Origin of the sequence: Clostridium acidisoli DSM 12555 (genome assembly GCF_900176305.1) — a bacterium.
GTDB classification, from domain to species: Bacteria; Bacillota; Clostridia; order Clostridiales; family Clostridiaceae; genus Clostridium_I; species Clostridium_I acidisoli.
Genome location: NZ_FWXH01000002.1, coordinates 806752 through 922094, shown reverse-complemented (window position 1 = coordinate 922094; position 115343 = coordinate 806752). Strand labels below are relative to the sequence as shown.

Sequence of the window (115343 nt, the reverse complement as noted above, 5' to 3'; positions counted from 1 at the left end):
AAATAAATAGAATTCCATACAGATTTTTATACAGAAAACAAATCATATGGAATAGTTGTTTTCTATATAAAAATTTTATTGTTAGATGTACAACACAATTGGTCTAAAATATAAAAAATGTATATTTTATGTTAAAATAATAAGGACATATTGATTTGAACTACAATAAAGAATAGAATTAGTATAATGATTTTTTTATTGTTAGGAGACGGTTAAGTGAAATATGAATTTAATTTTATGTTGGATGAAAAAATGTACAAACAATCAAATAAAGAAGGTCGTGAGGCAATAAAAAATATAAAGAAAAATAAAATTATCCAGAACAATATAATTACCGCGCTCATTGGGTTAGTAGTTTCAATAATAATATTTTATTGCGTGTCAGGGTTTAATTTAAATACAACAGCTTTATATATAATATTGGTATTTGTAGTGCTTTTTTTGTTCTATAGATTAGGTATAAAAAATCAAACATATTTTTTGAAACAGAAAAATTATATAGAAGGTAATCATCATATAATTGTTAATGAAAAAATTATAAAAAGAGAATTAGATTATTGCAGTTTAGAGTATAAATGGGCATTGATTAAAGATGTATTAATTACAAGTAATTGCATTTTTGTAGTATCAGTTGAAAATAAATTTATTTTTGTACCTAGAAGTGTATTTGAGGATTATATTGAGTTGAAAAAATTTCATAATTTTGTGAAAGCAAATATTAATAATTTAAGTTATGAGAACTCAATTAAAGATTACGTTAAAAAAATGGGAGGTAGTATAATTTCTATAAAAAGAAACACAGATGATAACACGCCATTTTTTAAGGAAACTAGAGATAAAATAATTTATAAATTTGAATATAAGATAAATGATGAAATTAAAGAGGGATGGGTTATGTTTGGAGGTATTAGAGCAGATTGGAAAGTATGATTTCTAGTATTTCAAGCATAGTAAAAGTTACTTATATAAATAGGTAGCTTTTATTATTTTATAAACTTAGATTAATGGATTGAGGATATTATGGATAATTTAGTAGATAATATGTTAAACTTTTATGATGAAATTAGAAATGTAAATCAATTAAAGCAGGAAAATGTAACTGTTCTCAATGAATTTATCAAGAATGAAAAATTCATTAGAAAATTTTATGAGGAATATATAGATAATAATATAGTCGATATTAAAGTGGTAATGTGTGGTATTAATCCTGGAAGATATGGAGCAGGAAAGACGGGAATACCTTTTATAGATTTTAATTCTTTGTCAGAGCTTTTATTAAATGTGCAAAGGAATGATAGTGAAAGAAGTGCAGAATTTTTTTACTCTGTTATTAAAAAGTATGGGGCTAAAAAATTTTACTCTAATATATATGTTACCAATATTTGTAGTATAGGGTTTGAAAAAGAAAGCAAAAATTATAATTATTATCAGTTGCCTGAAAATATAAAAGAGATAATTAATACGAACTTTTTAGATAAAATGAAAATAGTAAACCCTAATGTAATAATACCATTGAGCAAAGATGTAGAAAAGACTTTAAAATATATAAAGTCTAATGGAAAATTAGAAGGAGTTTTAATTGATAGTAGGCTTAATCATCCTTACTTTTGCTCAATAAAAACTAATTGGGAAAAAGAATTTAATAACTACAGTAATAAATTAGATAAATATATATTATAGAATAGGTTAGGATATGTTAATAATGGATTTTAAAAGTATTGCTCCTTGGGAGCTGTTACAAAAGAAAATGACATGGGAACAACTAAAATTTATACATAATAAAAGAGTACAATAGGGGTGGTATAAGTGGGGCTTTATAAACTAAAAACTATGGATGAAAATATAGAAACAGGAGTATTAGAAAAAGTAAAGACTGATTCGATAGATTATGAAAAGGATTTTGAAAATTGGCTGGAAAACAGCCCGTCTGTATTATTAGATGATGATGCAGAAAGTACAGTTTTTTGGATAGGTAGACAAGTATCGGCTACAGTTGGTGAAACTGATAAATATCCTGATTTAATTGGTATTGATGCTTCAGGGGATTTGGTTATAGTTGAATTAAAAAAAGGAAAAACTCCACGAGAAGTTGTTGCTCAAATTCTAGAGTATGCTGCTTGGGGTGCGGCATTAAAATATGGAGATTTAAATAAAATATCTCAAGATTATTATAGAACTGATAACTCAATGGCAAATAAAAGTCTTATTGAGTTATACCATGAGGTGTTTTTACCAGATAATGATGAAGAGGTTAAAATTGATTTTAATAAGAATCAAAAACTATATATAGTTGCTGAACAAGTTTCAGCAATAGTTAAACAGGTTGCAGTATATTTGAGGGAAAAGTACGGTGTAAATGTCTATTGCATGGAATATGAGGTATTAAAGACACAGCAAGAGGAATATTTTATTTCAACTGAAAAAATAGTTGGTTATGATGATATTACTTCTTCAATCAGCAAGAATAAAATATCAGGAACATCAGCGATAAGATGGAATGAACCAATTAAAATAAAAACTGTTATAAGTGATGCTGTAAATAAAATTACTAATGGTAAAGAAACGGCTGTTTTTACTCCAGCAGAAGTTTATAGTGAATTAATAAAACAATATCCAGATATTAATCAAAGTACAGTTAGATGCCAGGTAATACAAGATTGCGTGAATCATACATCAAGAAAACACTATCCTAGTGGTCAAAGAGATTTATATTTTAGATCAGAGAAGGGGAGATACAGATTGTATAATGCTGAGAAGGATGGGAAATGGGATTGGCAAGGTAGAAGAATAGAATAATCATTATTTTTTATAGGTAGGAGATAATTTTATGAACTTGGGAAGTACACATACATCTGAAGGACAAACATTAGATGTTAGAAAAAATATTATTCAATTATTCAATTCAAAAGAATATCACGAATTGAAACTATATTATGGAAACAAAAGTTTCTTTGATATTTTAGGGATTATGAGAAATGAAAATGTTCATAGTGATTTTTTAGCCTGGATACTAGATACTGAAGCAAATCATGGCTTAAATGAATATTCAATTAGAAAATTTCTTGAGATGGTAGTGATGTCTTTATTTGATTGTAAATACGCTAATAAATATAATGACCTGTTTCCGGAATACTTAATAGATTATATTATTACTGGAAATTATCATGTTTCTGATGTGAAAATCGAAAGAGAAAAGGTTATAGATAATAATAAAAGAATAGATTTATTTATAGATTTAACTATAAAAATTAAAAGTAATTCTGATGAAAATATTAATGTGAAAATAATTCTCGAAAACAAAGTATATTCAAAAGAGCATTCTGATCAGACAAATCAATATTATGATTGGGCTGAAAGAAATTTTAAGGAAAATAGTGAATTAGTATATATTTATCTGACTCCAACTTCAAACAGAGAATTATTGGAATTAGAGGATCAACATAGCCAATGTAAAAAATATATACAAATTAATTATCAATACTTAGTAGATTATGTATTAGAGCCGTGTAGAATGCAGCAAATTTCAGACGAGGCAAAGTCGCTTATTGATAATTATTTGAGATGTCTGAGTTACCCATCACTTGATGAAGAAAGTATTAAGAATGGAGGATTAGTAATGGCAGTAAGCGAACGAGAAAAAAGATTATTGCTTGATTTTTGGGAAACAAATAAACCACTTCTTTTAGCAATGTTAAATGTATTAAAGGATGATGATAGTATTGATGAACAAGAACGTCAAAATATGGATAGTATGATTAGTACTATTTCTAATAAGTCAAATAAAGATTTTACAAAATATAAATTTAAAGGAAATGTATACGGGAAAAATAGGCTGGTTTTGGCTGTTGTGAAAGAATATTTATCATCTAGTAATGTTACATATGATGAACTTAAAGATATTTTTCCAGATAATATACAGGGAACCTTGGGAGTTTTTCAAAAAGTAGAATATGCGGAAAATAAAGATAGAAGAAGATATTTCCTGAAGCTAGATGAAATTTTAGTTACGAAAGATGGTATTAGAATAGCAGTTTGTACACAATGGGGAATGCCTAAAATAGACGGCTTTATAGATGCTGCAAGCAGATTAGGATATGAAATAGAACCGACAAATTTGTAGAATATATCATGTTAAAGAGAACTTAAAAAAACGGTATATTGATTTTATAGATTACAGCAGAAAAAATCATATGTAAATTAGGAGAATAATGTTTATGAATTGTATTGTAAAAATCAGAAATAACAGTAAATATCAATTAAAATATGGGATAATGATAAATAGTACTAATGTTCTATTAGAGAGAGGCAATATTGTATATGATAAGGAACTTGTAAAAGATAGAGTGGCCACAATTAATTTTGGATCAGATAAAATTGTGTATAGTTAATGAGGAATGTGGTTTCTAATATAGCAGAGTATAGAAACTAAATGTTCTTAAAAAATGTAGAGAGAAGAGGAATAAATTTGGAGGTAGTAAATGCAACCCATGAAAGTATAGAAATTTTTTCAAAGGTTTTAAATGATTCTGCCACATGGCTTAATTCTATAAATCAACCAATGTGGAAGCATGAAGATATAACAAGTGAAGAATTACTAAAAAAATATCGTGTTGAGGATATGAAATTATGCTATGAGAAAGGAGAATTAATTGGAGTATATATTTTGCAATGGTATGATCCTCTATTTTGGGAAAATTTAATGGAAAATGAATCTGGAATATTACACAAGTTAGCTGTTTGTAGAGAAAATGCAAAGAAGGGTTATGGAAGCAAATTAATACAATCCGCTGAATTAATGTGCAAAGAGCATAACATTAAATGGTTAAGGTTAAATTGCGGTACATTTAGAGATAGACTGCGAAACTTTTACGAGAGTAATGGCTTTAAAATGGTGGATAGGGTGTTTATTGATAATAGAGATCAAATTAGATATGAAAAATTTCTAAAGTAAAATGGACATGCTAAGCAGTTTAGAACAATTAACTATTATGAAGATACAAAAATAATGGAATGGTCAGATGAATTTGAATTAGAAAGAATTCTTGGAGTGAGAACTTTTGGGATTTGCAGCAAAATCAAGAAATTCAAAATGATAAGAAATGGCAGGAGCAGATGTTGGAAATTGAATCGAAGGTAAGCGAAATAGAGGAATATAAAGCTATATCATTTTTTCATCATGTTATTTTACGGAAAAAGTAATGAGATTATAAGAATGGAGGTATTAATGTGGAAAGGATATTGTTAGAAGGAGAAAATTTACTTTTAAAGCCTTTATCATTTACTGAACTCTTACATATTAATAATGATAGAAAAATTGAGATATCTATAGATACAGAAGCAATATTTGATTCTGTTAAAATAGCAATATCAAAGAAAATAGATAAAATGAAAAAGGTTAGTATGGATATTCATAATTGGTATACTTATTGGCTTATTATTAATAAAGACAATGGAGAAGGGATAGGTTTTATTGGATTTAAAGGAATTCCAGATAAAAATGGATATACAGAGGTTGGGTATAGCATATCTTCCAATTGTAGAAGAAAAGGATTTATGACAGAAGCATTATCTTTATTAATGGATTGGGCCTTTAAATATCCTTTTTGCAAAGGAATAACAGCCAATAAGGTATTAAAAACAAATACAGGTTCAAATAAAGTATTGAATAATTGTGGTTTTATATTATTAGACTCTTCAAATGAATTTAATAATTATATATTTAGTATGGATAAATTAAATGAATCAATATCTGATTGAAACAAAACTATTAGATTTGTTTTTTTATTGACATAGTACAAAATCTAAAAAATATAGTATAATGTAATAAAAACTTTTGTTGGAAGGTGTTATATTATGTCTGATAAGATCAAACCGATTTCCAGGATTAAAAAGGTATCAAAAGTAAAATTGAGACTACATAAACACAAGACAATGACAGGTTTATATTTTAATGAAATGCTTTCAAGATCTTACGATAAAAATATGTAAATAAATTAGGTGAGAAGAGTTTAACTGAAACTGAAGAGAATAATGATTCAGGAAATCATATAATAGATAAATTATGTTAGTATAAAATTATCGGTGTCAATCATATATGGTGAAAGTACAATTTCACAATTTAAAGTTTATAAATTTGGAAGGACTAGGGAAATTACATCTCTAGTCTTTTTAATTTTTGGATATTAATATCAAATTCCACAAAAACCCCCTTTACAATAAGAACTTATGTTCGTATAATATTAAGTATGGAATTATTTTAGAAAAAGGATGTTTATTTTATGAATAGGATAATATTTCATATTGATGTAAACTCTGCCTATTTGTCTTGGGAGGCTGCATACAGATTACAACATGGAGAAAAAGTTGATATAAGAGAAATTCCAGTTGTAATAGGTGGAGATGAAGAAAGCAGACATGGGATTGTTTTAGCAAAATCAATTTCTGCTAAAAAATATAAAATACAAACAGGAGAAACGATTTATAATGCAAGAATAAAGTGTCCTAATTTAGTCGTTGTTCCCCCAAGATATTGGCTTTACATGAAATGCAGTTCTGCAATGCATCAGTTATTACAGGAATATACTCCAATTATACAAAGGTTTAGTGTGGATGAAAGTTTTTTGGATTTTTCTAATATGGAGAATTTATATCCAGATTATATGGACTTAGCCGTTAGAATAAAAGAACGTATAAAAAAAGAATTAGGATTTACTGTAAATATAGGAATTTCAAATAATAAATTACTTGCAAAAGTAGCATCGGATTTTAAGAAACCGGATAGAATTCACACGTTATTTCCTTTTGAAATTAAAGAAAAGATGAGGCCGCTGCCAGTAGAGGATCTTTTTATGGTAGGAAGGGCAACCTTCAAGAAACTAAATAATCTTAATATTAAGACCATAGGAGACTTGGCAAATTATGATGTTGAAATTTTAAAGCACAAATTAAAGAGTCATGGTGAGGTTATTTGGAACTATGCAAATGGTATAGATTTTTCAGAAGTAAGAAAAAGCAATCATTTAGAAATGAAAGGTATTGGTAATTCTACAACTATTGCATTTGACGTAGTTGATAAAGAAACTGCTCATAAGGTGCTACTTTCATTGTGTGAAACAGTAGCAATGAGATTAAGAAATTCAGAAAATTGCTGCAAGGTAATATCTGTTTCTATTAGGGGAAGTGATTTAATATTTTATTCTCGTCAAAAGAAAGTAGTAGTACCAACAGATTCAACTAGAAAAATTTCTGAGATTGCCTATTTTTTATTCGATAGTGTTTGGAAAGGTAACAGTATCAGACATTTAGGCGTTCATGTTACAGAATTATACAGCAATGATTTTTATCAAAGTTCCTTGCTAGATAATTTTGATTATGAAAAAGATAAGGCAATTAATAACGTTATAGATGATATACGATTAAAGTACGGTTCTAATGCAATAATGAGATCTTGTTTTTTACATTCAGATGTAAAACATATGTGTGGAGGTATGGGTGATGGAGAAGAAGATCATCCATCAATGAGTTCGATTTTATGAGGTGTTGATTATGAAAGTTATAGCAAAATCTATTGCTGTAGTTGCTAGATTTAAAGAAAATGGACTACCAGAGCCAGTTAAATTCAAAATAATGAGCGAAGATAAAACATATATAGAATGTATGATTGATAGGATTATACAAAGCAGTATTGAAAAATATGCAGGAAATAATATGATTGTATATAGATGCCAAAGTGTAATTAATGGAACTGCAAAGGTATACGAAATTAAATATGAGATAAGTACATGTAAATGGATACTTTTTAAGATCTAATATATGGTTTTAGCAATAGCAAGAAATACGTCTGCTCATTTATGGGTGGGCATAATTTTTATAGATAATTAATGGCAAATATAGAGTTTGCTTTAAATAAATGGTATTATAATAGTTGTAAATCTAACTTATGTTAATGTAATAGGTGGTTAAAAGAATGAAAAATCTTATTTTAATAAATGGAACTATGGGTGTAGGAAAGACAGCAACGAGCAGGGAATTACAAAAAATGTTACCAAACTGCGCTTTTCTTGATGGAGATTGGTGCTGGGATATGTCGCCATTTATAGTAACGGATGAAACGAAAAAGATGGTACTTGATAATATTAGTTATCTTCTAAATAATTTCATTTCTTGTTCAGAATATAAAAATATTATATTTTGCTGGGTGATGCATGAACAGAGCATTCTTGACGATGTATTATCAAGATTAAATAAGAATGATTGTAGTTTATATAAATTTTCTATCGTATGTTCAGAGAAAAGCCTAATTTCACGAATTACAAAGGATATTAAAAAAGGAATAAGAAATAATGATGTTATTGAAAGAAGTTTACCAAGATTAAAAAATTATTTTGAAATGGACACAAAAAAAATTGATGCAAGCGACATGTCAGCCAAAGCAGCAGCGGCAAGAATATATAAACTTATAGGAGAAAGGGGCTAATAGTATGAATTTTGATATAGAGTCTATAACATGGGATGATGAAAGAAGAAAGAGAAGAGCAAAATTAATTGCAAAAGAAATAAACAAATCAATTCAGATAAAAAAACAATATACTGCGCTTGAGTTTGGTTGTGGTACAGGTCTTATAAGCTTTTTCCTTAATGATAAGTTTGAAACGATAACTCTTGTTGATACATCAAAAGGTATGATTGATGTATTAAATTCTAAGATTGAAACATTTCAAATAAATAATATGAAGGCATATAAAATGGATATAAATGAAAATAATATTCTTCCAGAAAATAGCTATGACGTAATATACACGTCTATGGCATTACATCATATTATTGATACTGAAACAACAATCATGAACTTATATAAATTACTAAAGGAAGATGGCTATTTATGTATTATAGATTTAGATGAAGAAGATGGAAGTTTTCATAAAGAAGAGAAAGATTTTAATGGGCATAATGGCTTTAATCAAAATTATCTTAAAAGTGTACTATTAGAAACAGGATTTAAGGAAGCAGAAGTTAACACATTTTATAAAGATGAAAAACTTGTAGAAGAGAGGGAAGTAGAATATTCATTATTTTTGATGGTAGGAAGAAAATGATAAAAGTTAATTTGATACTTCTATATAATATAGTTTAAGGAGATGAGCTGAATGGATAATATGCAAGTAATTATATGGCTTTTTCCTATACTTTTTATTTTCCATGATTTTGAGGAAATAATTTTTATGCAAGCATGGATAAGTAAAAATAGACGTTATTTATGTGAAAGATTTCCTAACTTATCTAAAAAGTTACTACATCATTTCGATAATATTACAACATCATCTTTTGCATTTGGAGTAGCGGAAGAATTCATGTTAATTAGTATAATCACAATTATTTCTTATGTAATGAATTGGTATAATCTATGGTTAGGTTTGTTTATTGCATTTATTTTACATTTAGTAGTGCATTGCTTTCAAACATTAATTGTAAGAAAATATGTTCCTGCCATTGTTACAAGTATTATTTGCTTACCTATTTGTATGTATATTATTGAGCATGCAGTTAAATTATTCACATTAAGAACAATTGTGGTGTACTCAATTTTAGGTTTTATGATTATGGTTGCTAATTTATGTATGGTTCATAAGCTTATGGATAAATTCAGCAAATGGGAGGCTTAAATGAATATGAGGAGTGACATAGAAGTTGTATTTTTTGACTTGTTCTTTACACTAATAACGCCAAGGTATAATGAGTTTAAGAATGAAAATGATGTATTAGGAATAGCAAAAGAAGAATGGGAAAAATATGCAGAAGATGATGAGCTATATTTAGAGAGAGCAACTGGAAGAGAAACAAATCCGAAAAAAATAATTCAGAGTATTGTTCGAAAAATTGGAAAGACGGTTAATGAGAGTCAAATAAGCGAAATTTTAAAGTTAAGAGAAGATAGATTTAAAAAATCATTAATTGATATAGATTATAAAGTTATAAATGCTCTTTTAGATGTAAAGAAAAGAGGGAAGAAGTTATGCTTAGTTAGCAATGCGGATATAATTGATGTTCTGTATTGGAATGAATCTCCATTAAATGATTTGTTTGATGAAAGAATATTTTCATATGAAGTAGGGTATTTAAAGCCTCAAAGTGAAATATACGAAATTGCATTAAATAGAATGAAGACTATTCCTGAAAAATGCTATTTTGTTGGAGATGGCGGCTCTGATGAATTAAAAGCTGCGAAAAAGTTGGGGATGAAAACTGTATTAACAGGATATCTATTGGAAAAAGAGAGAAAAGATTATGATTCAATAAAAAATTTTGCGGATTATTATATAAAAGATTTTAGAGAGATTGTTGATATAATAGGGAATTAATAAATTCAGATTAAGGGAAGGAAATTGATATATGAAAATTGGGTTAATCAGGCATTTTGAAGTTATTCAATCTTCTAAAGCACTTACGCTTATGTCATCAGAAGAGTTTAAACAATGGCAAAACAGATACAATGTTGCTATGACAAGATCAAATGCTATAGATATAGATAAGAAGGAGTGGCAGATATGTTATACAAGTGATTTATCAAGAGCAGTTTATACTGCAAAAACAGTTTTTGGTGATAAAATAATTGAAACTAAATTATTAAGAGAAGTTGAAATATTACCATTATTTGATACAAATATAAAAATTCCTTTCATAATTTGGAACACACTGGGAAGATTTCAATGGTATTTTTCACGTAAACATATTGATGAAAAAAGAGCAAATGATTTTATTTCTGATATTTTAAATAAATATGAAAAAAATATATTGATAGTAAGTCATGGAGCTTTAATGTGGTATTTGAGGAAATCGCTTATCTCTAAAGGGTTTAATGGACCAAGATTTGGAAAAGCAAAAAATGGACACTTATACATTTTTAAATGCTAAGGAGTAGGCATAAAATACCGGCAGCAATTAAAGTTTATATTTTATTATTTAAAGCATTTTCTTAGTTATTAGTTTTTCTAATGATGCTGAGATGTAATAACCTAAAATAACTAATATTATATCTATGGTACATCTTATAATAAATTTAATTAAAGTTCCTTCGTATATAATAGGCATAAATACAAGAAATACAGACCAGTTTATTCCAAAAATTGTTGCTCCAAACTTTACTGAACTTAAAATTATTGATGAAGATTGTGTTGATTTACCTAATGATATATATGTAACACCTATACATAATCCCATTAAAAAAGTCCAAATAAAGGTAGAATATGGCCTTGTTTCATAACCAGATTCAATAATTCTTGTAAAATAGAATAAGTACCGTCCTACTAAAAAAACAATAGAAAAAATAAAAACAGATAATAAGATAGTACACGGATTGAAAGAATTATTTTTCTGTTTTATGGCAGTTCTTTCAGTTGTAAATTTGCAAAGTAATAATCCCATCACTATTATAGGAAAAGCATCACATAAACCCATCACAGTTTCGTGGATTAATGTATTCCCCACAAGAGAAACCCCTTCTATCATTCCAAATAACCAAAGTAAACTTATTGTACTACCATAGCGTAGTCCTTTTAAAGTGTTGTTTACACCTGGCAATTTATTTTTATATAAGTAAAACACATATGCTACACTTGAAAAGGCAATAAGAATCCATAATATGGCTGATTGAGTAACTCCAATGACTTTAGTAAGAATACTAAAGTTACTGATATTTGGAATGGTGCTGATTTTTGAAGTCATTACATGGAAGCTCATATCAAGAATAGAACAAAAGGCAACTATAATAATATATTTCATTTTATTAATACATTTCATAATAAAAATTCCTTTCCTAATATATTTGACATAAATGATGAAGAATAATATGCAGGATTAATTATGTTTTTTAATTCCAAAAACAGTTTCAGAAGTCAATTATTTTTTAGCATATAACTTTTTACATACAAGTACACCAAATGTTGTGAATAAAACATCTATTCCAACACGTTTAAAGATATCAATAAAGGATACTTCTGCTATTATTGAAAGAAAAAGATGATATACTAGCCAGTTTAATCCAAAAATTACAACTCCAAAAAATAATGCCTGCAAAATGATTGATTTACCTCTAATGCCTGATTCTAAAATAAAGTAGAGTATGCCTATACATAGGCCTTGGCATAGAGTCCATACAAATGTTCCAAGGGGCTTAATTATATATGCTGAATTGATGTTTAGTATAGAGTATGAAAAGTATCTTCCAATGATAAAAAATAATGTGACAATTATAATTGTAAAAACATTTTGGTCTTCTTGATTTTTAGTTGTGTAGGTTCCAGTAAAAACCCCAAGTAGGATACCCATAAATAAAATAGGAATTAAATCTGCAATGCCCGTTAAGAAAGAATTAAGTATTGTATCATTTAATATTAAAATTCCTTCAAACATTCCTGTAAAATATAAAGCACCAAAGGAAAGTCCGTACAAAAAGCCTTTAATCCACTTTTTGTTAGGTAAATTGTCTTGGATAAAAATAAATAGCATGGATAAAAGACCAAAATCTATAAATGAGTATGCAAAAAGTGATGGTACTAACAAACCTTTTTTTACAAAAATGCTTGGTTTAAATACAGATGTATTTGATGGAATAATTGAGGACATTAACAAGTGCAGCGATAAATCCAAAAGAACACATACAGAAACAATTATAATAACTTTCCACCAGTTTCTTCTTAAAGATTTCATATCGTAAATTCTTCCTTAATTAATAATCTATATAAATATTTAAGGTTTGAAAATATTCGTGTTTTTGTTTCTGCTATGTTATTTATAAAACTTCGATTATTAATCCATTTGCATAACTCACCATGAAGATAGCTGTGTAGAATATCATAAATTAAATTTGATTTTTCTTTGGAAAGGTTATTATTACTTGCTTTTATAATTAGTTTCTTTAATTTTTCACCAGGTGTATGTAATTTTTCAACAACTTCAAAGGAGGGACTTCCGCCAATAGATTCAAGCCATATTAGTCTATACCATCCAGGATGGCTAATTGAAAAATCAACTAAATTTGCTAACAATAAATATAAATTTTCTTCTGGATTGTTTTCGCAGCTCAAGTTACCTTCACAATAGTCAATCATAATAAGTAGCGTTTGTCCAAGTGATTCCCAAAATATTTCATCTAGACTATTAAAATAATTATATAAATTTGCATGAGAACACCCAATTTTTTTTGCAATAGCTCTTAAATTAACATCTTTAATTCCTTCCTTTTCTTCAATTAATTTCAATGTTGTTTCTATTATTACTTCTTTGCTTACATTTTTTCTACTTGATTCCATACTCACACCTCTTATTATATTACCAATGGTAATTACCATTGGTAATATAATATCAAATTTACAATTTAATGTCAATGCATTCCCTAAACTGTAAATATTAGAAAAAGTTGTGGTTAACAAAGGATTATGGGTGATATAATTATATTATTACTGATGAATTAAATAAATTATAGATGTGAGGAGTGTAAAATGCGTACAGAGCAAGAAATGTTCAATTTAATATTGAAGGTTGCAGAAAATGATGAAATAGTTCGTGCAGTTGTTATGAATGGTTTAAGGACAAATCAAAATACTGTTAAAGATATTTTTCAGGATTATGATATTGTATATGTTGTTAATGAAACTAAGCCATTTCGTGAACAGAAAAACTGGATAGATCAATTTGGAAAAAGATTATATATGCAATATCCGGATGAAAATTCCTATTATGAAAATGATGTTGATAATTCTTATGGATGGCTTATTCAATTTACTGACGGAAACCGTCTTGACTTACATGTAGGTACATTATCATATGTGCTAAAAGAAATTGAAAATGACAAACTTTGTAAAGTATTACTTGACAAAGATAAATGTTTGCCTAATGTGCCAGAGGCAACGGATAAGGATTATTGGGTGAAGAAACCAACTAAGAATAATTTTTATGATACTTGTAATGAATTTTGGTGGTGTCTTAATAATGTTGCCAAAGGATTATGGCGAGAAGAAATACCTTATGTAATGGACATGCTAAATTATTGTGTCCGCCCACAGTTGATTCGTTTAATGGAGTGGAAAATAGGCTTTTCTACAAATTTTACTGTTAGCGTTGGAAAATCAGGTAAGTATATGTATAGATGGTTAAAAGACGAGACGTGGGACATATTTTTAAAAACATATCCTTCTGGACAAGTCGAAAGCATTTGGAAATCAGTTTTTATTATGTGTGATTTATTTGATTATATTGCGAAGGATGTAGCTTGCAATATGAAGGTTAAATATAATGAAATTGAAGCAAATAACAGTTTGAAATTCTTAAAGGATGTTCATCTATTACCTAGAAATGCAAAATAAATATATCAATAATATTTAGACAAAATTAATGCTTAATGTTCCTTAATAGTTATAACTAGTAGTGATAGGTAGTTAGGCTATTTATATAAAGGGGGGAAGGTTATGAAGATAAGAAAAATGACTATTGATGATTACAAAGCAGTATATGAGTTATGGAATAATACACCTGGGATGGGTATGAGGAATGTAGATGATTCAAAAGAAGGTATTGAAGAATATCTTAAAAGAAATCCTGAAACTTGCTTTGTTGCAGAAGTTCAAAATAAAATAGTTGGTGTTATTTTGAGTGGACATGATGGGAGAAGAGGATATATATATCATACAGCAGTTAGTAATACTGTCCGTAAGCAGGGGATAGGTACAAAATTAGTGAATACTGCAATTGAGGCATTAAAAGAGCAAGGAATTAATAAGGTTGCCTTAGTGGCTTTTGAGACAAATGAATTGGGAAATTCTTTTTGGAAATCACAAGGATTTAAAGAACGAAATGATTTAGTATACAGAAATAAAAGTATTAATGATAACAATATTTAATTATAAAATGGGGAGTTGATAACATGATTTATAGAGTTGATATACTTTTATTTGATAAATTTGAAACTTTAGATGTATTTGGTCCTGTTGAAATACTTGGAAAATTGCCAGAGGTTTTTAAATTGAATTTTATATCGGTTGATGGTGGAATTGTTGAAAGCTCTCAAAAGGTAAGGGTAGAGACTAATTTATATACAAGAGATGATGATACTTTGAAAATTTTATTTGTGCCTGGCGGAAGCGGTACAAGAGAAAAGGTTCATGATAATGATTTTATTAACTTCATTGAAAATATTTCTAAACAATCAAAATACATAATTAGTGTATGTACAGGTTCAGCTTTACTTGCCAAAGCAGGAATTTTAAATGGAAAAAGAGCTACAACAAATAAAAGAGCATTTAACTGGGTTACAGAACAAAATGAAGATGTACTATGGGTAAAAGAAGCAAGATGGGTAAAGGATGGCAACATATATACATCTTCTGGAGTATCGGCAGGAATAGATATGGCATTGGGTTTTATAGAAGATTTAATGGGAAAAGAAAAAGCATTAGAAATTAGCAAAGGTATTGAATATTTATGGAATGAAGACAGTAATTATGATCCCTTTTCCAAAATGTACGAATAATTAATTTATCGTGTTTAGAATATTGACCCTCTGAATAAATGGTAGGGTAAATATATTTACAGGAAGTGATTATAATAATAAAATTAAAATAAAATAAAATAATAATATTTTATTTAATTATAACTTTTCTATTTACTTGGATATTATGGAGTATTGCATTTACTTCAACAAGTTTAAGTTTAAATGGGACTTTGCGTATAGTAGGTTCATTTATGCCAAGTGTTATGGCTACAATTTTTACTGGTTATTATTATGGAATTAATGGCATGAAAAAGATATTAAAAAAGTTAACTATATGGAATGTTAATCCATTTTTCTATGCCTTTGTATTTTTATATACAGCAATGTCGATATATATACCAGAATTTATTTGTAGTGCAATTGGAGTAAATTATAAAATTTACATTAACAATCATATTTCAAGCTTTCAACTTACTTCACCTCTTGCAATACTGGGTTGCTTCTTGGTTATTATGATTTTTGGTGGTCCAGTTGGAGAAGAAATTGGTTGGAGAGGATTTGTATTACCTAAACTACAAAATAAGTTTAACCCTCTTACATCAAGCATAATATTAGGAACTATTTGGGCAAGTTGGCATATACCTATGTTCTATTTTCATATTTCTGGGTATGATATGAGTTTTATTAGCTATCTTTTGGAAACTATTTGGTTAACAATTTTGTTTACATGGGTGTACAATAATACGAGAGGTAGTCTATTAATGATAATCTTGTATCATAGCTTTGATAATTTTGTGATGGCAATTTGCTTTAATGATTTTATGAAGAATTTTAATATGTACTCAGTTATTTTTTGGATTATAAGATTAATAGTTTTATTATGTATTGCTTTTGATATGATTAGAAAACCATTGAAATAACAAGAATATAAAAATGGACAACTAGTAAAAGTATGTCCTTTTTTTAGTTTTTAGAATAAATTTAGTTTACACGATAATAAATATTTGATAAAATAGTTAAAAGAATTTAATTAAATTTGTTTAACTATTTATATAGAAAGGTGAATAAATATGATTGAAAACAATATAGCTTTAATCGCAAATTATTTTTGGAAAGAATCTATTAACAATATTAGTAATACCTTATCTGACACACAAATCAGTAATTTTAATATGAATGATTATTACTATCTTACTTCAATTTATCAACTGGGTACTCCCAAATTAGGAGAATTGGCTACAAAACTTAATTTAACAAAACCTGCTATTTCAGCATTAGTCAAGAAGTTAGAGAAAAATGAATTAATAGTAAAAACACAATCCAAAGAGGATAAGAGGATTTATTATGTAAGTCTTACTGATAAAGCTATTAAAATTATTAAAGGAGATAATGAATTGTATGCAAAGTTGTCAAATATTTTTAGCGATTTATTAACTAACGAAGAAATATATATTGTTGATAATCTGTTGCAGAAAGTAGTAGATAAACTTATAAAGCAATAAGTATATATTGATTATTCTATTTAATTTATTGGAGGAAGGTATAATGAAAAGCTTAAAAAAATTTTTTTTAATTACAGATATGGGTTTCGTAATTTATTGGTTTATTACTCTGTTTCATTTAATTCCAGAAAGTTTATTATTTAAGGATTATATAAATCCTATTTTAGTTGTATGGAATTGGTCATTTTTTCCACTTGATATGTTAATTTCCATAACAGGATTTTATGGATTATATTTATATAATAAGAAAAATATATTATGGAAGAAAATTAGCTTGATTTCACTTGTTTTAACTATATGTTCAGGATTGCAGGCCATTTCATTTTGGTTAATAAGGTGTGACTTTGATCCAATATGGTGGCTTTTCAATTCTTATTTGATTATTTATCCTTTGTTTTTTATAAAAGGTTTATTAATAGATAATTGGGAGAGGTGTTAGAAATTGAGTTGGATTTATTTAATTTTAGCAATAACTTTTGAAGTTTCAGGAACAACATTTATGAAGCTATCAGATGGATTTTCAAATGTTAAATATGCTGTAGTTATGCTTATTTTTTATGTTTTAAGTTTAAGTATGCTCACATTGGCTTTGAAGAAGTTGCAAATAGGGACTGCATATGCAATTTGGTCAGGCGTTGGTATAGTGTTATTATCTGTAATCGGTGCTGTGTTTTTTAAAGAATCAATAAATTTAACTAAAATTATTTTTATCGGTTTTATTTTAGTTGGTACAATCGGATTAAATCTAATTTGAGTAATAATTAGATATGGCATATGCCACTTTAAATAGATTACATATAAGGTTATAATTAACTATAAGAAATAATATGTAATTGTAAACTATTATTCATCGGAATGCCAAGTTGAAAGATAAATTAAGATAATAAGGAGAAAGTTATGGACAGCAAAAAAATATATCCAAGAACGGGTGATAAAGAAACTGTATATTTAAAATCTACAATTACAAGGACTAATATTATAGTTGGGGACTTTACCATGTATAATGATTTTGTAAATGACCCAACAGAGTTTGAAAAGAACAATGTTATATACCACTATCCTATTAATAATGATAAGTTAATTATTGGAAAATATTGTTCTATTGCCTGTGGTGCTAAATTTATGTTCACATCTGGAAACCATAATATGACCTCAATTTCAACTTATCCATTTCCTATATTTTATGAGGAATGGGAGTTAAGTGTGAGTAATATTACAGATGCATGGGATAATAATGGTGATATCGTAATAGGAAATGATGTTTGGATTGGTTATGAAGCAGTAATCATGCAAGGGGTTCGAATAGGGGATGGTGCAATAATAGGAACAAGGGCAGTTGTAACAAGAGATGTTCCTCCATATACAATTGTAGGAGGAATACCAGCAAAAGAAATTAGAAAACGCTTTTCTGAAGAGGTAGCAGTAAAATTAATAAAACTGCAATGGTGGAATTGGGATGATAAAACTATTCAAAAAAATTTAACTAACATTATAAGGGGAAATGTTAATTTGTTAGAAAAAATATAGCTTTAATTTGAATTGGGTTGATTAATATTTTTGTGAATAAAGATAATAAATGTAAACATAATACAATAATAAGATTGGAAGGGTTATGCAGATGGTAGTGTTACTAAACAATTCTGAATATGTCAACGAATTATTAACAGGCAAAAGTGATAATATTATGTAAATAATAATGAACAGTATTATTTTATATATTCGGTAACAAAATCAGTAAAAAGAATACCTTCTAAATGGTCTATTTCATGACAGAAACATTTTGCTAAATTTCCTGTACCTGTTAGTATAATTTCATCTCCATTTTCATTCAATGCTTGTACTGTGACTTTTTCAGGTCTTATTAACTTTCCGAACTTATTTGGAACGCTTAAACATCCTTCTATAACTTCTTGGGTACCTTCTTGATTGATTATCTTTGGATTTACTAATTGTATTAGTCCTTGCCCCATATCTATTACAACTAATCGCTTCAATATGCCTACCTGTGGACCAGCTAAGCCTCCGCCATTTTCTGTATTATACATAGTATCAGCCATATCATTTAATATTTGTCTTATTTTATCATCTACAACTTCAACTATCTTGCTTTTTTTTCTCAATATTTCATCATCAAACAATCTAATTTGTCTTAATGCCATTTAAATTACACCCCTGCTTTGTTCGGCTCTTGATTTTCTTTCACTTTCTTCAAAAAGGAAAATATCTTCTATGGTACTATGGAATACTTTAGCAATATCATGAGCTAACCATATAGATGGTTCAAACTTCTCTGTTTCAATAGAGTTAATCGCCTGTCTTGATACACCTACAAGTCCACCTAATTGTCCTTGGGTTAGTCCCAAAAGTTCACGAAATTGTTTTAATTTATTTTTCATTAATCATCACTCCTGTAATGCTGACCTTACATCAATAATTTAGCATTATTTTACCGATATGTCAAGTCAACCTTACATAATGAGAGGAGAATAATAAAGTGTAGAACACTTTTTAAATATACTATATTATCCACTTCATGTATAATATAGTTATGTTTCAATTGTAAGTTAATACGAATTAATCTGTTAGGGAGGAATAATTCGTATGTACAAGATTTTGATACTGGGTGGAAGTGGGCTTGTAGGATCAGCAGTAATTAATGAGATGAATAAATATAATCAATTTGAGGTTTATTCAACGTACTTTCAAAATCCAAAACTATTGAATCAGGATAGACGTTTTAAACTCAACATCGAAGATTCGGATAACATAAGTAGCATATTGAACACTTTAAAGCCAAATATTATAGTTTCATGTTTAAGAGGGAATTTTAACAAACAACTGATTGTGCATATGAAAATTGCTGAATATTTGAAGAAAAATGGAGGAAGTTTATACTTTTTCTCCACTACAAATGTATTTGATAATGACTTCAGTATACCTCATAATGAAGATGATTTGCCAAATTCCCAAACTGACTATGGACAATATAAGATAGAATGTGAAAAGAAACTGATTGATATATTACATGATAATGCCTGTATATTAAGGCTTCCTCAAGTTTGGGGAAAGAATTCTCCAAGGATTAGCGAACTTCTAAACTCATCTAACAATAACAAGGAAGTTATTGTATATCCAAAACTTTTTCATAATACAAACACTGATGTGATGATAGCAAGACAATTGTGCTATATAATAGACAACAATTTAAAGGGGATTTTTCATTTGGCATCAGAAGATATAGTAAATTATAAAGATTTTTATTGTGAATTGATTACGAGATTAGGTTTTAATAATATAGAGATTAAAGAAAATTTAGAAGAAGAGGGATACTTTGCACTCTTATCAAAAAGAAGCAATGAATTCCCTATACAATTAAGATTTACGAATAAGGCGACGATTAATTATTTGATTAATTGATACTACAAAATGTGCTAATTCGTGTGTTCAAGTTTTTGTGCTATCACAAATAATACAATTGATATAGTGAATAATGCCAAATAAGTAAGGGATAGAGGAATTTGAGAATTAGTTTTTAAATTACTACCAAACATTGTAATAAGGAAAGCAACTATTCCTGTTAAAGTTCCGAATATTGAACTGGCGGTTCCAGCAGAATTAGAAAATAGAGACATTGTTTGAGCAAGAGCATTAGGAACAATAAAACCTATAAAGAAAAAAATAATAAAAACAGGAATTAAAACAAGATATAAATTTATAGGAGATATAAACCCTAAAAACATCATTAAAATGCTCCCTGTTAAAGAAGTAATTAAGCCGAAACATAAAAGGCATTTACTATTAAAATGATTAATAACAAAACGGTTTGACATAGCACCAAAGAAATAAGCAAATCCTAATATTAAGGCGATATTACCATATTGAACAACTGAATATTTTAATAATACTTCGATTAAGAATGGTCCAACTACATTAAACAACACTATAACTCCATAACCAAGAGCTGATATTATAGTAATAATCATAAATAATGGATGTATAACAACACTTCGTAAACTATAATAAGATGTTGAAATGCTAAAAACCGATAAGTGTAAATTGGTTTCCTCAAATATTATAAAAGCATAGATAAAAATAAATAATCCATATAAACTAAAAAGATAAAAATTAGACTGCCATCCAAAGTGATTTGCTAAATTACTGCCAATGAAAGGAGCAATTATTGGACCTAATGACCAACTAAGGGTGAAATAATTGGTTGCTTTTGATAAGTCGTTTCCTGAAAAAACATCAACTATTATTGCTCTTGCAACAACGGCTAATCCGGCAACACAAATTCCTTGTAAAAAGCGTAATACTTCAAGGATAAAGACGTTAGGTGAAAATACAGAAGCAAAACTTATAATTGCAAAAAATAATGAACTTAGAAGTAACACTTTTCTTCGCCCAAAACTATCAGACAATACTCCAAGAATAACTTGACCTATACCATAACCTAATAGATATAAACTAATAGTGAATTTTACTAAATTAGCATTTGTATGAAAGTAATTTACAACAGCTGGTAGTGATGGAACATATAAATCAACTCCAAGTCCTACTAAAAATGGTACCGTAAATAATAAAACATAAATATCTCGTTTTTTTGATAAAGAATATTGCATTTCCATAAAGGTACATCTCCTTTGTTTGATTATCTCCTTTAAATTGTATATAATTATAAGTATAAAAGTAAGTATGCACTTTAAAGTGAGGTACTATATGAAAGGAAAGTATTATGAAAAAATGGTCAATCGATGAAGGAAAATGCCCTATATCATATACATTAGCTGCAGTTGGAGGAAGATGGAAATGGCTTATATTATATAAATTATTTCAGAATAAAGTATTGAGATATGGTGAAATTAAAAGAAATATGCCATCAATTACTCATAAAATGCTTAGTCAACAATTAAAGGAACTTGAAGCAACAAAGTTAATTAATAGAAAAGAATATTATCAAATTCCACCTAAAGTAGAATATTCATTAACAGAAAAAGGACAAACATTAATTCCAATATTAATGCTTATGTCAGAATGGGGAGCAAATAATAAAGCTGATGAATGTGCTAAAAATAACGATGATAAATTAAATTGCTAAAGTTATTGTAGGAGGTTTGCAAAATTGGAAATTAAATTTACTTTAAATTCACTATATATTTGCGTTAAGGATATGAATAGGGCAATTGATTTTTATGAAAAATTACTTGATCAGTCTGTTAAGAAAAGAGATGAACTCTTTAGTGTTTTTAACATTGATGGATTTAGATTCTGTCTATTTGACAACAGTAAGGTAAATGAACAGGTTACTTGGGGAGATAATTGTTTACCTAGCTTTGAAGTTAATGATATAAACAAATTGACAGAAAAACTGAAACTTATCAATGCCGAAATAGTTTTTCCATTAACGAAAATAGATCAGAATTGGGTTTTAGAATTTAAAGATAGTGAAGGTAATGATATAGAAATATATTGTAGGATTAAATAAATAATTATTAGGAGTTACAGCTATGGATGTAAAAATATTAAGGACAGATGGACAAAATATTGATTTTATTAAACTTATAAAGTTATTAGACAATGACCTTAATGGACGATATGGAGAATTACAAAAGCAATATGATAAGCATAATAAAGTTGATAACATAAAGGACGTAGTAATTATTTACAAGGATAATGTTGCTGCTGCATGTGGAGCATATAAGGAATATGATATTAATACTGTAGAATTAAAACGTGTATTTGTAATAAAAGAGAATAGGCGACAGGGGATATCAAAGATAGTAGTTAAGGAATTAGAAAAATTAGCAGCGGAAAATGGGTATAAATATGTTTTATTGGAAACAGGAATAAAGCAACATGAGGCAATTAATTTATATAAAAATGCAGGATATGCCATAATACAAAATTATGAACCATACATAGGTAATATAAACAGTGTGTGTATGAAAAAAACTTTGGATTGATGCAGATTTTAAATGTAGTAATAAAATTAGGATAATGGGGGTACTAATAGAATGAATTTAAAAGAAAATCAAAAAGAGTATTGGAATAAGGTAGCGGAAGATAAAAAATTTACAACGCCATTTCAAATTGATTTGTTTTCAGCGTTTGTTAATAAAGAAGATAAAATTTTAGATGTTGGTTGTGGTTATGGAAGAACACTAAATGAGCTATACTCTAAAGGGTTCAAAAATTTATTTGGTATAGATTTTTCTGATAAAATGATTTTAAGAGGCAAAAAGCTATTTCCTTGGTTAAATTTAAACGTAAAACAAGATAAAAAAATACTATATGAAGACAACAGTTTGGATGCAGTAATTTTATTTGCAGTATTAACTTGCATAGTCGATGATGAAGAACAAATCTTTCTTATGAATGAAATAAAAAGGGTATTAAAGCCAAGTGGAGTAGTGTATATAAATGATTTTTTATTAAATTCAGATGAAAGAAATATAAGTCGATATAAGTTATATGAAAAGAAATATAATAAATATGGGGTTTTTGAATTGCCAGAAGGAGCTATACTTAGGCATCATGATTTAAGGTGGATAAAATTAATTACAGCAGATTTTGTCCACCTTAAATTAGATAAAGTTACATATACAACTATGAATGGGAATAAATCAAATGGATTTTTTTATTTGGGTAAAAAGGAGAAATAATTGACTATTTTAGTAAATTAGATCTTACAGTTGTTTGAAATATAGAGATTTTCCATTGCCCATTTTTTTTTGAAAGACCTAAAAATCCTTCAATAACATCTGAATGTGTACTTTTATCTTTCAAGGAAATAAACTTTAAATTGGTCTTATAACTATATGAGACTGTATTTGATTCATTATCATTTGAGGCTTTAGTCAAATTAAAACTGGTAACTTGCATTGTAAAATTATTTTTAGCACATCCTTGAATATTCATAATATCTTCTCTATTCATAATGAGAGTTGTATACTCTTTTTCTGTCATTAATGGTTTTATATTTTCTGTGGACAGTGAATGTATAGAATTTTCATATTTCATTAGTTTTGCTATTCCAGCAGAATCAGTAGCAGTACTCAATTGTCCATTTTCAGCTTGTAATAAAGTATTATATTTAGTGATTTTTTTTGAATCTATTGTGTAAAAGTTTTTAACAAAGTTTTCTGCCACTTTTTTAGCATCGTTTTCATCAGAAGCCCCACATCCAACAAATATAATTAATATTAAAAATAGTATACTTAATAACGGTATTAATTTTTTCATAGCCCCACCCCTTTTATTGATTATTTGATTATATACTTGTTATACTAAAAAATCAATATTTATCCATATGTCTTCTTAAATTATGTTATAATATAAAAACTAAGCAAGTTCTATTTCAGGTGTCATACTGCGTTAAAGTGGAAAAGCTAAAAGGAGAAAAATTATGGAAATTGAGAGTGATAATATGTCATCTTTTGATAATAAAATCAAAGCAATTTTAATTGATTCAGGCAGAGTGCTGAATGTACCAGTGACAGGACATTGGTTTATAACACCAAATTTTTTTAACTATGTTGATAAGAAAAAGTTTAACGCTATAAAAGCCTCCAAGAGAAAGGTAGCCTTTGATAATGCAGGTCAATATATTCAAAAACAAAATTTAATTCTTAATAAAGAGGAAGAATTTAAGCACTTTATTGAATATTACAAGATATTTTCAAATTTTTTACCACAGTTAGAATTAGGAGATAAAGATATACAAGCTATTGCTAGAGACTTGGTATATAATTGCAGTAAATATTGTTTTTATGAAGATGTTTTTACTACTATCCCGAAATTAAGCAAATCATATAAATTGGCAGTTGTGTCAGATGCATGGCCATCACTGGAAAATGTATTTATAAAAGCTGAATTAAGAGATTACTTTTCATCCTTTGTTATATCCTCAATAATAGGTGTAACTAAACCAAACGAATTAATGTACAAAACGGCACTTGAGAAACTTAATGTTTTACCAGAAGAAGCAATATTTATTGATGATAGTATAAGAAATTGTGATGGAGCAATAAAACTTGGTATTAAATCATTTGTATTATGTAGAGACTGGAGAATATACAGCTACAATAAATTAACTCATAGAAAATATAATATTATTAGAAGTTTGAATGATATAGAAAGAAGTTTTCTAGGCTAATGGAAGTATAAAATTAAAAATAGAAGTGGGGAAGATTAAGTATGGAATATTCAAAGTTGAAAAGAAAGGACAATATGATAATTTTCTTTGATTTAGATGGGACCTTGCTTGATCACAAAAGCTCTGAATATTTAGGGGTAAAAGAATTTTACAATTATAATAAGAAATATTTTAAATTTAATGAAAATGAATTCTATAAGGCATGGTGTGATATTTCTGAAAAGCATTTTAATATATATTTAGCTGGGAAATTGACATTTAGAGAGCAAAGAATTGAAAGGATAAAAGAATTGTTTCGCTTAGCTAAAATTAAATTATCAGAACATGATGCCGAAAAAAATTTTAATGAATATCTTTTAAATTATGAAAATAATTGGAAATGTTTTGATGATGTAAAGCCATGTTTAGACAGTCTTAAGGATTACAGACTAGGAATTATAAGTAACGGTGATTTAACACAGCAGAATCTTAAGCTTGAGAAAATGAAAATTAAAAGTTATTTTGAAATTATTATAACTGCAGGAGAAGTTGGAATATCCAAACCTAATGTAGAGATATTCAAAATTGCAGCGTCAAAAGCAAATGTTGAGCTTCGGTATTGTTATTATGTTGGCGATGATTTAAATACAGATATATTACCTTGCAAGAAAGTTAATATGAAAGGTATTTTCATAGATAGAAATGGAATAGCTGGGAAAATAGTAGATTTCGCAGTTATTAATAGCTTAGAGAATCTAAAAAATTACATAGAAGGCTAGGATTAAATTATATTTTATTGCAAGTTAGGTGGTTTTGAGATAGAATATAACCATTTATATAAAATCTAAGGATTAAATTAAAAATCAGAAGGAGTGATTTTTTTTGGCAGATATAAGATTTGAAATCATAAATAAACTAGGTGTTTTAGCTGAAGGAGCTAAAGGTTGGAAAAAAGAAGTAAATATTATGAGCTGGAATGGTAGAAAAGCAAAAATAGATGTAAGGGACTGGGATGAAGAGCACATTAAAATGGGAAAAGGTATTACATTTAGTAAAAATGAATTAAAGGCATTAAAAGAGTTATTAAATGAGCTTGACATTGATGAATTAGATATTGAATAGATTAGTGAGGGGATAATAGCTTAACAGATTTTACGACTATTAGGATTAATGGGGAGGTCAATGTGAGAAGCGATACGATATTTAATAAACAAAATATAAAAAATGCAATTTTTGTAATAGCGGGATGTTTATTATCTGCTATAGGTGTAAATATGTTTTTAGTAAGTGCAGAACTATTCAGTGGTGGCATGTCTGGTATAGCAATCTTAATACAGTACGCTTTGAAAATTCCAGCAGGATATACGGTACTAATAGCTAATATACCTTTACTAGCATTAAGTTATAGAAAATTAAATAAAAGATTTACAATATACAGTATAATAGGAACTGTTTCACTATCATTGTTTTTATTATTGACTAAAAATTTAAATAGCATTGTTACAGTTCACGATACTCTTCTATTTTGTGTATATGGAGGAGTATTAACTGGGGTAGGAGCAGGAATAGCATACTCAAATCATGGTTCAGAAGGTGGTATGAACATAGTAGTAATGTTACTTAAAAAAAAATATGATAGCTTGGATGTAGGACAGCTAGGCTTTATTGTAAACTGTGTAATAGTATTTTGCGGAATGTTACTAAATGGAATAGCTGTAGCGTTATATACATTAATGAGCATGTATATAGCAGCTTTTGTCACAGATAAGATGATTCATGGTTTATCAAGAAAAAAAGTATTACTTATAATTACAGATAAAGAGGATGAGGTATGTGAGTATATAGAAATGCATAAGCACCGTGGGGCTACATTGCTAAATGGCAAGGCCATTGCAGGAAAAGAAAGAAGAGTTATATATTGCATAGTACATGTATCAAGACTACCAGAGCTTAAATACTCAGTGTTAAAAATAGATGGGGATGCCTTGATTTCAATAATAGATGCTTCAGAAGTAGATGGTAGAGGCTTTAATTCAAGTATTCTTTAAAACATTCTTAAAAGCTTAGAAGTCAATAAAAATTTAACTTCTGAGCTTTTAAAATATATAGCTATTTTCTACCTTTAACTGTAATCTCTACTTTCTCTAATATATGATCTTTTGAGGCTCTTATAAATTCATTTAAGAAATAACCATTTTTTAAGTTTAACTCTTTATCAAGAGCATATACCGTTAATGTATAATCGTGGTCTTTGTCAGGTGGAGTTGGTCCACCATATTGATGTATAATCTTAGGATTATCAATGTTCGCTAAGGGTGAAATCCAGCTGTTGCAGCCTTGTATAAATTCAGCATTATTTATATCACTGGAATTCTCCGCTAAAATGTTTTTTTTAGGTGAAATATCAGATGCTAACCAGTGTATCCATGGAAAACCACAAACCGGTACAGAATCATAATCAATAAAGGTTAAAGCTACGGATTTAGTGTTATTCGGTAAATTGGTGAACTCAATTGGAAAGGATACAAATGGAACGCCTTCTCTTTTAAGTTCTTGTTTTGCATATTTACTATAATCATCTGCTAAATATCCTTCTGATAAGTTTAGAATTTTAATTTTCATAAAATCATCCTCCACGCATTAAATATTTGTAACATAATAATTCACAAATATGATACTGTTATCTTTAGAAATTATACCATATTATTCTATAATTTATAGCTGTGAAAGGGTATAATAAGATATATATTTGATAATATAGAGTGAAAGATACACAGAGGTAGGAGATAAAAGCATGAATACTAATTATGACAACAATAAAAGGCCTAAATTGAATATACCTAGGTCAAATTTAGAAAAAGTAATGGATGTTATGTCTATACTAGCTGTTATTACAACTTGGACTTATTTGATAATTTCATGGGGAAACTTACCTAGTAAGGTGCCAACACATTTTGACTTCTCAGGAAATATAGATAGCTGGGGCGGAAAAGGTTCACTATTATTACTACCAATAATAATGACTATACTATATATTTTTCTTACTATTATTTCTAAGTTTCCTCAATGTTTTAATTATCCAGTTACTATAACTGAGAAAAATGCGAAAAGTCAATATCAAAATGCACGTACGCTTATAGCTTTGTTAAAAACAGAAATTATAGTGGTTTTTTTGTACTTAGAATGGAAAAGTATTCAAATTGCAGCTACTAAGTCAACCGGACTTGGATCATGGTTTTTGATAATATTCCTCATTGTTTTATTCGGAACTTTAGGATTTTATATCCATAAAATGTCTAAAGCTAAATAAAGATTGGCTATGTTAAAGAATTGTGTTGAAAATTGACTATAACCTGTAAAATTGGTTATAAAAAGACTATACGAATGATTATGGAGGTCTTATTATGCCAACAGTAGAGTCAGTAAAACATGATATACACGCATTAGGAACAGCAGGAAAAGAAGAAATACTAAACTACCTTGAAGAAGTATTCGTGTTAGGCTCATTTGCTACAGAGGTTACAAATGAAGTTAAATATTAGACGCAATTAGAGCCTTTATGGGTATTGGAAGTGTTGGTGGCGTTATAGAGGTTTACGAGGCTTTCTTTAGGGAGTCTTTTAAGGGTAATCATAAGAAAAATACTGCTTTTAAAATGCCACCAAATCCCATAAAAGATACGTATTGGTTTAAATGACTCGAAATCCTTAATACAGAGAAAGATACTATAAAGAGCAAAAATTTATTGGTACAATCTCATACGTCTTATACTGATATAAAATTAAAGGATTTTAGTATTAGAGAAGCAGTTTTTGTATAATATATATAAAATATTTTAAATTGTACACTTATATACTGTATAATCAAATAATTTATAATTATGGGAAATTGCGAAATAAAAATTATTTATACAATGGAGGTGTTGTTGTGAATTGTGAGTTGAAAAAGTTGTCACCAGATGATGGTAGAGATATATACGATATGTTACAGAAACTTCCGAAAGATGAAAATGGGTTCACAAATGGATGCAGTGGGTTAACATATGAAGAATTTAAAAAATGGTTAGTCAAAAACAATAATATGTCTAATGGTATTGGGATTGAAGAATGGATGGTTCCACAAAATAATTACTGGTTATTTATTGATGGGATACCAGTGGGAATGGGGAAATTACGACATTATTTAACTGATAAACTAAGAAAAGACGGTGGACATATTGGATATTCTATACTTCTTGACTATAGAAACAAGGGGTATGGAAAAATACTTTTGAAAATGCTTATTGATTGTGCTAAGGATATGAAGATTGATAGGCTTCTACTTATGGTTCATAACCATAATGTTACATCAATAAAAACTGCACTTGCAAACGATGGTATAATAGAAAAAGTAGATAGTAAGTGCCATTTTATTTGGATTGAAAATAAATATTAATTCTTGTTTTAGAAGTTATAAATTAAATTTTAAAGGAGATATATATGCATGAATCTACAAAAAGATTATTGGAATAAAATATATGCTTCAAATTCAGATAGAAAACTTAAATATGATCTATGGTTAGATAAATATAAAAATATATTAATTGAATCAAAGGACACCCCTATTATTGATCTAGGATGTGGATCTGGGAATGATACTCTTTATCTCAAAGAGAGAGGATATGAAGTGATTTCTTGTGATTTTTCAGAGAAAGCATTAGAGAGGCTAAGTGGCTTTTTTGATAATCTAAGTGTTAAATGTTTTGATTTAAGAGGCGGACTACCATTCGAAGATAACTTTGCGAAAATAATTATCTCAGATCTTTCATTACATTATTTTCAATGGGTTGAAACTGAAAAAATATTAAATGAGATAAGTAGAGTGTTAATGAAGGAAGGTGTCTTATTGTGTAGAGTTAATTCAACAAATGACACAAATTATGGCGCTGGACAAGGAGTGAAAATAGAAGAAAACTTTTATAATATTGATGGTAAATTAAAGAGATTTTTTAATGAAGCCCAATTGAGAGAACTTTTTAAGGAGTGGGACATTCAATACATAAATGAAACTGAAATTGATAGGTACAACAGTAAGAAAGTATTATGGGAAATTTCAATTAAGAATATATAATGATAAAACAATTAGGGCACTGATTCTACTATATTATAAAAGTATGAAATCCAGACGATAAAATTAACCACTCATACACTAAATTATGAGAGTTGTGGTACTGTTCATAAAAACTAAAATGCAATAGTATTAACATATATTATGAAGTGTTGTAGGGGGTTATAAGTTGGAAAATATTAAAATTAGGGAAATGAAAGTTGACGATTTTAAAGATGTTTATTTACTAAATAAGGAATTAGGCTATGAATACCAAGAAGAAAAAGTTAAAGATAGAATTAAATTTATATTGACTAATACCAAGGATGTTATTTTTGTGATGGAGTTAAAAGATAAAATTATTGGATATATTCATGGTAGTGCTTACGAATTACTTTATTCAGATTCATTGATAAATATTTTGGGTTTTGTAGTTAAAGAGGCATATAGAAATATTGGAATAGGTAATAAACTAATTCAGTATCTTGAAGATTGGGCAAGTGTGAAAGGTTATTCAGCTATTAGATTGTCATCTAGTATTAATAGACTAGACGCACATAAATTTTATGAAAAACACGGATATATTAATGACAAAAATCAAAAAAGATTTATTAAATTATTATAATACAACCACGGATTTGGCTTTAATAAAACTAGATACGTGGCCTTTTTGTTTTTATATAAATATTAAAAAAATTTTAAATAAAAGTATTGACTAATAAATATAATTATGTAATAATAAATTTAAAGTTAATTACTAAATGTAACTTACGAAGAAATAATATAAACATCATAAGTTTATGGAATTACAATATAATTTACATAACTTATTTATTGAAAAAGCAAATAAATTAAGAGGTATTTGCAGATAACTAAAATGATATTATAAATTGGAGGAATGGTAATATGAAAAAAGATTTTTTGGCTGCATTAACAGATAGACGTACATTTTATGGAATTAGTAAAGAGGCAGTAGTTTCAGATGAGAGAATTAAAGAAATTGTTGAAGAGGCAGTAAAGTATACTCCATCATCATTTAATTCACAAAGTGCTAGAGTAGTTTTATTATTAGGAGATCATCACGATAAGTTATGGGAAATTACGAAGGCAGCTCTAAAAAAGATTGTTCCTGCTGATCAATTTAGTGCTACTGAAGATAAAATAAATTCATTTAAAAATGGATATGGTACTGTTTTATTCTTTGAAGATAACAGTGTAATTGAAAGTCTTCAAGAACAATTTGCTCTTTACAAAGATAACTTTCCAATATGGTCTCAGCAATCAAGTGGAATGCTTCAATTTGTAGTATGGACTGAACTTGAAGTTGAAGGTTTTGGTGCATCATTACAACATTATAATGAACTTATAGAAAATGATATCAAGAGTGAATGGAATATACCAGATAACTGGAAGCTAATAGGACAAATGCCTTTTGGAAAACCAACAGCACAGCCAGATGAAAAACAATTTAATCCATTAGAAGAACGTGTTAAGGTATTTAAATAATAGTAATTTTATAAAAATAAAAGTCCCTAAAAAAACAGGGGCTTTTATTACATCTGAAACTTAGAAATCGTTATCCCATGTATAACATATTAATATAACTTAAACCTATTAAACACTTTTATCAACAAATAATATGGAAGAGAGTTGATTAATTATGAGTAAAATAATTCATATAGTTTTTTCAAAAAGTGCAGAGGGAAGTTTTAAGTACGCTGTTAATATAAAAAAATACATTGCCGGAAATAAAATTATAGCATTATATGACAATCTTTCAATTGGAAGATTAGGGAATCTTAATAAACTAGATGACAGAAAAAAATGGTGGGGACAAATAAATGGAGACGATATAGATATATGTGAAAATATAGATGGAATAGAAGAAAATTATGATAAGTTCTATAATGATATTTCTGAAATAAGTGAAACGGACATTGTATATCTATGGTATGGAAAATGTGATGAGGAAACATGTGGAATGCTTTGTACTATGAATTTGTTAAAGGATAAATTAATAAATGTTTATAATGTTAATGTATCAAATATATTTATAAAAAAGAAGGATGGGGTAGTTTTTGTACGATCAGCCGGAGAAATTGTACCACAAGAATTAGGTAATTATATGAGTAAGGCAGAAAAACTAGGTTCTGAAGAATATAAAAACTTAATAAAGCAGTGGGAGAGACTGGTAAAAGAAAATTCAATACTTAGAACATACAAAAATGATAAAATACATAGTGTAAATGAAGATTATTTTGACAAAGACATATTGGAATTTTGTAATAGAGAATATAATAAGGTATTAAGAATTATGGGTAATGTACTTGTAAACAGTGAATCGCGAATTACAGAAGAATATATATTGTGGAGAATAAAAAAACTTGTAAAATCAGGGAAGCTGAAGCTTAAAGGTGATTTTGTAGTTATGAAAGAATTGGAAGTATGCATTACTGGTGGAGGACTAGACTACTTAAATAGTAAATTTAAAGTTAAATTAGCAGAAAAGAATAATAGTAATTCTATTTTACAATTACTGAATACCGTAACATTAAATTTACATAATAGAGGTATAAATCAGTGGGAATACCCTTGGAAGTGTGATGAAATTCAATTAGAAATAAAAGAAGGTCACACATATATTGTTACTATAGATGATGAGATAATAGGTGTGTTTTCTGTAAAAGATGTAGGCAATAGTACTGGATTTGATTTTATAAAATGGAGTAGCATGTATCTATATAGGATAGCAATATTGCCACAATATCAAGGAAATAATATAGGATGTGAAATTATTAAATATGCCCATACATTAGCTCGAAATTCAAATAAAACATTGTATTTGGATTGTTGGGCAGGTAATGAAAAATTAAAGAAATTTTATATTAATACTGGATTTTGTTATTGTGGTGATTTTCCAGAAGAAGATTATATGATTAGTGTTTTTAAATATGAATAAATAGTATTGACCTTGCCTAAGGGGCAGGGTTTATATTTTTATTGAGGTGATTATAAATGAATACAAAAACTGTTTACAAGCAATTTAATATTTCTCAAAAAGCATTGAGAATATATGAGGATTTGGGTATTGTTGTTCCCAAAAGGGATGAAAACAACTACAGGAATTACAGTGAAGATGATATATTGAAATTAAGGCAGCTAATTGTCTTAAAGGAAATGGGAATTCCATTAAAGAACATTAAGCAATTATTGAACAAAGAATGTGAAGATGACAATAAAATAATACGTGCGTTAGACTTTCAACTAAAAGTTGTTGATAATAAGATTAATGAGCTAATTAATATCAAAATTACTTTACAGCAAAGTGTAAATGAAGTATTAAATACATATGAAGTTACTAATTATAGTGAATACTTTAATAAAATAGACAAATGCTTGAGTGAAAATAGCGAAAAAAGATGTAAGTGGCTAGATAAATGGGGATTTGATACATGGGCAAAAAATTACGATGTTTCAATTAAGGATAAGGTGGGAAATGATTTAAACCTATTTGAAAATTATGATTTTGTATTAGAACACGTAGCAGAATTAATATCTAACAACAACGCTTTGAAGATAATAGATATTGGGTGTGGTACAGGAAATTTGTATGGAAAATTGAAAAATAATATAGAATTTACAGGAGTGGATCAAAGCATAGAAATGCTTTTACAATTAAAGAACAAATATCCAAATGTAAAATTGAGGTTAGGAAACTTTTTAGATGAGCCATTTATAGAAAATCAATTTGACGTCGTTACATCAACCTTTGCATTTCATCACTTGAACTTAATAGAAAAGCATATGGCAATAAATTTATTACTAAGGTATCTAAAAAATGGAGGTACTATCATCATTGCAGATTTAATGTTTTTAAATTGGACAGAGCGTATAAAACAAAAGGAGTATTTTCTTGAAAATGACAGAAAAGATTTATGGGATATAATTGAGGACGAATATTATACAGACATTGAAGAAATTGTGGATTACGCAGAGAAGTTAGGATGTGAAGTTAAGTATGAGAATATAGTTAACTTTACGTGGGTACTACAAATATTTAAAAAATAATTACACCATGAATATCCTTTAATTAACATATTAAGTATTGACAGGAAAAATTCCTGATATATAATAGTAAGTATACATACAATATATATTCCTATTATTAACTAAGAGGGTGGTTACGTGGAAATACAAAATATTTTAGGATATTTACTTAATACGAGTGCTAGATTAATTAAGAGAAAAATGGATAAAAGTTTAGAAAGATATAATCTTACAACATCACAATGGGCTGTTATAAAGTTGTTATTTAATAAAACTCAGTTAACCCAAGTTGAAATTGCATATGAGTTAAATTCGGATAGGGCAACTGCAGGAGCTGTTATTTTAAACCTATATGAAAAGAAATATATTAATAAGTTAGTTGATAAAAATGATAGGAGGTCTTATGTAATCAGTTTAACTGAAAAGGCAAAAGATGCAGTAAAAGAAATTGATTTAATAGTTGAAAATGTTACAGAAGAGGCTTTAAAAGGATTAAGTGATAAAAATGTAGAAGATTTATATGAATCACTGAAACATATTAATAAAAATTTATCGGAGGGGCAAAATGGTAACTTGGAAAGAAGAAATTTTTAGAGCATTTTTATTAGCTTTTGGCACAGGTCAAATTATTGCCAATGCATCGTATCTGTTAAAGAAGAACGGAATAAATTTAGCTAGAAGACAACATCAAGAATTACCTAATTATGCATCAGATAAGATGATGAAAATAAAAGTTGCATGTATGTTTTTAGCAGGTGTTATGTTTTTTATGGTTTCATCAATTTCGTATATATTTCATAGTTATTTCAGTTTAGCAATACTTGTTTCATTAATACTGTTTTCTATATATGCTATTTCAGAAGCAATATACTATAAATATTGGAAAACAACTGGATTTGCTGTGGTTAGTGTAATTTTACTTGGAGTTTATGCTATTATTTAATAAATTCAGAATATTAAAGCTAAAAAACAATTGACTTGTACCTTACAGGCACCATTACACTAAGATTAAAGATTAGCTAATATTTAATTTTATGGAGGTATTGTTTATGAACATTAAAGTTGTATCTGAAAAAACTGGATTAACCAAAAAGGCTATCAAGTATTATGAGAGTGAAGGACTAATTAGTCCAGCGAAAAATAATGAAAACAAATATAGAGAGTACACTGATGTTGATATTGTAAGACTTAATTTAATTGCATCATTAAGAATTATAGATATTCCAATAAGTGAAATAAAGGGTATGCTAGAAGGAAATAAGACGCTAAAGGGTGTCCTTAGAGGCACTTTAAATAAAATAAATGAATCAATTGGTAATTTAGAAAAGACTAGACTTGTTATCGGTACTATTATAAATAAAGATTTGCAGGACTATGATACTATTGGAGAGCAGGTTAAAACCTTAAGAGAAACTTTAGAATATTCTATGGCAGAAAAGAAAGAATTTGTTTCTGAAACACTGCTTAGAATTTTCCCGGGTAACTATGGCGAACTAGTTGTAAGTTTGTATGAACCTTTTTTAAACATAACAATAGATATGGATGAAAAGAAAGAAGTTTGGCTAAAGCTTGTAGAGTTTTTAGATGAATTAAATGAAGTTTATGAAAATCATCCGGCTCTTAACCAGATAAAGAATATGGATAAATCTAAGATAGAAGATTTTAAAGAAAAAGCAAAAAATGATAAGTTAAAGATTTTAAATGGGGATATTGCTAAGCTAAAAGAAGAACGTAAAAGAACTGCTATGCAATCATTCAAATTAATAAATGGAAATAAAGAATTAAAGAAAAAGATTGTTCAAGCGTCCGTACAATCTAAAGACATGTTAAAAGGTGCTGGACTATCAAACAATATATTTGAAGAATATTTAGGGATTTTAAGTGAAGAATATAAAAGATATTGTGAAATAAACAAAGAAATAAATGAGTTTGTGGAAGAAGAGATGAAAAAGGAATCTGGTGTAAACTTAAAAGAATTTTATTCGGGACTAATAGCACAGTCATAGGCAAGAAAAGAAAGACAAAAGCTTATTAATTATTTTTTTAGAATGTGCCTAATGTTCTTTAAAGTCAAATTAAGAGGATGTCGAACTAAAAAATTAGTGTGACAGTTTCTTTGCATAAAAATAAATCTCCCACTCGGAGGATTGAAAGATTTATAGTAAAATTAATATATGATCAAACATATTAATTCACACAAAATTATACTTTAAACGGTGGAAAAAATGAGTATCTAAAAATTTAGAAAGACTACTTTGCAAATTAGCTGAATGTGAAGAAATATATGGATTAAAACTTGTGTATGAAAATGTAGTAAAAATGAAGCATATAAAAAAGCTCCGCAAGAAGCTTTACGCTTTAAAACAGAAAGAAAATATAGAATTTGTATATGGATGTGGCAAAAGAAAAAATCAAGTTCAACGTTCTATTGAAAAGCTTGAGGAATATCTTAATAAGCTTAAAGAATATACATAGAAAATCCATACCTGCGGTAAGCGTAATAGCTATTCAAAAACTGATAATGATGCAACTTTTATGAGAATGAAGAAAATTATGTTTATATTAAAGAGAATGGGAATTTATCATATATTAAACTAGCAAATTATGAAATATGAAAAACAAGAAAAAGTAAGACTGGTTATATAAGCGAAAAAACAATATATATTTCTGAGGACTGTAGCAACTGCAATCACAAGAACACCATGGCCCATAATATAAATAAGGTACATAATAAAATTCAGTCAGATAGAACTGAAACACATCTTTTCTCACTTAAAAAAAGTGCCTAATTTTAAAATATAAAAAACTCTGCCGCGTTAGTATATTTTTTTATGCTAATGCGACAGCCCCTTAAAAATTAATATATATTGTTACTTATCTATAAAACAACATGTCAATGATTTAAATCCTATTATTAAGCTGCTTTTTTGCTTCTTTTTTTATAGACAGTTAGCATAATTACCCCTAAACCTAAGGCTAAGGTTCCAAACTCAATTAAGACCAAAGAATCAATTGCTGAACCTGTTTGGGGTAGTTTTTGAACTCCGATATTATTTTGTTTAGCGTCTTGAACCGCCGAAGCTACTGAATTATTTACACCAGTAGGTGCCTGATTTTGTCCAGGGTTTAATGGAGCAGGACTTATTGGTGCTGGGGTAACTGGCGTTGGTGCTATTGGTGTAATAGGAAGAGGTGTCACGGGGTTAGTATCTGTTTCTTCAGTTACAGGAGTTGTATATACCTTCCAGTTGTTTGAACAGTCTGGAGTTATTGTCTTATTATTTGAAATATAGTTCATCATAAGACTTCTCACTTGGCAGTCATCACCTAGGGACTTAGCAGAACTGTAGGTTACAATACTAGGATCCGTATTACTTAATCCAGCTGCCTTCATAAATCCACCACCACCATTGTATCTGTAGTCATTAATAGCAACAGTAAATAAATCTGTATCCTTAACTAATACTCCATTTATTTTTAAATTTTTTATCCTGTTACCGGAAAGTACCCTTCCCGTAGTTGAATCTACAGTACATGCTGGTTGTGTTAAATCTACATCATAGGTTGCGCCATATAATTGGTCTAAATTATAATCTGGAACGTTTAAGGTAGAGTCTTTAGTAATTGGATCACTTGCATTCATTACTTGCTTGTAATATCTTACAGAAAACTCCATCCAATTTTTTAACTGTTTACCAGTCATTTTTACTCCATACAAATAATTCTCATAAACATATACAGACATAATATCCTTTATAGTTACATCACCCTTTGGAATATATGCTGATGAACTTAACGGTGCTGCTATTGAAAGCTCGGTACCTGCTGCATCCTTTTGCACCTTGTTAATTAATTCCATTATTGGAGTTGGTCCTGTAGTTTGAGAATCACCTTTAAATTCTCCAGTTGAAGTTCCAAGTTTAGTTTGTGTATAACTTAAAGTTTTATCTTGGTAGGGCTGAATTAACTGAACTACTTTAGGGTCTTCAGCAATAGTATTATTCATTTGAATATTTTTTGTATTTAAGCCAGTAAAAGTACCATTTGCATCAATGTCTATATCTATTTGAGAAACGTAGGCTCCCCATTTATTTGGTTCAACTACTGGTACAACTTTACCATTTGGATTTTTTAAACTTAAATCATTTACTGTGTTATGAACATGTCCTGCCACTATGGCGTCTATTCCTGAAACTTGAGTAGCTATAGCTTTTACTTGATTTTCAGGTATAACGTCAGATGCACTTTCTTCTCCACTGTGTGCAGCTACAATAATTACATCTGCCCCAGCAGCTTTAACCTTTGGTACCCATAATTTTGCTTCACTTACCAAATCATTAAAATGAAGAACTGCATAATGAGAAGGATCTTCCCAATCCGGTATACATTTTGTTGTAAGGCCTAGGATTCCTACTTTAATTGTTTTTCCATTAACATTAAAGCTCTTAATATAATATGGCTTAACAAAGTTTGTATTATCACTGTTATAAGTGTTTGCTGACAATACACTAATACCCTCTTTTTTAGCATCATCTATAACTCTATTTAATGTTGGTAGGCCGTAGTTAAATTCATGGTTTCCAAGAGTCCAAGTATCATATTTCATGGAACCCATTACCTTCATTAAGGGGTATTCAGATGTGGTGTCTATCTTATCAAAATAATAGGAAAGAGGTGTTCCTTGAATAGTATCACCATCATCTATTAGCATAGTGTTTGGATTTGTATTTCTTACACTATTTACATAAGTTGATACTTTGGCTAAACCTACCGATGCTGAAGGTGCTTTGTCAGTTGCATAGTCATAGTTAAGCACATGTCCATGTATATCTGCTGTTGCCATTATTGAAATAGTTGAGGAATTATTTGTTTGGTTACCGCCGCTACTTACCTTTGTTACGTTTGAAGGCTGGTCTACAATAAGTTCATAATTTGTTTGATATTGTGAAACTACGCCTATAACATTTACTTTATCATTAGCAGAAATTCCATTTAAAGCTGGCATTTTATAGATGTCAATGCTTCCAGTAGAATCATTTATTGTGGAATCAGCTGATGCATCATAAGTGCTTAGTGTTACGTTATTTAATTCTACTAACTGACCTTCTAAACTTTCGTTAATGTCTGCTATATTAACTGCTTTAGGATTTACTGTATTTCCTGTACTTAAAGTAGCAACTTTACTAGCATCCTGTGGTGTGATTTCTAAGAGATTGTTATAAATAGATAGTGGACCTGTAACCTGAATTTGATCTCCTTTTTTTACTGTAGACTTAGCTTTAGAATTATAAACACAAATTCCTGCATTATTGTCTTGAATAAAAATATTACTTCCGTTGATTGTTGTTACAATTCCAGTAACTGTAACATTACCAGAGGTTAATTTCCTTGCATCTGATATACTCATAGAAGCTACTGGGTTTGTTTGTGCTTGTGGGGTGATTCTATTATCCATAACATAGTTAATTGTGTTATTAGCTGTGACGTCCTCCACTAAAGCATCACGAACAAGCTTATGAGTATCAAATAAAGTGTTTTTAATAGATGAATCATTAAATTCTGTAAAACCATCTCCACCTGTAAGAACAAAATCTGGGCCTGCAAGCTTTAGTTTGTCAGTATCATTAATAGCTGTTCCATCCTCTTTGGTGATATTTGTTACTCTACTGCCAAAAGGCTGTGATGGGGTATAAGTAAATTTAATTCCTGAAATTTGAATTCCTTTTCCACCTATGGTATTAGATGCATTGTTTGGATCAGGATAGGTTCCAACTGCTTGTTCCAAAATAGCTTTTAATTGAGATTTTTTAACAGTCACAGTATCAATTTCATTGTCGAAAGGCATAAATGCATAAAGTTGACCATAGGTTAAATTTCCTTTATTTAAATCTGTTCTAAGACCACCATTATTGGTAACACCAATATCTGCTTTTGCATAATTTTTTACTACATCTGCTACCCAATTTCCTAATTTTGATTCACCATAAGGCTGTTGATCTTGATTTCTATTTAAATCAGAGCTTATGTTTCCAATAACTTTATTAGTTGTTGAACCAATGGAAGCATTAGCAGTATCAACTATTTTTTGTATACTCGTATCAATTACAGGATTGGGAGCTTTATAACCATTTTTATTGTCTAAAGCAATGTAACTTGAAGTAACGTTTGGAAAACTAACTTTATTGTCAGAGGTGATTGTCATTTTTAAATCTCCGTAACCTTTTCCGCTACAATTAGAATTTACAACAGGTATACCATTAACTAATTTTTCTTCTATTGTATGTGAATGTCCTCCGAATACTGCATTTACATTGGAAAGCTTATTCACTATACTGTCTAGGGTGTCGCCACCTTCATGAATTACAGCTATAACAATATCTGCTTTGTTGTTATTTTTAATATCTTTTGCAACATTGTTAATTTCTGATGCAACATCTGTAAAATTTTTATTGGAAACATAGGCAGGCATAACAATGTTTGGTGTATCATTTGTAATTGCTCCTATAAAGGCAATTCTTACACCGTCTTTTGTAATAATTTTATAAGGATTAAAAACTCGCTTTCCATTTGTGCCATCTGAATTTTTATTATATAAATTTGCACATATTATGTTGTAGGAAGCATTCTTCATTGTAGTATTTGTTATTGTATCTAATCCCCAATCAAATTCATGATTGCCTAAGGCCGTAAAATCCATACCTAGATTGCTCATAACCTGCTGGACTGGAACACCTTTTAGAATGTTGGATGTGGCTGTTCCTTGGTATAAATCTCCACCTCCAAAAATAATAGTATCTGGATTAGTAGACTTAACAGCTTTAATTCGATTTCCTAGCACTGCAGCTACAGGATTTGTTGGGTTACTTGTGTCTTGAAGTGCCCCATGAAAATCTGTAATTTCAACAAGATCGAAGGTTTTGTTAATTGTAGTAGCATACATGGCTGTAGGAAATCCGTTTAGAAAATTGGAAATTATGATTAGTGCGACTAGAAGCTTTGACATCCATTTTCGAGATTTAGTTAATTTAAACAATATTATCCCCTCACTTGATTTTTCTCATACATAAAGATAGCATATATATTAATTATTAGGATTAAATTATAGTTAAATACATGTTAAATAATGGGAAAAATGACTGTGATTTTTGATTATATATTTAGGTTAATATAACATTAATTTCAATATAATGTTATAATTAAACATATTAAATTAATATGATGTATGATATAAATTTGGAGGTGGAATTGATGAGTAAAAAAGATTTAACTGTAGATTTATTGCCCAATGATGTTTTAACAAAAATTAAAAACAATCTTGATGCAGACTTGATACATGAAGAGTTTCATCAAGTTGATGATAAAAAATATATAGGAACATTAGTTTATGAAAAGTATTTTTTCAGAGTTAAAAATAGAGTAGCTTTGGTTGTTATAGCTGACAATCTTTATGGTAAAACAAACATAAGAGTAATATCAACAGCAAGTTCAGAAGGGGTGTTTTTAAAATTTGATTGGGGAGCTAGTGATAGCTTTATAGATGAGATAGAAAACATATTGAGATAAGGTGGTTTTATAAATGTTAAATATTGTAGTGGCCATTGCTAATAATTTTGCCATAGGAAAAGATAATTCATTATTAGTACATTTTCCCAAAGATCTTAAGAGGTTTAAAAAAATAACATATGGAAACACTATAATCATGGGAAGGAAAACTTTTGAATCACTTCCTAACATATTACAAGGACGACAACATATTGTACTAACTAGAAATTTGGATTATAAATCACAAGACAGCAGGGTTATTGTTGTACATTCTTTGGAAGAGTTGTTAAATTCTTTAGAAGAGAAAAAGCAATATTTTGTTATAGGTGGAGGAGAAATTTATAAGCTTTTGCTTCCATATTGTAATAAAATATATCTTACAAAAATTTTCAAAACATTTAACGCAGATACTTTTTTTAAAGAATTAAAATATTCTGAGTGGGATATAGAAGATGAAGAAACTGGCTATATTGATGATAAGCAGAAAATTGCTTATAGCTTTTTAACGTTAACAAAGAAAAAAATAAAAAATTGATAAATAAACAAAAAACTATTGAAATAAACCCCAAATAGGGTATAATAAAAAAAGAAACATTGTTAACGTTTCCAAAAATAACGACAAATTATTATACGTTACACAAACTTGTCCGTCTATATTGTATAAGTAACTACAATAAAGGATTGTAAAATTTGTTATCGTGTTCAAAACAGAATGGAGGGGGAAATATAAGTATACATGTAATCGTTTGTTAAGCAAGGCATGAAATTTTAGATGCAAATAAAAAAACTTATGGAGGGATTATTACATGGAAAATAAGGGAAATAAGGTAGATAAGGGTGACAAAAAGTTAACTTTAAAGGAAAAAATCTCATATGGATTAGGAGATTTTGGAAATGGGTTTATGTTTGATCTAGGACAGGCGTATTTGCTCCAGTTTTATACTGATGTTGTAGGGATAGCAGCTTCGGCAGCAGGAGGCATTTTCTTATTTACAAAAATATTTGATGCTTTTATGGATCCATTAGCAGGAACATTAATAGATTCAAGAAAACCAGACAAACATGGAAAATTTAGAACAGTAATGTTTTTTTCAAGCATTTTACTAGCAATTATGACAGTTATTACATTTACAAATCCTGCTAAAACACCAGGATCAAAATTAATATTTGCTTATGCAACATATATGTTATGGGGACTTTTATATTCATTTACTAATGTTCCATACGGATCACTTGGATCTGTTATAACTCAGAATACTCAGGAGAGAACTTTATTAGCAACATTTAGACAAGTAGGATCATCAGCTGCATTATTGATAACTGGTGTAGTATTTATACCACTTGTAACTTTGTTTGGTAATCCAAGAATAGGATATCCTATAATTACAGCAGTAATGGGATTTATAGGTGTCTGTGCTTTCTATACAACTTATAAAAATACAACAGAAGTTGTAATTCATGATCCTAAGAAGGAAGAAAAAATAACACCACGTACACTAGCAAATGCAATTGTTCATAATAGAGCACTACTTACATTGATTCTTATGACAATATTCTCTATTTCTGCTTATAATATTAAGACTGCAATGATTGTTTATTATTGCAAATACAATTTAGGTAATGCAAGACTTGTCGCATATGTAAATTTCTTTACTATTGGATGTGCTGTAGCAGGTGTTTCTTTTGTTCCTAAACTTGTTAAAAAATTTGGGAAAAAGAAAACTACAATTATAGGATTCTCAATGAGTGTTATAGCTGATACTATAAACTTTTTACTTCCAGGAACTCATTTTGTTATATTTATAATACTTGCAGCTATAGCATTTGTAGGTATAAGCATACCAAATGCTATTACATGGGCTTTTGTTTCTGATGCAATTGACTATGGTGAATGGAAAACTGGAGAGAGAAGAGAAGGAATTACTTATTCAGTTTTCAATTTCTCAAGAAAGATTGCTCAATCCATAGCAGGTGCTTTAGCAGGTGTAGGGCTAGGGGTAGTTGGTTATGTTGCTAATGCTAAACAAAGTGCACACGCTTTGCTTGGAATAAAGGGATTACTTTTATTGTATCCAGCTTTTGCGCTTTTAATGGCTGCTATTGTATTAGGTGTATTATATAATCTTTCTGATGCGAAATTCTCTGAAATAATAGCTGAATTACGTTCAAGAAAATCATCTAAAGAATAATCAAAGAACACATAATGATATTTATGTTAACGTGTGCGTTTAGTTACTCATAAAATTCATAGAAGTGTAAAAACTGTATCATAGCCTAAGGTTAGTTAATTTATAAAAAACTTAGGATATGGTACAGTTTTTATTGTGGATAATATTAATTATTGAGAAAAGAGTGTTTATTTAATGACCCAAAATATAGTAATATATTTATATAAGGAATTAAAATGTAAAAATATTATGAAATGTGGGTGAGATTAATTATGAGTTGTTTTAAAAATGGCGAGGTTTATCATGGTTTTAAATTTTTACAAGAAGAAGATATCAATGGAATAAAATCAAAAGCACTTATGTTTGAGCACATAAAAAGTGGAGCAAAATTAATACACTTAGATAATGATGAAGATAACAAGGTTTTTTCTATTAGCTTTAGAACACCTCCTAAGGACAGTACGGGAGTTTTTCACATCTTAGAGCATTCTGTATTGTGTGGGTCATCAAAATATCCTGTTAAGGAACCATTTGTAGAACTTTTAAAGGGATCTTTGAATACATTTTTAAATGCGTTTACTTTTAGTGATAAAACTATGTATCCAGTTGCAAGTAAAAATGATAAGGATTTTGTAAATTTAATTGGAGTTTATATGGATGCAGTATTTCATCCAAATATATATAAATACGAAGAAATTTTTAAGCAAGAAGGCTGGCATTATGAACTTGACAGTGCAGATAAAGAAATTACTTACAAGGGTGTTGTTTACAATGAAATGAAGGGAGCTTTTTCATCTCCAGATGGAATTCTTATGAGAAAGATACAAAATTCTCTTTTTCCAGATACTGCTTATGGATTCGAATCAGGTGGTGATCCAGAGAACATCCCTGATTTAACGTATAAAAACTTTATCGAGGCACATAAAAAATATTATAGCCCAGCTAATAGTTATATATATTTATATGGAAATATGAATTTAGACGAAAAGTTAGAATATCTAGATAAGGAATATTTAAATTCTTATGAAAAAATACAAGTTGATTCTAAAATAGAAATACAAAAGCCTATTGGTACGAGTAAAGAAGTTGTTGAAGAATATCCAATACTCCAAGGAGAATCGGAAGAAGATAAGACATATTTAAGTTTGAATTTTGCTGTTTCAAGATCAACTAATCCAGAAACATATCTTGCTTTTGATATAATTGAATATTTATTGATGGAAAGTAGTGCAGCACCATTAAAAAAAGCATTATTAGCCGCTAATATAGGAAAAGATGTATATGGAATTTATGACAATAGTATAATACAACCCTATTTCGGTATAATAGTGAAAAATTCAAACGAAGATAAAAAAGAGCAATTTAAGAAAATAGTATTTGAAACACTTAAAAATTTAGTGGATGATGGAATAGATAAAAAACTTATAGAGGCGGCAATAAACGTTAAGGAATTTCAACTTAGGGAGGCTGATTTCGGGAATATGCCGAAAGGTCTTATCTATAGTATAAAGGCAATGGATAGCTGGCTTTATGATGAAAATCCACTTATAAACTTAAAATTTGAGGCCACTTTACAAAAAATAAAAAAGGCATTAACTGAAAATTATTTTGAAAGCTTGATAAAAAAATATCTTATTGATAGTAAGCATGAAAGTCTAGTTATAGTAAAACCATCAAAAACTGTGGCAGAGAAGGCATTAAAAGCAGAAAATGAAAAACTAAAGAAATTAAAGGAATCGTTAAATAATGTTGAATTAAACAAACTTGTAGAAGACACTGAGAAACTTAAGAAAAGGCAGGCAAGTGAGGATTCACCGGAAGACATAAGAAAGATACCTACACTTGATATAGAGGATATAGATAAAAAGAGTGAAGAAATGCCTATAGTTGAGACAGAAATACATGGAATTAAAACATTATATCATGAAATATTTACTAATAAGATAGCATATTTTAATTTGTATTTTGATTCCAGTAAGACAGAGCAAGATAAAATTCAATATCTTTCACTGCTTTCGGAAGTTCTAGGTAAAGTTGATACTGAAAAATATGAATATGGGGAACTCTCAAATGAAATAAATATAAAGACAGGAGATATAACTTTTACAAATAATGCATATGGAAATAAGGATTCAGTGGATGAGTATAATCCTAAGTTTATTGTTAAAGTTAAAGTACTTTCAGATAAAATAGTGGATTCTTTAGAAATTATTAATCAGATTGTAAACACTAGTTCTTTTGAAAGTAAAAAAAGACTTAAAGAAATTATACAAGGTGTTAAGGCAAAAATGGAGATAGCTATAATGCAAAATGGTCATTCTGTTTCAGTAGGAAGACTTAGTTCATATTTCTCAAGTACGGGGAAATATAATGAAAGGTTAAATGGCATTGATTTTTACAGATTCATATGTGACATTGATAAAAATATAGATAAAAGGTATGAGGAGATAAGAAAAAATTTAAAAGCAGTTTCCAAATTAATCTTTAATAAGGATAATTTAATTGTAGGTTTTACAGGAGAAAAAGAAATTTATAAAGAATTCGAAACAAGTTTAAAGGTACTTAATATTGAAAATAATAATATAAGTAGTAGTGTAAAGCTTGTTAATGTAAAAAATAGTGCTGAGAATGAGGGATTTACAACTTCAAGTAAAATTCAGTACGTAGCAAAGGGATTTAACTTTAGAGAATTAGGTTATAACTATTCTGGAAAAATGGAAGTTTTAAAAAACATTTTAGATTTAAATTACTTGTGGAATAACATAAGAGTTATGGGTGGAGCTTATGGCTGTGGAGTTCTTATAACTCAAAGTGGAAACTGTGAATTTTACTCTTATAGAGATCCAAATCTTAAGGAAACATTAAGTATTTATGATAATGCATATAAATTTGTTAAAGATTTTAATGCAGATAATTACGAAATGACTAAATATATTATTGGAACCATATCAAATTTAGATAGGATTTTGACTCCTAGAAAAAAAGGAGAAAAAGCAGATGAAAATTATTTTAGAAAAATAAGCAGTGCTGATATACAAAAAAACAGGGAAGAAGTTTTAAGTACTAAGGTAGAAGATATAAGAAATTATTTCAAAATGTTAAAGGATGTTATGGATAAAAATTACCTATGTGTAATTGGAAATGAGCTCAAAATAAAGGAAAGCAAAGATAAGTTCAATAAAGTTACAGAAATTTTTATGTAAAGTTAAAAGCAATTATTAGGTTAACTTAGTAACAATATACGAAATAAAGGATAAAATATAAATATAGTATAGAGTAAGGTGAGGCTGTATTTATGTTAAGTATTAATAAAGAAATTTCCTATGTAACAGAACTACAAGATTTTGACCATAATACCATAATAGATTCTAAAGTTAAACCTATAAATATTTTTACTAAAGAATTAGAAGATGAAAAAATTGCTGCTTACGGAGAGTACGATATACTGATATTCTATAGCCGCATAAGCAAGAAAAAAAATAAATATGAAGTTAAAAGCATTAGAAAAACTTTTTTGGAAGTGTTTTCTCAAAGTGAATTTTTTCAAGACAATGATTACAAAAAACATATTGAAGAAACAAGATTTCAACCTACATGTAAATTTAATTTAAAGAATAAACATCATAATTCTTCATATTATGAAATTGAAGTCTCAGGAAATATACAGTTTAATTATGAAATAGATGAGAATGAAAATGTAAAAGATGAAGATGAAAATGAAGATGAAAATGCAAAAGAAGAGAATGATAATATAGAATTAGAAAAAAACAATCAGGATGAAATAAGTAGCACAAAAGCTGAGCATGAATCAGAAGTACTTCAATTTCATGAAAATGAAGGCTATTCCATAGAACAATTAATGCATATGGATTTTGATGCATTAAAAAATATATCAAAGAAAAATAAATAGTAGTATATAAAAAAGCACAGTTAATAAAATTTTAGCTGTGCTTTTTATTTTACATTATTTTATAGCAATTCAAGGATCTACAGCTACAGGAACATGCTCTATTTTTGTAATTTTAAGCTTGATTTTTACAATGATTTTTTCAAGGAGCCTATTATAGGTTACAGCCCAATCAGGTGCACCGTCAGCCAAAGGATTAGGATCTAATAATTCTTCTTTTTCCCCTTCTACATAAGCTTCTAATATTTCTGCATTGTCGTCTTCACTAAATGGTTCATCAGCAACCACGTCAACAAAAGTAGCAAATTCTATTCTTGTTGTAAAGTGATATAATGGACCATTTACAGCATCGGGTTCATAATCTGTTATTGTTTTATAATTTACATTTTTATCGATAAAACCATCTAAAATAACTTTTCCGTGCCATTTATCTCCGGTTTTACAAGTAGGGGGTACAATTAAAACATTTGTAATTTCAACTGTTTTATCAATATCTTTTATTCTGAAAACAGGAGGGCTTGGTGGTGATACTGTAGAAACTTTAACTACCAATTCCTGTTTCTCACCCCAACCGACGATTACAGGTACTTGAAGAACCTTTTTACGTGGCTTAGGTGGCTTATAACTGTCAATCTCTTCATTATCCATATAGTTAACACTCCTTTAAGGTGTACATTTTTATAAACATTTGTAAATAAAGACAAATGTTACAATGCTTTTATAAAGCATAATATAGTATATAAATTTATCTACTTGAGTGTTACTATTTTATATATTGATTACATAAAATAGTAATTTTTGACATGTTATACGATTAAGGTTATGTTAATATAAGTATATTGTGTTGCATTTGAGGAAAATTTGTTATAATTAAGTGAAATGTATAAAATTTTTGCCGTAGATCGAAGGAGAGTAAACATGAAAAAGGTTTCAATTTGTGTAGTATCCATTATAATGCTTTTAATAGTCTTAGCTGTTTATAATGTAGAAAATAAAAATACAGTATATAGAACAGCATCAACATCTGTAAATACTGGATGGCAATACAAAGAAGTTGATTCTAAAAAATTATGGACAGATTTCAATGTACCTGGAAATCCTAATGAAGCTATTATTAACAAATTTGTATGGGTTAGGACTAAATTACCAAAAGGTAATTATAGAGATCCAAGTGTATATTTTTATACTTATAATCAAAATTTTCAGGTTTTTATTGATGGTAAGAAAATATATAGTTTTGGAGACTTTAATAATAAAAATTCAAAAAAGCTACCAGGATCTTTTTGGCATATTATAGATTTACCAGATAATTACGGAGATAAATACATATATATAAAGATGTGTTCTGTTGGTGATTTACCAAGTGGTGTTGTTAGAAACTTTGAATTGAGTTCAAGGTCTAATATTATCATAAATATAATAAAAAAAAATCTTTTGAATTTTACAGTGGCATTATTGTTTGTAATTATAGGGTTTAGTGCACTTTTTGTTTCACTTATAAAGTTAAAGGAAAGTAAAATATTCATTTATTTTAGTTTGTGTTGTATAACTGCAGGAATGTGGCTTATAGCTGAAGGTAGTATAAAACAAATTTTTATTTATACTCCAGAGCTTTGGGAATACATAAAGATTATATCTCAGTATTTAATGCCAGTAGCTTTCAGTTTGTTTATAGATAATTTACTCAATAATAAGTTCCATAGTATTTTTAGAACTTCAGCAGCTTTTCATGGAATGCTTTTAGTTATAAGCCTTTTATGTGATTTATTAAATATTATGCCTGTAAATGGAACTTTACCAGTGTATTATTGTTCATTTGGATTAAGTATGTTAATTTCAATTATAGTAATTATGAAAACTTATTTAGAGTGGGACATTGAAATTAAAATATTTACTTTAGGCTTTAGCATGCTTTGTGCCTTTGGGATTTTTGATATATTAAATTGGAATTTTAATAAAAAGCATTCAGAGTTATATTTAACTCAATGGGGAATAATAGTATTTCTTGGTAGCCTTTCTGTAGTCATAATTTTACATTATATAAAGGCTAAGGATGAAGTAATAGAATATTCAGAGAAACTTAGATTAAAAGAAAGGATATTAATTGAGAGTCAACAACAATTAGAGTTTTTTGCAAATATATCCCATGAACTTAGGACACCTCTTAATATTATATTAAGTACCCTTCAGTTATTTAATCTTTTAATTAAAGATGGCTCAATAAAAATTATTGGAAAAGACACAAGTAACTATTTTGATGTTATGAAGCAAAATTGTTTTAGACTATTAAAACTTGTCAATAATTTAATTGATATGAATAAAATAGATTCAGGATATTTAAAAGCAGATTTTGAAAATAGAGATATAGTTTCAGTAGTTGAGGATATAACACAGTCAGCTGCAAATTACATAAAAAGTAGAGGCATAAGTATAATATTTGATACGGACATAGAAGAAAAGTTCATAGCTTGTGATATTGAAAAAATTGAAAGAATAATGTTAAATTTATTATCCAATGCCGTAAAGTTTTCAGAAAAAGGTGGCTCAATTTGGGTTGATATAAATGATATGGGAACGGATGTTGTAATTACGGTTACAGATACAGGAATAGGTATAAAAAAGGATAAATTAGAAGATATATTTGAACGTTTTGTACAAGTTGATAAGTCATTTACAAGAAATCATGAAGGTAGTGGAATTGGACTTTCTTTAGTAAAATCACTTGTAGAAATGCATGGTGGAAAAATAAGTGTAAAAAGTGAATATGGTCAGGGAAGTAAATTTAGCGTATCCCTTCCAGTAAAACAAATTATGGACAATGTTATAAATGAAAGTAATGAGATTATAGCTGTACATAAAGAAAAAATCAATATTGAATTTTCTGATATATATTTATAAGAAAATAATATAGTAAGCTATACTATATTATGATTTTTACGTTAAAATAGATTATAATATATATAATTATCAAAAATAAAGCGTTTTATAAAGAGGGTGTTGTATATGAAGCTAATTACCTTTTCAGGGCCTCCATCATCAGGTAAAACTTCAGTAATACTTAAGGTGATCCATTGTCTAAAAGAAGCAGACAAAATGGTTTCAGTTATAAAATTTGATTGCTTATCTACATATGATGATCTATTATACAAAAAAGCTAATATTCCCGTTAAAGTCGGGATATCGGGTAATCTTTGTCCAGATCATTTTTTTATAAGCAATATTGAAGATGCGGTTAAATGGGGAATAAAGACCAGTGCAGACATACTTATTAGTGAAAGTGCAGGTCTATGCAATAGATGCTCACCACATATAAAAGATATACTTGCAGTATGTGTAATAGACAATTTATCTGGCATAAATACACCTAAAAAAATAGGGCCAATGCTTAAGCTAGCAGATATAGTTGTGATTACCAAATGGGACATTGTATCTCAAGCAGAGAGAGAAGTTTTTGCATTTAAAATAAAACAGTCTAATCCCAAAGCAGTAATTGTATTTATTAATGGAATAACAGGACAAGGCGCGTATATTTTAAGTAAACATATAGAAAATTCATCAGACGTATATGAATTAGAAAATAAAAAATTAAGATTTACTATGCCAGCAGCATTATGTTCATATTGTCTAGGTGAAACTAAGATCGGAAATGATTATCAGATGGGAAATGTTAAAAAGATAGATTTTGGGGATGAATTATTATGAAAGATAAAATTGCTGAGTTAAGTATGAAAAACTTATATGAAGAGTATCCTTATGTAGAAGGATTTTTTTCACCTCTAGGCATTCAATATGAAGCAAATAATAAAAATGTTAAAGAGATGTTTAATGAAATGGATGACTATTTTTTCGAAGATATTGGTATTGGAAGAGAAGAAATAATGGAACATTTCATTTCATTTATGGACAGTATGGAAGAAATAAATAAAGGGCTGGATCAAAATTTAAAAAATATAACAATTGTTGGGGGACATAATAAATGTGGAAATTTAGAAGATGTAAGGGTAACAATAAGGCCAGGTGAGATAATATGCATAGTTGGTCATACTGGTTCAGGTAAGAGCAGACTTTTGGCGGATATTGAAGCACTTGCACAAGGTGACACACCAACAGGAAGACAAATACTAATAAATGGTGAAGCACCTGATGAGGAGGTAAGATTTTCTTTAAACAATAAATTAGTAGCACAGTTGTCACAAAATATGAATTTTGTAATGGATTTATCTGTAAAAGAATTTATAACAATGCATGCGTCCAGTAGAATGATAGAAAATATAGCACAATGTGTTGAGGATATAGTTAAATGTGCAAATGAATTATCTGGTGAAGAATTTTTTATGGAAACGTCTTTAACACAACTTAGTGGTGGACAGTCAAGGGCCCTTATGATTGCAGATACGGCATTGTTAAGTATTTCTCCAATTGTACTTATTGATGAAATAGAAAATGCAGGAGTAGATAGAAAGAAGGCAATAGAACTTCTAGTAAAAAAAGATAAGATAGTTTTAATGTCAACGCACGATCCAATACTAGCGCTTATGGGAAACAAAAGAATTGTTATAAAAAATGGAGGTATAAGTAAAATTATTGATACAGATTTAATAGAAGAGAAAAATCTAAAGACATTGCAGAGCTTTGATAATAAAATACTTATGCTAAGGAATCTAATAAGAAATGGTGAGAAAATTAATTTTGATATAAAAAAATATTTTACGGATTTAAATTAAGTTTGGAGGAATTAATTTTGGGAGAGATAGATGAAAAAGTGCTTAACTTATTTGCCTTATTACCATGTCCACTAAAGGTTCCAATAAGTGAACAATTTAAAAAGTATCTTAAACAATGTAAAACAGAAAATGAATTTCATTATATTATTGATAGTAACGCAAACAACCAGCTATCATATTATAATAAGGTTGAACACTTTCAATGTATTGAACAAATACCAGACATAATAATATCTTCAGGAATCAATAATTTTTATGATAATAAATTTAGAAGTAAATTTGTAGAAAAAGGACTTTTTATAGATACATCAAACTATTTACCTAATGCTAATTTTATTTCTGCAAAAATAAAAGATCCATATAGAAATTACAGTATAATTTCTATGGACATATTAGTAATAGTTGTTGATCTTACACTGCTTGGAGAACTTCCATTACCTGAGAGCTTTGAAGATATACTTAAACCAGAATACAAAAATAAGGTGGCAATAAGAGGTAACAAGGATTCGTTTTGCGAAACCACATTATTGACGGTATATAAAGAATATGGAGAGGATGGAATAAAAAAATTAGGAAGATCTGTTATGAAAGGACTTCATCCATCGCAAATGGTAAGAAATATAGGAATGAATAAACAAAACGCTCCTGTAATTAGTGTCATGCCATATTTTTATGCTAAGACTATAATAAATAAGGACAAAGTAAAGATAATATGGCCTAGGGAAGGAGCAATTATAAGTCCTGTAACCATGCTTGTAAAAAAATCAAAAGCCAAGAAACTTGAAAACATTGCTAATTTTTTCAATGGAGTAGAAGTTGGCAAAATTTGTGCAGGAGCCAGTTTTCCTTCACTTAATCCAGAAGTAGATAATAAACTACCGAAAGAAGCAAATTTTAATTGGATAGGTTGGGATTTCATAAAGGAAAATAATATAGATATATTAAATAAAAACTTAAATAACTGTCTCCTTAAATATCTTAGGGGAAAAATAGAAATAAAAAAACCAACAAAGCATTAAACCACAAATTTCTTAAGACTGCATTAGTTTGAATGAAACGGATTAAAATAGTTGACAAAACATACCTATAATAATATACTAAATGCATGTGAATACTAGGGAATAATGCGGGGGTGTGTTTTAATGCAAAAGTCAGTAGAAATAAAAAGTGGAAAATCAATTCTTAGAGGTATGCTTCACATACCTGAAGGTTTAAATAAAAAGGCACCAATAGTAATAATTTATCATGGATTTTGTGGGAATAAAATGGGACCACATTTTATGTTTGTTAAGTTCTCAAGAATTCTTGAAAGCAATGGAATAGCAAGTATACGATTTGATTTCGCTGGCAGTGGTGAAAGTGATGGAGATTTTATAGATATGACATTAAGTAGGGAGCTAGAAGATGCAAATAACATATTAAACTATGTGAATAATTTATATTTTGTAGATAAGGATAAAATAGGATTATTAGGTTTTAGTATGGGTGGAGCAATAGCAAGTATTATTGCAGGGGAAAGGAAAGAGGAAATAAGCACATTATGTTTATGGTCTCCAGCAGGTAATATGAATGAAGTAATCTTATCGGATACTTATTTAGGTGACAAGCTAGAAGAACTTAATGAAAAGGGTAGCTTTGATGTGGAAGGTCTTTTACTTGGAAAAAATTTCATTGAAGATATTGAAAGAATTAATATATACGAAAGAGCAGCTTCTTATGACAAAAATTTGTTGATTATTCATGGAAGTAAAGATGAAGTTGTTCCTTTGAGTTCGTCAAAGAGATACATAGATATCTATGGAGATAAATCAGAACTAAAGATTATAGATGGAGCAGACCACATTTATGAAAATAATTTATGGGAAAAAGAGCTTATAGAAATAACAAAAAATTATTTCTACAAAAGTTATTATTAATATCTGCTTTTATCCATTCGCTATCATTCGTAGGACTTCCACTTTTGAAAGTGGAGAGTTAACCAAATAGTAAAGTACAATCAATCTCAAATTTCATATAATATAATGTGAAATTATGGGAGAGTGATTTATATGATTACCATTAGTTTGTGTCTGATAGTTAAGAATGAAGAAGATGTAATAGAAAGATGTTTAAAATCTGCAAAGGATATTGCTGATGAAATAATAATAGTTGATACAGGATCAAATGACAGTACTAAAGAAATTTGTGCTAGGTATACAAATAAAATATTTGATTTTAAATGGAATAATAATTTTTCTACTGCAAGGAATTATTCATTTTCTAAGGCCACAAAAGAATATATTTTATGGTTAGACGCAGATGATGTTATTTTAGATGAAGACATGGAAAACTTTAAAAAACTAAAATATAGTCTAGATAAAAAGGTTGATGTTGTAATGATGAAATATAATGTTGGCTTTGATAATAAAGGAAATACAACGCTTTCATATTATAGAGAACGTTTGCTAAAAAGAAGTTTAGAATTTCAGTGGAAAGAACCTGTACATGAATATTTAGATATAAGTGGTAATATTATTAATTCCGATATTAGTATAACGCATAAAAAGCAACATGTAGATGCATCAGATAGAAATTTATTAATATATAAAAAAATTTTATATAGAGGTAAAGTTTTATCGCCTAGAGGTACTTTTTATTATGCAAGAGAACTATATTATAACAAAAAGTATGACAGCTCTATAAAGTATTTAAAAAAATTTTTAGACAGCAAGAAGGGTTGGGTTGAAGATAATATAAATGCTTGTTTTATTCTATCAAAATGTTATGCTTATAAAAAAGATAGAAAAAACATGTTAAAAGCATTGTTAAAAAGTTTTGAATATGATAATCCACGAGCTGAAATTTGTTGCCAACTAGGGTACTTTTATCTTGAAGGCAGGGAATACAAAAAAGCTATTTTTTGGTATAAGTTAGCAACACAAATTAAAAAACCAGAAAACAGCTGGGGTTTTATATCCCATGATTATTTCGGATACTTACCTAACATACAACTAGCTGTATGTTATGATAAAATGGGTAATATAGAAGAGGCAGTTAAATATAATAACAAGGCAGGAGAATTTAAACATAATGATGATGCGGTAAATTATAACAAAAGTTATTTTAAAAAAATTTTGGACAAAAGTTAAAGTTTACTCATTTCATAGTAAAAGAAAAACAGCAATAAGAAGGTCTTACGGCTGTCTTTCTTTTAAAGCATTAGATACTATTTACTAGCCCAAGCGTTCTATAACAACAGATGCGCTAACTACTATTTCACTGCTAAAAGCAGGAGTATTATTTAAAGTAATATTACTATCAATGTTTCTAAGGGTAAGAACACTACCAGAAGTTAAATTAGCTATTACTTGACCACTAAATGTTTGACTTCCAGATCCTATACCAAAATTTGAACCATTTATCAAAGCATCCCCTGATCCAGAATTAACATATAAAGCTAAGGCAGCAGTACTTTGTTGTACATACACTTCCCAAGAAATAAGATAATCACCAGTTTCATTAATAGTTATTTCCGCTGTGTTAGGTATATGTGAAACAAAACCTAAGGGTGAAACAACCCCATTATTGCTAAAAATCACTGGATCATTAAGAATTAAATTTTGAGAATTTGTATCAAAAAAGTTAGCATAACCTAAAAGACCGCCAGTAGCGCCAGTAGCGCCAGTAGCGCCAGTAGCGCCAGTAGCGCCAGTAGCGCCAGTAGTGCCAGTAGCGCCAGTAGCGCCAGTAGCGCCAGTAGCGCCAGTAGTGCCAGTAGCACCAGTAGCGCCAGTAGCACCAGTAGTGCCAGTAGCACCAGTAGCGCCAGTAGCACCGGTAGCACCAGTAGCACCAGTAGCACCGGTAGCACCAGTAGCACCAGTAGCACCAGTAGCGCCAGTAGCACCAGTAGCGCCAGTAGCACCGGTAGCACCAGTAGCACCAGTAGCACCGATAGCACCAGTAGCGCCGGTAGCGCCGGTAGCACCAGTAGCACCGCCAGTAGCACCGGTAGCACCAGTAGCACCAGTAGCACCGGTAGCACCAGTAGCACCGGTAGCACCGGTAGCACCAGTAGCACCAGTAGCACCGGTAGCACCGGTAGCACCGGTAGCACCAGTAGCACCAGTAGCACCGGTAGCACCAGTAGCACCGGTAGCACCGGTAGCACCAGTAGCACCAGTAGCACCGGTAGCACCAGTAGCACCGGTAGCGCCAGTAGCACCGGTAGCTCCAGTGGCACCAATAGCACAAGTATCACTTGGATAATCGGAAGGATCGGTAGCACCAGTACAACCAGTATGATCTGCATCTAGATCATAAGATTCTTCTCCGAAGTTGTCTTTTTTATTATAAATATAGTTGGCATAACTGCTGTGATTTCTAATTCTATTTCTACGATTTTTTTTGCGTTTTTTTATATTTAAATGCATATATAGCCTCCTTAATTGAATTCATTTTTTGTTTTGGATAAATATCAAGGCACTTTATCCATTCGCTACCATCCGTAAAACTCCCACATGGACCTAAAGGATAAAGTGATTCACACCAAATCAAGGTTTGGGTTCTCTACTTTTGCAAGCATTGAATTAACGGATGCTACGCGCTGGATTTGTTCAACTAACACTTAGATGGTGTCAAAACCAAAACCTCATCTGAGTGCAAGTTTCACTTTATTATATGAGGAATTCTAAGTACAGTTGCATTTAATTTATCCATTCACTATAATTATCAAAGTACACTAAAATAGATCCTATATTAAAACATTGAGGTGATAAAATATGAAGTTATTTTTTATATCTGATATACACGGCTCACTATATTATTTGAAAAAAGCATTTGAAAACTACGAGAAAGAAGCTTCAGACTATATAATTATTCTTGGAGATGAATTATATCATGGTGCTAGAAATGAACTACCAAAAGGATACAATCCTAAGGAAGTTACTAAGTTTTTAAATGGGTATAAAGAAAAAATTATAGCAGTAAGAGGAAATTGCGATAGTGAGGTTGATGAGGTGGTGTTAGAATATCCAATGATGACAACATATTCTAACATTTTATATAATGGAAAAAGGTTATTTTTGACGCATGGACACCTATACAATAGAGAAAATTTGCCTAAACTTTCTAAGGGTGATGTTTTAATTTATGGACATACACATGTTCCTGTAGCAGAAAAACAAGATGATATATTTATAATAAATCCTGGGTCTATAAGTATGCCTAAAGAAGACAATCCTAATTCTTATGGAGTTCTTGAAGATGATTTGTTTCAGATTAAGGATTTGGATGGAAATACATTTATGAAAATTAAATTATAAAGAGACAAATAAATAAAGATAGTCCATAATATGAAGAAATTGCGAAGCAAAGACTAAAGAATTTTATCATAGCTAAAGCTAGATAAAAAGATTAAAGAAAGCCTTCGGCTAGAGGGAAGAATTGACGGGGCTAAAGCCGTCAAAGGTGAGAGCAGTTACTTACGTAACAGGCAAAAGATGAATTTCATAGTTTAAAGTAATTGGACTTATATGTTTTAAACCGTAGGTTTTGTTTTTAGGCGTAGCCTTATGGAAACAGCAATCTACTTAAGTTTTTAGTACTATACAAAGCTTAAGCTCAAGATATACGACCGTAGGTCAAAAAAACGAATGGCAATATACTTTAGATTATATATTTTAAGTTCAAAGATTTTTCGAAGCATAGCGGAGAAAAATCATCCTTAACACCTTTTGCTGAAAGCAAATTCTCTCACCATTAACGGTATCATCGTTAATTCTTTAATATTGCCACTCTGGTAATCTTTCACCTTTTTACTCACGCAGTAGAGGAAAAATCTTTAACCAACTTGCTTCGCAATTTCTCACTATTTAGATGCAATTTTTTATAAGTGGCTTGTATCATTTAGCACATCAATTACTGGTAAAAATTTATCATTAAATATAAGCTTTGTAATTGAAGTATTTCCAATGTGGATTTTATGATACATTGTCATTGGCAAATCAAAAATACCTATTAAAGCAGCCTTAATTATCCCACCGTGAGCAACTATGGCTATTTTTTTACCAGGATGTTCATGTGCAATTTCTAATACTGCATTTGTTCCTCTTATTGAAGCATTTTTAAGGCTTCCTTCTCCACCACAAATTGGAGCTATATTAGTATCACTTTTCCATAAATCGAATTCATTAGAATACATATCTTTAATTTCATTTATGGTAAGGCCTTCCCAATCTCCATAATTTATTTCTCTAATAGAATCACAGATTAAAGGAGTTAAATTTGAATTTTTAGCTAATATTTCTGCAGTGTTAAATGCACGCTTTAGAGGACTAGAGTATAAGTAATCGAAATTACCATTTAATCTTTTTGAAAGATATTCAGCTTGAATTAGTCCGTTTTGTGACAAGGAAATGTCTTTACTGCCTTGGAATTTACCAAGTTTGTTCCATTCAGTTTCTCCATGCCTAATTAAATAAAGTGTTGTATTCATATCGTCCTCCTATGTTATATACGTTATTTAAATTCATAATACATATATTAATGTTAAACAAACCACAAGTCAATAACCATAAGTTTATTGATTTGTGGTTTGTTGTTGCTATAATTTGAATGTGTTTACTTTACACTCAAGGTTTTCTACAATTTCTTTTAATTTATTAGCAGAATTATCAAATTCAATCATAGAAGCAGTTATTTCTTCCGTTGTAGCAGATACCTCTTCTGTGCTAGCAGATGATTCTTCTGATACAGCAGATATGTTTTGAATTCTTTCTACAATTTCATTTTTACTTTTATTTGTATCAATAATGTGTTTCTCAATAGAAGAAATGTGAGTCATTAAAATCTCTATTGATTCGGAAATTTCATTAAATATATCTTGAGTTTGGTGAACAGCTAGTGTTTGCTCCTTAACTATATCCATTGATGTAGTAATTGATTTATTTGCATTAGCTGTTTTACTTTTAATATCTTCAATTAAGGAATTAATTTGATTTGTGGAAGTTGTTGATTGTTCTGCAAGTTTTCTTATTTCATCAGCAACTACTGAAAAACCTTTTCCAGCTTCGCCAGCTCTAGCGGCTTCAATTGCAGCATTTAGTGCAAGTAAATTTGTTTGCTTAGCTATGTTGTTTATTGTTTCAGTAATTAACCCTATTTCATTAGAAGAATGAGTCATAGCTTGTACAACTTCAGCAACTTCCCTTGAAGATTTGTTAGCTGAATCGGTTTTTGTTGTCAACTTTTTCATGATTTCAAATCCTTGTTTAGTTAAAGTACCTGTATCTTTAGATATATTGTTTATATTGCTTGTTGCACTGTCTATATTTTCAATTTTTGATGCTAGAGAGTCAAGTTCATTAGCACTACTCATTATATTCTGAGTTTGGGAACTAGCGCCTTGTGCAAGGTGATCTACAGTAGTAGCAATCTCACTTATAGCATTTGTAGTTTCCTTTGACATATCATTAATTTGAGTTGAAGTTGTTAATACATCGTCAGAAGAAATTTTTATACTTTTTATTAGTCCATGAATATTTTCAATCATATCATTAAAATGATTACCTAAGGTTTCGAATTCATCTCCAGTTTTTATATTGGTTATTACAGATAAATCTCCAGCGGCTGCTTTCTCAAAAGAAGACATTAAATTGTTAATCACCTTAACAATTGTATTGCTAAATAAAAATGAAATTATAAAAGCGAGTATAATAGTAATTAATATACAAATCAAAGTTATATACATGATGGAATTTGTATCTCTTGATAATTCACTTTGATTTAATAAACCTATAACTTTCCAGCCAGTAGAACTGTTAGTCAAATATGAACTAAACATATTATTACCATTATCATTATACTCGAAAAAACCTGAATTTTTTGTTTTGATTTCTTGCCAAAGTTTAGAAGTAGTTATTTTTTTGCTTCCTATTAATGATTTATCTTTATTTGAAATTATTGTTCCGTCTTTACTTGTTAAGAATACATAACCTGAATTACCAATCTTAGAAGCAGACAATTTATTACTTAAAGAACTTAAATCAATATCAATGCCTATAACTCCAACAAATTGCCCATTATTATATACAGTTTTTGATATTGTAAGGACATTTTTATTTGTTACGGCGTCTTTATAAACATTACTAAAAGCTGCTTTTTTAGAGTTAGCTAAAGCGTCCTTATACCAAGATCTTTGAGTAGGATCATAATCAGATGGAATTTGTTCACTTGGATAAATTAAAGTGTGTTTATTGACGTCTGAAAAATAAACATCCAGAATGTTATTGTTACTATCCTTAACTTCTTGTAATATGCTGTTAGCATATGTCTCAAATTCTGGGTGAGTAGATAAATTTTCTATATCATAGTTGTTGCTTAAGAGTGTGGCATCACTAATCATTACAGAAAAATAATTATCGATTCCAGTATTAATTTCTTTTAAAGTTTGATTTGTAGTTGTACTAAGTTTGGCATTTAATATTTTGTAAGACTCATGATATGATACAAAGCCTAATAAAATAACAGGTAAGATACATATTAAAATTAAAATTGCTAAAAGCTTAGTACGTATACTTTTTAAAACAAATCTGTTTTTCATTGTAGTTTTCCTCCTTATGTAAAATGCATTATTTTGCCAATATAAGGAAAACAAAAATACCCCAAGTTGGATTTTAACATAATGATAAATTATAATCAAATAACAGCATTAGTTTAATTATTTTTTTTATGGAAAACAATAAAAATGCATAATAATGTATAATTCTTATTATTATTAAATTAATATTATAAAATATATTGACAACACTATAAAAAATCATTAAGATTTATATGTATATAAAAAATTAAATAATCTTGTTCTTATCAAGAGAGGTGGAGGGACTGGCCCTGTGAAACCCAACAACCGGCATTCTCATTTGAATGCAAAGGTGTTAATTCCTGCAGAATTATGTCTGAGAGATAAGAAAAGAAGCGAATCAATGTAAACACACGCTGCTTTTCTTATGGAAGGCAGCTTTTTTAGTATATGAAATTTAATGGGGGCGTAAATATATGGAAAACGATATAAATGAGTTATTAAAGAAGAGAATATTAGTGCTTGATGGAGCTATGGGTACTTGTATTCAATCTTTTAAATTGGGTGAAGAAGAATATAGTGGTCATCATCACTGCTCCTCAAGTCAAAAAGGAAATAATGATATTTTAAATATTACCAATCCTAATGTAATAAGAGAAATTCATGAACAGTATTTAGAGGCTGGGGCAGATATAATTGAAACTAATACTTTTAATGGAACTAGAATTTCTCAAAGTGATTATAATATGGAAGACAAAATATATGAAATAAATTTTAATGGAGCAAGAATTGCAAGAGAAGCTGTAAGTAAATACAATGAAAAAACTCCAGATAAGCCTAGATTTGTAGCTGGAGCTGTAGGTCCAACAAATAAAACAGCATCACTTTCACCTGATGTTGAAAACCCAGGTTATAGAAATATTAGTTTTGATGAATTAGCATATGCTTATGGTGAACAAATTGAAGGACTTGTAGATGGGGGAGTGGATTTATTATTAATAGAAACTATATTTGATGCATTAAATGCCAGAGCGGCACTTTTTGGAGCAAAGAATATATTTGAAAAGAAAGGAAAAAGAATTCCAATAATAATATCAGGAACTATAGCAGACAAAAGTGGAAGAATTTTATCCGGGCAGACCTTAGAAGCCTTTGCTAGCACTATGGTAGATGAAGATGTTATTGGAATAGGACTTAACTGTTCTTTTGGAGCAAAGGAGCTTATCCCATTTATAAAATATCTATCAAAATCTCAAAGTAGATATGTTAGTTTTTATCCTAATGCAGGACTTCCTAACTCCTTTGGTGAATATGATGAGCTTCCAGAGGAAACAGCAGAATTTGTAAAAAGTTTAGCTGAAGAGGGGCATATAAATATTGTTGGAGGTTGTTGTGGAACAACACCAGCACATATAGAAGCCATTAGTGAAATTGTAAGAAATATAAAACCAAGAAAGGTTCCCATTATAGAACCTGAAACAGTTTATTGTGGTTTAGAAGCTGAGAAGATAGATAAAGCAAGTAATTTTGTAAACATTGGAGAAAGAACAAATGTGGCAGGTTCTGCAAAATTTGCAAGATTAATAAGAGAGAAGAAATATGAAGAGGCATTATCTGTAGCTAAAGATCAGGTAGAAAATGGAGCTCAGATAATAGATGTAAATTTTGATGACGGGCTTCTTGATGCTAAAGAAGAAATGGAAAATTTTCTAAAACTCCTTGCAAGCGAACCAGAAATATCAAAAGTGCCTATAATGATTGATTCTTCAAAATTTGATGTGCTTACGGCGGGGCTTAAATCTATTCAAGGTAAAGCAATTGTGAACTCTATAAGTTTAAAGGTTGGTGAAGAGGAATTTATAAATGAAGCAACTTTAATAAAAAAACTTGGAGCCGGGGTTGTAGTAATGGCTTTTGATGAAAAAGGTCAGGCCGATACTTATGAGAAGAAAATAAGTGTATGTAAAAGGGCCTATGACATTTTAGTTAATAAAGTTAAATTCCCACCAGAAAATATTATTTTTGATCCTAATATACTGGCTATAGCAACAGGAATTGAAGAGCACAATAATTATGCTGTTGATTATATAAATGCTGTAAGATGGATTAAGGAAAACTTACCATATGCAAAGGTAAGTGGTGGTGTTAGTAATCTTTCTTTTTCATTTAGAGGAAATAACGTTATAAGAGAAGCAATGCATTCTGCATTTTTGTATCATGCTATTAAAGCTGGTATGGATATGGGAATTGTTAATCCTGGAATGATTCAGATATACGATGAAATAGATAAAGATCTATTAGAAAAAGTAGAAGCAGTTATTTTAAATAAAAGCAGTGATGCGGCAGAAAAACTTTTAGAATTTGCAGAAAGCTATAAAACTACTACTGGAAAAACTGAACAAAACAAAAATTTGTGGAGAAATGCTGGCAGTAAGGAAAGATTAAAACATGCTTTAGTAAAAGGCATTGTTGAATTTATAAAAGAAGATGTAGAAGAAACTAGGCTTCAATATGAGAAAGCGCTTCAAGTTATAGAAGAACCACTTATGGATGGGATGAAAGTAGTTGGAAAGCTATTTGGAGAAGGAAAAATGTTTCTTCCACAAGTAGTGAAAAGTGCCAGAGTTATGAAAAAAGCGGTTGAATATCTTTTACCATACATAGAAGAAGAAAAAAGTGGCAGTAAGAGCACAAGTGCTGGGAAAGTTGTCTTTGCAACAGTTAAGGGAGATGTACACGATATAGGAAAAAATATAGTATCAGTAGTTCTTTCTTGTAATAATTTTGAAGTTATTGATCTTGGGGTAATGGTTCCATCAGAGGTAATATTAGAAACTGCAAAAAAAGAAAACGCAGATATAATTGCCTTGAGTGGGCTTATAACGCCATCCTTAGAAGAAATGGGAAATGTGGCTGAAGAAATGGAAAAGCAAGGCTTTAATATTCCACTTATGGTAGGAGGAGCAACAACTTCAAGAACTCACACAGCTTTAAAAATAGCACCTAAGTATTCTGGTGGTGTAATACATACAATTGATGCATCAAAAGCTGTAGAAGCTGCTAAGATACTTATGGATAAGGATAAAAGAGTGAAATATTTAAAAGATACAGAAGAGGAATATAAGGTTATAAGGGAAAACTTCTCAAGGTCACCTAAAAAGCTAGTTAAATTAGATTATGCAAGAGAAAATGGCTTGAAAAAGCAATGGAAGAATTCAGATATATCAGTTCCTAACTTTATTGGGATAAAAAAATTATTGGGTTTTGATATTAGTAAACTTAGAGCATATATAGACTGGAGTTTCTTTTTTATTGCATGGGACATGGGCATGGTGTATCCAAAAATAATGGATGATAATAAATTTGGTGAAGAAGCAAAAAAATTATTTAAAGATGCAAATGACATGCTAGATATTATTGAAAGGGAAAAAATATTAACGGCTAATGCTGCTTTTGGTATTTTTGAAGCCAATTCGGTAGGTGATGATATAGAAGTTTATTCGGACAATGACACTGTAACTTTTAACATGCTTAGGCAGCAGGAAAGCAGAAAGGATAACATTTATAAATGTCTTTCAGATTATATTGCACCAAAGAATAGTGAGGTTAAGGATTATATAGGTGGTTTTATTACAACATGTGGAATTGGTGCTAAGGAGTATGCAGAAAAACTTAAAAAAAGTGGAGATGATTATGGTGCAACCATGGTTACTATACTTGCTGATAGATTAGCAGAGGCCTTTGCTGAATATCTTCATAAGGAGATAAGAGAAAATTATTGGGGATATGTACCTAATGAAAATCTAGAAATTCAGGATATTTTAAAGGGTAAATATAAAGGGATAAGGCCAGCTTTTGGTTATCCGTGTCTTAGAGATCATGCTGAAAAAGTTAAGTTATTTAAGTTATTAGATGAAAATGGAGGACTAAAAATAAATTTGACTGAAAATTACATGATGTCACCTGTAGCAAGCACTTGTGGACTTTATTTTGGAAGTTGCGATGCAAAGTATTTTGATATTAACAAGATTGATAATGATCAGTTTGAAGATTATTTAATAAGAAATGCAGGAAGCAAAGAGGAATTAAAAAGGTTGTTTAATACCATATTAAAATAAAATTATGCAATTATAAATAAAGATGCTTCAAGGTGATTTTAAGCTATGCCTTGGAGCATTTTTTTTATATGCCTTAATGTTGTTAATTAAGTGGAAGTTCACAAAGATATCATAACAAACATATAATACTTATGCGGACTAATATAAAAGGTGGAGGCCGATGACAAAATCATATTTTATTGTAATGATATTGATGGCATTAGTAAGTAATACGGATAATTTTGCAGTTGGAATTTCATATGGTACAAGAAAACTTCTTATACCATTTGTATCAAACATAATAATAGCATTAATAACGGGTATTGGGACACTACTTTCAATGCTACTTGGCAAAGAAATTTCTAATATTTTGGACCCAAAAGAAGCTACAGTGTTAGGTGCTGGGATAATTATCATAGTTGGGGTTTTTATTGTTATTAAAGAAACGTTAAGAATAATTAAAGGGGATAAAAAAGATGAGGATCTAAAAAAAATATCAAATATAAATTTAGATAATCTAGGTATTATTGGAAGAATCCCTAAGGTACTTCAAAATCCATTTTTAGCAGATTGGGACTTTTCTGGATGTATAAGCATAGGTGAAAGTGTCATTTTAGGATTTGCTTTAGCGCTTAATAATATGGCAAATGGAATTGGTGCAGGACTTGCAGGTTTAAATCCTTTTGCTACGGCAATATTTGCTTTTGTAATAAGTTTACTTGTAATTTGGATTGGCATAAAGCTTGGACATGACTATATATACAATTCTCTAGGAAAGCTTTCAGCACCACTAGCAGGAGTTATACTTATAATAATAGGAATATATGAAATGTTTTGCTGATTAGTAATTGTTGCTTTTAATAATAGGGGGAACAAAACAGTAACAAATTGCGAAATAAAATGAAGGGTTTTAACGATTGCTTTGCACGTTAAAAGGTGAAGTGTTTATGGATAAATCCATAAAGGCTAAGGAAATTTTTCCTCCTTAGGTCGGAAAAATAATGAATTTATGTGTCTTAATATTTAGAGACAACTCTACAATATGTTTTAACCGTAGGTTTTGTTTTTAGGCATAGCCTATGGTGTTTATATAACAGTTAATATGCTAATAATACTTATTCATGGAACACCACGACCTACGGTCAAAAAATGAGGGACAATATACTTTAGATAATAGATTTAAGTTCAAAGATTTTTCGCAGCATAGCGTAGAAAAATCATCAATAGCTTTTTCCCACGGAAAACCCATCACCTCGCTTTAGCGACCATTCGCCTTTTCACCGCGAAGCATAGGTGAAAACCCTTCACCTATGCTTTGTAATTTCTTTATAATATGAACAATAAAGGACTCAAAGTTTAACTTTGGGTCCTTTAACATCTACATATTTTTTACATTTAAAACTCTCATAGAATTTAGTACTGCAATTAGTGCTACTCCTACATCTCCGAAAACTGCTTCCCACATTGTAGCAAATCCAAGTGCGCCTAGAAGTAAAAGTATGATTTTAACGCCTAGAGCAAAAGCTATATTTTGTAATACAATACCTCTAGTTCTTTTGGCAATTTTCAAGGCAGTTGCAAGTTTTGAAGGGGCATCGTCCATAATAACTATATCCGCAGCTTCTATAGCGGCATCAGAACCAAGACCGCCCATAGCAACTCCAATGTCAGCTCTTGAAAGTACAGGAGCATCATTTATCCCATCGCCAACAAACAAAAGTTGTTCTTTATTTGTTTTGTTTTTAAATAATTGTTCTAGTTTGTAAACTTTGTCTTGTGGAAGTAATTCAGAATAAATTTCATCTATTCCAAGCTGATTTCCAATTATATCTGCAGCTTTTTTTGTATCGCCTGTAAGCATTACCGTTTTCTTTATACCTAATGATTTAAGAGCTTTTATAGCCGAAGCGGAATCACTTTTTACCTCATCAGAAATAGTTACGTAACCAGCATAGATATTGTCAATGGCAATATGAACTACAGATCCAAAGGTGTCAGTGTGAGAAAAGTTTATATTTTTACTAATCATAAGTTTTGAATTACCAGCAAGAATATTTTTTCCTTTAAAAGTTGCACTGACTCCTAAACCCGAAATCTCGGTATAATTTTTAATTTCATCCTTGTTTATAGGTTTATCATAATATTGTAAAATTGATTTTGCTATAGGGTGATTTGAATAAGTTTCAGCGTAGGAAACATATTGCATTAAAGTGTCTTTATCAAAACCATTAGCTGTAAAAATATCTGTAACTTTAAATATTCCTTTGGTTAATGTACCAGTTTTATCAAATACTACTATGCTGGAATTGTTTAAAGCTTCTAGATAGTTACTTCCTTTAACGAGTATACCTTTTTTTGAGGCTGCACCAATTCCACCAAAGAAACCTAAAGGTACTGAAATAACAAGAGCACATGGGCAAGATATAACAAGGAAAACCAAAGCTCTGTAAATCCAATTAGAGAAGGTAGCATCTGGTAGAATAAGTGGAGGAATTACAGCTAAGGCCAATGCTGAAAAAGTTACTACAGGTGTATAATATTTTGCGAATTTTGTTATGAAGTTTTCAGCCTTGGCTTTTTTTGAACTAGCATTTTCAACTAATTCTAAAATTTTTGATATTGAAGATTCTCCAAAACTTTTATTTACTTCAATGGTTAAAACTCCACTTGTATTTATAAAACCACCTAATACAAGACTTCCAATAGAAGCTTCTCTTGGAATTGATTCACCTGTAAGATTTGATGTGTCAAGCAAAGATGTTCCTTCTATAACTTTACCATCAAGAGGAACTTTTTCTCCAGGTTTTACAACTATTATATCGCCAACAGCCACATCATTCGGGTTAACCTTTTTTAAATCACTACCAATTTTTAAGTTTGCAAAATCGGGTTTTATATCCATTAAATCTGTTATGGATTTTCTTGATCTATCAACGGCTAAATCTTGGAAAAATTCACCTATTTCATAAAATAACATAACTGCTACGGCTTCAGGATATTGCTTAACAGCAAAGGCACCTATTGAAGCTACTGCCATTAGAAAATTTTCATCAAAAACTTCACCTTTTAAAATATTCTTAACGGATTTAATAAGAACTTCTGAACCTATTAGTAAATAAGCAACAATATATAAAACAAGTTTAAAAGTAAAATTTTCGTTTAAGAAGAAGGTAATTCCATAAATAATTGCACCAATTAAAATAAAAATTAAATCTTTCTTATCCTTTAATAAATCTAAAAATCCATTGTTTTTTTCTTCTTCTTGTGATTTTTCTGCAAAAGAGCTTCTTTCTTTAACAACTACATCTGGTTCAATGTGATTTATTATTTTTTTAGTCATACCAATGATTTTTGGGACATTCTCGGGATTTCCCATTTCAATGGTTAAAACTTTATTTACAAAATTAATGGATGCATTATCTACTCCAGATAAAATTTTTACTCTTGCTTCTATCTTTGCAGCACAATTTGCACAGCATAAACCTTCTAGAATCAATTCTTTTTTTGTGTTTTTAGCCATATATATTCCTCCTTATTATACTAGGATATTAGGTTTCTATTTTTCTGTCAGATGAGCAAGACCTTGATTAAAAATTTGTTTTACATGATCATCATCTAGTGAGTAATAAACTACTTTTCCATCTCTCCTATATTTTACAAGTTTTGCTGTCCTTAAGGTTTTTAATTGATGTGATACAGAGGATTGTTTCATTTTCAGTAATGCAGATATATCACACACGCACATTTCAGAAAGAGATAATACATGCAATATTTTAACTCTGGTTGTATCGCCAAATATTTTATACAAATCAGATAGATCGTAGAGTAGTTCCTCGTCTATCATGTGAGCTTTTACATTTTTAATTATATCAGCATGGAGTACATTACAGTTGCACACCTCTATTTTTTCATCTTCAGAAAACATTTTAATCACTCCTTATATGAATATGTGTTCATATGTTCATATGTTTATATATAATATAATACAAATTTTTTATTAAGTCAATATTAAAAGATATGGTTAGTATATGTTGATGAATATGTAAAAGGTGCTATAATTAACAAGAAATATTTTTTTCACAGGAGGTTTCAAGATGAAAAAAATGGTGATGTTATTATTGATATTAGTAGCTACCTTTGCAGCAGGTTGTTCAAAAAATGTAGCTAAGGAAAACACAGTAAATAAGACTGTATATGAGAAGACTAATGTTTCAATAAATTCAACGGAAAACAAGGTAAGTAACGAGGATTCACAGAACTATACAATAAATAACAGTAGGTATGTTGACAAAAATGTAAAAATTACCTACCCTGTAGTTTCTAATGTTCAAGATAATAATAAGCAGCAGAATATAAATAACATAATAAAGACAGAAGCACTAAAGATTATAAATATATATGGAAATGATGCAAACTTAACGATTACTCCAACTATAAAATTAAAAGGAAAACACATATTAAGTATAGAATATACAGGACTAGAATATACAAATGGTGCAGCACATACTAATAGTATATTTTATACAACAAATATTGATATGACTAAAGGGAATAAAATAATTTTAAAAGATATATTAAATATAAGTGAAGATTTAGTGACAAAAGTAAGATACGGACAATACAAAGGTGATAGTGAGACTAAAACTGCAGCTATTAGTGAAATCAAGGGTAAAGAGGATAGTGATATTATAAATGCTTTAAATAATGCTGATATTATTGGAGATATAAATTCAGAAAATGTATATTCCTATTTTACGGGAGATTCAATAGGAATAAGTATAGGGGTTTCACACGCTATTGGTGACCATGCGGAATTTGAAGTTAGATATTCAGATATTAAAAATATTTTGAATCCTAATAGTGAGTTGAGTAAATATTTTTATTAGAGGATGTGAGACAAATGAATAAAGTTAAAATGAAGGCATTAAAAAAAAGTTATGCTGTTTGCAGACTAGAAAAAGAAGAACAAATTCCAAATTGGGCTCTTAAGGGCGAATATCTATCTATAACAAAAACAGCAGACGAGTTATCAATAGTTTGTGCTGAGGAGTGTGTTCCAGAAAACATAAAGTGTGAAAAAAACTGGAGGATTTTAAAGGTGCTAGGACCTCTTGATTTTTCGCTTATTGGGATACTTTCTGATATAAGCACCACACTTGCTAATAATAATATAAGTATTTTCGCTATTTCAACTTATGACACAGATTATATTTTAATTAAAGACACAGATTTTGAAAATGGAAGCAGGTCTTTAACTCAAGCTGGTTATGAAATAGAAAGTGAAAGGAATATATAAAATATGAGATATGAAGGTATCGTTTATAGACCTCCAAGTGAAGCTAATAGTCTAATAATTCAAGTTACAATTGGATGTGCACATAATAAATGCAGCTTTTGCAGTATGTATAAAAATAAAAAATTTAGAATTAGAAGTATAGATGAAATATACGAAGATTTGGAAGATGCGAGAAAAAAGTATAAATTTGTAGAACGTATCTTTTTAGCAGATGGAGATGCATTAGTATTACCAATAAATAATCTTAGAAAAATATTAAAAAAAATACAAACACTTTTTCCAGAGTGTAAAAGGATTGGCACATATGGTACTCCAAAGGATGTATTAAGAAAATCCACTGAAGAACTTATAGAATTAAAAAACCTTGGAATAGAAATATTGTACATGGGTTTAGAAAGTGGTAGCGATATTATATTAAAAGAAATAAATAAGGGAGTTACAGCTTCACGAATAATAGAAGCTGGGCAGAAAGTGAAGAGTAGTGGGATTAAACTTTCAGTTACTTTGATTTCTGGAATAGGTGGAAAAGATAAGTATATTGAGCATGCAAAAGAGTCTGGAAAGGTTATAAGCTCCATAAATCCTGATTATATAGGTTTGCTAACGCTTATGGTTGAAAAAAACACACCAATATATGAAGAGGTTAATAGCAGAAAGTTTAAACTCTTAGGAGCAGAAGAAATAATGCTTGAGACAAAAGAACTAATCAAAAATCTTTCAGTAACTAACTGTATTTTTAGAAGTAATCATCCTTCAAACTATGTCAATATAAATGGAAAACTTCCAGAAGATAAAGAAAACATGATTAAGTTAATTGACGATATAATAGATAGCAAATGTGGGTACAGGGAAGAAAAATTTCGTATGTTATAAGCAAATGGAGGGATATACATCATTGATAATTAAAGAATTAAAAACCTTAAATAAAAATATAATTGATGAAATACGTTTAGTTGAATCTACATGCAAAGAATATGACAATTCAAAAATGTACATATATTTGGATAATGAATTTAATTTTAATAAAGATATAAAAAGCATATTTCTAATGTATGAAAATGAAAAACTTATCAGTTTACTATCAATGTTCATACCAACCAGTGAAGAAGCTGAAATTTCAGCATACACACTTCCTAGTTATCGAGGTAAAGGATGTTTTAAACATTTGTTTAATGCTGCAATAGATGAACTAAAAAAATATAAAATAAATGATATTTTATTAACTAGTGAGAGTTCATCTAAAATAGGAAGTGAAATAATAAATAAATTAGGTGGAAAATACGACTTTAGTGAGTATGTAATGAGATTCAATGTAGAAAGGTTTTCTTTCGATAAAAATAAATGCTTATCGAAATTGTGTATCCCAGTTATTGAAGATGTCGAGATTTTAACAGATATAAGTCAGAAGACATTTAAAGAAAACTATGAGGATGCGAAAAGTATGTTAAAAAATACCTTTGAATCAAAGGATAGAAAACAATATGCATTAAAGTTAGAAAATGAATTTGTCGGCATTGGATCTACAAGTTTTGACGGAACTGAAACTTCAATTTATGGTTTGGGGATTTTACCTAAATGTCAGGGGCGAGGTTTAGGCAAAGAATTATTGCTATGGATATTAAATGATTTAATTCAGAAAGATAAAAGAAATATAACGCTTGAGGTGGATAGCAGTAATAATAAAGCATTTAATTTATATAAAAAAAATTGTTTTCAAGTTGAAATAGCAATGGACTATTATAGAATGAAACTAAGAAATCGTTAACCAGTGACATAGCAGCTGTTATCTCCCAATTTTAAGAAGATGGGAGTGTTACGGATGGTAGTCATGGGATAAATTATAAAAGTAAAAAGACATTCTAAATACTAGAATGTCTTTTATGGTTGCGGGAGCAGGACTTGAACCTACGACCTTCGGGTTATGAGCCCGACGAGCTGCCAACTGCTCCATCCCGCGATATTTAATTGATTAAGGTTTTCCTTAACCTGCTCTGTAAGTATAATCTATATAAACATATAAGTCAATGAAAACATTTATATATTCCAAATATTTAATATTAAGTTATAATGTTATATGTAGAGAAATGGCAAAAGGAAGCTTTGCTTTATAAAAAAGGGGTTGGTATTTTTGAGTGAACAAAACATAATAGAAAAAACAAAGAAAATGAATACAGTAGATTCAATAAATAGAGAACTACTAAAACTTGGTATTAATAAAAACGATATCATATTAGTACATTCTTCATTATCAAGTATTGGATGGACTTGCGGAGGTGTACAGGCAGTAATAATGGCACTTTTAAAATCGGTAGGAGATAGCGGAACTATTGTAATGCCAGCACATAGTGGAGATATATCAGATCCAGCTAATTGGGAGAATCCACCTGTACCAAAGGAATGGATAGATAAAATATATGAAAGTATGCCAGCCTTTGATGTTAACATAACACCAACAAGGGGTATGGGAAGTATTGCAGAACTTTTTAGAACTTTACCAAATACAAAAAGATCTAATCATCCACAGGTTTCGTTTTCTGCAAATGGTAAATATGCCGAGGATGTTACTAAGGAACATAAGTTAACACCTCAATTTGGGATAAACACTCCATTAGGTAAGATGTATGAATTAAATGCAAAAGTACTTTTACTTGGGGTTGGATATGATTCATGTACAAGTTTTCATTTAGCTGAGGTTTTAACTAACAAAATGGAAAAAACAAAAAACGGAACTGTAGTAATGGAAGATGGAAATAGAGTTTGGAAATGGTTTGAGGATTTTGAATACGATTCAGATATGGATTTTCAAAAGCTTGGTGAGGATTTTGAAAAAACGGGAAATGTTAACATTGGAATGGTAGGAAATGCAACTTGCAAATTATTTAATATGAAAACAGGTGTGGATTTTGCAAAAATGTGGCTTTTAAATAACAGATTTAAAGATAAGTAAGGGGATATATTATGGAAAATAACAAACTTCGTATTGGAATAATAGGACTTGGGGACATTGCACAAAAAGTATATTTGCCATTTCTTTCAAAAGAAAAAAATTGGTCTATAGTAGGAGCTTTTTCGCCAACAGAGTCAAAGAGAAGAAAAATTTGCATGGACTATAGAATTAAAGACTTTTCAAATTTAGATGATTTAATCGAAGTTAGTGATGCCGTTTTTGTTCACAGTTCAACAGTTTCACATTTTGAGATTGTAGAGAAAGCTTTAAAAAAGGGAAAAGATGTGTATGTGGACAAACCATTAGGTGCAACTATTGAAGAGGCTGAAAAATTAGCTGAATTAAGTGAAAGATTAGGAAGAAAGCTTATGGTTGGGTTTAATCGAAGATTTGCACCAATGTATGTAAAGGCCAAGGAACAATCACAAAATTTAGCTTGGGCACGTATTGAAAAACATAGACTTAATTCAATTAGAGAAGTTGATTTTAGATTTACAATGTATGATGATTATATTCATTTGGTTGATACAGCGAGATGGCTTGGTGAACCTATAAATTCAATAAGTGGTAGAATAAAGTTAGGCAATAAGGATGAATTGATTTTTGCTCATCATGACTATGCAACAAAAAATAACAGCCATATATTTATTGGCATGCACAGAAAAGCAGGTACAAATTTAGAACAAATTGAACTTGTAAATGAAAATTCAATAATTAGAGTTAAAAATATGGAGACAATGGAAGTTGAAAACAATGGACAAGTTATAACAACAATGTCAGGTTCGTGGGATACAATATTAAAACGAAGAGGGTTTGAAGATACGATAATGCATTTTATAAATTCAATCTTAGGGGATACAAAACCTTTAATTGATGGAGAGGAGGCTTTTAAGACACAAAAACTTGTTCATGATATGATGGTATAATATATATGGAGGTGTATAAATATGAAAATTGCAGTAGCAAGTGATCATGCTGGATATTCTTTAAAAGAAGAAGTGAAAGCGTATTTAGAAAGTGAAGGACATGAGGTTCTAGAATTTGGAACAAAGAGTGAAGAGGCATGTGATTTATCAGATTTTATTTATCCAGCGTCAATAGCTGTGGCAGAAGGAAAAGCTGACAGAGGAATATTTATTGATGGAGTTGGATATGGTAGTGCATTAATTGCAAATAAAATATATGGCTTAAATGCAGCGGTTTGTCAGGATCCATTTTGTGCATCACTTGCACGTAAGCATTCTAACACAAATGTGCTTTGCATTGGGGCTAAGATAATAGGTTCTGCAATAGCAATGGAAATTGTAAAAGTATGGTTAACTACAGATTTCCTTAAGGATATTGAAAAATACAAAAGGCGCGTTGATAAAGTAAATGAGATATCAGAAAAGCATTTAAAAAAATTATAAGGACAAACTAAGAAAGTGGATGATTAAAAAATGAATCATCCACTTTAATTTAATATTTACTTAAAACGTCTTCAATCATTTTTATTTGATTGGATTTATTATCGATAATCTCAGACAGTAGTCTGTAAGTTATTGTATTAATATCATCTTTTCCAACTACAAATCTACCTTTAATATCTAATAAAAGAGATAACATATCATTTTCCAAATCTAATGAAAATTTTAAATAATCTTTAATGTTGTGGATTTTTACAGAATAAGTTCTTCTATTGAATTCATTAATTAAAAAAGACATTTTGTCATATATCTGAAAATCAATGTCTTCGACATTTTCATGACCAATTTTATTTTTTAATTCTTTATAATAGTTTATTGTTTTGTCATTTCGTGTTATAAAAACTTTTGACATAATGTTTATGGGAGGAAAGTTTTTATTGTCTTTATCTATATTTTCATATAAAGTTTTCTTTTTAATAGCAATAGCAATAGCTTTGTCAATTAGGTCCATAACGTTGTAGCCCATAGATTCTGTCTCCTTAAATTTAGGTATAAATATTATTAAATCAATGTAATTGTTAATATTGTAAATGTAATAAATTAAGATTAGATTAAAATTATTGTGTAGCTAAATAAGCAATTACTTATTCAACTACATAATAATATCATAAGTATAATTAAATGTGTACAGTATAAAATGGTAACAGTCACCTTGGTTCTGTAACTAATATTGCTTCAAGTGGTTTGGAACCACCTGCAGGATCTCCAACAGCGTAAATTGTATAATAAGTATTAGGCAAAAGTTCTATTCCAGAAAGAGAGAGCACAATGTTGTTTGTACCTGTGGGGATAACATTAAAAGCATATGTGCCAGAAGGAATACAGGCATAGTCTGTAATGTCTTTAAAACCAACGTTATTAAATACTTTTACACCATTTGAAAGTGTTACGTCAACTGCTGGTGCAGTAGGTGATAGATGAATAAATCTTATGCAAGCTTTTCCAAAATTTTGTGCACTAATTGGTTCAGGAATTGTATATAGACTTATATCAGGAAGTTTTCCAATGACGGCTACATTAAATATGCTATTAGCAGGAATATATACATCTGTAGACAAAACTGGATTAGTAGTTTGACCTGTAGGATAAACTTTAATATTATAATTCCCAGGCAAAACAGGGATGTATTTTGACAACTCTTTATAAGAAAGATTTGTAACTAAAAGACTATCGTTGGCATAGACATCAACAGCAGGTGCATTAGGTGAGGCATGGAACACTCTAATATAAGAATTTGGCTCTTCAGCTCTATATGGATCTTCACTCATTGCTTCATATGGACAATAAAACATAATTTTAACTCCTCTTTATTTTTAACCATTACTATAATATGACTGGAAGTCTGAATTGTGTACATAAAAATAAGTCACCATAAAATGGTGACAAATAGGATTATTTAATTATATTTACTTTGTTTTCTTTTCGTGCAGGAGCTTTAGTAGTTTCAGAAGCAGCATAACCTATAGCTATGGAATTTATTGGAGTGTATCCTTCAGGTATACCAAGTTCATTTTTTAATGCTTCATTGTTACCATTTCCAAATATATAAGGCATACTTCCTATCCAACATGTACCAAGACCTAAAGCCTTTGCAGCTAGTAAAATGTTTTCAGTTGCAGCACTGCAGTCAGCTTCCGGATTAGCAGCTTTAGTATCACCAGATATTATTATGGCTGTTGGGGCATTGTAAAACACTTTATATTTTTCGTTATTAGCCATAGCTTTTAATTGATCAACACCAGATTTAAGAAAAGTTTCTTTGGCGGTTTGTGTAAAGTTTTCAAGTACCTTACCATTTTGGATAACGGTAAAATGCCAAGATTGTTGATTAATAGCACTAGGTGCATATAATCCAGCTTCTAAAACCTCTTGCAATTCCTCATCTTTAATTTGTTCATCTTTAAAAACTCTAACACTTCTTCTTTCTTTTATAGTATTTAATACTTCATTCATAAAATTCAGTCCCTTCTTAATGTATAAATAATTGTGCTTAATTTAATTGCATATTGATTATATAGCTATTTGGAGATAAAATGAAGTAAGCACTTTTATGTAAGTAAGTAACTTTATAGTAAGTTTAAACTCACTTATTGTAAAGGGGGTAATAATGTTGAGAAAAGTTGTTGACAAATAATATGAAAGGAGCTATTATAAATGTATAGTAAACGCTTTCAAATAAATATAGTGATTGTTACTGATTCGATCAGGCGAGACCTTAACTATTGAAAAGAGGCATTTTTGTTTCTTTTGAACAGTTAGGGTTTTTATTCTCTAAAATAGGATAATACAATAAATGAGGGGATAAGTATGATAATACAAAAGATATTTAATAATAATGCCATAGTAGCTAAGGAGTCAGACAAACATGAATTTGTTGTTATGGGACGAGGAATTGGATTCAAAAAGAATGTTGGGGAAAAGGTAGAGGAAAATTTAATAGAAAAAACTTTTATTCTTAAGCAAAAAGATGCTTCAGAGAAGTTCAAATTACTATTAGAAGATATTCCTGCAGAACATGTCTCAATTTGCTATGACATTATTGAATATGCAAAAAATATATTAGGTGTAGAACTTAATGACTATATATATGTAACCCTTACGGATCATATCAGCAATGTATTGAAGATGTTTGATGAAGGTTTTAATACTCCTAACATACTAATTTGGGAAATTAAAAAGTTTTATCCTAAAGAGTTTAGAGTTGGATTAAAAGCACTAGAATTTATTGAAAATGAAACAAGTAAAAAATTGCCGGAGGATGAGGCTGGAAACATAGCACTGCATTTAATAAATGCACAAGGTAAAAATAATAGTAGTAAAGTAGAAGATGTTGTCCACCAAACAAAAATGGTACAAGATATTTTAAATATTGTAAAATATACATACAATATTTCACTGGATGAAAAATCAATTAGTTATGAAAGATTTGTTACACATTTAAGATTCTTTTTTCAAAGGATGGATAATGTAGAAAAAGCAGAAAATAGAGAAAATGAAGATGACTTTTTGTTAAAACAAGTTAAAGAAAAGTATAAAGAAGCTTATAAATGTATGCTTAAAATAGAAAAATATTTAGAAAAAAAGTTATCAGATGAAGAACAATTATATTTAACAATTCATATTCAACGTGTCACTCAAAGGTAAGCTTATTGCTTATTGATATTGATTAGGTAATAAAGATAAAAAAAGTATAAATAAGTTTATAAAACTATTGACAATAAATCAAAAAAAATATATTATAAGCATGTAAACTAAACGATTACAATTGAATATTGGGATTGTTACTGATTCGATCAGGCGAGACCTTAATTAATGAGAAGAAATAAAAATTATTTCTTTTGATTAATTGAGGTCTTCATTGTTTAAATCAAAAAAATATCCTTTAGGTTGTTACTGGTAAAGCAGGCGAGACTAAAATATATATAGTAAAGTTGTATTTTGTACACTTTCCTTATATACGTTTTGTCTCGCTTTTTTTATAAATGCAATTATAAATATAAAATTATAAAAGGGAGATGTGGAAAATGAAATACGAAAAGTTAGCAAAGGACATAATCCAAAATGTTGGTGGAAAAGAAAATGTTAATAGTTTAACTCATTGTGTTACACGTTTACGTTTTAAATTAAAAGATGAAAACAAAGCAAATACTGAAGTTTTGAAAAACATGGATGGTGTTGTAACTGTTATCAAAAGTGGAGGGCAATATCAGGTAGTCATTGGTAATCATGTTCCTGATGTTTATGATGATGTTGTTACAATAGGCGGTTTTGCAGGTGCTTCAGAATCAGCAGAATCAGGTGAAAAAGTAAATGCTCTTAATAAATTTATTGATATTATTTCAGGTGTATTTACACCAATCCTTGGAGCAATGTGTGCAACAGGTATGATAAAAGGTCTGGCTGCACTTCTAGTGGCATTAAAGGTACTTACAAGTACATCAGGTACTTATCAGATTTTGTATGGAATAGGCGATTCACTCTTTTATTTCTTCCCAATCATTCTAGGATATACAGCTGCTAAGAAATTTAAACTTAATGAAGTTGTTGGTATGACCATAGGTGCAGCACTAGTATATCCAGCAATAGCTAATTTAACAGCTGGTAAACCATTGTATACGGTATTTAATGGCAGTGTACTACAATCATCTGTATATTTAACCTTTTTAGGAATTCCAGTTATATTAATGAGTTATTCATCAAGTGTTATTCCTATTGTGTTATCAGCATATGTAGGTTCTAAGATAGAAAAAGGTTTTAAGAAGATAGTGCCAGATGTAGTTAAAACATTTTTAGTTCCATTTTGTACATTACTAGTTACTGTTCCACTAGCATTTATAATAATTGGGCCAGTTGCAACTTGGGCAGGAAAATTAATAGGAGCAGGTACGTTAGCTATATACAGCTTAAGTCCAATTATTGCAGGCTTATTTGTAGGAGCATTTTGGCAAGTATTTGTTATATTTGGATTACATTGGGGATTAGTTCCTATAATGCTAAACAATATAGCCGTATTACACTATGATCCAGTAATTGCTACATTTTTCGCCGCTTCATTTGCTCAAACTGGTGTAGTATTAGCAGTTTTAATTAGAACAAAGAATAAAAAATTAAAATCAATAGCATTCCCAGCATTTATTTCAGGAATATTCGGGGTTACAGAACCAGCTATCTATGGTGTAACATTGCCACGTAAAAAACCATTTATAATAAGTTGTATTGGAGCTTCAATAGGTGGAGGGATATTGGGAGCCATGGGAAGTAAAATGTACATGCTTGGTGGCTTTGGTATATTTGGAATACCTAGTTTTGTTGGAAAAAATGGTTTTGATAGAGGATTTTATGGATCAATTGTATCTATTATAGTAAGTTTTATTTTTGGATTTGTAATAATGTTTGTTGTAGGACTCGGTGATGAAAAAATAAGTGAGGAACTTAAAGAAGAAAAAAAGGAAGAATTAGTTAAACAAGAAACATTAGTTAGTCCATTAAAAGGTGAAGTTAAAGCTTTAGCTGAAGTTGAAGATGAAGCATTTTCAAAAGGCGCATTGGGAAAGGGAATTGCAATTGAACCAACAGAAGGAAAAGTTGTTTCTCCAGTAGATGGTGTGTTAACGACTCTATTCCCAACAGGTCATGCACTTGGAATTACTAGTGATAAAGGGGCAGAAATATTGATTCACATTGGCATGGATACCGTAGAGCTAGAAGGAAAGTATTTTACTGCTAAAGTAAAACAAGGTGAGAAAGTTACTAAAGGTCAGTTATTATTAGAATTTAATGTGGCTGCAATAAAGGATGAGGGGTATTCATTAACAACACCTATAGTAATTACTAATTCAGGTAGTTACTTAGATGTTATTGAAACAGATAAAAAGACTGTTGATTACAAAGATGACTTGCTAATAGTAATGATTTAGGCATATTCTAATAAATACAATGAGGGAGGAGAAAGGTATGAAAAATAAATTTCAAGAAGGTTTTTTATGGGGAGGAGCAGTTGCTGCAAACCAATGTGAAGGAGCATGGAATGTAGGTGGAAAAGGTATTAGTACTGCAGACGTTGCTACAGGAGGTGCTGTAGATAAAAAACGTGAATATACTGATGGTATTGTAGAAGGACAATATTACCCTTCACATAAAGCTATTGATTTTTATCATCATTATAAAGAAGACATTGCATTATTAGCTGAAATGGGTTTTAAATGTTTTCGTACATCAATAGCTTGGACAAGAATATTTCCAATTGGAGATGAAGCACAGCCAAATGAAGAAGGGTTAAAATTTTATGATGATTTATTTGATGAATGTTTAAAATACGGAATTGAACCAGTTGTTACAATTTCTCACTATGAAATGCCCTATGGACTAGTTGAAAAATATGGTTCATGGAGGAATCGTAAGTTGGTAGATTTCTATTTAAATTACTGCAAGGCAATATTTAACCGTTATAAAAATAAGGTTAAATATTGGATGACTTTTAACGAAATAAACGTTATAACATTACATCCATTTATACCAGCTGGAATAAAATTTAAAGATGGAGAAAATGAAGAACAAGTTTGTTATCAAGCAGCTCACCATCAATTTATAGCAAGTGCAAAGGCTGTAAAACTTGGGCATGAAATAAACCCTGATTTTAAAATTGGTTGTATGATTCTTTATCCACTAACCTATGCAGAAACTTGTAATCCAAAAGATGTGCAAACAGCTAATGAAACTATGAATAAACATTATTTATTTACAGATATACAAGTAAGAGGTTATTATCCAAACAATATGAAGTGTTATTTTGAAAGAAATAATATCAATATAAAAATAGAGAATGGTGATGATAAGATATTAAGAGATGGCACAGTTGATTATATAGGATTTAGTTATTATATGTCACTAGTAGTTAGCTCTAAACCATCAGAGGATACTTCTACAGCTGGAAACATGTTAGGAGGAATAAGAAATCCTTATTTACAAGCATCTGATTGGGGATGGCAAATTGACCCAGAGGGACTTAGGATTTCTTTGAACAATTTATATGATAGGTATCAAAAGCCATTATTTGTTGTTGAAAATGGACTAGGTGCTGTAGATAATAAGGAGGAAGATGGATCAGTTAATGACGATTACAGAATTGATTACCTTAGAAGGCATATAGTTGAAATGAAGAAGGCAGTAACAATTGATGGAGTTGATCTTATGGGTTATACACCTTGGGGTTGTATTGACTTAATTAGTGCCTCCACGGGTGAAATGAAAAAACGTTATGGCTTCATATATGTTGACAAAGAAAATGATGGAAGTGGGACTTTAGAGAGAGCTAGGAAAAAGAGTTTTTATTGGTATAAAGATGTAATAAGAACAAATGGAGAAAAATTATAATAAAGTTTGATATAAAACTGCACTGGGTGTTCTTATACATTAGTGCAGTTTTTATTTAGCTTTCTTTATTTATAAAACTCTTTATTTATTAATGGATATATATTATAATATCATTGAACGAATGATAGTTGTAAATAATAAAAAAATGTTCGTAAAAAAATAATAAGGAGAATCTTAAATGAACGATAAGGTTAGAAGAATATTTGTAGAGAAAAAGAAAGGCTTTGACGTGGAAGCCTCGGAATTATTCAATGATATTAAAGAAAACCTTAATATTGAAGGACTAAAAAACCTAAGAATATTAAACCGTTATGATGTCTTCGAAATTTCAGATGAAGAATGGGAAAATGCTAAAAAAATAATATTTTCAGAACCAGTAGTTGATAACATATATGATGAAGAATTAGAAATTGGTGAAAATAGTAAGAGTTTTGCAGTTGAATTTTTACCAGGACAATACGATCAAAGAGCTGATTCAGCTGCTCAATGTATTAAAATATTATCACAAAATGAGAAATCTAATGTGGCAAGTGCAAAGCAATATATATTAGATGGGGACATATCTAAAGAGGATTTAGAAAAAATAAAAAAATATTGCATAAATCCAGTAGATTCAAGAGAAGCTCTTTTCGAAAAACCAAAAACTTTAGAAAATCAAGTTGAATTACCTAGTGATGTTAAAATATTAAATGATTTTATAGAAATGAACGAAGAAAAGCTTGAAGAATTCCGATTAGAGGAAGGTCTTGCAATGAGCTTTGATGATATTAAATTTTGTCAAAAATATTTCAAAGATGAAGAGAAAAGAAACCCTAGTTATACAGAAATAAAAGTTATAGATACTTATTGGTCTGATCACTGTAGGCATACAACTTTTGCAACAGAAATAGAAAATGTAAAATTTGAAGTCGGTAATTACAATAAAGCAGTTGCTAAGGTATATGAAGACTATATAGCTGTAAGAAAAGATGTATATAAAGATGAAAAAAGAGAAATTTGTCTTATGGATATAGCTCTTATGGCAATGAAAGAAATAAAGAAAAATGGAAAACTTAAAGATCTTGATACTTCTGATGAAATAAATGCATGTAGTATTGAAACTGAAGTTCTTATAAATGGCAAAAAAGAAAAATGGCTTATTATGTTTAAAAATGAAACACATAACCATCCTACAGAAATCGAACCTTTTGGTGGTGCAGCCACATGTATTGGTGGATGTATAAGAGATCCACTTTCGGGTAGAGTATATGTTTATCAAGCTATGAGAGTAACAGGTAGTGCAGATCCAAGAAGAAAAATTGAAGATACTATACCAGGAAGATTGCCTCAAAGAAAAATTACAACAGGTGCGGCTCATGGATATAGTTCTTATGGTAATCAGATAGGACTTGCAACAGGACAGGTTTCAGAAGTATATCATGAAGGATATGCAGCTAAGAGAATGGAAGTAGGTGCGGTTATTGGAGCAGCGCCTAAAAAGAATGTAGTAAGAAAGAAACCAGAAGCTGGAGATATAATAGTGCTTCTTGGTGGTAGAACAGGCAGAGACGGATGTGGTGGTGCAACAGGATCATCTAAAGAACATAATGAAGAATCTCTACTTACTTGTGGCGCAGAAGTTCAAAAGGGAAATGCGCCTACAGAAAGAAAAATTCAAAGACTTTTTAGAAATCCAGAAGCAAGCACATTGATTAAAAAATGTAATGACTTTGGAGCTGGCGGAGTTTCGGTAGCAATTGGAGAACTTAGTGATGGATTAGAAATTAATTTAGATTTAGTTACTAAAAAATACGAAGGACTTGATGGAACAGAACTTGCTATTTCAGAATCACAGGAAAGAATGGCAGTAGTTGTCTCTAAGGAAGATGCCGATAAATTTATAGAACTTTCACTTAATGAAAATTTAGAAGCAAAAAAAGTAGCTGTTGTAACAGAAGAACCTAGATTAAAATTAAAGTGGAGAGATAAATACATTGTAGATATAAGCAGAGCTTTTCTTGATACAAATGGTATAAGACAAAAAGTTGATATATTTGTTAAAGAACCAGATAAAGCAAAAGATTACTTTAAAGCACAAGGTGATGTTAAGAATATAAAGGATAAAATTCTAGACACTTTAAAAGATTTAAATGTTTGTAGCCAAAAAGGATTAGGTGAAAGATTTGATAGTACAATTGGAGCGAATAGTGTACTTTCACCATTTGGTGGTAAATATCAAATGACACCTGCAGAAGCAATGGCTGCTAAACTTCCAGTTTTAAATGGTGAAACGGAAACGGCAACTTTAATGACTTATGGATTTAATCCTAATCTTGCATCTTGGAGCCCCTTCCATGGAGCCTTATATGCTGTGATAGAATCAGTTTCAAAGATAGTGGCATGTGGTGGAGATTTTAGTAGTGTAAGACTTACTTTTCAGGAATATTTTGAAAGACTAAATAAAGAAGCAGAAAGATGGGGAAAACCTTTCTCAGCTTTACTTGGAGCTTTTTATGCACAGAGAATGCTTGAGATACCAGCTATAGGTGGAAAAGACAGTATGTCAGGTACATTTAAGGACATGGATGTTCCACCAACGCTTGTAAGTTTTGCAGTAAACATAGTCAATGCGAACAATGTTATATCACAGGAATTTAAAAAAATAGGAAGTAAGGTAATTGTGATTCCTGTAATAAGAGATGAAGATGAACTTCCTGATTTTAAATTATTAAAGGATGGATATAATAAAGTAAACAAATTAATATCAGAGAAAAAAGTTTGTGCTTCATATACTGTTAAACAAGGTGGAATTGTAGAAGCTATAGGAAAAATGTCTTTTGGAAACAAAATTGGTGTTACCATTAATGCTAATGTTAAAGAAGAGCTTCTTTTTTCACCTGACTTTGGATCAATTGTTCTAGAAATAGCTGAAGGTGAAAATATAAGTGAAATTATGGGGGACACAAAGTATATTGAACTTGGCTTCACTAATGATAAGGAAGACATTATCTATAAAGATGTACGTCTTTCTATAGATGAACTTTTAAATTCTTGGACTGAACCGTTGGAGACAATATTCCCAACTAAAGCTGCAGTTAGTGATAAAAATATTATAACTAAAGAATGGAATATAAGAAACAGAAAAGCACCAGCAATAAAAATTGCAAAACCAAGAGTGTTCATTCCTGTTTTTCCTGGAACAAACTGTGAATATGACTCAGAAAAGGCATTTATAAAAGCTGGAGCTGAATGCAAGGTTATGGTCCTTAAGAATTTAGACTCAAAACTTATTGAGGAATCAGTAGATTATATGGCAAGAGAAATTGAAAAATCACAAATTATAATGCTTCCGGGAGGATTTAGTGCAGGTGATGAACCTGATGGATCAGGAAAGTTTATTGCAGCAGTTTTAAGAAATCCTAAGGTTTCAGAAAGCATAATGAAGCTTTTAAAACAAAGAGACGGATTAATGCTAGGAATATGCAATGGCTTCCAGGCACTTATAAAACTAGGATTAGTTCCATTTGGAGAAATTAGAGATATTGATGAGAACTGCCCTACATTAACTTATAACAACATAGGAAGACACGTATCGACTGTGGTAAATACTAAGATTATATCAACAAAATCACCTTGGCTTTTAGGGGTAAATACTGGGGATATACATTCTATTCCAGTATCTCATGGAGAAGGAAGATTTGTTGGAAAAGAAGAAGTTATAAGAGGTCTATTTGAAAACGGACAGGTTGCAACTCAATATGTAGACTTTAAGGGTAATCCAACCTTTGATATTGAATTTAACCCAAATGGTTCTATGTTTGCAGTAGAAGGTATAACAAGTCCAGATGGAAGAGTTTTAGGTAAGATGGCACACAGTGAGAGAATCGGAAAAAATGTTGGAATTAATATTCCTGGAAACAAAGATCAAAAGATATTTGAATCAGGAGTAAGATATTTTAAATAATCAACGTAACATTCGTGATTCCAACAAAATACACTTAAATTTTGATAAAAATACGAACTAAAAATTGATAATATCATAAAATATACGTGTATACACGAATGCTATGATGAATTAAGTCGTAATCGTATTGACTTTTAAAAATCCTAATGTTAGTATTTACTTACGACGAATTGAAAATAAAATATGTATCCGTATAATCCTGATAATTGGTTCGGGAGTTTCTACAGAAAGCCGTAAACTTTCTCACTATGGGTAAATTTATAATATAATAGAGTTAAAATTTTTTAACTCTATTAGTTAAGAACTCTGCAGAGATGAATTTACTCATGATTTTTTGCAGAGTTTTTTAAATTTAAGGAGGTATTTTTAATGAAGGTTGCAATCATTTTTGGAAGTAAATCAGATGTAGATAAAATGAAAGGAGCTGCAAACGCACTTAAGGAATTTGGAGTTGAGTATAGTGCGCACATTTTATCAGCACATAGAGTTCCAGAAAAATTGGTGGAAGTAATTGATAAACTAGAAGATGAAGGTTATGAATGTATTATTGCAGGGGCTGGACTTGCAGCTCATCTACCAGGCGTAATTGCCTCTCATACAACACTGCCAGTTATAGGAGTTCCTATAAATGCTGCACTAAATGGAATGGACTCACTTCTAGCTATAGTCCAAATGCCAAAATCAATTCCAGTTGCTACAGTTGGAATAAACAACAGTTATAATGCAGGCATGTTAGCAGTTCAAATGTTATCCTTAAAGTATCCTGAAATAAAAGAAAAATTAAATTTATATAGAAAAAACATGAAAAGTAAATTTATAAGTGAAAATGAAGAAGGAGTGGAATTATAATGGAAAAAAAGGAATTATTATACGAAGGAAAAGCTAAAAAGGTTTATGCTACAGATAAGGCAGATGAGGTTGTAGTTTATTATAAGGATGATGCTACAGCATTTAACGGAGTAAAAAAAGGACAAATTGAAGACAAAGGTCAATTAAACAACAGCATAACTTCAATGTTATTTGAACTTGTAGAAAAACATGGAGTAAAAACACACTTTATTGAAAAACTAAATGAAAGAGAACAACTTTGCAAAAAAGTTGATATAGTTCCAGTTGAAGTAATAGTAAGGAACGTAGCAGCAGGAAGTATGGCTAAAAGACTTGGACTTGAAGAAGGAAGTCCTTTAAAGACAACAGTATTCGAAATATGTTATAAAAATGATGATTATGATGATCCACTAATAAATGATACGCATGCAGTAGCTATTGGTCTTAGTACTTTTGAAGAATTAAAGACAATATATGCAATGACTGATAAAGTAAATGAAATACTTAAAGAGTTTTTCTTAAAACAAGGAATTAAACTTATTGATTTTAAATTAGAATTTGGTAGATACAATGGTGAAATATTATTAGCAGATGAAATATCACCAGATACTTGCAGACTATGGGATGTTAATACTAATGAAAAATTGGATAAAGACAGATTTAGAAGAGATATGGGTAATGTAAAGGAAGCATACGTTGAGATACTAAATAGAATAGCAGGGAAATAATTTTTTAAGAGAGGGAGTTTACCGTGATAGATTTCGAACAAGATAAATTTAAAGAAGAATGTGGCGTCTTCGGTATTTTTTCAAAAACTAATATTGATGTAGCACATTTGACATATTATGGACTATATGCTCTTCAACACAGAGGACAAGAGAGTGCAGGAATTGCGGTATGTAATGAAGGAGAAATTAATCTTCATAAAGGCATGGGGCTTGTAACAGATGTATTTGATACTGAAATACTAGATAAAATGCCTGGAAATGCTGCAATTGGACACGTAAGATATTCCACAACAGGTGGAAGTAATGTTGTCAATGCACAACCTATTTTCAGCAAATTTAAATTAGGTTCCATTTCTATTGCTCATAACGGAAATCTAGTTAATGCAGATGTTGTAAGAGAACTACTTCAGGATGGTGGAACAGTTTTTCAAACTTCGATAGATACTGAAGTTATATTAAACCTTATAGCAAGAAATGCTAAAAAAGGTATAGAAAATGCTGTTGCAGATACTATTCAAGCAATAAAAGGTTCATATGCAATTGTAATCTTAACAAATGACAAATTGATTGGTGTTAGAGATCCTAACGGTATACGCCCTCTTTGTATAGGTAAATTTGAAGACAGTTATGTTATGTGCTCAGAAAGCTGTGCACTCGATGCAATCGGAGCTGAATTTGTAAGGGATGTTGATCCTGGTGAAATAGTAATAATAGATAAAGAAGGAATTAGAAGCATAAATTTTGCAGAAAAAACAAAGTGTGAAACTTGTGTGTTTGAATATATATATTTTGCAAGACCAGATAGTGTTATTGACGGAATAAGTGTTTATAACTCAAGAGAACTTGCTGGAGAACAGCTTTTTAAAGAGTCACCTGTGGATGCAGACATAGTAATAGGGGTACCTGATTCAGGGCTCGCAGCAGCGGCTGGTTACGCTAAAGCATCTGGAATACCTTATGGTATAGGACTTATAAAAAATAGATATGTAGGAAGAACCTTTATTGCACCTACTCAAGAATTAAGGGAAAAGGCCGTATCTGTAAAGTTAAATCCTTTAAAAGTCAATATTGAAGGAAAAAGAGTTGTTATTATTGATGATTCAATAGTTAGGGGAACTACAAGTAAAAAACTTGTGGATTTACTTAGAAAAGCAGGAGCTAAAGAAATTCACTTTAGAGTTTCATCACCAATAGTAAAATTTCCATGTTATTTTGGAATAAACATTTCATATAGAAGTGAACTTATAGGGGCACAAAAAACAGTGGATGAAATAAGAGATTATATAGGTGCAGATAGCCTTGGATATCTAAGTATAGGATCACTTTTAAAAACTTTAGGCGAAGATAAAAAGTTTTGTCTTGGATGCTTAAAGGGAGTGTACCCAATTTCAGCACCAATGGAAGTTGATAAGGATAGATTTGAAGTATAAAATTTTTGAAAGGTTGTGTACTAATGGTAACTTATAAAGATGCTGGCGTTAATATAGAAGAGGGCTATGAAACAGTAAGTAAAATAAAAAAATATGCTAAAGAAACATACAATGATGGAGTTTTAAATAATCTCGGAAGCTTTGCAGGAATGTTTGCTATGGGGAATTACAAAAATCCTATACTTGTATCTGGTACTGATGGTGTTGGAACAAAACTTGCAATAGCATTTAAAATGAAAAAGTATGACACCGTTGGTATTGATTGTGTTGCTATGTGTGTTAACGATATTTTGTGTCATGGTGCAAAACCACTTTTTTTTCTTGATTATATGGCGTGTGGAAAGCTTGATTCTGAAACTGCTTCTCAAATTGTTAAAGGTGTATCAGAAGGGTGTCTTCAATCTGGTAGCGCACTTATAGGTGGAGAAACAGCAGAAATGCCAGGTTTTTATAAAGACGGTGATTATGATTTAGCTGGGTTTTCAGTAGGAGTAGTTGAAAGAGATGAGATTATAGACGGAAGTAAAATTCAAGATAATGATGTACTTATAGGAATAACATCTTCAGGTGTTCATAGTAATGGATTCTCATTAGTTAGAAAGTTGATTCCAGATATAGATATAGATTTTAATGGTAAAACAATTGGGGAAGTACTTCTTACTCCAACAAAAATTTATGTAAAGCCTGTATTGAAACTTATGGAGAAGTTCGAGATAAGAGGTATGGCACATGTAACTGGTGGTGGATTTTACGAAAACATACCAAGAATGTTTAAAGGAGATTTTACAGCTGTTATAAACAAAGATAGTTATGAAATACCTGAAATATTTAAATATCTTATGTCTCTTGGAGTAAAAGAAGAAGATATGTACAATACTTTTAATATGGGTATTGGATTTGTGTTATGCGTAAAAAAGGAAGACAAAGATTTAGTATTAGATGCTTTAAAAGAATTAGGAGAAGAAGCCTTTGAAATTGGTTATGTGAGGGCAGGAGGCAAAGGTGTATGTTTAAAATAGGAGTGCTAATTTCAGGTGGCGGCACCAATTTACAATCAATAATTGACAATGTAAATTCTGGATATTTAGATTGCAAAATTGAAATAGTGATTAGTGACAGTGAAAACGCTTATGGAATTGAAAGAGCTAGAAAAAGCGGCATAGATGCAGTAGCCTTACCTAAAAAACAATATGGAGATGCACTTTCAGATGAAATTTTAAAAATAGTAAGTGAAAGAAAAGTTGATTTAATTGTAACAGCGGGTTTCCTTTCTATTTTAAAGGGAGAACTTCTAAAAAAATATAAAAATAAGATAATTAATATTCATCCATCTTTAATACCATCATTTTGTGGAAAAGGTATGTATGGCTTAAATGTTCATAAAGCTGCTATAAATTATGGTGTTAAAACTTCAGGATGTACAGTACATTTTGTAGATGAGGGAACAGATACAGGACCAATAATTATACAAAAGGCTGTACCTGTTTTTTCTGATGATACTGCAGAGATTTTGCAAAAAAGAGTATTAGATAAAGAACATGAAGCACTTCCAGAAGCCATTAAACTTATTGCAGAAGATAAGCTTGAAGTTCATGACAGAAGAGTACTTATTAAGTAATCTAGGAGGAAATAAATAATGATAAAAAGAGCATTAATAAGTGTTTTTAATAAAGACAATATATTAAAACTTGCTAAATTTCTTATAGAAAAAGATGTTGAAATAATATCTACTGGTGGAACGTTCAAATATCTTAAAGAAAATGACGTTAAAGTAACAGAGATATCAGAAATTACAGGATTCCCTGAAATGCTTGATGGAAGAGTTAAAACACTTCATCCTAAAATACATGGTGGAATATTAGCAATAAGAGATAATGAAGAGCATATGAAGACAATTGAAGAACATGACATTAAAGCAATTGATATGGTAGTAGTCAATCTTTATCCATTCTTTGATAAGGTTCAAGAAGATTTAAGTTTTGATGAAAAAATAGAATTTATTGATATCGGTGGACCTACAATGATAAGAGCAGCAGCTAAAAACTTTAAGGATGTAACAGTTTTAACTGATGTAAATGATTATGAAGAAGTAATGAAAGAAATAGAAAATCATGGTGATGTTTCTTTTGGTAAAAAAAGAGTTCTTGCAGGTAAGGTATTTAATTTAATGGCAGCTTATGATGCAGCAGTTAGTAGATTTTTACTTGGAGAAGAGGTTTATCCTGAATATCTAAACATGTCTTACAAAAAGGTAATGGACTTAAGGTATGGGGAAAATCCACATCAAAGTGCGGCTTATTATGCGGCTACATCAACTAAGGGTTCAATGAAAGACTTTGAACAACTTAATGGTAAAGAACTATCGTACAACAATATAAAAGATATGGATATTGCATGGAAAGTGGTTTGTGATTTTGAAGAACCAATGTGTTGTGCTGTTAAACATAACACGCCTTGTGGTGCAGCTGTAGCAGATAACATATATGATGCATATTTACGAGCTTTCTCATGCGATGAAGTTTCAATATTTGGTGGAATAGTTGCAGTAAATAGGACTTTAGATTTAAAAACAGCAGAGGAATTAGGAAAGATATTTTTAGAAATAGTTATTGCTCCAGATTTTGATAAAGATGCACTTGAGTTTTTACAAAAGAAGAAAAATTTAAGAGTTATTAAAGCTTTATGTAAGCCACAAGACAACAGAGAATATGCAAAAGTAGATGGTGGAATACTAGTTCAGGCATCAGACGATAAGCTTATTGATGAAGTTAAATATGTGACTGAAAAGAAACCAACAGATGCGGAAATGAAGGATTTAATTTTTGGTATGAAGGTTGTAAAATACGTTAAATCTAATGCCATAGTAGTTGTTAAAGATGGTATGGCTAAGGGTATTGGCGGTGGTCAAGTAAATAGAATTTGGCCAACAATAGATGCACTTAATAGAGCAAAAGATGGTGTTGTACTTGCATCGGATGCCTTCTTCCCATTCAATGATATAGTAGGAGAGGCAGCAAAACATAATATTAAAGCTATTATTCAGCCGGGGGGCTCAATAAGAGATAAAGATTCCATAGAAGCATGTAATGAGAATGGAATTGCAATGGTGCTTACTGGAATAAGACATTTTAAACACTAAAAGTTTTTGGGGGCTATTTTAAAATATAAAGAATCGTTTGAAAATTAAGTTGAAGCATGATATGAAGAAATTGCGAAGTATTGGTGAAGGGTTTTAACGATTGCTTCGCACGTTAAAAGGTGAAATGTTTATGGATAAATCCATAAAGGCTAAGGAAATTTTTCATCCTACGTCAGAAAAATAATGAATTTAAATTTATATGTCTTAATATTTAAAGATAACTTTAATATGTATTTTAACCGTAGCCTTTAGTGTTAATATGATGATTAATACTCATTCTTTGAACACCACGACCTTCGGTCAAAAAAATCAATGGCAATATACTTTAGATTATAGATTTTAAGTTCAAAGATTTTTCGCAGCATAGCGTAGAAAAATCATCTATAGCTTTTTCCACCGGAAAAAATATCACCTTTGAACAAGCGAAGTCGATGTTCAAACCCTTCATCTCGCTTTAGCGACCCTTCGCCTTTTCACCGCGAAGCATAGGTGAAAACCCTTCACCCGTACTTCGCAATTTATTGTTATTAAGAATTTAAATATTATTTTAAAGAAAAGTATACTTAATATAAAGGATGTGATTAAGTGAAGATATTAGTTATAGGAAACGGTGGGAGAGAACATGCTATAGCGTGGAAAGTATCACTTAGTGAAAACGTAGAAAAAGTTTATTGTGCTCCAGGCAATGGAGGAATGGCAATTGAAAATAAATGTGAAAATGTAGCATTAGATACTACTCCAAAACTTTTAGAGTTTGCTAAAAAGGAAAATATAGATTTGACTATTGTTGGACCAGAGGTAAAACTTGTTGAAGGTATTGTTGATGTATTTAAGGAAAATGGTTTGAAAATATTTGGACCAGGAAAAGCGGCAGCACAGCTTGAAGGGAGTAAATCTTTTTCTAAAGACTTTATGAAAAAGTATGGTGTAAAAACTGCTGCGTATGAAGTGTTTCAAGATGTAGAACTTGCTAAAAAATATGCTAAAGATGCAGAATACCCATTAGTAGTAAAGGCAGATGGACTTGCAGCAGGTAAAGGTGTTGTTATATGTAGTTCATATTCTGAAGCTGAAAGTGCACTAAATGAATTCATGGTAGATGACGTGTTTAAAGGTTCAGGAAAAACTGTTGTTTTAGAGGAATTTTTAGACGGCGTAGAGGCATCCATATTGTCAATTACAGATGGAAATGTTATAATACCGTTTATTTCAGCTAAGGATCACAAACAGATTTTTGACAACGATGAGGGACCTAATACTGGTGGTATGGGAGCAATTGCACCTAATCCATATTGCACACCAGAAGTTTTAAAAGAATTTGATGAAAAGATTTTAATGCCAACACTTGAGGGCATCAAGAAAGAAAATATGGATTATTGTGGAATCATATTTTTTGGTATCATGATAACTAAAAAGGGAACATACCTTCTAGAATATAATGTAAGAATGGGAGATCCAGAAACACAAGCTGTTTTACCACTACTTATAAGTGATTTTACAGAGATAATTTTAAGTGCTATTGATGGAAAGTTAAAAGACATAAAAATTCAGTGGAAAAAAGAGGCTGCTTGCTGTCTTGTGCTAGCTTCTGGGGGGTATCCTCTTAAATATGAAACTGGTAGAGAAATTAAGATAAAAAATAATAAAAGTAAGGTGTTTGCAGCTGGAGCTATAGAAGACAAAGGAGTATTAAAGACTTCTGGTGGCAGGGTTTTAGCTCTTGTAAATACAGCAAAGACTTTAGACGAAGCAATAAAAGCTACATATAATGACGTTAAAAATGTAGAATTTGATAATATGTATTTTAGAAAAGATATAGGAACACTTTATAAGTAAAAAAAGCATTTCACCTCTAGGCATCAGGTGAAATGCTTTTTTAGTATTACATATTATACTTTGAATTTTTCAACCGATTTTTTTAGAGTTACAGATAAATTATTTTCTTTTTCCATAGCAACATTTGTGTCATCAATAGTGGCCGAAATTTCAGTAAGGCTATCGGATATTTCTTCTGTAGAATTTGTTAAACTCTCTGATATTTCAGATACATCTTGGATAACTTTGCTAATGGCTTCAAGAGATTTATCAGCAACTTTGGCAGAATTGCTTACTTCTGTAGAAATATTATTGATTAATTTAGCATCTTCGCCATACTTAACAGCAGAGTCAATTAATAAAGCATAATCTGATTTTACATCTTTATTTATAAAATCTAATACTTCTTCAGCTCTTTGAGATAGATTATCAAAAACTTGCTTAACTTTTAATACTAAACTTTCAACATTTGAAATGGTTTCAGAGGATTGTTCAGCTAGTTTTCTTACTTCTTCTGCAACTACTGCAAAACCCTTACCGTGTTCTCCGGCTCTAGATGCTTCTATTGCAGCATTAAGTGCTAATAAATTTGTTTGTGAAGCAATTTTACTTATAGTATCGGCCATTAATTGGATATCATCTACTATTTTACCATCTTCAATTGCTTTTAAAATGTGTTTCTGTTTTTCGTTGTATGTATTTTCTGTATTAGAAATAGATTGGCCTATTTTATCTTTCATTTTAAGGGCTCTATTCTCCATTTCAGCAGAGGCATTTAGTGCAGTTCTAGATTTATCAAGTAGAGAATCTATTACTGCTAATATTTCCTGAGTTGAGGAATTAACTTGTTCTGTATTGGAACTTAGTTTTATAGCAACATCTGAAAGCTCAACAGATGAAGAACTGATTTCATTTACTCTATCAGAGGAAGCTTTTGTTGAAGCAAGCAATAAATTACTTGAACTAGTAATTGTTTCGCTGGAATCTACTACGGTGGATATTATTGATTTTAAGTTGAAAACAGCAGTATTTAATGAATTTCCAAGATTACTTATATCGTCTTTTCCCTTTAAATTAAGAGGCTTAGAAAGGTCTCCTTTGCTAAGATTTTCTGTGTACTTCATTATTTGTCTAAGTCTTTTGTGTACTAATCTGTCATATACAATTACTATAATAAAAACAGTGATTATTATGCTTATAAATGATGCGATTTTAACACCTATAGCACCATCTAAGAAACTTGTTGGCACTCCACGGCTCTTCAAGGTCTGTCTACCAGCATATAAGGCATTGTTGACCAATATTCCAATGTAAGAACTAAATATTTGGACAATTACTACGGCTAAAGCTAATTTAAAGGTTATGGAGTTCATTGTTTTCTTTAGTAGTTTTTCTTTAAAATTCATATAATTTTACCCCCATCGTATATTCATATTTAATGTCGCTAAGTAAGATTTTAATATAAAATATGTCACTTTACAAGCAATTTAAATTATAAAGATATAGTCTAAAAATATAAAACAAAAAATATTTCAAATGAAATACAATTGATTTCATTTGAAATAAATGTTATTATATATGTAAAGTTAATAAGATTAGCAAGGGGATTAAATTTTGAATGAAAGACAAACAAAAATATTCAATACTATATGTAAAGAACCAAAAGTAACAGTAAAAGAATTATCTTTAATTATGGAAGTATCTGAAGTAACAATAAGAAAGGATTTATCAGCATTAGAGGATGAAGGTTTAATAAAAAGAACACATGGTGGGGTAGCTCAAATAAATTCCAATGAAATAGAAAAAAGATTACATTTTAGGTATGAGGAAAAATTAAAAATAGTAAATAAAGCCATAGAATTAATTGAAGATGGTGACACAATTCTAGTAGAGGCAGGGTCTACAAATACTCTACTAGCCAGGGAAATTAGCAAAAGAAAAAAAATAAACATAATAACTAATTCATTATATATTGCTGAAATGCTTAAAGAAAATGAAAATGCTAAGATAACACTTTTAGGTGGAGAATTGCAAAAAGATTCTGAAGCCATGGTTGGACCAATAACAAAATTATGTTTAAAACAATTATATGTAGATAAAGCCTTTATAGGCATGGATGGATTTTCTGAAAAACTTGGATTTACCTGTGGAGATTTTCTAAGAGCTGAGATAGGAAAGGAAATGGCTTCAAGGGCAAAAAATGTTGTGGTGTTAGCAGAGGCTTCAAAATTTGAAAATGTAGGAGTGACTTCAATTGTAAAATTAGATGAAGTTTCTACGATAATTACTGATTATGGTATACAAAAAGAAAGACTAGAAATACTAAAAAAATATAAAATGGAAGTTATAGTGATTTAATAAAGTTCAAGGGGGACTGGTTTATGTCAAAAACAATTAATGTAGGATTAATAGGTTTTGGTGGTGCAGGGAGAGTATTTCACGCACCAGTAATATCAAGTGTTGAAGGTTTAAAGCTATATAAAGTATTTGAAACAAAAAAGGAAAACATCAATATATTGAAATCAAAATATAAAGATGTATTATTAGCAAGTGAACTAGAGGATATATTTAATGACGAAAATATTGAACTTGTAGTAATAGCTGTGCCAAATAAAGCCCATTTTGATCTTGCTTCTAGAGCTTTAAATAGTGGTAAAAATGTTCTAGTTGAGAAGCCTTTTACAGTAACATCTAAAGAAGCCGATGAGCTTATAAGACTTTCTAAAGAAAAAAATAAAATACTAACAGTACATCAGAATAGACGATGGGATAGTGACTTTAGAACAGTAAAAAAAATTATAAACAATAATTTACTTGGAGACTTAGTAGAATATGAAGTCCATTATGATAGGTTTAGAAATTACTTTAAACAAAATTCTTGGAGAGAAGAATCAATAGAAGGCTCTGGAATTTTATATGATTTAGGAGCACATCTTATAGATCAAGCACAATATCTATTTGGTACACCTAAAAAAATTTTTGCTGACATAAGGATTCAAAGACAAGGTGGAAAAACTAATGATAACTTTGAAGTTATTTTAGATTATTCAGGATTAAAGGTAACATTAAAGGCTGGAATGTTAGTAAGGGGAAAAATACCTCACTTCATGCTTCTCGGAACGAAAGGTACCTTTATAAAATATGGAATGGATCCACAAGAAGAAGATCTTAAAATAGGTATAATGCCTAAAGATAAAGTTGACTTTGGTAAAGAAATAGAAGAAAATTGGGGGGAAATTAATACAGAAATTAATGGTAGCCATGTTGTTGGAAAAATTGAAAGTGAAGCTGGGGATTACAGACAGTTATATAGAAATGTTTACCTTTCAATTTTAGGAGAAGAAGAACTTATAGTAACACCTCAGCAAGCTAGAAATACAATAAAAATAATAGAAATAGCAGAAGAGAGTAATAAAGAAAAAGCATGGATTCAATTTAATTAATTTATCCGAAGCCAAGAACTCTGTTTATAAAAAAAATAGCTTTTCACCAAAGATTAATGGTGAAAGGCTATTTTATTTTGTACCCTCATCTTTAGTAGCAATAAAAAAGCTGTCAATTATTTTTTGCGACATCCTAATATTCAAATTTGCATTTTCAATAAGCATTAAAATTAGTAGAATAAGGTGGCTTTTTTCATTTTCGCCGTTTGGAAGTTTAGTTGTTTTATCTTTAATTTCATTTAGAAGCTCATCAAACTCATTTTTAAAATTATCCATGGAGTTTTGTTTCATTCCTAAAAATGTATCGTAAAGTTCCTCCAGAGAAAGCATGGTTTTGTCTTTAGAAGATAAATTTGAAACTATTGGTTTAAATACGTCACTTATATCAGACAAAGAAAGACTCTGCTTTAAATTGTATATTAGACATAATAATATTATTTGGTTTTTGTTATATTTTTTACTTTTTATAGGCGGAAATATTTTGGCCTTAGCATAATTATTAATCATTGTTTTCGTCATAATTTTATCTTCTGGATTTCTTTTAGTTGAACTTAGTTTGCTTTCAAATAGTGTAGTAACTTGATCCATATATAAATCTAAATTTGGAATATCATTAAGAGTAATATCCGTAAAATTTGTAATATCTGAAAGTATAGAGTTTAAATTTATATCTTTAGTGTCCATAAAATCACCTCATGTAAATGTTTTTAACAAGTATATCATATAAAAGTATACAATATTTTAAAACATATGGATATAAAAAATTAATTTGGAAAAACTTAAATATATATTGAAATGATAACATATATATTGTAATATATAAACATAGCAATACGTAGTTATCAAAACTATATTGTAAAATATGAATATTTGATGAGGTGGTTATAATATGTTTAATAAATTTAGAGAGCCAGTTAGTGGATTAACACATTTATTTGGAGTTTTTATCTCTGCAGTAGGACTTTTGATACTTTTAAATATATCTTTGGCATTAAACAATACAAGAGATATGGCGGTTTCATGTGTATTTGGGATAAGTCTTATATTACTGTATAGTGCAAGCTCAATATATCATTTAACAATGGCCTCTGAAAAAGTAATTAAAATACTTAGAAGAGTAGACCATTCGATGATATATGTATTGATTGCAGGTAGTTATACGCCAGTTTGTCTTATAACTTTAAAAGGTAAAATAGGTTATAGTATATTTGCTATGATATGGGCACTAACAATTTTAGGCATATTAATAAAAAATTTTTGGTTTAATGCCCCAAGATGGTTATCTACAGCATTTTACATAGTTATGGGATGGTTAGTGGTAGTAGCAATTTATCCAATGTCAAAAGTTATGCCTGCTGCAGGAATTATGTGGCTTATACTGGGAGGAGTTTCATATACTGTTGGTGGACTTATATATGCATTTAAATACCCAAAAATAAATAACAAATATTTTGGATTTCATGAAATTTTTCATATCTTTGTATTGATAGGGAGCTTTTGCCACTATTGGTTTGTTCTAAAATATGTATTAATTAAATAAATTAACATATTTATAACAAATGGCATAATAAAATGTAAAAAGTATAAAAAAATCGACAATAAAACAAAAAATAATTAATAAAATTTAAATATTGATTAAATATTTTAAAAGATAAGACGATAATTAAGGCATGTTTTAGTTTTAAGGAGGTCTTATTTATGAAAAGTTTAAAATCAAAATTTGCAGTAGCTATGTGTAGTATTTGTATTCTTGTTTTAGGTGCCTCCATAATTATAGGATATAGTGTATCCTATAAAGCATTAAATAAAGAAATGGCAGATAAAACATTGATAACATCTCAAAAGTACGGTGAAATCATAAATGGTTGGTTAGATGGGCAAGGAAAAATACTTAAGGAAATAGCAGGAAGTGTAGAAAACACCAAGGAATTCAATCAAAAGGATGTAGCAGCGTATTTGGCACAGAAAATAAAAACAAATCCGTATACAACTGACGTATATATAGGATTTAAAGATAAGTCATTTTGGGATGGTTCAGGTTGGATACCACCATCTGATTATGATGCGACAAAGAGAGTTTGGTATGAGAAAGCTTTAGAAAAAAATGGATTAATTTATACAGCACCATATCTTGATGCAATGACAAAAAAAATAGTTATAACAATAGCAAAACCAATATCAAGAGATGGACAAGTAGTTGGTGTAATTGGTACAGATATATATGTTGATACAATTACAAAAATTGTTGAAGCAGCAAAACCTGTAAGTGATAGCTATGGTTATTTGCTTGATGAGGATAATGATATTATGGTACATCCAAACAAAACCTTTAAACCTACAGATAAAGAACTTAAAAATGTAGATAAGGTTATGAATGGAAGGTATAAAGATGTAGTCAATACAAGCAAAAGTGGAAAAGGAATAAATTTGATTGACTATGATGGAACTAGCAGATATTTTATATCTTCGTCCATCCCAGTTTCAGGTTGGACAATTGGTTTTGCAATTTCTACTAGTGAATTTAAGAAACCGCTTAGCAATTTAATATATGCATATGCAGTAATAGCTCTTATATCTATTATTATATGTATTTTATTCTCTTTAATTTTTGGAAGTAAGATAACAAAACCTTTAATTGGGTTAGCAAAGGTTTTAGACAGAACTAGTGATTTTGATTTAGTTAATGACACTAATTACGATTATGTTTTAAAGCACAAGGATGAAATAGGAGTAATGGGAAATTCAATAAAGGATTTGAGGCAGCAGCTTAGAAGCATAATTGTAACCATAAAAGATAATTCTACAGAAGTTCATAAGCAGTCAGAAAATGTATCGGTTTCAATAGACGAAACTGTAAAAGCAGTAGAGGAAGTTACGAATGCAGTAGAAGAAGTGGCTAAAGGTTCTACAGAACAAGCAAAAGAATCTTCACTGGGACTTGAAAAACTAAATAAATTGTCAAGCAAAATAGATGATGTAGTACAGAGTTCTAATAAAGTAATAGAATATTCTAAGACTACTGAAAAAGTTAATAGCAATGTTTCAGAAAATACAAAGGAACTTTATTCAAAACTTACTGAAACAAGTGAAGCAACAAGACAGGTTTCAGATAATATATCAGTTCTATCAAATAAATCAGAATCCATTGGAGATATAGTAAAAACAATAGAATCTATAGCAGAACAAACTAACCTTCTCGCATTAAATGCAGCGATAGAGGCAGCTAGGGCTGGGGAATCAGGTAAGGGTTTTGCGGTAGTTGCAGAAGAAGTTAGAAAATTAGCAGAACAAACTTCAAGTTCAACGCAAGAAATTAGTAATGTTATAAAAGAAATTCAAGGTGAAATTAACAATGCTAAACTTAATATGGATAAAGCAGAGAAAGTTAATCATGAAGCAAATGAATCCATGAAACAATCAGAAAAATCCTTTAATACTATTGGAACTTCAATAGGTGATATGATATCAACCATAGAGGAGCTTAGTATAAAAATTTCTGGAATAAATAAAGATAAGGATAGCGTAGTAAAATCAATAGAAAATATATCTGCAATATCAGAAGAAGCGGCTGCGGCTTCAGAAGAAGTTTCTGCTTCAATGGAAGAGCAAGAAGCATCATTTGAGATAATAAACGGCAGTGCAAAAAATCTTAAAGGAATTGTAGATGAATTAAATAGTTTAGTTGAAAAATTTAAGCTTTAGGATGGAGTTGAAATGTATAGATTTAAGTGATATAATTTTTTTATAGGTGATGGAGTTCACCTTAAATGCTTAGAGCTGATGACTCCTATAGGTTTTATTATCTATAGGGGTTTATTTTTTTATAATTTTAGGAGGGTTACATGAAAAAATATCTATATATAGGTGCATTCGGTTTTTTTGGATCTATGCTAAGATTTGCCATAAAAAATATACAGTTTAGACATAGCAGTGTTTTTCCAATAAATACTTTAATAATCAATATAACAGGAAGTTTTGCATTAGCTTTTGTATTCGCACTTGCACTAAATTTAAAAAAATTTGATGAAAATCTTAAACTTGGAATAACAACTGGATTTATTGGAACATACACAACTTTTGCAACATTTTGTAAAGACGCATTTGGATTAATTGAAAAGGGACATTATAATTATGCAATAATGTATATTTTGTTTTCTATTGGAATTAGCATGTTAGCAATAATATTAGGAATAAATTTTGCTGAAAGATTCAAAGTTAAAGAGGATGAGGATGAAGAAGATATTACTGCTGAATTGTAAGGCTTAGGAGGAGATATAGATTATGGAATATATTTTAGTTGGTGTTGGAGGCATATTTGGGAGTATAACAAGATATTCATTAGGAAAAGTTATAGGTAAAGGGAGAAATAAGAATTTTCCAATAGGAACATTCATAATAAACATAACAGGAGCAGCCTTTCTTGGCATTTTAACAGCATTAGTAAAAAACAATACATTGTATGCTTTTTTAGGAGATGGAATTCTTGGTGGATACACTACATTTTCCACATTTATGTACGAAGGCTTTAATTTATTTAAAGGCAAGGAAAAATTAAATGCAATAATGTATATGTTTCTTTCAATTTTACTTGGCGTAATTTTTTACGCTATAGGTTTTAAAGTAGGTAAATTTATATAGGTTTGAGGGATAATATGAAATTACATTTTTTTTATGCTGGTAATAAAATAGAATTTAATATAATTTATTCAAAAAGAAAAACTATGAAAATAGCAATTGCACCTCCTCATGAGATAACAGTTGCTGCACCAATTGGTGTAAGTGAAGCCATAATAATAAATTGTGTCAAGGAAAAAGCACCGTGGATTTTAAAGAAATTGTATATGATAAAAGACATGGAAATAAAACCAAAACATGAATTTAATAGTGGAGAAACTTTTTTGTATCTAGGAAAGAAAGTTGAACTGAAGGTAACTCTTGGCAATATAGAAAAGGTTGAACTTATTAAAGATAAGTTAGAAGTAACATTAAAAACACTGGATAAGGACAAAATACGAAACATGCTAGAACTTTGGTATAGAGAGAAAACCCTTGAAAAAGTTCTAGAAAAAATAAAATATTATAATAAATACTTTAAGGAAAGTCCAAGGAATATAAAGGTTAAGGAACAAAAAACAAGATGGGCCAGCTGTACTTTTTATAATGACATATTGTTTAACTGGCGTTGTTCAATGGCAAAAGAAGAGGTTATTGATTACATTGTAGTTCATGAGATGTGTCACATGGTTCATAAAGACCACTCTAAAAACTTTTGGAATCTAGTAGGTTCAATACTACCAGATTATAAACTTAGTCAGCAGTGGCTTAAAGAAAATGGAATAAGGATGGAGCTTTAATTCTTATTATAAAGCTCCTAGTGCCTCTAAGATTTCATTTCTTGGAAGGCCACCTGCCTCTAAGGTTAAATCATCCTTTTCCAATAGGTTCTGGTAGAAGTCTTTAAGTTTTTCTTTAGCAAAAACATGTGAAGTTTCATCATCTAATAAATCGTAAAGATTATCCTCTGTCTTTGAGTACTCACAGTTAAGTTCATAATAAGTTATTAAATTCTTTTTTAATTCAATAGGAAGGTGAAATTTTTCTAGGGATAAAGAAATATTGTGCATCATTTTTTCATAACCTGTAATTTCGCATTCTGTATTGAAAGTTTTCATATTAAATATAAGGTAAAAAGCCTTTTCATATTTGCTATAAGCTTCGCTTAAAAGATCATCTTTTTCAAATATTAATGCTTCTTCATAAAGTAAAGCTGCAGCTATTAAGCAGTAGTTACCATCTAATTTATCACTTCGGTTCATTAATACTAAAACATCCTTATTTGACATAGAATTTATAATTAAAGAGCTAACTCCTAAAAATTTTTTAAAGGAAGCATCGATAAGCGCTAATTTGTCTGTATGTAAATTATTAACATCTTCTATCTCTTTTATAAGGGAATTGAATTTATCCGATACTTTTGCACTGTAATCGTCTTTTATCAAGTTAAACACCTCGTTTTATATATTTTAAAATATGAGTTTATTGGGTTATAATAGATATTATAATATTTATTAATGGATTTTGAAATACTTTTACTATTTTACATTACTAAATGTTATAATTATATACTAGTTATAAAGAAAATCTCGATTGGAGAAGTGATTAAATGGAACGATTACTTATTTTAGATGGTAATAGTCTTTTGAATAGAGCTTTTTATGCCCTTCCACCGCTTACAAATGCAGAAGGAACAAACACAAATGCTATTTACGGTTTTATGACCATGCTTTTTAAAATGAAGGAAGAATTAAAACCAGATTATATAGTTACAACCTTTGATCTTAAGGCACCAACTTTTAGGCATAAGGAATACAAGGACTACAAGGCTGGGAGAAAAAAGATGCCACCAGAACTTGCAGAGCAGTTTCCTATATTAAAAGAAATTTTAGAAAAACTAGCTATTAGTATATTTGAAGTTGAAGGTTTTGAAGCTGATGATCTTATGGGAACGCTTTCGGTCTTTGCAAAAGAAAAAGGCATTGAGGTATACATAATTACAGGAGATAGAGATGCCCTCCAGCTTGCAGATGATAATGTAAAAATAGTAATAAACAAAAAGGGTATGACAGAAAAAGAAATTTATGATAAAAACAGAATGATAGAGGATTATGGTGTAACACCAACAGAATTTATTGATGTTAAAGGACTTATGGGTGATAATTCTGACAATATACCTGGAGTACCAGGAGTTGGAGAAAAAACTGCTTTCAAATTAATAAAAGAATACAAAAGCATTGAAAATGTACTTATGAATATAGATAATATAAATGGAAAAAAATTAAAAGAGAACCTTATGGAATACAGTGAACAGGCAATTTTTAGTAAAAAGCTTGCTACAATACTTGTGAATGTTCCAATAGAAATAGATTTAAATGAAATAAGATCAAAAGACAATTTCGATTACAAGGCTGTAAAGGAATGGTTTATAAAGTTACAATTTAAGAGCTTAATAGAAAAACTTCCTTTGACAGAGGAAGAAAAGGTTATTAATGAAGTAACGGTTAATTATGAAACAATTGACAATTTGGAAACTTTTAAAAAGTTAACAAATTCAATTAATAATAGTATCTATTGTAGCTTTGAAATATTAAACGAAAGTGTTTATTCCAAAATTCAGATTGATAACATTTATTTAAGCGCAGATGGAAAAAATTATTTTATTAAGCTAAGTGAAATATTAAAAGATAAACAAGAAGAAGCACTTAATGAATTAAGAAAAGTGTTTGAAAATAAAGATATAAAAAAAGTTATACATGATTCAAAAGGAGTGTATACTGCACTTAATAAGCTTCAGGTTAAACTGAAGGGACTGGTTTTTGACACTAAGATAGCTGCATATCTTGTTAATCCATCAAAAAGTGAATATGAGCTTAAAGGTTTAATATATGACTTATTAGGAATAGACGTAACAGGTGAAGAGGAGTTAATAAGATTTAAAGAAATTAACTTTTTAAAAGAAGTTTATGAGAAATTAGAGGAAAAAATTAAAGTTTTAGAAATGGAAGATCTTTTATATAATGTAGAACAACCGCTAATAGAAGTTCTATCATCTATGGAAGCAAGAGGATTTAAAGTTGATGGTAAAAAGCTTTCAGAACTTGGAGATAAATTTAGTTTAGAAATAAAAAGAACTCAGGAAGAAATATATGAAATGTCTGGTGAAGAATTTAATATAAGTTCTCCAAAACAACTGGGAAAAATTCTATTTGAAAAACTTGATTTACCAGTAATAAAAAAGACAAAGACAGGTTATTCAACAAATGCTGAAGTGCTTTTAAAATTGAGGGATAAACATCCAATCATTGATAAGGTAACTTATTTTAGACAACTTAGTAAACTGTATTCTACTTATGTAGAGGGACTAAAAAATGTTATTGATGTGGATGATAAAATACATTCAAGTTTTAATCAAACGGTAACTACTACAGGAAGACTTTCAAGTACTGAACCTAATCTTCAAAACATACCTATAAAGTATGAAATGGGAAGAGAAATAAGAAAGGTATTTATTCCAGATGAAGATTCTAATTTGCTTATGTCTGCAGATTATTCTCAGATAGAACTAAGAGTGCTTGCACATATTGCTGGGGATGAAAATCTTATAGATGCATTTGTTAATCATAGTGACATACATACTAAAACTGCATCAGAAGTATTTGGAGTTCCAATAGATGAAGTAACTCCGACTATGAGAAGTAATGCAAAAGCGGTTAACTTTGGAATAGTATATGGAATAGGTGATTTTAGTCTAGCAGACGATCTAAAGATATCTAGGAAAGAAGCTAAACAATATATTGACACTTATCTTGAAAGGTATCCAAAGGTTAAACAGTATTTACATGATATTGTATTAAAGGCAAAAGAGGATACGTATGTTACGACGATACTTAACAGGCGAAGGGCTATACCTGAAATTAATGCTAAAAACAAAATAGTTGCTTCTTTTGGAGAAAGACTTGCAATGAACACTCCAATTCAAGGAAGTGCAGCAGATATCATAAAACTTGCAATGGTTAAGGTATACAATAAGCTTAATGAAAAAGGATTAAGGAGTACTATAGTTTTGCAGGTACACGATGAACTTATATTAAATGTGTATAAGGATGAATTAGAAGAGGTAAAGGGTATTGTAAAAGAGGAAATGGAAAATGCAATAGAGCTTAAAGTTCCTCTTGAAGTAGATATAAATATTGGGGAAACATGGTATAATGCAAAATAAAAAGGTGAGAGGTTGATGGAAAATGTTATGTGTTGGTCTTACAGGTGGAATAGGAACAGGCAAAAGTACAGTGTCAAGAATGTTTAAAGAAAAAGCTATTCCAATTATTGATGCGGATATAATTGCAAAAAATATACTTGATACTTATCCAGAACTTTTAACTAAAATTAGAAAAGAATTTGGAGATGAATATTTTACTGAAGATGGTGCACTTAACAGAAAAAAATTAGGAAATTTCATATTTAAGTTTCCAGAGGAAAGAAAAAAACTTGAAGATATAATGATTCCTAAAATAAAAGACGAGATTTTTAAACATGTTGAAGTATGTAGAAAATTAGATGAAAAACTATGTGTTGTAGATGCTCCTATTTTAATAGAAACAGGGGTAGATAATCTTATGGACTTTAACATTTTAGTGTGGACAAATAAAGAAACTCAAATAAAAAGAGTCATGAAGAGAGATAACTTAAATTTAGAAGAAGTTATGAATAGAATAAATTCACAAATGCCTATGGATGAGAAAAAGAAAATGGTAGATTTCATAATAGATAATAGCTATCAAATAGAAAATACGGAAAGGCAATTAGATAAAATTTTGAATTCTCTAAGTGAATGTTAGAGAAAAAAATACGGGAGGGGACAATGTCTTATAAAAGCATAAGAAATATATTACTACTAATTCTAATTGTTGCCTCGGTAGCATTAAATATAAAAAGTATAGGTAGATATTTTTATCCTATTAAATACTCAAAATATATATATGAATATTCTGCAAAATATAATTTAGACCCATACTTTGTAACAGCAGTAATCAGAACAGAAAGCAATTTTGACTTTAGTGCTAAATCAAATAAAAATGCTTATGGATTAATGCAAATCACTAGTTCAACTGGAGATTGGTCAGCAAAACAAATGGGTATTAAAAATTTTACTACAGATAATTTGTATGATCCTGAATACAATATAAATATGGGCTGTTGGTATCTTGGAAATTTGAAACAAGAATTTGGAAGCTTAGATCTTGTAGCAGCTTCATATAATGCAGGAAGAGGCAATGTAAAACAGTGGCTTAGTAGCTCACAGCATTCAAAAGATGGAAAAAATCTGCACTACATTCCATTCAAGGAAACTGATAAATATGTAAAAAAAATAAGAGTATATTACAATTTATATAAATGGCTTTATAGCAAATAGTTAAAAGTGGTTAGGTAATGCAGTTCTCTGTGCAATACCTAACCACTTTTAATTAAAATAAATATTAGAAAATTCTATGTTAAGAGCTTTTATTAAGTGATCATCTGTAAATTCTGGCATTTTAACAAGCTGATTGGCATCAGCTTCTTTATTTGGAAGAATTATAGTAAAGGTTGATCCCTCACCCTCAATACTATCAAGTTTAATATCTCCATTCATAGCATTTAAAAGTAATTTAACTAAACATAATCCAATTCCAGTACCTTCACCTTGACGTGTATAAGAGCTTCCAACTTGCCCAAAACGATCAAATATCACATTCATCTTTTCTCTTGGTATTCCAGGACCTTCATCAGTAACTTTTATGTAAACATTATTTATGTCACAAGAAATATCTACATAAATATTCTTATTCGAAGGAGTAAATTTAATTGCATTTGAAATTATATTCAAAATAACTCGTTCATATTTCTCATCATCTACAGCAATAATCATTCCTGAAATAGAAGATTTGAATATGACATTTATATTTTTAGAATTTGCAAAGGGTTGAACAGATTCAATAATTAAATTAGTCATAGCCACAATATCATAATTCTTTTTATATATCTTAAGATATCCAGATTCGGCTCTAGTTATATCTAAAAGATTGCTCACCAAACGCATTTGCTGATAAGTGTTTCTTTTAATGGTACGGATACCATGACTTATCTTTTCAGTCATCTGATCTTTATAAACAAGTTCAAGTAGCTGGATGGTAGAGTTTATTGTAGTAATAGGGGTTTTAAATTCATGTGCAATAAATGAAAAAAAGTCTTCATGCATAGCCATAACTTTTTCTAATTGTTTTTGTTTCTCTGCTTCACAAGTTATATCACTAGTTGTAATTATACCCATAGAAAATTGACCTTTTTTAGTAAAAACAGGATTCCAATTAATTAAATAATATACTTTGTTTTCACCATGTTTAAACAATATTTGATTTACAGAAGAATTTTTTTTATCAAATAAAAATGAAACTGGAAGTACGCCAGATGCAATTAAATTTCCATGTTCATCATAATATTCCCTAGAATAGTCTATTTCATCATCTGTGGTAGCAAACAGATCGTACCAATGCTTAGGATTATTATTAACCTTTATATGGTTTCCGAGCTTGTCCGCAATGGATATTCCAGCAGTAGTATTTTGAAGAATGGTGTTAAGTTCATTTTTTTGTTGATGTATTATCTTAGACTGTTCAATTATAATTTTTTCGCTTTCTACACGTTTTGTTACATTTGAAGATATAACCAAAATATATTTAGGTTGGTTATCCATATTTATTGGGTCAATTATAATATCCCAATAAGAATCCAAAGATTTACTAACTGGAATTTTATATTTTTTACAATGAAAAAGCCTACCTGTTTTTATTACATTAAGAACAGCTTTCTCAAGTTTACTGCCTACATAGTTAGCTATAACATACTTAGGATGTTTTCCTATACAAAGATTTTTTTTGTTGTTTGGTTTGCCAAAAAAATTCAAATATCTTTGATTACTAACTAAAAGAATTAAATCATTAAAGCTATAAATAGCAATGCCAACCTTATTATTCGAATAAATTTGTTTTATAAAACTAAATTTTTCGTCAAGCCAAGATGAATGTTTCTCAAAAAAAATATATCTAGTTGAATTATTAAAATGTTTAATACATATGTTTACCTCAACAGGTTTTAGATGTTTTGTAAATATGTAATAAGTTCTGTCATTATCAATATCCGCAAGTAGTGATGGTGAATTAATTTTAAGTAAAGAACAAAGATCCCCTGATTTTTTACCAATGATATCTTTTTCTGAATAGTTGGTTAAATTAACGAAGCTGCTATTACAATCGATGACATTTTTATTAATGTCTAATATAAAGTAAGGTTTGTAATCGGTGTCTATTATTTCTTTCATAATTTTCCCCCTATAAAATGTTAAAAGTTACTTATTAGTAAAATGAACCAATACATATATTTTAACACATTAAAGATATACTATTCAAAAAAATATAAATATTTCAAATGTTTTCCCATCATTGACTAATTTTAATTTCTATGATAAAATTGTTATTGTGATTTTTATATTTAAGAAATAGGCAGGTGTGCTGGAATCGGCAGACAGGCACGTTTGAGGGGCGTGTGTTTTAGGACGTACGGGTTCAAGTCCCGTCACCTGCACCAAATAAGGCTGAAAAGCACTGATAATACTAAATTTATATACGTTCAAAATAGCGATACGTTTAAATTGTAAAAAACAATTAGATGTGTTGCTATTTTTTTATTTAAACGTGTTGCTGTTATTCCTAATAAATTAAGAAAGGGATAATGGCAACATGAAACAGAAAATCATTATAAAAAACATTTCTGATTTAGCAAACCAAGAATATCCACAAGTAAGCATTTCCGATGTTCAAAAAGAGTTTGAAAATAACTTAAAAGAAAGAAGATTAAGACCAGCAACATTTTCTTTTTACAATAATGTGCTAGAAGCATTTTATAAATTTATTGACTACAAACAAGCGATTAACACAGTTAATTTAAAAACAATAAATGATTATATTAATTATTGCAAAACTATAAGAAATCATTCCGATAATACCATTTCTACTAATATGCGAGGATTAAGGACATTTTTGTATTTTGCTATGGATAAACAATATATGCCTAAATTCAAAATATCAGTACCCGCACCAGATATGACGCCAAAATCCACATATGAAATAGAAGAGGTACAAAAGTTATTAATCAAACCAAATATTCGAACTACTAACTTTTCAGAATATATTGCATTCGTTGCAATTAACATATTTGTTTTTACAGGTTGTAGACTTTCAACAGCTATAAATATGAAAGTTGATGATATTGATTTTGAGAATAATCTAGTTATATATAAACATACCAAAAATAAAAAACCACATGCTATCCCATTAGCTAAAAAATTAAAAAATGTATTAACTGAACATATTAATATTTTAAAATCACAACAATTAGAAAATAATTATCTTCTAATTAGTGCTTACGGAGAGCAATTAACTGCAAATAAACTTTATTTATATATAAGTAGATATAACAAAAAAAGAAATGTAAAAATGACTTCTATTCATGCATTTAGACGCTTCTATATTAAAAGTTTAGTATTGCAAGGTGTTCCTATTCCAAAGATTCAGTTTTTAGTTCAGCATAAAAGTCCTGAATTAATAACCTTGTACACAAAATTGTATTCAAAGGATCTAATTGATGATGTAGAAGAATTTTCAAATAATATTATCTTAAAGGATAAAGATGTAAATAAGAAATTGAAGTTCAAAAAATAAGAGGTGATTTTACATGGAACACAAAGAATATCAACATTACAAACATATTAACAAATTTTATAAGGATGCATTTATAAAGAAAGAAGAAATAGTAAAGCAGGAAATAGAAATAAATTCTTGTGGTAGCCTAGAAATATTAATTGTAGAGAAGTTTAACAACATAGTTACAATTACTAAAGCCATTGCAACTAATGTAAATAAACCAATACTAGAAGATAATATCCATAAAATTATTATGAATAAATCTAAATTAGAAGAAATATTAAAGCTTTTTTAATAAAAAAATAAGCCAGTGCCTCGACCGCATTAGCTTATACAAATAAAATTAAATATTGTTAAATGATTCCTTCACAAAGAAATCAAAAGCATATATTTATTATATCAATAAATTTTAAAAATGTAAATGTGAAGGTTTTATTTCCTATACACTTTTTTAAGACATAGGTTAGTTGTAAGGCACTAGAGCAACTATAAAATATCTAGGGGTTAGTTGAGCCGAAAGCAATAAAAATTAACTATCACATAATAAAAACTCATTCCCTTCTTTGAGCGTGTGATGCAAGGAGAGTACATCCATTTAAAGGTACGGAAAGGTTACTTGGTGTGATAATTCACAGGTAGGTATTAACAAGCCATATAGGCATATATAGGCACTTATAGGACAAGCATTGTAAGTTAAGTTAATATTGCATTAGCAATAAATAAGAAGGGTATTAAGGGGCATAGCAAGGCTTAAACCGATTATAATTAATAATTTATCTACTTATGTGCAGTGTTAAAATTATTATTATTTTTTACTGCATATAGGTAGATAAATTATATCAAAAACAAAAGCAAACATTCCCGATTATATGAAGTTCAGTTCGTAAGTCAAGTAATAAAACAAAAATAATTGAGTAATAAAGAGTAAATTTGGAAATAATAAGTAATGAGGTGTTATCCAGTGAATATGGCGAGCAATATAAATTATGAATATTTATTCATGGGAATATTTATAGTTGGGTTATTGAATATAATATATATTTATTATGATACAAAGAAAACTAGAATAAAAGTCAATAGAAACATTATTATAGATAAGAAAGTTAATTTAACATTAGATGATATAAAGAAAATGAATGGCAGAGAATTTGAAATATGGTGTGCAAAGTTATTAACTCAACTTGGATATAAAGTGAAAATTACACAGCAAACAAATGATGAAGGTAAAGATTTAATTGTGGATAAATCAATTTATGTAGAATGTAAATGTTGGGATGAAGATGGAAAGAATATAGGTCGTGAGATTTTACAGAAATTAATTGGAGCAATGGTTGCTGATGGTGGAAAGATTAATAAAGGAATATGCGTAACCACTTCTGGATTTAATAAGAATGCTATTGAGTACAAAGATAAGATTAATAAAAATACCAATATTGAATTAAAGTTATACGATTTATATGATATAGAATGTATATTGAAAGATTTAGAAGAAAGTAAGACTGATATGAGTAATAACAAGAATAAATTGGTTGTATAATTAAGTATGCCTTTATATGGAGTTTAAATTAAGACCAAGGGCAGGTTACTCTACCATTTTCTAAAAAAATAATTATTTAATATTTCTATATTTATCTATTATTTCTGAAGCTCTTGTAGGCTGTCTTCTTTTACATGATGCAGATGTGGAATTATTAACATTTCTTCTTCTTTTAGCAGATTTCAAAGCTTCTTTTTCACCCTCTTGTTTAAGTTTTTGTTTTCTTTCAATTAATGATTTTTCATTCTCTTTATCTAGTTCTATAAAATATTTTTTTAGTATGTCTTTTATAAAGTATTGTCTTCCTCTTTTAAAACTGTTTTTGTTTATTAGTTCTAAAAGAGTTAAATCTAATTTGTCATCTTCAAAAAATTTTAGTTCTATTTTGTCTTTTAAATATAATTTATTCATAAAAGTCACCTCATTGTTTATATTATACCAATATATATATTTATTTACAATATATTGAAAATATATTATGATATTATACGAAGAGGTGATTAATAAAATGAAGATAAAGAATTCTACATTTTACAATAAAAAAAATGTTGAGATAATTAATCCAGCTAAAGAGATAACATTAGGTGAATATTTAAAACTTAAAAATGATAGCATAAAAACTACTAAATATTTATACTTAATAACCACTAAATACATGTATAATGGTTTGTCTAATTTTATATTTTTTTATAAATTAGGTAGACTTTTTTATCATCACACAAGCGATTGTGAATTTAAAATTGATGATGTTAAATTATTGCCTATCTATCAGATAAAGATTGCTAAAAATTTTAATAAAGATGTATTTAAATTTGATTTAGAAGATCAGGATGAAAACTTTATAAACTTAACATTTACAGAATTGGAAATTATATTAACATTTATTGAAGATAATAATACTTCTATAAAATATGAGCAGCAAGTGTTAAATTACGTATATAAGAAATTAATTGATAAATATAATAAAATTGAAATTGTAGCTAAAAATAATAAAAACTATATAATTAGTGAAAATATACAATTAGAAACACAGCAATATATTTCTTTATACATATATTTGAAAGAGCAAATGAATAAAATTTTTTATAATAGTACTAGTGATGGATCTATTTATAACATAAGGTGTATTAAAGAAATTAGTACTATATTGAATAAAATAAAGAAAGCAATTGCTAAAAACGAAATACGTGGTTACAATTTATATACTGTAAAAAATGATTATAACGAAAAAAATGATATTTTTGATTTATAAATTGTTAAAGAAATATGATAAAAGGTAGTGAAATAAGCTTCGCTACCTTTTTTTGTCGTCAACATAATCAATAATATCACTTAATTTTATATTATCATCTAATGTTTTAAAAGCTTTAACAATATTGCTTAAATCTTCTGAATTTATTCTTTTAATATCTTCGCTATAGTATAGACCAATTGTAGAGGGTCTAATTCCTGTTATATCAGCTAACCATCGTTGGCTTTTTTTAAATTTTCCCAATAGGTCTGATATGTAAATTTTAATCATAGTGGTCACTCCTCAATATATAATATCACTTTATGGGTTAAAGCATACCTTTTGAATGCAAAAAAGTCAATAAAAAGTTAAAAAAGAACTTTAAAAGTTATTGACTTGTAACTATAAGAGTGATATTATTTATATATAAGATACAAAATAACTTTTATATAAATCTTAGGGGGAATAAATTATGTTTATGAAAACAGGAAATTATAAAGAATTTGGTGTTGAGGTCGGTTTTGAGGAACTAGAATTATTTTTGCTTGAAATAATCGAAGATGAAGAACAGTTGTGTATGGATATTAATGGTGTTGTAAGTGTATCATTGTTTCTTAATGATTTTGACTTTGATATTATAAGTCCTAATAAATCTAATAAACGGTTTTTAATATTAAGTGACGATACAAGTGAGCAGATATGTCCTATATACCTCGATATGAAAGATATAAAAAAGATTATTGCAGGCACAGGCTTCTATGCAGACCAATACATATTAATACTAAAGCATAATATTATGTATCATCTATATATAATGTAGGTGGTTATTAGTAAGAAATTTTGTTAAAATAGAAACTAAAGTATGAGTAAAATAGGGTGATTTTATGAAAGAATTAACTATTAAAGATTTAGATAAGTTAGATATTATTGAGTTAACAGATGAGGAATTCGATAATATAATCGCACCTTGGTGTTACAATAACAAAGAAAAAATTATGCAAAATAAAGATAATATAAAACACATATTTAATAAAGGTATTATAAGTATTAAACAAACTGAAAATAAATTTGATATGTATAATTATTTTGAAGTTAAGCATCTACAAAAAAAGTCAGTAATTGAATTATGTACATATTTACATGCATATGATTCTAGAAAATTAAATTTTTGTTGGAATTTAGAACCACAAGTAACTATTGAGGAACATATAAATTCATTTGTTCATAATGAAATTATGAATTTTAATTGGAAATACTACAAGAATAAAGAATTAGATTATGTAGATGATATGGAAGTATATGACACATTGCAAAAATACTTTTCAATTATAATATTTTCTCAACTTAATCAAGAGTACGTTATCAGACAAACTAAAACTACTAGTAAAAAAATTCAATCAAAAAAAGATAAGAGAGCAGGTAAAAAACCTAGAACTAAATTAATCAAACAAAATATTATAAGAATAAATACAGATCATATTCAACTAACTGAAGAAGAAAAAAGAGATTATGAAAGACATACACTAGGATGGACTGTAAGAGGTTTTTGGAGAAATTATAAAGATGGTAAAAGAGTTTGGATTAAACCTCATGTTAGGGGTGATAAGGATAATATTGAAGGTAAAATATATGAAATATAATTTTGGGAGAAAAATATATGAAAACAATTGTAATTAAAAAAAGCCAATTAAAAGCCATGGTAGGAGTACTTGCAAGTTCGGAAGATGCTTACAAATATAAAAATACGGTTATTGGATATTTAGATGGCTATATACCTATTTTTATTAAAACAAATTTGAATCAAGAACAGTGGGACAAGTTTTGCGAGGGAAATTTAAGCCAAGAAGAATTAGAGAAGACATGTTAGGATACAATAAATGTTTTTTATACACAAATAAGAGTTATATTAAGTAATAACTAAGAAATACAAGTTATTTACCTATAACCCTAAAATATGACAATATTTGATTGTATATGAAGATTGATAAACAAAAATAAAATGTTATAATTATAGCTGGACATAAAAAATAAAATAAAAACCAAGGGTCTACTATACCCTTTTTGTCCAACCTATTTATTATATTAACATTACTTTTCTGCCGTATTTATTACTATCTATCGTTTT

116 protein-coding genes, 2 tRNA genes, 1 pseudogene and 3 riboswitches are annotated in these 115343 nt (G+C 29.4%); of the genes and pseudogenes, 94 read left to right on the top strand and 25 right to left on the bottom strand.

The features are described 5' to 3' along the window. Nucleotides 1–216: 216 nt before the first annotated feature. The 14 genes from B8978_RS04580 (at nucleotide 217) to B8978_RS04515 (ending at nucleotide 10911) form a co-directional block, all read left to right on the top strand. Entirely contained in the window at nucleotides 217–930 is a 714-nt protein-coding gene (locus tag B8978_RS04580; RefSeq protein WP_084114193.1) for a hypothetical protein, read from the top strand. A 90-nt stretch (nucleotides 931–1020) separates the two neighbouring features. Further along, nucleotides 1021–1680, top strand: a complete 660-nt coding sequence (locus B8978_RS04575) for a uracil-DNA glycosylase family protein (protein WP_084114191.1) — start codon at nucleotides 1021–1023, stop codon at nucleotides 1678–1680. Nucleotides 1681–1806: 126 nt separating this feature from the next. Further along, entirely contained in the window at nucleotides 1807–2796 is a 990-nt protein-coding gene (locus tag B8978_RS04570) for a DUF7669 domain-containing protein (protein WP_084114189.1), read from the top strand. A gap of 31 nt (nucleotides 2797–2827) precedes the next feature. Beyond that, complete coding sequence (locus B8978_RS04565; RefSeq protein WP_084114187.1) at nucleotides 2828–4120, top strand: PDDEXK-like family protein; 1293 nt, start codon at nucleotides 2828–2830, stop codon at nucleotides 4118–4120. A gap of 94 nt (nucleotides 4121–4214) precedes the next feature. Next, nucleotides 4215–4388, top strand: coding sequence for a hypothetical protein (locus tag B8978_RS19730; RefSeq protein WP_176212608.1), 174 nt, complete (start codon nucleotides 4215–4217; stop codon nucleotides 4386–4388). A 77-nt stretch (nucleotides 4389–4465) separates the two neighbouring features. After that, a complete protein-coding gene (locus B8978_RS04560) occupies nucleotides 4466–4951 on the top strand; it encodes a GNAT family N-acetyltransferase (RefSeq protein ID WP_084114185.1) in 486 nt (161 codons plus the stop codon). A 275-nt stretch (nucleotides 4952–5226) separates the two neighbouring features. Beyond that, a complete protein-coding gene (locus B8978_RS04550; RefSeq protein ID WP_084114183.1) occupies nucleotides 5227–5757 on the top strand; it encodes a GNAT family N-acetyltransferase in 531 nt (176 codons plus the stop codon). 521 nt (nucleotides 5758–6278) lie between these two features. Next, nucleotides 6279–7535, top strand: a complete 1257-nt coding sequence (locus B8978_RS04545) for a DNA polymerase Y family protein (RefSeq protein ID WP_084114181.1) — start codon at nucleotides 6279–6281, stop codon at nucleotides 7533–7535. Between the two features lie 10 nt (nucleotides 7536–7545). After that, nucleotides 7546–7809, top strand: coding sequence for a hypothetical protein (locus B8978_RS04540; protein WP_084114179.1), 264 nt, complete (start codon nucleotides 7546–7548; stop codon nucleotides 7807–7809). Between the two features lie 157 nt (nucleotides 7810–7966). Then, nucleotides 7967–8476: an AAA family ATPase gene (locus B8978_RS04535; protein WP_084114177.1), complete on the top strand. Its 510-nt coding sequence runs from the start codon at nucleotides 7967–7969 to the stop codon at nucleotides 8474–8476. Nucleotides 8477–8480: 4 nt separating this feature from the next. Further along, complete coding sequence (locus tag B8978_RS04530) at nucleotides 8481–9095, top strand: class I SAM-dependent methyltransferase (RefSeq protein ID WP_084114175.1); 615 nt, start codon at nucleotides 8481–8483, stop codon at nucleotides 9093–9095. A gap of 51 nt (nucleotides 9096–9146) precedes the next feature. Continuing rightward, nucleotides 9147–9662 (top strand): HXXEE domain-containing protein, encoded by a 516-nt coding sequence (locus tag B8978_RS04525; RefSeq protein ID WP_084114173.1) that lies wholly within the window; start codon nucleotides 9147–9149, stop codon nucleotides 9660–9662. After that, entirely contained in the window at nucleotides 9663–10358 is a 696-nt protein-coding gene (locus B8978_RS04520) for an HAD family hydrolase (RefSeq protein WP_084114171.1), read from the top strand. A gap of 31 nt (nucleotides 10359–10389) precedes the next feature. Further along, entirely contained in the window at nucleotides 10390–10911 is a 522-nt protein-coding gene (locus tag B8978_RS04515) for a histidine phosphatase family protein (protein ID WP_084114169.1), read from the top strand. Nucleotides 10912–10959: 48 nt separating this feature from the next. Here the strand turns inward: B8978_RS04515 and B8978_RS04510 are convergent, their stop codons facing one another. From B8978_RS04510 to B8978_RS04500, 3 genes are all read right to left on the bottom strand, one after another. Beyond that, nucleotides 10960–11778: a hypothetical protein gene (locus B8978_RS04510; protein ID WP_139795963.1), complete on the bottom strand. Its 819-nt coding sequence runs from the start codon at nucleotides 11776–11778 to the stop codon at nucleotides 10960–10962. A 117-nt stretch (nucleotides 11779–11895) separates the two neighbouring features. Further along, nucleotides 11896–12705, bottom strand: a complete 810-nt coding sequence (locus B8978_RS04505; RefSeq protein ID WP_084114165.1) for a hypothetical protein — start codon at nucleotides 12703–12705, stop codon at nucleotides 11896–11898. After that, entirely contained in the window at nucleotides 12702–13307 is a 606-nt protein-coding gene (locus tag B8978_RS04500) for a TetR/AcrR family transcriptional regulator (protein WP_084114163.1), read from the bottom strand. The genes B8978_RS04505 and B8978_RS04500 overlap by 4 nt, the downstream gene beginning before the upstream one ends. A gap of 189 nt (nucleotides 13308–13496) precedes the next feature. On the opposite strand from B8978_RS04500, the gene B8978_RS04495 reads away from it, so the two are divergent. The 8 genes from B8978_RS04495 to B8978_RS04460 all read left to right on the top strand — a co-directional run bounded on the left by B8978_RS04495 (nucleotide 13497) and on the right by B8978_RS04460 (nucleotide 18513). After that, nucleotides 13497–14360 (top strand): aminoglycoside 6-adenylyltransferase, encoded by an 864-nt coding sequence (locus tag B8978_RS04495; protein ID WP_084114161.1) that lies wholly within the window; start codon nucleotides 13497–13499, stop codon nucleotides 14358–14360. Between the two features lie 102 nt (nucleotides 14361–14462). Further along, entirely contained in the window at nucleotides 14463–14894 is a 432-nt protein-coding gene (locus B8978_RS04490; RefSeq protein ID WP_084114159.1) for a GNAT family N-acetyltransferase, read from the top strand. Between the two features lie 23 nt (nucleotides 14895–14917). Beyond that, nucleotides 14918–15523, top strand: a complete 606-nt coding sequence (locus B8978_RS04485; RefSeq protein ID WP_084114157.1) for a DJ-1/PfpI family protein — start codon at nucleotides 14918–14920, stop codon at nucleotides 15521–15523. 212 nt (nucleotides 15524–15735) lie between these two features. After that, on the top strand, nucleotides 15736–16404 hold the full coding sequence (locus B8978_RS04480) for a CPBP family intramembrane glutamic endopeptidase (RefSeq protein ID WP_084114155.1): 669 nt from the start codon (nucleotides 15736–15738) through the stop codon (nucleotides 16402–16404). A 150-nt stretch (nucleotides 16405–16554) separates the two neighbouring features. Next, a complete protein-coding gene (locus B8978_RS04475) occupies nucleotides 16555–16986 on the top strand; it encodes a MarR family transcriptional regulator (RefSeq protein WP_084114153.1) in 432 nt (143 codons plus the stop codon). 43 nt (nucleotides 16987–17029) lie between these two features. After that, the gene (locus B8978_RS04470; RefSeq protein WP_084114151.1) at nucleotides 17030–17425 is read left to right on the top strand and encodes a YvaD family protein; all 396 of its coding nucleotides are present in this window, start codon (nucleotides 17030–17032) and stop codon (nucleotides 17423–17425) included. Nucleotides 17426–17428: 3 nt separating this feature from the next. Further along, the gene (locus B8978_RS04465; RefSeq protein WP_084114149.1) at nucleotides 17429–17740 is read left to right on the top strand and encodes a DMT family transporter; all 312 of its coding nucleotides are present in this window, start codon (nucleotides 17429–17431) and stop codon (nucleotides 17738–17740) included. Between the two features lie 143 nt (nucleotides 17741–17883). Further along, on the top strand, nucleotides 17884–18513 hold the full coding sequence (locus B8978_RS04460; protein ID WP_084114147.1) for a CatB-related O-acetyltransferase: 630 nt from the start codon (nucleotides 17884–17886) through the stop codon (nucleotides 18511–18513). Between the two features lie 179 nt (nucleotides 18514–18692). On the opposite strand, the gene def is transcribed toward B8978_RS04460, so the two are convergent. Together def and B8978_RS04450 are read right to left on the bottom strand one after the other, a co-directional pair. Further along, nucleotides 18693–19145: a peptide deformylase gene (gene def, locus B8978_RS04455; protein ID WP_084114145.1), complete on the bottom strand. Its 453-nt coding sequence runs from the start codon at nucleotides 19143–19145 to the stop codon at nucleotides 18693–18695. Then, the gene (locus B8978_RS04450; RefSeq protein WP_084114143.1) at nucleotides 19146–19382 is read right to left on the bottom strand and encodes a helix-turn-helix transcriptional regulator; all 237 of its coding nucleotides are present in this window, start codon (nucleotides 19380–19382) and stop codon (nucleotides 19146–19148) included. Nucleotides 19383–19587: 205 nt separating this feature from the next. On the opposite strand from B8978_RS04450, the gene B8978_RS04445 reads away from it, so the two are divergent. Next, complete coding sequence (locus B8978_RS04445; protein ID WP_084114141.1) at nucleotides 19588–20403, top strand: sugar nucleotide-binding protein; 816 nt, start codon at nucleotides 19588–19590, stop codon at nucleotides 20401–20403. A 14-nt stretch (nucleotides 20404–20417) separates the two neighbouring features. On the opposite strand, the gene B8978_RS04440 is transcribed toward B8978_RS04445, so the two are convergent. Further along, the gene (locus B8978_RS04440; RefSeq protein WP_084114139.1) at nucleotides 20418–21614 is read right to left on the bottom strand and encodes a Bcr/CflA family efflux MFS transporter; all 1197 of its coding nucleotides are present in this window, start codon (nucleotides 21612–21614) and stop codon (nucleotides 20418–20420) included. A gap of 107 nt (nucleotides 21615–21721) precedes the next feature. Between B8978_RS04440 and B8978_RS04435 the strand changes: the two genes are divergently transcribed. Genes B8978_RS04435 through B8978_RS04420 form a run of 4 tightly spaced genes read left to right on the top strand, consistent with a single transcriptional unit; the run spans nucleotide 21722 to nucleotide 23648 of the window. After that, a complete protein-coding gene (locus B8978_RS04435; protein ID WP_084114137.1) occupies nucleotides 21722–22084 on the top strand; it encodes a winged helix-turn-helix transcriptional regulator in 363 nt (120 codons plus the stop codon). Between the two features lie 24 nt (nucleotides 22085–22108). Continuing rightward, nucleotides 22109–22471: a VOC family protein gene (locus B8978_RS04430; RefSeq protein WP_084114135.1), complete on the top strand. Its 363-nt coding sequence runs from the start codon at nucleotides 22109–22111 to the stop codon at nucleotides 22469–22471. A 22-nt stretch (nucleotides 22472–22493) separates the two neighbouring features. Further along, nucleotides 22494–22949, top strand: a complete 456-nt coding sequence (locus tag B8978_RS04425) for a GNAT family N-acetyltransferase (RefSeq protein WP_084114134.1) — start codon at nucleotides 22494–22496, stop codon at nucleotides 22947–22949. Nucleotides 22950–23000: 51 nt separating this feature from the next. Further along, on the top strand, nucleotides 23001–23648 hold the full coding sequence (locus B8978_RS04420; RefSeq protein ID WP_084114133.1) for a class I SAM-dependent methyltransferase: 648 nt from the start codon (nucleotides 23001–23003) through the stop codon (nucleotides 23646–23648). A 4-nt stretch (nucleotides 23649–23652) separates the two neighbouring features. Here the strand turns inward: B8978_RS04420 and B8978_RS04415 are convergent, their stop codons facing one another. Then, on the bottom strand, nucleotides 23653–24228 hold the full coding sequence (locus B8978_RS04415) for a hypothetical protein (protein WP_084114132.1): 576 nt from the start codon (nucleotides 24226–24228) through the stop codon (nucleotides 23653–23655). Nucleotides 24229–24391: 163 nt separating this feature from the next. On the opposite strand from B8978_RS04415, the gene B8978_RS04410 reads away from it, so the two are divergent. From B8978_RS04410 to B8978_RS04395, 4 genes are all read left to right on the top strand, one after another. Then, nucleotides 24392–25141, top strand: a complete 750-nt coding sequence (locus B8978_RS04410; protein WP_084114131.1) for an HAD-IA family hydrolase — start codon at nucleotides 24392–24394, stop codon at nucleotides 25139–25141. Between the two features lie 41 nt (nucleotides 25142–25182). Further along, nucleotides 25183–25899 (top strand): HAD family hydrolase, encoded by a 717-nt coding sequence (locus tag B8978_RS04405; protein WP_242950474.1) that lies wholly within the window; start codon nucleotides 25183–25185, stop codon nucleotides 25897–25899. A gap of 103 nt (nucleotides 25900–26002) precedes the next feature. Continuing rightward, nucleotides 26003–26242, top strand: a complete 240-nt coding sequence (locus B8978_RS04400) for a YdbC family protein (protein ID WP_084114129.1) — start codon at nucleotides 26003–26005, stop codon at nucleotides 26240–26242. A 62-nt stretch (nucleotides 26243–26304) separates the two neighbouring features. After that, nucleotides 26305–27168 (top strand): YitT family protein, encoded by an 864-nt coding sequence (locus tag B8978_RS04395; RefSeq protein WP_139795962.1) that lies wholly within the window; start codon nucleotides 26305–26307, stop codon nucleotides 27166–27168. 61 nt (nucleotides 27169–27229) lie between these two features. On the opposite strand, the gene B8978_RS04390 is transcribed toward B8978_RS04395, so the two are convergent. Then, entirely contained in the window at nucleotides 27230–27742 is a 513-nt protein-coding gene (locus B8978_RS04390) for a YbhB/YbcL family Raf kinase inhibitor-like protein (protein WP_084114125.1), read from the bottom strand. A gap of 172 nt (nucleotides 27743–27914) precedes the next feature. On the opposite strand from B8978_RS04390, the gene B8978_RS04385 reads away from it, so the two are divergent. The 13 genes and pseudogenes from B8978_RS04385 to B8978_RS20455 all read left to right on the top strand — a co-directional run bounded on the left by B8978_RS04385 (nucleotide 27915) and on the right by B8978_RS20455 (nucleotide 36727). Then, the gene (locus B8978_RS04385; RefSeq protein WP_084114123.1) at nucleotides 27915–28430 is read left to right on the top strand and encodes a DUF1648 domain-containing protein; all 516 of its coding nucleotides are present in this window, start codon (nucleotides 27915–27917) and stop codon (nucleotides 28428–28430) included. A 94-nt stretch (nucleotides 28431–28524) separates the two neighbouring features. Next, on the top strand, nucleotides 28525–28662 hold the full coding sequence (locus tag B8978_RS19725; protein ID WP_176212607.1) for a hypothetical protein: 138 nt from the start codon (nucleotides 28525–28527) through the stop codon (nucleotides 28660–28662). Next, nucleotides 28656–28781: pseudogene (locus tag B8978_RS20485) on the top strand (IS1595 family transposase); the annotation flags it as partial. The gene B8978_RS19725 and the pseudogene B8978_RS20485, both read left to right, overlap by 7 nt. A gap of 266 nt (nucleotides 28782–29047) precedes the next feature. Next, nucleotides 29048–29554: a GNAT family N-acetyltransferase gene (locus B8978_RS04380; RefSeq protein ID WP_139795961.1), complete on the top strand. Its 507-nt coding sequence runs from the start codon at nucleotides 29048–29050 to the stop codon at nucleotides 29552–29554. A 48-nt stretch (nucleotides 29555–29602) separates the two neighbouring features. Continuing rightward, nucleotides 29603–30229, top strand: coding sequence for a class I SAM-dependent methyltransferase (locus B8978_RS04375; RefSeq protein WP_084114121.1), 627 nt, complete (start codon nucleotides 29603–29605; stop codon nucleotides 30227–30229). A gap of 166 nt (nucleotides 30230–30395) precedes the next feature. After that, complete coding sequence (locus B8978_RS04370; protein WP_084114119.1) at nucleotides 30396–30830, top strand: GNAT family N-acetyltransferase; 435 nt, start codon at nucleotides 30396–30398, stop codon at nucleotides 30828–30830. Nucleotides 30831–31111: 281 nt separating this feature from the next. Continuing rightward, nucleotides 31112–31711, top strand: coding sequence for a nitroreductase family protein (locus B8978_RS04365; RefSeq protein WP_084114117.1), 600 nt, complete (start codon nucleotides 31112–31114; stop codon nucleotides 31709–31711). A gap of 154 nt (nucleotides 31712–31865) precedes the next feature. Next, nucleotides 31866–33164, top strand: a complete 1299-nt coding sequence (locus B8978_RS04360) for a GNAT family N-acetyltransferase (protein WP_084114115.1) — start codon at nucleotides 31866–31868, stop codon at nucleotides 33162–33164. A gap of 56 nt (nucleotides 33165–33220) precedes the next feature. Further along, a complete protein-coding gene (locus tag B8978_RS04355; protein WP_084114113.1) occupies nucleotides 33221–34273 on the top strand; it encodes a MerR family transcriptional regulator in 1053 nt (350 codons plus the stop codon). Nucleotides 34274–34390: 117 nt separating this feature from the next. Then, the gene (locus tag B8978_RS04350) at nucleotides 34391–34846 is read left to right on the top strand and encodes a MarR family winged helix-turn-helix transcriptional regulator (protein WP_084114111.1); all 456 of its coding nucleotides are present in this window, start codon (nucleotides 34391–34393) and stop codon (nucleotides 34844–34846) included. Further along, entirely contained in the window at nucleotides 34818–35195 is a 378-nt protein-coding gene (locus B8978_RS04345) for a hypothetical protein (RefSeq protein WP_084114109.1), read from the top strand. Before B8978_RS04350 ends, B8978_RS04345 begins: the two co-directional genes overlap by 29 nt. 106 nt (nucleotides 35196–35301) lie before the next feature. Then, nucleotides 35302–36258, top strand: coding sequence for a MerR family transcriptional regulator (locus tag B8978_RS04340; protein WP_084114107.1), 957 nt, complete (start codon nucleotides 35302–35304; stop codon nucleotides 36256–36258). A 292-nt stretch (nucleotides 36259–36550) separates the two neighbouring features. Then, nucleotides 36551–36727, top strand: coding sequence for a hypothetical protein (locus B8978_RS20455; RefSeq protein WP_341435436.1), 177 nt, complete (start codon nucleotides 36551–36553; stop codon nucleotides 36725–36727). 439 nt (nucleotides 36728–37166) lie between these two features. On the opposite strand, the gene B8978_RS04330 is transcribed toward B8978_RS20455, so the two are convergent. Beyond that, nucleotides 37167–41285 (bottom strand): 5'-nucleotidase C-terminal domain-containing protein, encoded by a 4119-nt coding sequence (locus B8978_RS04330; protein ID WP_242950473.1) that lies wholly within the window; start codon nucleotides 41283–41285, stop codon nucleotides 37167–37169. 215 nt (nucleotides 41286–41500) lie between these two features. On the opposite strand from B8978_RS04330, the gene B8978_RS04325 reads away from it, so the two are divergent. From B8978_RS04325 to B8978_RS04305, 5 genes are all read left to right on the top strand, one after another. Next, nucleotides 41501–41815: a DUF6054 family protein gene (locus tag B8978_RS04325; RefSeq protein ID WP_084114105.1), complete on the top strand. Its 315-nt coding sequence runs from the start codon at nucleotides 41501–41503 to the stop codon at nucleotides 41813–41815. 13 nt (nucleotides 41816–41828) lie between these two features. Continuing rightward, nucleotides 41829–42329, top strand: coding sequence for a dihydrofolate reductase (locus tag B8978_RS04320; RefSeq protein WP_084114103.1), 501 nt, complete (start codon nucleotides 41829–41831; stop codon nucleotides 42327–42329). A gap of 271 nt (nucleotides 42330–42600) precedes the next feature. Next, nucleotides 42601–43983 carry a glycoside-pentoside-hexuronide (GPH):cation symporter gene (locus B8978_RS04315; RefSeq protein WP_084114101.1) on the top strand — a complete coding sequence of 461 codons (1383 nt, stop codon included), beginning with the start codon at nucleotides 42601–42603 and terminating at the stop codon, nucleotides 43981–43983. Nucleotides 43984–44234: 251 nt separating this feature from the next. After that, nucleotides 44235–47165, top strand: a complete 2931-nt coding sequence (locus B8978_RS04310; RefSeq protein ID WP_084114099.1) for an insulinase family protein — start codon at nucleotides 44235–44237, stop codon at nucleotides 47163–47165. A gap of 92 nt (nucleotides 47166–47257) precedes the next feature. After that, on the top strand, nucleotides 47258–47872 hold the full coding sequence (locus tag B8978_RS04305) for a hypothetical protein (protein ID WP_084114097.1): 615 nt from the start codon (nucleotides 47258–47260) through the stop codon (nucleotides 47870–47872). Between the two features lie 69 nt (nucleotides 47873–47941). Here B8978_RS04305 and B8978_RS04300 read toward each other — a convergent pair whose 3' ends face one another. Further along, nucleotides 47942–48517, bottom strand: coding sequence for an SPOCS domain-containing protein (locus B8978_RS04300; protein WP_084114095.1), 576 nt, complete (start codon nucleotides 48515–48517; stop codon nucleotides 47942–47944). A 270-nt stretch (nucleotides 48518–48787) separates the two neighbouring features. Here B8978_RS04300 and B8978_RS04295 point away from each other — a divergent pair, with 270 nt between their 5' ends. The 6 genes from B8978_RS04295 to B8978_RS04270 all read left to right on the top strand — a co-directional run bounded on the left by B8978_RS04295 (nucleotide 48788) and on the right by B8978_RS04270 (nucleotide 55721). Then, nucleotides 48788–50767 carry a sensor histidine kinase gene (locus B8978_RS04295; RefSeq protein WP_176212606.1) on the top strand — a complete coding sequence of 660 codons (1980 nt, stop codon included), beginning with the start codon at nucleotides 48788–48790 and terminating at the stop codon, nucleotides 50765–50767. Between the two features lie 105 nt (nucleotides 50768–50872). Continuing rightward, on the top strand, nucleotides 50873–51571 hold the full coding sequence (locus B8978_RS04290; RefSeq protein WP_084114091.1) for a GTP-binding protein: 699 nt from the start codon (nucleotides 50873–50875) through the stop codon (nucleotides 51569–51571). Beyond that, nucleotides 51568–52593, top strand: a complete 1026-nt coding sequence (locus B8978_RS04285; RefSeq protein ID WP_084114089.1) for an ATP-binding cassette domain-containing protein — start codon at nucleotides 51568–51570, stop codon at nucleotides 52591–52593. The genes B8978_RS04290 and B8978_RS04285 overlap by 4 nt, the downstream gene beginning before the upstream one ends. Before the next feature lie 17 nt (nucleotides 52594–52610). Next, the gene (locus tag B8978_RS04280; RefSeq protein ID WP_084114087.1) at nucleotides 52611–53612 is read left to right on the top strand and encodes an ABC transporter substrate-binding protein; all 1002 of its coding nucleotides are present in this window, start codon (nucleotides 52611–52613) and stop codon (nucleotides 53610–53612) included. A 123-nt stretch (nucleotides 53613–53735) separates the two neighbouring features. After that, entirely contained in the window at nucleotides 53736–54509 is a 774-nt protein-coding gene (locus B8978_RS04275) for an alpha/beta hydrolase (RefSeq protein ID WP_176212605.1), read from the top strand. Between the two features lie 132 nt (nucleotides 54510–54641). After that, a complete protein-coding gene (locus B8978_RS04270; protein WP_084114083.1) occupies nucleotides 54642–55721 on the top strand; it encodes a tetratricopeptide repeat-containing glycosyltransferase family 2 protein in 1080 nt (359 codons plus the stop codon). A gap of 84 nt (nucleotides 55722–55805) precedes the next feature. On the opposite strand, the gene B8978_RS19720 is transcribed toward B8978_RS04270, so the two are convergent. Further along, a complete protein-coding gene (locus B8978_RS19720; RefSeq protein ID WP_176212604.1) occupies nucleotides 55806–57005 on the bottom strand; it encodes a collagen-like protein in 1200 nt (399 codons plus the stop codon). A gap of 348 nt (nucleotides 57006–57353) precedes the next feature. On the opposite strand from B8978_RS19720, the gene yfcE reads away from it, so the two are divergent. Then, nucleotides 57354–57896: a phosphodiesterase gene (gene yfcE, locus B8978_RS04260; protein ID WP_084114081.1), complete on the top strand. Its 543-nt coding sequence runs from the start codon at nucleotides 57354–57356 to the stop codon at nucleotides 57894–57896. Nucleotides 57897–58459: 563 nt separating this feature from the next. On the opposite strand, the gene B8978_RS04255 is transcribed toward yfcE, so the two are convergent. Both B8978_RS04255 and B8978_RS04250 read right to left on the bottom strand, forming a co-directional pair. Further along, nucleotides 58460–59068, bottom strand: a complete 609-nt coding sequence (locus B8978_RS04255; RefSeq protein ID WP_084114079.1) for a histidine phosphatase family protein — start codon at nucleotides 59066–59068, stop codon at nucleotides 58460–58462. Nucleotides 59069–59176: 108 nt separating this feature from the next. Beyond that, entirely contained in the window at nucleotides 59177–61174 is a 1998-nt protein-coding gene (locus B8978_RS04250; RefSeq protein ID WP_084114077.1) for a methyl-accepting chemotaxis protein, read from the bottom strand. 257 nt (nucleotides 61175–61431) lie between these two features. Further along, nucleotides 61432–61540: riboswitch (SAM riboswitch) on the top strand. Nucleotides 61541–61626: 86 nt separating this feature from the next. Here B8978_RS04250 and metH point away from each other — a divergent pair. Both metH and ytaF read left to right on the top strand, forming a co-directional pair. Further along, entirely contained in the window at nucleotides 61627–65268 is a 3642-nt protein-coding gene (gene metH, locus B8978_RS04245; RefSeq protein ID WP_084114076.1) for a methionine synthase, read from the top strand. A gap of 160 nt (nucleotides 65269–65428) precedes the next feature. Further along, entirely contained in the window at nucleotides 65429–66088 is a 660-nt protein-coding gene (ytaF, locus tag B8978_RS04240; protein WP_084114075.1) for a sporulation membrane protein YtaF, read from the top strand. A gap of 537 nt (nucleotides 66089–66625) precedes the next feature. Here ytaF and B8978_RS04235 read toward each other — a convergent pair. Beyond that, nucleotides 66626–68767: a heavy metal translocating P-type ATPase gene (locus B8978_RS04235; protein ID WP_084114074.1), complete on the bottom strand. Its 2142-nt coding sequence runs from the start codon at nucleotides 68765–68767 to the stop codon at nucleotides 66626–66628. A 36-nt stretch (nucleotides 68768–68803) separates the two neighbouring features. Next, nucleotides 68804–69172 (bottom strand): ArsR/SmtB family transcription factor, encoded by a 369-nt coding sequence (locus B8978_RS04230; protein ID WP_084114073.1) that lies wholly within the window; start codon nucleotides 69170–69172, stop codon nucleotides 68804–68806. Nucleotides 69173–69341: 169 nt separating this feature from the next. On the opposite strand from B8978_RS04230, the gene B8978_RS04225 reads away from it, so the two are divergent. From B8978_RS04225 to B8978_RS04210, 4 genes are read left to right on the top strand one after another with little or no spacing between them, the layout of a single operon-like run. Then, nucleotides 69342–70133, top strand: a complete 792-nt coding sequence (locus B8978_RS04225; RefSeq protein ID WP_084114072.1) for a hypothetical protein — start codon at nucleotides 69342–69344, stop codon at nucleotides 70131–70133. Nucleotides 70134–70147: 14 nt separating this feature from the next. Next, nucleotides 70148–70543, top strand: coding sequence for an ACT domain-containing protein (locus B8978_RS04220; RefSeq protein ID WP_084114071.1), 396 nt, complete (start codon nucleotides 70148–70150; stop codon nucleotides 70541–70543). Between the two features lie 3 nt (nucleotides 70544–70546). Continuing rightward, nucleotides 70547–71416: a radical SAM protein gene (locus B8978_RS04215; RefSeq protein WP_084114070.1), complete on the top strand. Its 870-nt coding sequence runs from the start codon at nucleotides 70547–70549 to the stop codon at nucleotides 71414–71416. 22 nt (nucleotides 71417–71438) lie between these two features. Continuing rightward, nucleotides 71439–72308, top strand: a complete 870-nt coding sequence (locus tag B8978_RS04210; protein ID WP_176212603.1) for a GNAT family N-acetyltransferase — start codon at nucleotides 71439–71441, stop codon at nucleotides 72306–72308. Nucleotides 72309–72424: 116 nt separating this feature from the next. On the opposite strand, the gene B8978_RS04205 is transcribed toward B8978_RS04210, so the two are convergent. Further along, nucleotides 72425–72500: transfer RNA gene (locus B8978_RS04205), tRNA-Met, on the bottom strand. A gap of 171 nt (nucleotides 72501–72671) precedes the next feature. Here B8978_RS04205 and B8978_RS04200 point away from each other — a divergent pair. From B8978_RS04200 to B8978_RS04190, 3 genes are read left to right on the top strand one after another with little or no spacing between them, the layout of a single operon-like run. Continuing rightward, nucleotides 72672–73490, top strand: coding sequence for an AAC(3) family N-acetyltransferase (locus B8978_RS04200; protein WP_084114068.1), 819 nt, complete (start codon nucleotides 72672–72674; stop codon nucleotides 73488–73490). A gap of 11 nt (nucleotides 73491–73501) precedes the next feature. After that, nucleotides 73502–74416 carry a Gfo/Idh/MocA family protein gene (locus tag B8978_RS04195; RefSeq protein WP_084114067.1) on the top strand — a complete coding sequence of 305 codons (915 nt, stop codon included), beginning with the start codon at nucleotides 73502–73504 and terminating at the stop codon, nucleotides 74414–74416. A gap of 21 nt (nucleotides 74417–74437) precedes the next feature. After that, nucleotides 74438–74899, top strand: a complete 462-nt coding sequence (locus B8978_RS04190; protein WP_084114066.1) for an RpiB/LacA/LacB family sugar-phosphate isomerase — start codon at nucleotides 74438–74440, stop codon at nucleotides 74897–74899. Nucleotides 74900–74948: 49 nt separating this feature from the next. On the opposite strand, the gene B8978_RS04185 is transcribed toward B8978_RS04190, so the two are convergent. The 3 genes from B8978_RS04185 to B8978_RS04175 all read right to left on the bottom strand — a co-directional run bounded on the left by B8978_RS04185 (nucleotide 74949) and on the right by B8978_RS04175 (nucleotide 76909). After that, nucleotides 74949–75422 carry a hypothetical protein gene (locus B8978_RS04185; RefSeq protein ID WP_084114065.1) on the bottom strand — a complete coding sequence of 158 codons (474 nt, stop codon included), beginning with the start codon at nucleotides 75420–75422 and terminating at the stop codon, nucleotides 74949–74951. Nucleotides 75423–75603: 181 nt separating this feature from the next. Beyond that, the gene (locus tag B8978_RS04180; protein WP_084114064.1) at nucleotides 75604–76248 is read right to left on the bottom strand and encodes a DUF4397 domain-containing protein; all 645 of its coding nucleotides are present in this window, start codon (nucleotides 76246–76248) and stop codon (nucleotides 75604–75606) included. Between the two features lie 100 nt (nucleotides 76249–76348). Continuing rightward, on the bottom strand, nucleotides 76349–76909 hold the full coding sequence (locus tag B8978_RS04175) for a nitroreductase family protein (protein ID WP_084114062.1): 561 nt from the start codon (nucleotides 76907–76909) through the stop codon (nucleotides 76349–76351). Between the two features lie 354 nt (nucleotides 76910–77263). On the opposite strand from B8978_RS04175, the gene licT reads away from it, so the two are divergent. From licT to purD, 11 genes are all read left to right on the top strand, one after another. Continuing rightward, nucleotides 77264–78100 (top strand): BglG family transcription antiterminator LicT, encoded by an 837-nt coding sequence (gene licT / locus B8978_RS04170; protein ID WP_084114060.1) that lies wholly within the window; start codon nucleotides 77264–77266, stop codon nucleotides 78098–78100. Between the two features lie 380 nt (nucleotides 78101–78480). Next, on the top strand, nucleotides 78481–80373 hold the full coding sequence (locus B8978_RS04165; protein WP_084114058.1) for a beta-glucoside-specific PTS transporter subunit IIABC: 1893 nt from the start codon (nucleotides 78481–78483) through the stop codon (nucleotides 80371–80373). A gap of 37 nt (nucleotides 80374–80410) precedes the next feature. Continuing rightward, nucleotides 80411–81829: a 6-phospho-beta-glucosidase gene (locus B8978_RS04160; protein ID WP_139795960.1), complete on the top strand. Its 1419-nt coding sequence runs from the start codon at nucleotides 80411–80413 to the stop codon at nucleotides 81827–81829. Nucleotides 81830–82007: 178 nt separating this feature from the next. Next, nucleotides 82008–85772 carry a phosphoribosylformylglycinamidine synthase gene (locus tag B8978_RS04155; protein WP_084114054.1) on the top strand — a complete coding sequence of 1255 codons (3765 nt, stop codon included), beginning with the start codon at nucleotides 82008–82010 and terminating at the stop codon, nucleotides 85770–85772. A 169-nt stretch (nucleotides 85773–85941) separates the two neighbouring features. Next, a riboswitch (purine riboswitch) is annotated at nucleotides 85942–86041 on the top strand. Nucleotides 86042–86141: 100 nt separating this feature from the next. Next, nucleotides 86142–86621, top strand: coding sequence for a 5-(carboxyamino)imidazole ribonucleotide mutase (purE, locus tag B8978_RS04150; protein WP_084114052.1), 480 nt, complete (start codon nucleotides 86142–86144; stop codon nucleotides 86619–86621). After that, nucleotides 86621–87328, top strand: coding sequence for a phosphoribosylaminoimidazolesuccinocarboxamide synthase (purC, locus tag B8978_RS04145; RefSeq protein WP_084114050.1), 708 nt, complete (start codon nucleotides 86621–86623; stop codon nucleotides 87326–87328). The genes purE and purC overlap by 1 nt, the downstream gene beginning before the upstream one ends. 23 nt (nucleotides 87329–87351) lie before the next feature. Next, entirely contained in the window at nucleotides 87352–88758 is a 1407-nt protein-coding gene (gene purF, locus B8978_RS04140) for an amidophosphoribosyltransferase (RefSeq protein ID WP_084114048.1), read from the top strand. A gap of 23 nt (nucleotides 88759–88781) precedes the next feature. Continuing rightward, nucleotides 88782–89777, top strand: a complete 996-nt coding sequence (gene purM / locus B8978_RS04135) for a phosphoribosylformylglycinamidine cyclo-ligase (protein ID WP_084114046.1) — start codon at nucleotides 88782–88784, stop codon at nucleotides 89775–89777. Then, nucleotides 89765–90376: a phosphoribosylglycinamide formyltransferase gene (purN, locus tag B8978_RS04130; RefSeq protein WP_084114044.1), complete on the top strand. Its 612-nt coding sequence runs from the start codon at nucleotides 89765–89767 to the stop codon at nucleotides 90374–90376. The genes purM and purN overlap by 13 nt, the downstream gene beginning before the upstream one ends. A gap of 18 nt (nucleotides 90377–90394) precedes the next feature. After that, nucleotides 90395–91897: a bifunctional phosphoribosylaminoimidazolecarboxamide formyltransferase/IMP cyclohydrolase gene (gene purH / locus B8978_RS04125; protein WP_084114042.1), complete on the top strand. Its 1503-nt coding sequence runs from the start codon at nucleotides 90395–90397 to the stop codon at nucleotides 91895–91897. Between the two features lie 585 nt (nucleotides 91898–92482). Continuing rightward, nucleotides 92483–93733 carry a phosphoribosylamine--glycine ligase gene (gene purD / locus B8978_RS04120; RefSeq protein WP_084114040.1) on the top strand — a complete coding sequence of 417 codons (1251 nt, stop codon included), beginning with the start codon at nucleotides 92483–92485 and terminating at the stop codon, nucleotides 93731–93733. Nucleotides 93734–93786: 53 nt separating this feature from the next. On the opposite strand, the gene B8978_RS04115 is transcribed toward purD, so the two are convergent. Further along, nucleotides 93787–95118, bottom strand: a complete 1332-nt coding sequence (locus B8978_RS04115; RefSeq protein WP_084114038.1) for a methyl-accepting chemotaxis protein — start codon at nucleotides 95116–95118, stop codon at nucleotides 93787–93789. 208 nt (nucleotides 95119–95326) lie between these two features. Here B8978_RS04115 and B8978_RS04110 point away from each other — a divergent pair, with 208 nt between their 5' ends. Beyond that, nucleotides 95327–96070, top strand: a complete 744-nt coding sequence (locus B8978_RS04110; RefSeq protein WP_084114036.1) for a DeoR/GlpR family DNA-binding transcription regulator — start codon at nucleotides 95327–95329, stop codon at nucleotides 96068–96070. A gap of 23 nt (nucleotides 96071–96093) precedes the next feature. Next, nucleotides 96094–97155, top strand: coding sequence for a Gfo/Idh/MocA family oxidoreductase (locus B8978_RS04105; RefSeq protein ID WP_084114035.1), 1062 nt, complete (start codon nucleotides 96094–96096; stop codon nucleotides 97153–97155). A 72-nt stretch (nucleotides 97156–97227) separates the two neighbouring features. Here B8978_RS04105 and B8978_RS04100 read toward each other — a convergent pair whose 3' ends face one another. Further along, nucleotides 97228–97839 carry a DUF1836 domain-containing protein gene (locus tag B8978_RS04100; RefSeq protein ID WP_084114034.1) on the bottom strand — a complete coding sequence of 204 codons (612 nt, stop codon included), beginning with the start codon at nucleotides 97837–97839 and terminating at the stop codon, nucleotides 97228–97230. Nucleotides 97840–98044: 205 nt separating this feature from the next. Here B8978_RS04100 and trhA point away from each other — a divergent pair, with 205 nt between their 5' ends. The 5 genes from trhA (at nucleotide 98045) to B8978_RS04075 (ending at nucleotide 102509) form a co-directional block, all read left to right on the top strand. Beyond that, nucleotides 98045–98695 carry a PAQR family membrane homeostasis protein TrhA gene (trhA, locus tag B8978_RS04095; protein ID WP_084114033.1) on the top strand — a complete coding sequence of 217 codons (651 nt, stop codon included), beginning with the start codon at nucleotides 98045–98047 and terminating at the stop codon, nucleotides 98693–98695. A gap of 158 nt (nucleotides 98696–98853) precedes the next feature. After that, a complete protein-coding gene (locus tag B8978_RS04090; protein ID WP_084114032.1) occupies nucleotides 98854–100857 on the top strand; it encodes a methyl-accepting chemotaxis protein in 2004 nt (667 codons plus the stop codon). Between the two features lie 36 nt (nucleotides 100858–100893). After that, nucleotides 100894–100952, top strand: a riboswitch (Fluoride riboswitch). Between the two features lie 45 nt (nucleotides 100953–100997). After that, nucleotides 100998–101414: a fluoride efflux transporter FluC gene (locus tag B8978_RS04085; protein ID WP_084114031.1), complete on the top strand. Its 417-nt coding sequence runs from the start codon at nucleotides 100998–101000 to the stop codon at nucleotides 101412–101414. Between the two features lie 22 nt (nucleotides 101415–101436). Then, a complete protein-coding gene (gene crcB / locus B8978_RS04080; RefSeq protein ID WP_084114030.1) occupies nucleotides 101437–101793 on the top strand; it encodes a fluoride efflux transporter CrcB in 357 nt (118 codons plus the stop codon). A 14-nt stretch (nucleotides 101794–101807) separates the two neighbouring features. Further along, on the top strand, nucleotides 101808–102509 hold the full coding sequence (locus B8978_RS04075) for a M48 family metallopeptidase (RefSeq protein WP_084114029.1): 702 nt from the start codon (nucleotides 101808–101810) through the stop codon (nucleotides 102507–102509). A 6-nt stretch (nucleotides 102510–102515) separates the two neighbouring features. Here B8978_RS04075 and B8978_RS04070 read toward each other — a convergent pair whose 3' ends face one another. Continuing rightward, on the bottom strand, nucleotides 102516–103154 hold the full coding sequence (locus tag B8978_RS04070; RefSeq protein WP_084114028.1) for a DUF6483 family protein: 639 nt from the start codon (nucleotides 103152–103154) through the stop codon (nucleotides 102516–102518). A 164-nt stretch (nucleotides 103155–103318) separates the two neighbouring features. On the opposite strand from B8978_RS04070, the gene polA reads away from it, so the two are divergent. From polA to B8978_RS04055, 3 genes are read left to right on the top strand one after another with little or no spacing between them, the layout of a single operon-like run. Further along, the gene (polA, locus tag B8978_RS04065) at nucleotides 103319–105931 is read left to right on the top strand and encodes a DNA polymerase I (RefSeq protein WP_084114027.1); all 2613 of its coding nucleotides are present in this window, start codon (nucleotides 103319–103321) and stop codon (nucleotides 105929–105931) included. 22 nt (nucleotides 105932–105953) lie between these two features. Beyond that, nucleotides 105954–106550, top strand: coding sequence for a dephospho-CoA kinase (gene coaE, locus B8978_RS04060; RefSeq protein WP_084114026.1), 597 nt, complete (start codon nucleotides 105954–105956; stop codon nucleotides 106548–106550). A gap of 23 nt (nucleotides 106551–106573) precedes the next feature. Continuing rightward, on the top strand, nucleotides 106574–107125 hold the full coding sequence (locus tag B8978_RS04055; RefSeq protein ID WP_084114025.1) for a lytic transglycosylase domain-containing protein: 552 nt from the start codon (nucleotides 106574–106576) through the stop codon (nucleotides 107123–107125). Between the two features lie 48 nt (nucleotides 107126–107173). Here B8978_RS04055 and B8978_RS04050 read toward each other — a convergent pair whose 3' ends face one another. Then, nucleotides 107174–109069 carry an ATP-binding protein gene (locus tag B8978_RS04050; RefSeq protein WP_084114024.1) on the bottom strand — a complete coding sequence of 632 codons (1896 nt, stop codon included), beginning with the start codon at nucleotides 109067–109069 and terminating at the stop codon, nucleotides 107174–107176. 181 nt (nucleotides 109070–109250) lie between these two features. Here B8978_RS04050 and B8978_RS04045 point away from each other — a divergent pair. From B8978_RS04045 to B8978_RS04030, 4 genes are all read left to right on the top strand, one after another. Then, nucleotides 109251–109335, top strand: a tRNA-Leu gene (locus tag B8978_RS04045). Nucleotides 109336–109487: 152 nt separating this feature from the next. Next, nucleotides 109488–110468, top strand: coding sequence for a tyrosine-type recombinase/integrase (locus tag B8978_RS04040; RefSeq protein WP_084114023.1), 981 nt, complete (start codon nucleotides 109488–109490; stop codon nucleotides 110466–110468). 13 nt (nucleotides 110469–110481) lie between these two features. Beyond that, nucleotides 110482–110745, top strand: coding sequence for a hypothetical protein (locus B8978_RS04035; protein WP_084114021.1), 264 nt, complete (start codon nucleotides 110482–110484; stop codon nucleotides 110743–110745). Between the two features lie 672 nt (nucleotides 110746–111417). Then, on the top strand, nucleotides 111418–111987 hold the full coding sequence (locus tag B8978_RS04030) for a restriction endonuclease (protein ID WP_242950490.1): 570 nt from the start codon (nucleotides 111418–111420) through the stop codon (nucleotides 111985–111987). A 72-nt stretch (nucleotides 111988–112059) separates the two neighbouring features. Here B8978_RS04030 and B8978_RS04025 read toward each other — a convergent pair whose 3' ends face one another. Continuing rightward, nucleotides 112060–112398, bottom strand: a complete 339-nt coding sequence (locus B8978_RS04025; protein ID WP_084114017.1) for a hypothetical protein — start codon at nucleotides 112396–112398, stop codon at nucleotides 112060–112062. A 97-nt stretch (nucleotides 112399–112495) separates the two neighbouring features. Here B8978_RS04025 and B8978_RS04020 point away from each other — a divergent pair, with 97 nt between their 5' ends. Further along, nucleotides 112496–113239 carry a hypothetical protein gene (locus B8978_RS04020; protein WP_084114015.1) on the top strand — a complete coding sequence of 248 codons (744 nt, stop codon included), beginning with the start codon at nucleotides 112496–112498 and terminating at the stop codon, nucleotides 113237–113239. A gap of 42 nt (nucleotides 113240–113281) precedes the next feature. Here the strand turns inward: B8978_RS04020 and B8978_RS04015 are convergent, their stop codons facing one another. Beyond that, complete coding sequence (locus tag B8978_RS04015) at nucleotides 113282–113509, bottom strand: helix-turn-helix domain-containing protein (protein ID WP_084114013.1); 228 nt, start codon at nucleotides 113507–113509, stop codon at nucleotides 113282–113284. Between the two features lie 181 nt (nucleotides 113510–113690). On the opposite strand from B8978_RS04015, the gene B8978_RS04010 reads away from it, so the two are divergent. The 3 genes from B8978_RS04010 to B8978_RS04000 all read left to right on the top strand — a co-directional run bounded on the left by B8978_RS04010 (nucleotide 113691) and on the right by B8978_RS04000 (nucleotide 115085). Beyond that, nucleotides 113691–114038: a hypothetical protein gene (locus B8978_RS04010; protein WP_084114011.1), complete on the top strand. Its 348-nt coding sequence runs from the start codon at nucleotides 113691–113693 to the stop codon at nucleotides 114036–114038. Between the two features lie 64 nt (nucleotides 114039–114102). Then, nucleotides 114103–114858: a hypothetical protein gene (locus tag B8978_RS04005; RefSeq protein WP_084114009.1), complete on the top strand. Its 756-nt coding sequence runs from the start codon at nucleotides 114103–114105 to the stop codon at nucleotides 114856–114858. Nucleotides 114859–114875: 17 nt separating this feature from the next. Then, nucleotides 114876–115085, top strand: coding sequence for a hypothetical protein (locus B8978_RS04000; protein ID WP_084114007.1), 210 nt, complete (start codon nucleotides 114876–114878; stop codon nucleotides 115083–115085). The last annotated feature ends 258 nt before the right edge of the window (nucleotides 115086–115343 follow it).

What these genes read in the sequence shown, in the direction of transcription:
- B8978_RS04575 (WP_084114191.1), top strand. Translation starts at nt 1,021, where the DNA reads ATGGATAATTTAGTAGATAATATGTTAAACTTTTATGATGAAATTAGA.
- B8978_RS04565 (WP_084114187.1), top strand. Translation starts at nt 2,828, where the DNA reads ATGAACTTGGGAAGTACACATACATCTGAAGGACAAACATTAGATGTT.
- B8978_RS19730 (WP_176212608.1), top strand. Translation starts at nt 4,215, where the DNA reads ATGAATTGTATTGTAAAAATCAGAAATAACAGTAAATATCAATTAAAA.
- B8978_RS04545 (WP_084114181.1), top strand. Translation starts at nt 6,279, where the DNA reads ATGAATAGGATAATATTTCATATTGATGTAAACTCTGCCTATTTGTCT.
- B8978_RS04540 (WP_084114179.1), top strand. Translation starts at nt 7,546, where the DNA reads ATGAAAGTTATAGCAAAATCTATTGCTGTAGTTGCTAGATTTAAAGAA.
- B8978_RS04535 (WP_084114177.1), top strand. Translation starts at nt 7,967, where the DNA reads ATGAAAAATCTTATTTTAATAAATGGAACTATGGGTGTAGGAAAGACA.
- B8978_RS04530 (WP_084114175.1), top strand. Translation starts at nt 8,481, where the DNA reads ATGAATTTTGATATAGAGTCTATAACATGGGATGATGAAAGAAGAAAG.
- B8978_RS04525 (WP_084114173.1), top strand. Translation starts at nt 9,147, where the DNA reads ATGGATAATATGCAAGTAATTATATGGCTTTTTCCTATACTTTTTATT.
- B8978_RS04520 (WP_084114171.1), top strand. Translation starts at nt 9,663, where the DNA reads ATGAATATGAGGAGTGACATAGAAGTTGTATTTTTTGACTTGTTCTTT.
- B8978_RS04515 (WP_084114169.1), top strand. Translation starts at nt 10,390, where the DNA reads ATGAAAATTGGGTTAATCAGGCATTTTGAAGTTATTCAATCTTCTAAA.
- B8978_RS04510 (WP_139795963.1), bottom strand. Translation starts at nt 11,778, where the DNA reads ATGAAATATATTATTATAGTTGCCTTTTGTTCTATTCTTGATATGAGC.
- B8978_RS04505 (WP_084114165.1), bottom strand. Translation starts at nt 12,705, where the DNA reads ATGAAATCTTTAAGAAGAAACTGGTGGAAAGTTATTATAATTGTTTCT.
- B8978_RS04500 (WP_084114163.1), bottom strand. Translation starts at nt 13,307, where the DNA reads ATGGAATCAAGTAGAAAAAATGTAAGCAAAGAAGTAATAATAGAAACA.
- B8978_RS04495 (WP_084114161.1), top strand. Translation starts at nt 13,497, where the DNA reads ATGCGTACAGAGCAAGAAATGTTCAATTTAATATTGAAGGTTGCAGAA.
- B8978_RS04490 (WP_084114159.1), top strand. Translation starts at nt 14,463, where the DNA reads ATGAAGATAAGAAAAATGACTATTGATGATTACAAAGCAGTATATGAG.
- B8978_RS04485 (WP_084114157.1), top strand. Translation starts at nt 14,918, where the DNA reads ATGATTTATAGAGTTGATATACTTTTATTTGATAAATTTGAAACTTTA.
- B8978_RS04480 (WP_084114155.1), top strand. Translation starts at nt 15,736, where the DNA reads ATGCCAAGTGTTATGGCTACAATTTTTACTGGTTATTATTATGGAATT.
- B8978_RS04475 (WP_084114153.1), top strand. Translation starts at nt 16,555, where the DNA reads ATGATTGAAAACAATATAGCTTTAATCGCAAATTATTTTTGGAAAGAA.
- B8978_RS04470 (WP_084114151.1), top strand. Translation starts at nt 17,030, where the DNA reads ATGAAAAGCTTAAAAAAATTTTTTTTAATTACAGATATGGGTTTCGTA.
- B8978_RS04460 (WP_084114147.1), top strand. Translation starts at nt 17,884, where the DNA reads ATGGACAGCAAAAAAATATATCCAAGAACGGGTGATAAAGAAACTGTA.
- def (WP_084114145.1), bottom strand. Translation starts at nt 19,145, where the DNA reads ATGGCATTAAGACAAATTAGATTGTTTGATGATGAAATATTGAGAAAA.
- B8978_RS04450 (WP_084114143.1), bottom strand. Translation starts at nt 19,382, where the DNA reads ATGAAAAATAAATTAAAACAATTTCGTGAACTTTTGGGACTAACCCAA.
- B8978_RS04445 (WP_084114141.1), top strand. Translation starts at nt 19,588, where the DNA reads ATGTACAAGATTTTGATACTGGGTGGAAGTGGGCTTGTAGGATCAGCA.
- B8978_RS04440 (WP_084114139.1), bottom strand. Translation starts at nt 21,614, where the DNA reads ATGGAAATGCAATATTCTTTATCAAAAAAACGAGATATTTATGTTTTA.
- B8978_RS04435 (WP_084114137.1), top strand. Translation starts at nt 21,722, where the DNA reads ATGAAAAAATGGTCAATCGATGAAGGAAAATGCCCTATATCATATACA.
- B8978_RS04425 (WP_084114134.1), top strand. Translation starts at nt 22,494, where the DNA reads ATGGATGTAAAAATATTAAGGACAGATGGACAAAATATTGATTTTATT.
- B8978_RS04420 (WP_084114133.1), top strand. Translation starts at nt 23,001, where the DNA reads ATGAATTTAAAAGAAAATCAAAAAGAGTATTGGAATAAGGTAGCGGAA.
- B8978_RS04415 (WP_084114132.1), bottom strand. Translation starts at nt 24,228, where the DNA reads ATGAAAAAATTAATACCGTTATTAAGTATACTATTTTTAATATTAATT.
- B8978_RS04410 (WP_084114131.1), top strand. Translation starts at nt 24,392, where the DNA reads ATGGAAATTGAGAGTGATAATATGTCATCTTTTGATAATAAAATCAAA.
- B8978_RS04405 (WP_242950474.1), top strand. Translation starts at nt 25,183, where the DNA reads ATGGAATATTCAAAGTTGAAAAGAAAGGACAATATGATAATTTTCTTT.
- B8978_RS04390 (WP_084114125.1), bottom strand. Translation starts at nt 27,742, where the DNA reads ATGAAAATTAAAATTCTAAACTTATCAGAAGGATATTTAGCAGATGAT.
- B8978_RS04385 (WP_084114123.1), top strand. Translation starts at nt 27,915, where the DNA reads ATGAATACTAATTATGACAACAATAAAAGGCCTAAATTGAATATACCT.
- B8978_RS19725 (WP_176212607.1), top strand. Translation starts at nt 28,525, where the DNA reads ATGCCAACAGTAGAGTCAGTAAAACATGATATACACGCATTAGGAACA.
- B8978_RS04375 (WP_084114121.1), top strand. Translation starts at nt 29,603, where the DNA reads ATGAATCTACAAAAAGATTATTGGAATAAAATATATGCTTCAAATTCA.
- B8978_RS04365 (WP_084114117.1), top strand. Translation starts at nt 31,112, where the DNA reads ATGAAAAAAGATTTTTTGGCTGCATTAACAGATAGACGTACATTTTAT.
- B8978_RS04360 (WP_084114115.1), top strand. Translation starts at nt 31,866, where the DNA reads ATGAGTAAAATAATTCATATAGTTTTTTCAAAAAGTGCAGAGGGAAGT.
- B8978_RS04355 (WP_084114113.1), top strand. Translation starts at nt 33,221, where the DNA reads ATGAATACAAAAACTGTTTACAAGCAATTTAATATTTCTCAAAAAGCA.
- B8978_RS04345 (WP_084114109.1), top strand. Translation starts at nt 34,818, where the DNA reads ATGGTAACTTGGAAAGAAGAAATTTTTAGAGCATTTTTATTAGCTTTT.
- B8978_RS04340 (WP_084114107.1), top strand. Translation starts at nt 35,302, where the DNA reads ATGAACATTAAAGTTGTATCTGAAAAAACTGGATTAACCAAAAAGGCT.
- B8978_RS04325 (WP_084114105.1), top strand. Translation starts at nt 41,501, where the DNA reads ATGAGTAAAAAAGATTTAACTGTAGATTTATTGCCCAATGATGTTTTA.
- B8978_RS04320 (WP_084114103.1), top strand. Translation starts at nt 41,829, where the DNA reads ATGTTAAATATTGTAGTGGCCATTGCTAATAATTTTGCCATAGGAAAA.
- B8978_RS04315 (WP_084114101.1), top strand. Translation starts at nt 42,601, where the DNA reads ATGGAAAATAAGGGAAATAAGGTAGATAAGGGTGACAAAAAGTTAACT.
- B8978_RS04310 (WP_084114099.1), top strand. Translation starts at nt 44,235, where the DNA reads ATGAGTTGTTTTAAAAATGGCGAGGTTTATCATGGTTTTAAATTTTTA.
- B8978_RS04305 (WP_084114097.1), top strand. Translation starts at nt 47,258, where the DNA reads ATGTTAAGTATTAATAAAGAAATTTCCTATGTAACAGAACTACAAGAT.
- B8978_RS04300 (WP_084114095.1), bottom strand. Translation starts at nt 48,517, where the DNA reads ATGGATAATGAAGAGATTGACAGTTATAAGCCACCTAAGCCACGTAAA.
- B8978_RS04295 (WP_176212606.1), top strand. Translation starts at nt 48,788, where the DNA reads ATGAAAAAGGTTTCAATTTGTGTAGTATCCATTATAATGCTTTTAATA.
- B8978_RS04290 (WP_084114091.1), top strand. Translation starts at nt 50,873, where the DNA reads ATGAAGCTAATTACCTTTTCAGGGCCTCCATCATCAGGTAAAACTTCA.
- B8978_RS04285 (WP_084114089.1), top strand. Translation starts at nt 51,568, where the DNA reads ATGAAAGATAAAATTGCTGAGTTAAGTATGAAAAACTTATATGAAGAG.
- B8978_RS04275 (WP_176212605.1), top strand. Translation starts at nt 53,736, where the DNA reads ATGCAAAAGTCAGTAGAAATAAAAAGTGGAAAATCAATTCTTAGAGGT.
- B8978_RS04270 (WP_084114083.1), top strand. Translation starts at nt 54,642, where the DNA reads ATGATTACCATTAGTTTGTGTCTGATAGTTAAGAATGAAGAAGATGTA.
- B8978_RS19720 (WP_176212604.1), bottom strand. Translation starts at nt 57,005, where the DNA reads ATGCATTTAAATATAAAAAAACGCAAAAAAAATCGTAGAAATAGAATT.
- yfcE (WP_084114081.1), top strand. Translation starts at nt 57,354, where the DNA reads ATGAAGTTATTTTTTATATCTGATATACACGGCTCACTATATTATTTG.
- B8978_RS04255 (WP_084114079.1), bottom strand. Translation starts at nt 59,068, where the DNA reads ATGAATACAACACTTTATTTAATTAGGCATGGAGAAACTGAATGGAAC.
- B8978_RS04250 (WP_084114077.1), bottom strand. Translation starts at nt 61,174, where the DNA reads ATGAAAAACAGATTTGTTTTAAAAAGTATACGTACTAAGCTTTTAGCA.
- metH (WP_084114076.1), top strand. Translation starts at nt 61,627, where the DNA reads ATGGAAAACGATATAAATGAGTTATTAAAGAAGAGAATATTAGTGCTT.
- ytaF (WP_084114075.1), top strand. Translation starts at nt 65,429, where the DNA reads ATGACAAAATCATATTTTATTGTAATGATATTGATGGCATTAGTAAGT.
- B8978_RS04235 (WP_084114074.1), bottom strand. Translation starts at nt 68,767, where the DNA reads ATGGCTAAAAACACAAAAAAAGAATTGATTCTAGAAGGTTTATGCTGT.
- B8978_RS04230 (WP_084114073.1), bottom strand. Translation starts at nt 69,172, where the DNA reads ATGTTTTCTGAAGATGAAAAAATAGAGGTGTGCAACTGTAATGTACTC.
- B8978_RS04225 (WP_084114072.1), top strand. Translation starts at nt 69,342, where the DNA reads ATGAAAAAAATGGTGATGTTATTATTGATATTAGTAGCTACCTTTGCA.
- B8978_RS04220 (WP_084114071.1), top strand. Translation starts at nt 70,148, where the DNA reads ATGAATAAAGTTAAAATGAAGGCATTAAAAAAAAGTTATGCTGTTTGC.
- B8978_RS04215 (WP_084114070.1), top strand. Translation starts at nt 70,547, where the DNA reads ATGAGATATGAAGGTATCGTTTATAGACCTCCAAGTGAAGCTAATAGT.
- B8978_RS04195 (WP_084114067.1), top strand. Translation starts at nt 73,502, where the DNA reads ATGGAAAATAACAAACTTCGTATTGGAATAATAGGACTTGGGGACATT.
- B8978_RS04190 (WP_084114066.1), top strand. Translation starts at nt 74,438, where the DNA reads ATGAAAATTGCAGTAGCAAGTGATCATGCTGGATATTCTTTAAAAGAA.
- B8978_RS04185 (WP_084114065.1), bottom strand. Translation starts at nt 75,422, where the DNA reads ATGGGCTACAACGTTATGGACCTAATTGACAAAGCTATTGCTATTGCT.
- B8978_RS04180 (WP_084114064.1), bottom strand. Translation starts at nt 76,248, where the DNA reads ATGTTTTATTGTCCATATGAAGCAATGAGTGAAGATCCATATAGAGCT.
- B8978_RS04175 (WP_084114062.1), bottom strand. Translation starts at nt 76,909, where the DNA reads ATGAATGAAGTATTAAATACTATAAAAGAAAGAAGAAGTGTTAGAGTT.
- licT (WP_084114060.1), top strand. Translation starts at nt 77,264, where the DNA reads ATGATAATACAAAAGATATTTAATAATAATGCCATAGTAGCTAAGGAG.
- B8978_RS04165 (WP_084114058.1), top strand. Translation starts at nt 78,481, where the DNA reads ATGAAATACGAAAAGTTAGCAAAGGACATAATCCAAAATGTTGGTGGA.
- B8978_RS04160 (WP_139795960.1), top strand. Translation starts at nt 80,411, where the DNA reads ATGAAAAATAAATTTCAAGAAGGTTTTTTATGGGGAGGAGCAGTTGCT.
- B8978_RS04155 (WP_084114054.1), top strand. Translation starts at nt 82,008, where the DNA reads ATGAACGATAAGGTTAGAAGAATATTTGTAGAGAAAAAGAAAGGCTTT.
- purE (WP_084114052.1), top strand. Translation starts at nt 86,142, where the DNA reads ATGAAGGTTGCAATCATTTTTGGAAGTAAATCAGATGTAGATAAAATG.
- purC (WP_084114050.1), top strand. Translation starts at nt 86,621, where the DNA reads ATGGAAAAAAAGGAATTATTATACGAAGGAAAAGCTAAAAAGGTTTAT.
- purM (WP_084114046.1), top strand. Translation starts at nt 88,782, where the DNA reads ATGGTAACTTATAAAGATGCTGGCGTTAATATAGAAGAGGGCTATGAA.
- purN (WP_084114044.1), top strand. Translation starts at nt 89,765, where the DNA reads ATGTTTAAAATAGGAGTGCTAATTTCAGGTGGCGGCACCAATTTACAA.
- purH (WP_084114042.1), top strand. Translation starts at nt 90,395, where the DNA reads ATGATAAAAAGAGCATTAATAAGTGTTTTTAATAAAGACAATATATTA.
- B8978_RS04115 (WP_084114038.1), bottom strand. Translation starts at nt 95,118, where the DNA reads ATGAATTTTAAAGAAAAACTACTAAAGAAAACAATGAACTCCATAACC.
- B8978_RS04105 (WP_084114035.1), top strand. Translation starts at nt 96,094, where the DNA reads ATGTCAAAAACAATTAATGTAGGATTAATAGGTTTTGGTGGTGCAGGG.
- B8978_RS04100 (WP_084114034.1), bottom strand. Translation starts at nt 97,839, where the DNA reads ATGGACACTAAAGATATAAATTTAAACTCTATACTTTCAGATATTACA.
- trhA (WP_084114033.1), top strand. Translation starts at nt 98,045, where the DNA reads ATGTTTAATAAATTTAGAGAGCCAGTTAGTGGATTAACACATTTATTT.
- B8978_RS04090 (WP_084114032.1), top strand. Translation starts at nt 98,854, where the DNA reads ATGAAAAGTTTAAAATCAAAATTTGCAGTAGCTATGTGTAGTATTTGT.
- B8978_RS04085 (WP_084114031.1), top strand. Translation starts at nt 100,998, where the DNA reads ATGAAAAAATATCTATATATAGGTGCATTCGGTTTTTTTGGATCTATG.
- crcB (WP_084114030.1), top strand. Translation starts at nt 101,437, where the DNA reads ATGGAATATATTTTAGTTGGTGTTGGAGGCATATTTGGGAGTATAACA.
- B8978_RS04075 (WP_084114029.1), top strand. Translation starts at nt 101,808, where the DNA reads ATGAAATTACATTTTTTTTATGCTGGTAATAAAATAGAATTTAATATA.
- polA (WP_084114027.1), top strand. Translation starts at nt 103,319, where the DNA reads ATGGAACGATTACTTATTTTAGATGGTAATAGTCTTTTGAATAGAGCT.
- coaE (WP_084114026.1), top strand. Translation starts at nt 105,954, where the DNA reads ATGTTATGTGTTGGTCTTACAGGTGGAATAGGAACAGGCAAAAGTACA.
- B8978_RS04055 (WP_084114025.1), top strand. Translation starts at nt 106,574, where the DNA reads ATGTCTTATAAAAGCATAAGAAATATATTACTACTAATTCTAATTGTT.
- B8978_RS04050 (WP_084114024.1), bottom strand. Translation starts at nt 109,069, where the DNA reads ATGAAAGAAATAATAGACACCGATTACAAACCTTACTTTATATTAGAC.
- B8978_RS04040 (WP_084114023.1), top strand. Translation starts at nt 109,488, where the DNA reads ATGAAACAGAAAATCATTATAAAAAACATTTCTGATTTAGCAAACCAA.
- B8978_RS04035 (WP_084114021.1), top strand. Translation starts at nt 110,482, where the DNA reads ATGGAACACAAAGAATATCAACATTACAAACATATTAACAAATTTTAT.
- B8978_RS04030 (WP_242950490.1), top strand. Translation starts at nt 111,418, where the DNA reads ATGGCGAGCAATATAAATTATGAATATTTATTCATGGGAATATTTATA.
- B8978_RS04025 (WP_084114017.1), bottom strand. Translation starts at nt 112,398, where the DNA reads ATGAATAAATTATATTTAAAAGACAAAATAGAACTAAAATTTTTTGAA.
- B8978_RS04020 (WP_084114015.1), top strand. Translation starts at nt 112,496, where the DNA reads ATGAAGATAAAGAATTCTACATTTTACAATAAAAAAAATGTTGAGATA.
- B8978_RS04015 (WP_084114013.1), bottom strand. Translation starts at nt 113,509, where the DNA reads ATGATTAAAATTTACATATCAGACCTATTGGGAAAATTTAAAAAAAGC.
- B8978_RS04010 (WP_084114011.1), top strand. Translation starts at nt 113,691, where the DNA reads ATGTTTATGAAAACAGGAAATTATAAAGAATTTGGTGTTGAGGTCGGT.
- B8978_RS04005 (WP_084114009.1), top strand. Translation starts at nt 114,103, where the DNA reads ATGAAAGAATTAACTATTAAAGATTTAGATAAGTTAGATATTATTGAG.
- B8978_RS04000 (WP_084114007.1), top strand. Translation starts at nt 114,876, where the DNA reads ATGAAAACAATTGTAATTAAAAAAAGCCAATTAAAAGCCATGGTAGGA.